This is a genomic window from Pseudaeromonas sharmana, assembly GCF_042649925.1.
In the GTDB taxonomy this organism is placed as follows: Bacteria; Pseudomonadota; Gammaproteobacteria; order Enterobacterales; family Aeromonadaceae; genus Pseudaeromonas; species Pseudaeromonas sharmana.
The window spans coordinates 1-100,920 of sequence record NZ_JBHSAF010000005.1; the positions used below are offsets into that span (position 1 = coordinate 1).

Sequence of the window (100,920 nt, forward strand, 5' to 3'; positions counted from 1 at the left end):
AGGGAGGCTTTTCCGTCACTCAAGTACTTTTTACCTCACAATGGTGCGTTCGCTGCGGAAATGAGCAATGTGATTCCCAAATAGGCATCAGCCATGGTGAGTGCTCACTTATTACCCCAAAAATTGCTTGGCAAAGATGGCAACCTTATTCCAGTCGGTATATTCCACATCCCGGGAGGTATCACGACTGCCACCGGTCATCCACATGATGAATTTGATAATGCTACGCTGCCAAAAATTGTAACGGGAATAACATAGTGCTCCGGCAAATACAGCGCAGTGCTTCGGCCGCCATGGCGATGTGTGCAACCACTTACGAACGTAGGCATTGGTATCCGGAGTATCTTTGCCTGCCTTACGTGCAGTTAGACATACCGCTATAAATGCCGCCTCGCTACTTGCCAAAGCTTTAAAATGATGTCGCACCTGATTGCGCAAGGCCGATGGAAAATGTCCATATCGGATTGAGGCTGCAACCAATATCCGATCATAGCTATCGAGCGCAGCCTCAGGGGTCTCGTCCAGTCGACACCAATCCACTCGATAATCAGGCTCCTGATTACATATGTATTCTGCGATCTTGCGAGTTTGACCCTCATAGCTGGAATACCACACCAGCAGCGAGCGCTGCTTTGAATCCTGCACACGTGCCTCTGTCATGCTAACTCCGACTCCACAGCCCATTCGACCTGCAACCGCCCTTGACTATGCTCCAATAAAAGCCGACTAAATTGCTCACACTGATGCGCCGGACAACGCCCCATCAACCTGACCTCCTGTAGATACTCCACGGCAATTATCTCGGCGCCACATTGCGACATGCCCCATTCCAACAGCAGGGTCTCATCATACTTGTGGCTTAAATTGAATGTCCTCATGGGAACATGGATACGCGTTGGTATGTCACGCAGTAGCTTCGAAACCCCTTGGCCATACGCTCGGACCAACCCACCCGTGCCCAGCTTGATACCGCCATAATACCGTACGACAACCGCCGTCACCTCGCCAAGCCCACTACCCAGCAGTTGTGCCAAGATGGGCTTTCCTGCTGTGCCTGATGGCTCACCATCATCACTGAAACCATAGCCTTGTCCCTGCCATGGTTCCCGACAGACCATTGCCCAGCAATGGTGTCGCGCTTGTGGATGTGCATAACGCACTTCATCCAGCCAGCGCCGCGCGGCATCACGCCCAGGCGTATGCCGTAACAGTGTAATAAAGCGACTCTTTTGAATTTCTTCGCTGTCACTTAATTCGCTAGCAGGAACCGGGTAACTGCCCTCAATGTCGACCACGTCTACTCACTCTCGATAATGATTCTGAACGTCTAAAATGTTAAACAAATGTTTAAAACAGCGTTGAAAAACCTGTTGCTGATTTCCATAGTTGTAAGCAAGCCCACCGTTTCTCCCTGCGTAAGGGGAAGCCTATGTCATATGACGGCACATCACTACACTTGGAACAGGACAACGCCGGGTTTGCGACACTGACGTTTTCTGCAGCCAGCTCAGTCAACAAGCTAGATAGACGAACACTCACCGAATTGGAAGATGTCATCCAGATGCTGGAGCATTCCCCCGATACGCAGGGGTTAATTATCCGCTCTGGCAAATCACATTTCATCGTTGGTGCAGACGTGCATGAGTTTCTCGGTTTGTTTGCACTACCAGAATCAGAACTCGAGCTCTGGCTTACCCAGGTCAATCGGCTTTTTTGTCGTCTCGAGACGCTACCGTTTCCGACTATCAGTGTCTTAAATGGCCATGTCCTCGGTGGCGGATGTGAGCTGGCGCTGAGCACCGATTTTCGTCTCGCCGAGCCATCGGTACGTATCGGTTTACCGGAGACTCGGCTCGGCATCATGCCCGGTTGGGGGGGATCAGTACGCCTGCCTCGACTGATCGGTCTGGAACCAGCACTCGACCTGATCATTGGGGGGGAAGAGGTGAACCCTGACCAGGCGTTAAGCCTTGGGTGGATCGATGCCATTTCACCGCCCGATCACATCTTGACTGAGGCGAAAAAAATGCTGACTGCGGCGGTGAATGGCACCTTGAACTGGCATCAGCATCGGCAGCGGAAACAACAACCCCTCTCTTACCCCGAGCCCGAGCTCAGCCTCATCATGCAACTGGTGACCGCCAGACTCAAGCAGCGAGTCAGCGCCCACTATCCTGCTCCGTTCCACGCCATGCAGTCGATGCTCAGCAGCCACCAGCAGTCTTTTGCGCAGGCACTGGAGACAGAGCGCGCTCATTTTCTCATCCTGACCCGAACTCCCCAGGCCGAGGCCTTGGTCGGCAATTTCCTGAATGAGCAGCACGTCAAAAATAAGGCTCGCTCCCTGTCCGCGCCGACGGCCGTTCACCGCGTCAGCATCATCGGCGCCGGCATCATGGGAGCCGGTATTGCCTACCAATGCCTGCGCCAGCAGTGTGAGGTCTGGATTAAAGACATTCGCCCCGACGCCTTGCAACAATGTTGTCATCAGGTGGGGGAACTGCTGGAGCGCGATTTAGCCAAAGCACGCCTCACCGCAGCTCAGATGGCGCAATGCCTATCCCGGCTCCATGGCACCCTGGATGACAGAACATTGGCTGACAGCGATATCACGATTGAAGCGGTCAGCGAAAATGTCAGCCTCAAGCAGAGGCTGTTACAAGAAACCGAGCGCCAGCTCACTCCAGGTGCTCTGATGACCACGAACACCTCGGCAATTCCCATTACTCAGCTGGCTTCTGGCCTAACGGCAGCGGACAGATTCTGCGGCCTGCACTTTTTCAATCCGGTACCGCGCATGCCGCTGATTGAAATTATCCGCGGGCCACACACCAGCCAGGCCGCGCTTTCCGAGGTGGTGGCCTTCGCGCTAGCCTTGGGAAAAACGCCAATCATCGTCAATGACTGTCCGGGCTTCTTCGTCAACCGCGTTCTATTCGCCTACCTGAGCGCTTTCCGGCACTTACTCAGCCAAGGGATCAGCCCTTATCAGATTGATGCCGTGATGGAACAGTATTTTGGCTGGCCAATGGGACCGGCAAGGCTACTTGATACCATAGGCCTGGATACAGCGCAGCATGCCACGCAGATCCTGGCGGCCGGCTATCCGGAGCGCATGGGACTACCCGCAGCGGATGGGATGGAGGCGCTGATCAAACTGGGATGGCATGGCAAGAAGAATGGCGGCGGCTTCTATCTTTATCCTGATGATGGCAAGGCGCACTACCCCAATCCGGAGTGGCCTCAGATCCAGGACACACCGACGATGGGAGCCATCACCGAACAAGAACTGAGTGAGCGCATGATGATTCCCCTGCTCAATGAGGCGGTGCGCTGCCTGCAAGAAGGCATTATCGCGACCCCGGCCGAGGGAGATATGGCGTTGCTGTTGGGGTTGGGCTTTCCGGCCTTCCGTGGTGGTCCATTCCGGTATCTGCAGCAATGGGGGCTAGCGCACTACATCGCAGCGGCAGAGCACCGTGCCGCGCAGGGAGCGCTGTACATCGTACCTGAAACACTGCATCGCATGGTGCAACAGGGAGCCCACTTCTATTAGGAGGCGTCATGTGTGATGTGGTCATTATCGATGCAGTGCGTACACCCATGGGGCGCTCACGGCATGGTGCATTTCGCCATATTCGTGCCGAAACACTCTCTGCCCATCTGATGCAGGTCCTGCTACAACGTCACCCCGAGCTACCCGCCAAAGAGATTGATGACGTCTATTGGGGATGCGTACAGCAGACTCAAGAACAGGGGTTCAATCTGGCGCGCAACAGCCTGCTGTTAGCCGGGCTACCTACGTCGGTGCCAGGTGTCACCGTCAACCGGCTATGCGGCTCGTCCATGCAGGCAGTGCACGATGCCAGTCGGGCTATCCGGGTTGGCGATGCCCGAGTCTGTCTGGTCGGCGGTGTCGAACACATGGGCCATCTGCCGATGCAACAGGGGATCGACTTCCACCCCGGACTGTATCGTCGCATGGCACAAGGATCCACCCTGATGGGTATCACGGCCGAATTGCTGGGCAGGCAATATCATATTAGTCGCGATGAGCAGGACGCATTTGCCCTGCGCTCACATCAGTTGGCCTCTCAGGCCTGCGAGCGAGGCGATCTGGCGGAAGAAATAGTGCCGCTGGAGGGACACAACATGGAGGGCGGCCTGACATTAATATCTCAGGATGAGGTGATCCGGCGCGATGCCAGACTGGAAAACCTGGCCAGTTTAAAGCCGGTGTTCGATCCACAGCATGGCACTATTACGGCGGGCAATGCCTCCGCCCTATCCGATGGTGCCGCGGCCTTGTTGCTGATGTCCGCAGACGCGGCTCGGGAGTATGGGTTACAGCCGTTAGCCAGAATCACGGCCTTGAGTGTGGTCGGATGCGATCCGGCATGCATGGGGTTGGGTCCCGTCCCGGCGATCAAGAAAATACTGTCGCAGCGCGGAGTGGCACTGACCGATATTCCACTGCTGGAAATCAATGAGGCATTTGCCGTACAAACCCTGGCGTGTCTACGCGCACTCAACATCGGTGAGCACTGGCAAGATCGGCTCAATCTGAATGGGGGTGCCATTGCGTTGGGTCACCCATTAGGGTGCTCCGGGGCTCGGTTACTCACCACGCTCTGCCACCAGATGCGCAAGCGACAACTCCCCCTGGGGTTAGCCAGCATGTGTATCGGGCTCGGGCAGGGCATTGCCACCTTATTGGAACAACCAAGCTAAGCGGCTTGATTTTACTGTCTAGCCGAGCTGAGTCCGTAATGAGAGTGTCGAACCGGACCTTCAGTTGCCAACTGCACGCTGTATGAGGTCGCAAGCGATCGAATAATCACAACTACCCGGCCTGTTCCTTGCATTTTTGTCAACAAATGTGTTCAATCTGCGCACTTATCCGCTGGGATTGAGACGAGATGGCGAAAGGAAAACAAATCCTCATCGTTGATGATGATCAGGAGATCCGTGAACTGTTGCAAGAATACCTGCAACGGGCTGGATTTGAAGTGCTGGCCGCCTCTGAAGGCGGGGAGATGTACCGCCTGCTCGCCGATAACCAGCCTGACCTGATTATCCTGGATATCATGATGCCGGGCGATGATGGTTTCAGTCTGTGCCAACAGATTCGACGCACCTCACAGGTTCCAATCATCATGCTGACTGCAGCATCGGATGAGGCCGACAGAGTGATCGGTCTGGAGCTGGGCGCCGATGATTACATCGCCAAGCCATTCAGCCCCCGCGAATTGATGGCGCGCATCAAGGCCTTGCTGCGCCGTGCCGAGTTCCGGCAGCCCGAGCGTGAGAGCGGACGCCGCATCCGCTTTGCTGACTGGGTTCTCGACACCCTGAGTCAGCATCTGATTAATGACGACGGTGGTGAGATGGATTTGACCGGCAGTGACTTCCTGCTGCTGTCGCTGTTCTTGCAGCACCCGGGACAAGTGCTGGACCGCGATAGCATCAGTGACGCCACCCGCGGACGGGAAACACTGCCGATGGAGCGTGGCATTGATGTACAGATCAGCCGCTTGCGCCAAAAGCTGGGTGACAACGGCAAGAGCCCGCGCATCATCAAGACGATACGTGGCAGCGGCTATATGCTGATTGCCGAAGTCAGTCATGAAGATTAAGCGACTGCTGAATCTCTTCTACCCCCGTTCCTTGCTGTCGCGGATGCTATGGTTGCTACTGCTGGCCATCGTCCTGGCACAAAGTCTGATCTCCGGACTCTGGCGACAGCAGCTGCAAAAACATGAGCTGGATGGCATGCTCACCGCGACGCGCAATCTGGCACAGTCTGCAGCCTCCACAGTGACCTTCTTCCAGTCTCTGCCCTCTCAATACCGCCAGCTTGCCCTCGAGCAACTGCGCAATATGGGCGGCAGTCGCTTTTTTGTCTCGTTGAATCCGGCGCCTATCCATGTCACCAGTATCGCCGACTCGATGCGCAAGCATCTGGTGGTCAACGAGGTACGCAACGTCCTGCATCATAAACTGGGCTACAACCTCGCACTCCAGGCAGACTTCGCCTCTCCGGATACCTTGCGCGTCTTCAACGATCAGACCGCCCTGAAAGATTTGCCGCTGTCTTGGGCGCAACACACCTTGCTGATCGAGCCCTTGAATCCCCCGGTATTGGTCATCCAGACGCAGATCAGCAAGGGAGAATGGCTCTACCTGGCTGCCCTGCTGCCTGCTCCCTATATGACGCTGGAAGATGGCAACCTGCCACCGCATCAATTTCGTTTCATCGTGTTACTGACCGCGATCCTGTTTCTGTTCACCTTCGCACTCATCCGCTGGCAAACCCGCCCGCTACGCCGCTTGGCATCCGCAGCCGTCATGCTCGGTAAGGACATAGACCAACCGCCTCTCCCGGAAGAGGGCGCCAGTGAAATCGTGGCTGTAACCCGTGCCATCAACGTCATGCAACACCGGATCCGTCGTTATATTGATGATCGGGAGCGGCTGTTCAGCTCCATTTCCCACGATCTCAAGACACCGATCACCCGGTTACGACTGCGCGTCGAGCTGCTGGAAGATGAGGAGCAAATTGTCAAATTCAGCAAGGATCTCGATGATTTGGAGATGATGGTCAAAGGGGCCTTGCAGACGGTAAAAGACACCGACATTCATGAGAACATCGAAGTCATCGACTTGAATCAGCTGCTGGAGCAGATTGCCGAAGGGTACAACCTGCGGGGTGAGGCAAAGATGCTGATAGAAGGGCGCTGCAAGAAACCTTACCGCGGCAAACCGCTGGCACTTAAACGCTGCATCGGCAACCTCGCTGAAAATGCGATCAAATATGGTGACCGGGTGCGAGTCATCGTCATGGATGACATAGAAGAGCAGCTCGAGGCGGAAGTGGTCATTCTTTATTTCATTGATGAGGGGCCCGGACTGCCAGCCGATCAGCTGGAAAAGATTTTCGAACCCTACTACCGACTGAATCACGATCTGCCCGGTACAGGCCTCGGCCTTGGGATTGCACGCAGTATTGCCCATGCCCATGGCGGCGACCTGGTGTTGGAAAACCGTCCGCAAGGTGGCCTGCAGGCTGTTCTGTCGCTGCCGAGGCACTGATGAGATATTTATCGGCACTGCTGTTGTGCGCGCTCGCACTCCCCCGGGCTCAGGCCGCCGGTCACTCGATTGAAGTGCTGCACTGGTGGACGGCCGGAGGGGAAGCCAAGGCGGCCAATGTCCTCAAGCAGCGCTGGCAGGCCCAGGGAAACCGCTGGGTTGACGCCGCCATCGACGGTGGTGGCGGCGGTTCGGCCATGCTGGTGCTACGCAGCCGCACGTTGGCCGGTCACCCGCCACAGGCAGCCCACCTCAAGGGGGTAGAACTGCATGAGTGGGCCCGGCTGGGCTTCTTGCGCCCGGTCAGCGATCTGGCACGTCGCGGCCAGTGGGACATGCGGCTGTATCCGTTTGTCAGTTCCACCCTGAATCATCAGGGCCAGATGATCGCGGTACCGGTGGGCATTCACCGCATTAATTGGTTATGGCTGAATCAACCGATTTTCGATCGACACAAGCTGACCCCGCCCCGAACCTGGTCTGAACTGTTGCTCGTCGCCAGCAAACTCAAAGCTGCGGGTATCACGCCGTTGGCGATGGGCGATGATCCCTGGCAACTGGCGATCCTGTTCGAATCGATTGCTCTGGGCGAAGGCGGCAGCGACTTCTATCGCCGGGCCTTCGTCAATCTCGAGCCCAAGGTACTGACTGGCGAACAGATGCAGCAAGTACTGCGCCGCTTTCATAGCCTGAGAACCTTCCTGCCGGCAAACCACGTTGGCCTGAAATGGAATCAGGCCACCCAGATGTTGATAGACGGCCAGGCGGCGATGCAATTGATGGGCGACTGGACCAAGGGAGAGCTGATCGCCGCCGGAGAAATCCCGGGGCAACGTATCCGCTGTCTGCCGGCACCTGGCACGGCCGGCCGCTTCAGTTACAACCTCGATTCGCTGGCGCTGTTCAGGCAACCGCAAAGCCGTCAAGATCAGGCGCAACAGCGTCTTGCCGAGCTCTTGATGACTCCGGAGTTCCAGCGCGATTTCAACCGCCTCAAGGGCTCGATCCCGGTCCTGGCTGACATGGAGCTGAACGGGTTCGATCGCTGTGGCAAAGACGCAGCACAAGCACTGCAACGGGCAGAGCGGGATGGCAGCCTGGTCCCCAGTGTTGCCGAAGGCATGGCGACGCCACCTCGCGTGCAGCAGGCCCTCCAGGAGGTGTTAGCCAACTATTTTGCCGATGCCAACGGCGACGCGGCAGAAACGGCACAACGTCTGGCCCAGGCGATTCGGGCCGTTCAGGCCGAGTGGCAACCGGGCGCGGAGCACTGATATCAGCTCTCCGGATAGTCAGCCAACTCCCACCAGACAGCGATGCCGATTAACAATAACGCCGCCAACCAGCCGCCTGGCGATCCGATCGGGCTTTGCAACATCAAGAGTACAAATACCGACACAGCCAACCAGGCATAGGCCTTTAACCGCCCCCAATATCCCAGCCACATACCTCACCCTCCCTGGTGTATGCCTATTTTCGTCATTCATGACAGTGCCGATTAATTCGCCAACCACGCAGCGACCGTCGGTATTCAGTCACGACATCACCTGTGCAATATATTGATTGACACGCTGGAAGCAGATTTCATATCCATATGAAATACAAAGATAAATATATTATTTCCTGCTCCGGAAACAGGGCCGTGCCCCCATTACCGCATCGAGTAATATCACGCACAGGCGCCCTGATGCGCGACCGAAAAATAACGCACTGTCAGCGATGACAGGTTATTTATCGACCATATCACGCCGGCAGTGACGGTCAAGTCGTGATGCAGCGATGCGAACGCGCGACGCTATCACGCGGCATTCGCCCCTGCGGGACCGGATAGCACTCAGCCGCGCTGCGCGCCGACAATCCAGTGGCGAAGCCCCTTGGCCGGGTGCTCGGTCTGTCCGTCTGCTGCCTTGTCGAGGTAGCATAATCAGGATCGGATCTTTAGACTGGTGGCATACCCGCTAACGGAAAGAGGAATACGCTATGTCAGGACAGGGCTCTGCCGGCAATGTCATCGCCGCACTGTGCAGTTTCTTTATCCCGGGACTTGGACAACTGGTGCAGGGGCGTCTGTTGATGGCGGTGGTTCAGTTTCTACTGGCCGGACTGTTGTGGCTGGTCTGGCTGGGCTGGATCATCCACCTGTGGTCGATCCTGGATGCCGCCCTGTGGAAACCCGCGACCAATCCGGCTTGATCCCATCCGACAGCGGAGTATCATGGCCGCCCCTGCTGTCGGAGGATAAAAAATGGCCTATGACTTCACCTCTGCCACCCATCATCTAGATGCGCTTGGCTTGCGCTGTCCAGAGCCGGTCATGATGGTACGCAAGACGGTCCGCGGCATGCAGCCCGGAGAAACGCTGCTGATTCTGGCTGATGATCCGGCAACCGTCCGCGACATTCCCAGCTTCTGCCGCCATATGGACCACACCTTGCTGGCCAGCCAGACGGATGCCACACCGTATCGTTACCTGATCCGCAAAGGTGCCTGACCCCTCACAACCAGCGATGACGCCAGAGCCAGATGCCAAGCGCTATGATGAGGCCCACCAGGATCAGGACAAAGGTAGCAAATCCCTGGGCAGACTCGCCTCCCGGGATCCCTCCCAGATTCACCCCAAAAAGCCCGGTCAAGAATGTCGCCGGCAAAAACACCATCGCCAGCATCGACATGACATAGGTCCGCCGCGTCATCAACTCGGCAGTGCGAGCATGCAGTTCATCGGCCAATAAGGCACAGCGGGCGCTGCTGGCATCCAGATCATCCAGCCACCGACTGAGGCGGCCAGCAATTTCGCCGAGGTGGCGCTGATCGTCGGCCTCCAGCCAGGCAATCTTCTCATTCGACAGGCGACTGAACAGATCACGCTGCGGCGCCAGGTAACGGCGCAGCACGATCAGCTGCTGCCGAATGGTCGTCAATTCAGCCCGCTCGATGCTTCGCTCCGCCAGTAGACTCTGTTCCAGCTTGGTAATCTGCTCCTGGAAGTCGTCCAGCAGATCGCCAGCCTGCGCCGTGATGTGCTCACACAGGTCAACCAGCCAGTCGGCACAATTCAGCGGGCCGGCATGGCGTGCCAGATCCTGCACTATCTCTTCGGCTGCCTGGATGTGCCGGCGACGCGTCGAAATGATCAGTTGGGGCGTGACGAAGATACGGATGGCCTCCATATGCGCACGCTGGCTGCCATGCTGCCGGTACAAGCAGCGCAGCGTCAGCAACAGGCCGCCGTCAACTTTGACCAGCTTGGGGCGATTGCTCTCCCCCTGCAGCGACTCACGCACCTCCTCCGGCAGCAAGGTGGTGGTTTTCAGCCACTGATACGCCTCCGGAGCCGAATAATCCAGATGCAACCAGGTGGCACTATCCGGGAACGGCCACCCTGACTGCAATGTCTCGGCGCCGCCCTTACCATCCAGCTTGAGGGCCAGGATCCGCGCATGGGGCACCAGGATGCTGGTCATAACCGTCCCTCCACCCGCGCCGCCTCAATGCACGCCTGATGGCAGGGACAACCCAGCTCATGGTCATTCACCATGCCGACAGCTTGCATGAACGCGTAGCAGATGGTGGTCCCGACAAAGCTGAATCCGCGTTTTTTCAGTGCCTTGGACATCGCATCCGATTCCGGAGTCGACGTCGGAGCTTCGCGCATACTGGCCCAGCGATTGACTCGAGTCCTGCCACCGACGAACTGCCATAGAAACTCGGCAAAATCGATACCCTCCTGCTGCATCGCCAGGTAGGCGCGCGCATTCTTGATGATCGCCTCAACTTTCAGCCGGTTGCGAATAATCCCGGTATCCTGCAACAGACGTTCAACGTCCGCCGGGCCAAAGGCCGCGATAATATGTGGATCGAAGTCGGCAAAAGCCCGACGGTAACCGTCGGTACGTTTGAGGATGGAGATCCAGGACAAGCCCGCCTGCTGGCCATCCAGACACAGTTTCTCGAACAGCTCACGGCTGTCATTGACCGGACGCCCCCACTGAGTGTCGTGATAGGCAATGTACTCCGCATCCTGGGTTACCCAGGGACAACGACCTTGCATTCAACCCTCCCATTCCGGCTGTCAGGCCCGATTTTGCCCACAAACTGCGGCACTTTGCCGCCAGATAGCCATTTCAGCCTATATTCCGGCCAATGCAGGCGTTATACTCTGGCGGTTTCATTTCCGCTCAGTATGCACTGAACCCAACGCGCGAACAAAATCATGCAGAAATTCGATATCAAGACCTTTCAGGGACTGATCCTGACCCTTCAAGACTACTGGGCCAGGCAAGGTTGCGTTATCGTGCAGCCCCTCGATATGGAGGTGGGTGCCGGTACTTCCCATCCAATGACATTCCTGCGCGCCATTGGCCCGGAGCCGATGAACTGCGCCTATGTCCAGCCATCACGCCGTCCGACCGATGGTCGTTACGGTGAAAACCCGAACCGCCTGCAACACTACTATCAGTTCCAGGTGATTCTGAAGCCGTCGCCTGCCAACATTCAGGAGCTCTATCTGGGCTCACTGCGCGAGCTGGGCTTCGATCCGCAGATCCACGATATTCGTTTCGTCGAAGACAACTGGGAAAACCCGACGCTCGGCGCCTGGGGCCTGGGCTGGGAAGTCTGGCTCAACGGCATGGAAGTCACCCAGTTTACCTACTTCCAGCAAGTAGGTGGCCTGGAGTGTGCGCCTGTGACCGGCGAGATCACCTATGGCCTCGAACGTCTGGCCATGTATATCCAGGGCGTTAACAGCATTTATGATCTGGTCTGGGCGGATGGCCCGCTGGGCAAGATTACCTATGGCGACGTTTTCCATCAAAATGAAGTGGAACAATCCGCCTACAACTTTGAGCATGCCGATGTCCCCTTCCTGTTCCAGATGTTTGAACAGTGTGAAAAGGAGTGCCAGCACTTGCTGGGCCTGGAGACACCGCTGCCACTCCCTGCTTATGAGCGCATCCTGAAAGCGGCTCATGCTTTCAACCTGTTGGACGCGCGCCATGCCATTTCGGTTACCGAGCGTCAGCGCTACATCCTGCGTATTCGCGCCCTGTCCAAGGCGGTGGCCGAGGCCTATTTTGCCGCCCGTGAAGCGCTGGGTTTCCCGATGTGCAAGGAGAAGGTGTAAGCATGGTTACTGAGAATCTATTGATTGAACTCGGCACCGAGGAGCTGCCGCCAAAAGCATTGCGCAAGCTGGCAGAAGCCTTCGCCGAGAATTTCACTCAGGAATTGACCAAGGCCGAGCTGGCCTTTGAGCGAGTCGAATGGTTTGCCGCTCCGCGCCGTCTGGCGCTGAAAATTCATCAACTGGCAACTACACAAAACGACAAGCAGGTCGAAAAACGTGGTCCGGCTGTCAGTGCCGCCTTTGTTGATGGCAAGCCAACTCAGGCCGCTGCCGGCTGGGCCCGCTCAAATGGCATCGAAGTCGAACAGGCTGAACGCCTGGTTACCGATAAAGGCGAGTGGCTGGTGTATCGTGCCACGGTCGCCGGTCAACCGACCCGCACCCTGATCGCCGAGATGACCGCCACCGCGTTGGCCAATCTGCCGATTCCGAAGCTGATGCGCTGGGGCGCCAGCCGTACCCAGTTCGTTCGTCCGGTACACACGCTTTGTATGCTGTTCGGAAGCGAATTGATCGAGGGTGAGGTTCTGAGTCTGAGCTCGGCACGGACGATCCGCGGCCACCGCTTCATGGGAGAAGCCGCGTTCGAAATCAGTCATGCCGACCAATACCCCGCCCTGCTGGAGGAGCGCGGTAAGGTCATCGCCGACTTTGCCCGCCGCAAGGCCTTCATCCAGAGCGGAGCCGAGGCCGCGGCAGCAAAATTGGGCGGTATTGCAGACATTGATGAGTCTCTGCTTGAGGAAGTCACGTCCCTGGTCGAGTGGCCAGTGATCCTGACAGCCACCTTCGAAGAACGCTTCCTTGATGTTCCGGCAGAAGCGCTGGTTTACACCATGAAGGGTGACCAGAAATACTTCCCGGTCTACGATGCGGCTGGCAAGTTGATGCCGAATTTTATCTTCGTCAGCAACATCGACTCCAAGGATCCGACCCAGATTATCGCCGGTAACGAACGGGTAGTTCGTCCACGCTTGTCTGATGCCGAGTTCTTCTTCAAAACCGACAAGAAGCAACCGCTCTCTGCACGCCTGGAAACGCTGGAAACCGTCTTGTTCCAGCAACAACTCGGAACGCTCAAGGATAAATCCGTGCGCATTGCCGAGCTCAGTGCCTTCATCGCCGCCCAGATTGGTGCCGACGTCGAGCATGCCACCCGTGCCGGTCTGCTCTCCAAGTGTGACTTGATGACCCAGATGGTGATGGAATTCACCGATACACAGGGCGTCATGGGGATGCACTATGCTCGCCACGATGGCGAGGCCGAGGACGTCGCTGTTGCGCTCAACGAGCAATACATGCCGCGCTTTGCTGGTGACGCCCTCCCTCAGGGGCTGGTCGCCTGTGCGGTTGCCATCGCGGACAAGCTGGATACCCTGGTTGGTATCTTTGGTATTGGCCAGGCTCCGAAGGGGGATAAAGATCCGTTTGCCCTCCGTCGCGCCGCCATCGGCACCCTGCGCATCATTGTCGAGAAGCAACTGGATCTGGACTTGAATACTCTGGTCGCCAAGGCTGCCGAGCTGTATGGCAGCAAGCTGACGAACGCCAAGGTGGCCGACGAGGTCATCGACTTCATGCTGGCACGCTTCCGTGCCGCCTATCAAGACGAGGGCATTGAGGTTGATGTGATTCAAGCCGTTCTGGCACGTCGCCCAACCCGTCCAGCCGATTTTGACCGTCGCGTGAAAGCGGTCAGTCATTTCCGCACTCTGGATGCGGCCGAGGCGCTGGCAGCGGCTAACAAGCGTGTCTCCAACATCCTGGCCAAGTTCGATGGCACCCTGAACGATGCCGTCGACAGCCAGTTGTTGCACGACAGTGCCGAACAGGCGTTGGCCGCCAAGGTTGCCGAGATGGAAGCCGAACTGGCCCCGGTGTTTGCCAAGGGTGACTATCAGCAGGCGCTGACCGCATTGGCCGCGTTGCGCGATGTTGTCGATATCTTCTTCGAACAGGTCATGGTCATGGCCGACGATGCCGCTCTGCGTCTGAATCGCCTGACACTGCTGGCGCGTCTGCGCAATCTGTTCCTGGAAGTTGCCGATATCTCGCTACTACAGAAGTAATAGGTTAAAACCCCAAAAAACCCGGATTTACTCCGGGTTTTTTATTTTTTGCAGCTGATAACACCAGGAAATGTAGACCCCTTGGCATCAATAACCAGCAGATCGATTGTGGCGGACGCCCTGTTTCACGTGAAACAACCGCTTTGTTGCAGACGGGGGTTGACACCTCGGCTCAGCAAGCTAAAACAGTGCCTTTTATTGTGTCTTCACCACTGGACCCGCCTGTTATGGATTACTCGCTTTTCGGTCAAAAGTTCACTCGCCACGCCGGTATTACCCAATTAATGGATGACTTGAACCAGGGGCTGCTGAATCCCGATGCCATCATGCTCGGGGGTGGCAATCCTGCCGCCATACCGGAGATGCAGACGGCATTCAGCCAACAGATGGCACAGCAGCTGGCCGATGGCGACCTGCTGCAGGCGCTGGCGAACTATGACGGTCCCAAGGGTAAAGACAGTTTTACAACCGCGTTGGCCGGCTTGTTGCAACGCGAATATGGCTGGCCCATCAGCGCTGACAACATTGCCCTGACCAACGGCAGTCAGACCGCCTTTTTTTATCTGTTCAATCTCCTGGCCGGGGATTTCGCGACGCAGAAGAAAAAAGTGCTGTTTCCTCTGGCCCCCGAATACATAGGTTATGCCGATTCGGCGCTCTGTGAAGAGATGTTTGTTGCTGGCAAACCCAGCATCAGTCTGTTGGACGATGGCCTATTCAAATATCACATCGATTTCGACACCCTCGACGTGACTGACGACATAGGTTTGATCTGTGTATCACGGCCCACCAATCCGACGGGAAATGTGCTGACTGATGAGGAGATCCTGCACCTGGATGAAATTGCGCGGGCCAAAGGCATTCCGCTGCTGATTGACAACGCATACGGTACCCCCTTTCCCAACATCATCTTCAGCGATGTCACACCGTTCTGGAACGACAACACCATCTTGTGCATGAGCCTATCCAAGCTCGGGTTGCCCGGCGCACGCTGTGGCATCGTCATTGCCCCGCCGACCGTGATTCAGGCACTCGGTAACCTGTCGGGAATTATCAACCTGGCACCCGGTGGAATAGGACCCACCTTGATGCGTCCGTGGGTCGACAATGGCGAAATCATTCGCCTCAGCCGCGACATCATCCGTCCTTTCTATGAGCAGCGGGCCTGGCAGACGGTCGACCTGTTACAGCAGGCCATTCCGGCACCGCGCCTGCGCATTCACAAACCGGAAGGTGCCCTGTTTTTGTGGCTCTGGTTTGAAGGTCTGCCAATCCACAGCCAGGAGCTGTATCAACGACTGAAAGAGCGAGGCTTGATTCTGGTACCCGGTCATTACTTCTTCGCTGGAATCCAAGACCCGCAGTGGCGACATCAGCAGGAGTGCATGCGTCTGAATTACGCCCAGCATCCAGATAATGTTGCGGCAGGAATTCAAATCCTCGCGCAAACCATCGACGAACTGGCCGATACGTGGCGTAATTAGATGCGGCACTCACTTCACCGCCTGAAGGATTGTTTTCACTTGCAACCGTGACACAATAGAAACTTGTATCCATTTTGAACAATGCCTATGTTGGACTCCGTTATAGTCTGTGATGATTCGCGTTTTGCGCGGCAACAGCTGATCCGCAGCTTGCCGGCCGGGTTGTCGCGCGAAATTCTCACTGCCAGCCATGGAGAGGAGGCATTGCAACTGTTACGCCAGGGGCATGGCGAACTGTTGTTCCTCGATCTCAATATGCCAGGCATCGATGGTTATCAGGTTCTGGAGGCGATCCGCAACGAACAACTCAACACCCTGGTAATTGTCGTGTCGGGTGATATTCAGGTTCAGGCTCATCAGCGAATTCTCTCCCTCGGCGCCCTCGCCTTTTTACAAAAACCTTTACAGCAGGACCAACTGCTGTCGACGCTGCGTCAATGTGGCGTCTTCAACGCCAGCATGGATCACAGCGCCCACGTTGTCTCTCGCCCCACGGAAGAGAAAATTGGGTATGAAGAGAGCCTGCAAGAGATCGTCAACATCGCCATGGGCCAAGCGGCTCGCCAATTGGCCGATCTGCTGAATCTGTTTATTCATCTGCCAATTCCGCAAGTTAGGCTGATCAGCACAGCGCAGCTGCAGCAGAAGATGGGTCAGTGGCTAGAGGAGGAAGGCAACATGGTCGTCAGCCAAGGCTTTATCGGCTCGTCCATCTCCGGTGAATGCCTGATCCACTTTTTGCAGGATGACATCAGCCGCATTGCGCCATTGATGGGATTTGATGAAGAGGTTGGCGAGGATCGCCAGTCGTTGTTGATCGAGCTCTCAAGCATGCTGTCGGGTACCTTATTGCTTGGCTTGTCCGATTTACTGGGCCTCAGGTTTAGCCGTAGTCACCCGGCGCTGGTTAAACCGTCCGAGAGCAGTCTGCTCAATCAGGAGCAGCCGCAACAAGCTCTCAGCGTCAGCCTGGCCTACACCATACCGTCACAGCAGATTCAGTGTACGCTGCTGTTACTGTTCACCGATGCTTCTCTTTCGCCGTTACAACGACGATTGAGTTTGATTGCCGAGTAACTGCTTATGAATCTGATGGAACTGGACGACTTCCACTGGTTGATGGACATACTACAGACGATTGATGTCGGTCTGGTGGTCATCGACCGTCACTATCATGTGCAACTGTGGAATGGCTTCATGGAAAACCACAGTGGTCATCTAGCCAGTCACATCCGCGGCCAGAGCCTGATCGAGCAGTTCCCGGACCTGCCGGAGGGCTGGCTGCGACGTAAGGTTGAAGAGGTTTTTGCCCTGCGCAGCCCGGTGTTCAGCTCCTGGGAACAGCGCCCCCGGCTGTTCGATTTTGTCAGCACTCGTCCCTTCACCGGCCACAGTGTACTGATGTATCAAAACATCACGCTGATGCCGCTTCTGTCACGCAGTGGCAACTGTGACCATATCTGCATCATTCTCTATGATGTGACGGACGCCGCTATCGGTAAGCTGGGATTACAACAGGCCAACCAACAGCTCAAGGCATTGTCGATTACCGATCGGTTGACCGGGTTGTATAACCGTGGCCACTGGGAAGAGTGTCTACGGCTGGAGTACCAGCGCTATCAGCGCACCAGCTCGCCGGTGACCCTGATGATGTTTGACATCGACTTTTTCAAGAAGATTAATGATACCTATGGTCACCCTGCCGGTGACGCTGTGTTACGACGAGTATCCGCCACGCTGCGCCACGAGTTGCGCAATACCGATATTGCCGGGCGCTATGGTGGCGAGGAGTTCGGTGTCTTGTTGCTTGATACCGACACTACCACGGCCCATGCCGTTGCTGAGCGGCTGCGTATCGCGATATCCAATCTGCTGATTGAACACGAAGGTCAACAGATCACCTTGACCATCAGTCTTGGTCTCGCCTGTTTGGCCAAATCGATGGCCAATGCGGCCGACTGGTTAGTCGAAGCCGACAATGCGCTGTACCACTCCAAGCGCAATGGCCGCAACCAGGTGACGTTGGCCCGTCCGGCCATACCATTGCGGGAGATGAACGCAGGCCATCTTACCCATTGTTGAATCATGGTGCCGGTTGTTCCACGTGAAACGCTGATACAAAAAAAGCCAGCCCGCAGACTGGCTTTTTATTTGTAACCTCAAACCTCATTAATCAGATATCGAGGTTGGCCACCTTCAACGCATTAGTTTCAATGAACTCGCGACGCGGCTCAACGGCATCGCCCATCAAGGTCGCGAACAATTGATCAGCCGCGATAGCATCATCAATGGTCACCCTCAGCATGCGACGTGTACTCGGATCCATGGTGGTTTCCCACAACTGATCCGGGTTCATTTCACCCAGTCCTTTATAGCGCTGGATATAGACACCGCGTTTGCCTTCGTCCACCAACCAGTTCAACGCCTCGACAAAGCTGCCAACCGGCTTCACCTTCTCGCCACGCTTCACGAAACCACCCTCTTCGATCAAGTTGCCGATCTGCTCACCGAGCGTGACTATCTGCCGATACTCGCCAGAAACGAGGAAATCATGGCTCAGAAGATATTGGTGATCGATACCGTGTTGACGCAGGCTGATCTGCGGCAGATAGAGCTGACGTTCGACATTGTGCTGTACTGACAGCGCAAAGTGCGAACCGTTGGTCCCCTGATCCTGCAACGCCTGCTGCAGACTGGCCACCCACGCTTCGACGACGGCCTGATCGCGCGCCATCTCCAACGTCAGGGCCGGTTGATACACCAGCTGCGACAGCACCGCTTCAGGCAGGCGACGCGACAAGCGCGAAATCAGCCCCTCAACCGCACGGTACTGCATGACCAGACGTTCCAGCTGTTCGCCGCCAATGCCCGGTGCGGATTCATTGACGTGCAGGCTGGCACCATCCAGCGCTAGCGTAGTCTGGTACTGATTGAGCACATCTTCATCCTTGATGTACTGTTCCTGCTTACCCTTCTTGACCTTATACAGTGGCGGTTGGGCGATATAGATATAACCGCGCTCAATCAGCTCGGGCATTTGACGATAGAAGAACGTCAACAGCAGCGTACGGATGTGTGCACCGTCGACGTCGGCATCGGTCATGATGATGACGTTATGGTAGCGCATCTTGTCCGGGTCGTACTCGTCACGGCCAATACCACAGCCCAGCGCGGTGATCAGGGTGGCGACTTCCTGTGACGAGAGCATCTTGTCAAAGCGCGCCTTTTCGACGTTCAGAATCTTACCCTTCAGTGGCAAGATCGCCTGGAATTTGCGATTCCGCCCCTGCTTGGCGGAACCACCCGCCGAGTCACCTTCCACTATGTACAATTCAGACAGCGCAGGGTCGCGCTCCTGGCAGTCCGCCAACTTGCCGGGCAAGCCAGCCAGATCCAGAGCCCCCTTGCGACGGGTCATTTCACGCGCCTTGCGTGCAGCTTCACGCGCCCGAGCCGCATCGATGATCTTGGTCACAACGGTCTTGGCATCCGCCGGGTTTTCCAGCAAATACTCGTCCAGTTTCTCGCCCATGCACTGCTCGACAGCGGTTTTCACCTCTGATGACACCAGCTTGTCTTTGGTCTGTGACGAAAACTTCGGATCCGGAACCTTGACCGAAATGACCGCCGTCAGACCTTCCCGCGCATCATCACCAGATGTCGCTGTCTTGGCCTTCTTGCTGTAGCCTTCCTTGTCCATGTAGTTGTTCAAGGTACGGGTCAAGGCCGCGCGGAAACCGGCAAGGTGTGTGCCGCCATCCCGTTGTGGAATGTTATTGGTGAAGCAGTAGACGTTTTCCTGATAGGAATCATTCCACTGCATGGCCACTTCCACCGTGATGCCATCATCACGCTCTTGCGCGAAGTAGAAGGCTTTGGGGTGAATCGGCGTCTTGTTCTGGTTCAAGAACTCGACGAAGGCACGGATCCCGCCTTCATAGTGAAAATGCTGCTCCCGGTTATCCCGCTCATCCTCCAGGTGAATCGCCACACCAGAGTTGAGGAAAGACAGCTCGCGCAGACGCTTAACCAGAATTTCGTAATGGAACAAGGTATCCGAGAAGATGGTCGGGCTCGGCCAGAAACGAATTTCGGTACCCGTCTGATCGGAGTCACCAATCTGCTTCAGCGGCGCCTCAGGCTCACCCAGGAAATAGGTCTGCTCGTAAACATGGCCTTGACGACGGATGGTCAACAACAGTTTGTCAGAGAGCGCATTGACGACCGAGACACCGACGCCGTGCAGACCGCCAGATACCTTGTAGGAGTTGTCATCGAACTTTCCGCCGGCGTGCAACACCGTCATGATGACTTCAGCGGCGGAGACGCCCTCTTCTTCGTGGATGTCGACCGGAATCCCGCGGCCGTTATCACGAACGGAAACGGAACCGTCGGCGTGGATCTTGACCTGGATGGCCGTGCAATAACCCGCCAGAGCCTCGTCGATGGAGTTGTCCACTACTTCGAACACCATGTGGTGCAGGCCTGAACCGTCATCGGTATCACCGATGTACATGCCGGGACGTTTGCGAACCGCGTCCAGCCCCTTCAGAACCTTGATACTCGAAGAGTCGTAAGTGTTTTCACTCATGTCTTACTCTCGCTCTCTCGTGCTTGATATCCGGTGATTGTACCCTGTTCCACGTGAAACAGATGGCACTCTAGTTCCGACATCATGTCGGCTAGCGGCGCCTCGTCGATTGCGGTGATAAACACCTGACTGGCACATTGCTTTAAGCGCTGGGCCAGACGACGCCGCTTCTCCGAGTCGAGCTCGGAGGCAAAATCATCTATCAGGAAGAGGCATTCTCTTCCGCTGCAACGATTCAGATAAAGCCCTTGCGCCAAACGCATGGCGCACACCAGCAACTTTAACTGTCCCCGCGACAACACATCTTGAACCGGGACACCATTCGCCTTGAGTCGCAAGTCGGCTTTATGCGGTCCCACGGCGGTGTGCCCCATCGCCTTGTCACGCTCAAATCCTTCGGCCAGCAGGGTGGTCAACTCACGCTGGCGATCCCAGCCTGGGTAGAACCCAACCCGGAACTCATACTCCGGCAGAAAGTCCTGCGTGATCTCCTGTAACAACGGCAACCAAGCGGCGCAATAAGCCGACCTTAAATCAGCCAACTGGGCGCCAAGACGCGCCAACTCCAGATCCCAGAAGGCCAACGGATCATAGTGCTGGCTCTGCCTGAGCAGTGCATTACGCTGCTTTAGCAGCCGCCGAACCCGGCTCCACAACGGATAAAACCCCATGTCGACGTGGAAAACACCCCAGTCGATGAAGGCTCGCCGTTGTTGTGGCCCGGCGGTCAGCAAACCAAATCCTTCAGGATGAATTAACTGCAGAGGCAACAACTCAGCCAATTGCGCCAGCCGGTCCGCCGCGCGGCCGGCCACTTTCAACTGACTCTCACCATTACGGTTCTTGGAGAGGCCCAGCGGAATGGTGCCTTGCTGGGCAAGCTCGATCTGGGCAAACAGGGTGAATGCTTTCGCCTCATGGGCGATGACCCTGTTCGTCAAATGGGTACGAAACGAACGCCCCAACCCCAGATAGTGAATGGCTTCCAGCAGGCTGGTTTTGCCGCTCCCATTGCGCCCCAGCAGCACGTTGAGCCCTCTGCCAGGGAGCAACTCAGCCTGTTGGATATTGCGAAAATCGTGAAGCTGTAACCTGAGCAATGCCATTGGTCAAAGCCGCATCGGCATCACCACATACATGGCCGCATCACTGCTGGCATCCTCCAGTAGCGCACTGCTATTGGCATCAGTCAGACTGATTTTAATCTGGTCACATTTTAACGTATTCAGCACGTCGAGCACATAGGAGACGTTAAATCCGATCTCCAATTCGGGACCTGCGTACACCACATCCAGCAACTCTTCAGCTTCTTCCTGTTCCGGGTTGTTGGCTGTGATACGCAACAGGTTCGGTTGCAAGAAGAGACGGACACCGCGCAGCTTGTCATTCGACAAAATGGCTGCCCGGGCAAACGCCTGACGCATTGCTTCACGATCGGCCAGAACCGTCTTGTCACTGTTGCGTGGCAGTACCCGTCGATAATCCGGGAACCGGCCGTCGACCAGCTTGGAGGTGAAAATGAAGCCCTCGGAGACGGCACGCAGGTTATTGCGGCCCATTTGCAGGCGAATGGTCTTGTCGTCGTTATCCAGCAGGCGAACCAGCTCGAGCACCCCCTTGCGCGGCAGAATTAACTGCTGTTCCGGCAAGGCCTGCTCTACGACATCACGACGACAGGTAGCCAGGCGGTGACCATCCGTCGACACAGTTCGCAGGCTGCAACCTTGCGCCTCAAACAGCATACCGTTGAGGTAATAACGCACATCCTGGCTCGCCATCGAGAACTGGGTCGACTCGATCAGACGTTTGAGCTCTTGCTGGCTGATATCGAACTCGAGCAGGGACTCCCAATCCTCGATATTGGGAAACTCTTCTGCCGGCAGGGTCGACAGCGAGAAACGGCTGCGCCCCGAACGCAGAATGACCCGATCGCCATCCAGTTGGAAACTGATGTCGGCACTGTCTGGCAGACCACGACAGATATCCAGCAACTTGCGGGCAGGCACTGTGGTACGCCCGCCCAGGCTCTGTTCGACAGGAACCCGGCCGATCATCTCGACTTCAAGATCGGTCCCCGTCATCGACAGTCGACCATCGCTGACATCCAGCAACACATTTGACAGGATTGGCAGCGTCGGACGCCCCCCCAGAGAGCCCGATACCAGCTGCAGCGGGCGGAGCAACGTCTCACGTGAAATGACAAATTGCATCTGAAAGCTCCGTTATCAGGATGAGAGGGTGCGGATCAGGTTGGAGTAGTCTTCCTTGATGTCATGACTCTCCTCGCGCAGCTCGGCAATCTTGCGACAGGCATGCAGCACTGTGGTGTGGTCGCGGCCGCCAAATGCATCGCCGATCTCCGGCAGGCTGTGGTTAGTCAGCTCCTTGGCCAGCGCCATCGCGAGCTGCCTGGGGCGGGCAACCGAACGTGAGCGCCGCTTCGACAGCAGATCCGCCACCTTGATCTTGTAGTACTCGGCAACCGTCTTCTGGATATTGTCGATGGTGACCAGCTTCTCCTGTAACGCCAGCAGGTCACGCAATGCTTCGCGCACAAAATCTATATTGATGGCGCGGCCGGTAAAATTGGCATTGGCAATCACACGATTCAGCGCCCCCTCCAACTCCCGCACGTTGGAACGCAGACGCTTGGCGATAAAGAACGCCACCTCATCAGGCAGGTGAATCTTGCTCTCTTCGGCCTTGCGCATCAGGATGGCGACGCGGGTTTCCAACTCCGGCGGCTCGATGGCCACCGTCAAACCCCAACCAAAACGGGATTTCAGACGATCCTCAACCCCATCGATCTCCTTGGGATAGCGATCTGAGGTCAGGATAATCTGTTGATTGCCCTCCAACAGCGCATTGAAGGTGTGGAAAAACTCCTCCTGCGAGCGCTCCTTGTTGGCAAAAAACTGAATGTCATCGATGAGCAGGGCATCAACGCTGCGGTAGTAGCGTTTGAACTCTTCGATGGCGTTGGTCTGCAGAGCCTTGACCATGTCCTGGACGAAGCGCTCCGAATGCATGTACACCACTTTCGCATCCGGGTTGCGATCCTTGATCGCGTTGCCAACCGCGTGCAGCAGGTGAGTCTTACCCAGGCCTGTGCCACCGTACAGAAACAGGGGGTTGTAGGCGCTGCCAGGATTATCCGCCACCTGGCTGGCCGCCGCGCGCGCCAACTGGTTCGACTTACCCTCGACAAAGTTATCGAAGGTGTAAGTCACGTTGACGTTGCTCTTGTGATTGATTTCCGGCTTCGGTTCACTCTTTTCCGCCCAGCTTGGGGAGGCTGGCGTTGCGGTGATACGGCCCGTAGCCGGTTTATGCACAGGGGATGCCGCCTGACTGCGGCTGCCGATATCAAAACGCAGCTGGGGTGCATCCGTACCACAAAACTCGGCGATCAGACCGTTGATCCGCAGTAGATATTTATCACGGACCCAATCGAGAATGAAGCGATTCGGGGCATAAAGGGTGAGGGATCGTTCACCTGACTCCGCCTGTAGAGGCCTGATCCACATGCTGAATTCGCCGGAAGGCAATTCATCTTGCAGCCGGTTCAGGCATTGCTGCCAAAGCGAAGCTGTCACGATATTCTCCCCAAGAAATGTCTCGACCAAAGATCCGATATTCTACGATTTTGGCCCCGGGATCACCAGATCAAGACGCGGGATCGCCGTCAAATAAGCCGCTTGACATTTACCATCCCTGTGAATAAGAACCGGGGTTAAGCGCAGAATAGCCACAACTTATCCACAAAATAACCACAATTTAGCCCACAAAACGGCAGATCCAGGCATGGGATCCGTTGCCCGGGCCCCACAGATCCTCGTGACACGCCTCCTGGATCCGCGGCGCTTGCCTGCGCCCCTTCCACAGGTATAATGCATGCCCTTGATCCGCGAGGATCCTGGAAAAACACGGCCGGTCCAACGTCGGTTCGGATCCGAACCGACGTTGGACCGGCCTGTCTGTGGATTGACGCCCACAGCTATTCTGTTTAGAATTCGCCCTCTTTATCAGGGGCTGTTCGGCAGTAAGCCGGCGCGTCGGTTCGCAGAACATCCCAAACTGTACAGTTAAAACCAACGGATAATGCTATGAAACGTACTTTTCAACCTTCTGTGCTGAAGCGCAATCGCACTCACGGTTTCCGCAGCCGTATGGCCACCAAGAATGGCCGTCAAGTTCTGGCTCGCCGTCGTGCCAAGGGTCGTGCCCGCCTGACCACTGTGAATGGCTAATCACACCTTTCCCCGGGAGTTACGTCTGTTAACTCCCGAAAATTTCAAGCGTGTCTTCAATGAGCCTGTCCGGGCTGCCTCCCCTCAACTGACGTTACTTGCCAAACCCAACGAACTCGGTCATCCACGGCTGGGCCTGACTGTACCGAAGAAAGTCCTCAAGCGCGCCGTATGGCGTAACCGGGTAAAACGACTGGTTCGGGAGAGTTTTCGTCACAAGCAGCATGAGCTGCCGGCCATCGACATCGTCGTGATCGCCAAGTCCGGGATCGGCGAACTGGATAATGGTGAGCTTTCTCTTTTGGTAACCAAGCTATGGCGCACCCTGTCACGCCGTTGCAATGGCTAGCCGTCAAACTGATACGCCTGTATCAGTTGCTGATTAGTCCGCTGATTGGGCCCCGCTGTCGGTTCCATCCGAGCTGCTCGCACTACATGATTGAAGCAATCTGCCTGCACGGTCTCATAAAAGGCGTTTGGTTAGGTACCAAACGTCTATTAAAATGTCACCCCTTACACTCTGGGGGCTATGACCCGGTCCCGCAACCCAAGCCGAAGAAGCGAAGAAACTAACTATGGATTCTCAACGTAACCTACTTGTCATCGGATTGCTGGTCGTCAGCTTTCTGCTGTGGCAACAGTGGCAAGCCGACAAGGCGCCAAAGCCACAGCCCGTGGCTGTGACCCAAACTGACTCTTCTGTGCCGCAAGCCTCTGCCGCCAGCACAGACGTTCCTGCTGACCAGGCGCCCATGGCCAATCGCCAGTTGATCAAGCTGGTTTCCGACCAGCTGGAACTGCTGGTGGATACGCAAGGGGGTGACATCGTCGATGCCAAGCTGCTGAACCATACGGTCGCTCAAGGCTCCAATGAGCCCTTCGAACTGCTGATGGACAAGCCGGGACGCCTCTACATCGCCCAGAGTGGTCTGATTGGCCGTGATGGCCCGGACAGCCGCACCGAGGGTCGCCCCGTCTACACGAGCGCGCAAAACGAGTATCGCCTGGCTGATGGTCAGGACAAGCTGGTCGTGCCGTTCACCTGGACCAATGCCGATGGCGTGACCTTCAGCAAAGAGTTCACGCTGACCCGAGGCAAATACACGGTCGGGGTCGACTACAAGGTCACCAACACCAGCAGCAAGCCGCTGGAACTGCAATTTTACGGCCAGCTGAAACAGACCATCGAAGCACCGGCGGATCAGCAAAGCCATGCCATGATGGCCAGCGCCTACCGTGGTGCCGCCTACTCCACCACCGAAAACCGCTACCAGAAAGAAAAATTCGACACCATCAAGGAAAACAACCTGAACGTCACAACGGCAGGTGGTTGGGTCGGAATGCTGCAACACTATTTCGTTGCCGCCTGGGCGGGTGAGGAAAACGGCAAGAACACCCTGTACACCCGTTCCGTCAGCAATAATCAGGATGCCATCATCGGTCTGAAAGAGCCGCTGCAAAGTGTGGCCGCCGGTGCCTCCGCCTCGCTGGGCGCCACCCTGTGGGTCGGGCCCAAGCTGCAAGATGAGATGGCGACGGTGGCCAAGCATCTGGATCTGACCGTTGACTACGGCTGGTTGTGGTTCATCGCCCAGCCGCTGTTCAAGCTGCTGAAGTTCCTGCACAGCCTGGTCGGTAACTGGGGCGTGGCCATCATCCTGATCACCCTGATTGTGCGCGGAGCCATGTATCCGCTGACCAAGGCGCAATACACCTCCATGGCCAAGATGCGCATGCTGCAACCCAAGCTGCAGGCACTGCGCGAGCGCTTTGGTGACGATCGCCAGAAGATGTCCCAAGGCATGATGGAGCTGTACAAGCAGGAGAAAGTCAATCCGCTAGGCGGCTGCTTCCCGATCCTGATCCAGATGCCGATTTTTATCGCCCTGTACTGGACGCTGATGGAATCCGTTGAACTGCGTCATGCGCCGTTCGCATTGTGGCTGACGGACCTGTCGGTCAAGGATCCGTTCTTCGTGCTGCCGCTGCTGATGGGTGCCACCATGTGGTGGATCCAGAAGATGAGCCCGACCACGGTGACCGACCCGATGCAGCAGAAGGTGATGCAGTTCATGCCGATCATCTTCACCTTCATGTTCCTGTGGTTCCCGGCCGGTCTGACCCTGTACTGGCTGGTCTCCAACATCGTCACTATCTGCCAGCAGACCCTGATCTACCGTCAGCTGGAGAAGAAGGGGCTGCACAGCCGCGAGAAGAAGAGCTGATAACCCGGCTTCTCTTGCTCTTCTGCCAGAGGCGACCCCAGGGTCGCCTCTGTGTTTTCAGCGCCCACCGTCTCCCGACGACGAACGGATGTCATCCTGGCGCAGCAAACCAGACCCCCACTGACAGGGATCGGCGGCACACACCAGGGGCGGCTCATTGCCCGCAATCCATATGGAATGCAGATAGATACATGCTGCTAAGTATCAAAATTAATGATAGATACCCACATTGACTGCACAACGAAGCCGATCCCTGGCACCAGACGCTGACACGACACAATCAGCATCCCGCCCACGGCCATTTTTTATTAGAATGTCACCATCTCCGCCCAGCTGAGCGACTCACATGTACCATTCAGATACCATCGTGGCACAAGCCACCCCGCCCGGACGCGGTGGCGTCGGCATCCTGCGCGTCTCCGGCCCGCTGGCCTGCGCCGTCGCCGAAGCCGTACTCGGCAAGGTGCCGGCGGTGCGCCACGCCGATTATTTACCCTTCCGCGACAGTCAGGGACAGACCCTGGATCAGGGCATAGCCCTGCTGTTCAAGGCCCCGCACAGCTTTACCGGGGAAGATGTGCTCGAACTGCAAGGGCACGGCGGCCCGGTGGTGATGGACATGCTGTTGCGCCGCATCCTCGAGATCCCCGGCCTGCGCACCGCCCGCCCCGGCGAGTTTTCCGAGCGCGCCTTCCTCAATGACAAGCTGGATCTGGCTCAGGCCGAGGCTATCGCCGATCTGATCGAGGCCACCAGCGAGCAGGCTGCACGTTCCGCACTGCATTCGCTGCAAGGTGACTTTTCGCAACGCATTACCGCGCTGGTGGAACAACTGACCCGCTTGCGCATCTATGTCGAGGCGGCCATCGATTTTCCGGATGAGGAGATCGACTTCCTCTCCGATGGCAAGGTGGCGGGTGACCTGTATGCCATCATCGACAGCCTGCACCGAGTGCAGCAGGAGGCGCGACAGGGCGCCCTGTTGCGTGAAGGGATGAAGGTCGTCATTGCCGGCCGCCCGAATGCCGGCAAGTCGAGCCTGTTGAATGCACTGGCCGGTCGCGAGTCGGCGATTGTCACCGAAATTGCCGGCACCACGCGCGATGTGCTGCGCGAGCACATTCATATCGATGGCATGCCGCTACACATTATCGATACCGCTGGCCTGCGTGACACCGAGGACACCGTCGAACGTATTGGTATCGAGCGCGCCTGGACCGAGATCGCTCAGGCCGATCGGGTGCTGTTCATGGTCGATGGCACCACGACCGCGGCCACCGATCCCGCTGAAATCTGGCCGGATTTCATTGATCGCCTGCCGGTCGGCATGGGGCTGACCGTGGTCCGCAACAAGGCGGATTTGACCGGTGAACCCCTGGCAACCACCGATGAGGCAGGCCATCCGGTGTTCCGCATTTCCGCCAAGACCGGGGTTGGCCTCGACGGTTTACGTCAGCACCTCAAGCAGTGCATGGGCTATCAAGGCAATGTTGAAGGGGGCTTCATGGCACGGCGGCGCCATCTCGAGGCCATCCACCACGCCGATGCGCACCTGCAATCGGCCAAAGAACAGCTGGAAGTCTACGCCGCCGGCGAACTGGTGGCCGAGGAGTTGCGGCTGGCGCAGGAGCAGCTGAGCGAAATCACCGGCGCTTTCAGCTCCGATGATCTGTTGGGTCGCATCTTCAGCTCGTTCTGCATCGGCAAATGAACGTTGATTTCCTGGGCATCGGCTGGGATGTCGGCGGCTGGAGCGGCAGCAAGCAGGCGGTGGCCATCGTTGGCTGGTCGGAAGGGGATAGCGAGCTGAACTGGTTCGGTGTGTCACCGCCCTTCAGCCTCTCCCGGCGGCGACCGCTGTCCCTGGAAAGCCTGCTGGCTCCGGCGCTGCAGGGCCAATCTTGCTTGCCCAACTGTCAGCGTCAGGCCATTGCCATCGACACCTCGCTGGCGTTTCCCCGGGCCTTCTGCCAGCTGTTGCAGGGACAGGGTGGGCAACAGAGCATGGTGCCGGCGGCAGAGATCGACAATCCGCTGGCCTACCGCGACTGCGAGCGCTGGCTGTATCGCGAATATGGCAAGAAGCCCCTCTCTGCCAGCTTCGACAAGCTCGGCAACAACAGCTCCCTGGCGCTAAGCCTGCTGCCGGCCTTGCGGGCACAGGGTTACCGTCTGGTCCCGCAGCAGCAGGGCGACGCCACGCTGGCCATCATTGAGGGCTATCCCGCCTTGTTGAAGCAGGGCTTTCGCGCCAACCAGCCGGTTCGGCCGGCGCTAGCCAGCAGGTTGCCACCCGCAGTACAGCCCGGAGAGGATCGCTATGATGCCGCCCTGTGTGCGCTGATGGCACTCGGGTTTGCCAGCCAGAACCGCTGTCCGTTGCTGCCAGCGCTGATAGCGCCCCCCCCGGCAATGAAACCGGATGAGGGCTGGATCTATCACTTTGCCCCGGAGTCGTGATCGCTGAGCCGTTGCATGATGGCGGCCAACTCGCCGGAGAGGCGATGCAGCTCGGCACTGGTCTGTTCGGTGCGACTCGAGGTCTGTGCCGTGTCGCCGGCAACCGTCTTGATGTCGACCAGATGATGGGTCATGTCCTCCACCGCCGCCGTCTGTTGCTCGGCAGCCGTGGCGATCTGCTGGTTCATGCGATGAATGTCACCCACGGCTGAGGCAATACGCTGCAGCATGCCCCCTGCGGCCGTCACCTGACTGACGCCATCTCCGCCCAGTTGCTGACTGGCACTGATGGCGTCCACCGCCGCACGGGTTCCTGTCAGAACCATATCGATGATCTTGTTGATTTCAGAGGTTGAATCCGCAGTCCGACGCGCCAAAGTGCGCACCTCGTCAGCGACCACGGCAAACCCGCGCCCCTGATCCCCGGCTCGCGCCGCCTCAATCGCCGCGTTCAGGGCCAGCAAATTGGTTTGTTCGGCAATGTTGCGAATGACCTCCAACACGGTACCGATACGGCGGCTGTCCTCATCCAGCTGCTGAATCACCCGCGCGGTATTTTCTATCTCGCCACTCATGCGGGTAATGGTTTGTATCGTCTGCTGCATGACCTGCTCGCCACCGCTGACCTCACGATCGGCGTCATCCGCCGCCGAAGCCGCCTGCGCCGCATTCGCTGCCACATGCTGCGCCGTCACGGCCATCTCATGCATCGCCGTCGCCACCATATCGGTTCGCGACAGCTGATCCTGGGTTCCGGCGGTCAGCAAACTGCTCACCTGACGCAATTCACTGCTCGCTTCGTCGAGTTGATCATGACTGGTTCTGAGCTGGCTGAAGGTATCGGCCAGGAAATCGCGCAACGTATTTGCCGCTGACATCAGTTGTCCCAGCTCATCACGACGGTTGAGCGCCAGTCGCTGATGAAACTCGCCGCGGCTTAGCAGGGTTAGCTGTTGGGTCAGCCGCTGTAACGGCGTCACAATGTGGCGGTTGATCAGCCAGCCACTTAACAGGGTGACCAGCAGGGCCGCCATCAACAACAGGCCAAAACCCAGCCGCGATGCCCAGGCCGCCTGCGCGTTAATCGCCTGCGCGTGTTGCTGTGCCTCAGTGTGCAGCTTGGCAACCAGTGCCGACATCTGCTCACTGGCCTCCCGGTCGATCCCCTTCACCGCTTTGTCACCGGCGAACGGGTCGGCGCCAGCCGCCACGAAGGCCTCCTTGCCACGACGATACGCCTGCCCCAACTCGCCATGCTCCTGCTGCAGACGCCGAATTTGAGTGACCAGCTCCTGAGACTGCATCTCATCGGCCAGCTTGGTCAACGATGTCAGCGTCGCCGCCACCTGGCTTTCCTGCTGCTCAAATTGCTGCCAGTATTTGGCCAGGTTGGCCGGATCCTTGCCACGCAGTAGCACATTCTTCCATTCCTGAACCTGGATCTTGAACTGCAGATTGGCGTCGTCAACCAACTTCAAGGCCTGTACCGGCTGGGCCAGTAGACGTTGATAGTCATCAAGCGAGGCGGTCAGATAGCGAAAACCCACTCCGGCCACGAGGATGACCAACACCATGCCCCCCACCAGCAGACCCAGTAATTGCCTGCGTAAAGAATCCTTGATCGACATACAGCCTCCTTGATGGCCACGCAATGTCATGAAAGTGTCACCTGTTTGTCATCTGCCTTTTACGTCAGTCATGTGACAGATTAATGACAACCACTCTCAGTTCTATACCCTGATGGCATCAGTGTAGTCGCTCTCAACCCGAAGCTATCTCTTCAGATTTGGCCGCCTGGCCGCCAAAACTCGATCCAGCCCGCCTATTTGGTCTTTTTCCCAACACGCCGAGGGGCAGTTGCTACGCTTTATTACGTATAGCAGGGGAGATTGTTATGACCGAATTTACCGCTCCGGATTCACTACTCAAGCGCAGCCGGCTGGATGCCCAGCGCCGGGCGCTGCATATGGCCAGCCTGTCTCAGGATGACTACCGGCGCATATTGCGTCTATTGCAACTGCTGTGTGACGCCAATTGCGCCTGGATCAGCTTGCTCGGCGAGCAGGAAGACACGCTGCTCGAGGGGCTCGATATCCCGGCCGGAGCCCCGCCTTCTCTCGCCGAACGCATCATTGCCAGCGAAGGTTTGTTTGAATGCGCGTCAGCAGATTGTGATGGCCAGCTACGCAGCCACCCCTGGTGTAGCGAACATGAGCTGGGTTGGCTGGCCGCCTACCCGCTATTCAGTCCGGAAGGGCACGCCATCGGCTATGTCGCCGTGGCCGCCAATCAGCCTCGCAGCATGGATATTCGTCATCGCCTGGCATTTGTCGATCTGGTCAGTATGCTGGAAACCGAGATGCAGCTGCGTTTCCTGCTCTCGACACAAGCTCCGGCACTACGTGCGCTGATGCAGCGCCCCCTGCGAGAAACCGGCCACCTGATGGAGCCGGATGGCATGGCCGATCTACTGCATTACAGTTATACCCGTTGCCGGCTGGAGGGGCGCCCCTATGCCTTGGCATTGGTAGAGCTGGATCCGCTGGCTCAGGCCGAACTGGATATCGAGCAGCGTGATGAGCTGCAACAAGCGGCTGCCAGCCGCCTGCTGCGCACACTCAGAGCCGGTGATTTGATTGGCGCCTGGCAAGACCATGGCTTGCTGGTGTTGCTCCCCGGCGTCGATGCCGAAGAGCTATACAGCATTGGTGATAAATTGGTGCAGTCGCTGTACGACAAGGTAGAGATTGGCTCGCGGCAGATTGATCTCTCGGCCTCACTGGGCCTGGTCGGACTCGCCGTGCTGACGCCCCGGCAGTCCACCGATATGCTGCTCACTGCGGCGCGCCATGCGCTGGAACAGGCGATTGAGGCGGGTCGCAATCGCGCTCGCATCCAGCGGTTGCCGTAATCCCCTCGCCCGAAACCATCGCGACCCGGCCACTGGCCGGGTTTTTTTCAGCTCTCTGCCAACAGGGGATTCGCCCTGCTGCGGCGCGGATAAAAAATCAGATTATGAAAGCGCACGATCTGAGTGTCGTCATTACGGTAGCCGTGCGCACGATCCGCCGCAAAGCGCAATGCCTGGGACGGCAAGAGTGAATGCCACGCCTCGTCATACCACAACGACATCTGGCCCGATAACGGCAGTATCTGTTCGATGGCCCCCTCTTCATGGGCCACGGAAAAATAACAGCAGCCGACAGGCAGCTCAACCAGTAACAACTCATACCCCAATGCGGCCTCATACGGCAACAGCGTAGTCACCTGGATGCCATCACCCAGGGTGCTGGCCGGCGATATCGGCCCCCGCCACCAGACGTTCCAATCTGTTGCACCGGGTTCCTGATCGGCAAGCAACTCGGAGAAACTCACACCAAAGCCGGATGCAATACGCCACAGGGTGACAACGGTCGGGCTCGATTCGCCGCGCTCGATCTGCCCCAGCATCGCCTTGCTGACCTGACACTGCTGTGCGGTGCGATCCAGACTCCAGCCACGCTGCTGCCGTAATGCCTTCAGCCGTATACCAAGGAGCCGGTTCAACTCATCCATACTGCCATTTCCATCCTGTCGGTAACCTGTTACGCTGCTTGTGCGTTATAACGCACAAATGGATTTTACACTCGGCCAGGGAGTCTGCCACATGTCATTCCACTTTCCTGTTCGTCTGCACCATCTCAGCAGCGGACTCGTTGCAGTGCTGGTTGGCTATACCAGCTCGGCGGCGATCATCTTCCAGGCCGCCAGTAGCGCCGGGGCCACACCGGCACAACTTGGTTCCTGGATGACGGCTCTGGGTCTCGGTATGGGGGCCACCACGCTGGGACTCTCCTGGTATTACCGCGCCCCCATCCTGACGGCCTGGTCCACCCCTGGAGCGGCCTTGCTGATCACCAGCCTGCACCAGGTCACCATGGCTGAGGCAATCGGGGCCTTTATCCTCTGTGCCATGCTGCTGATGGTGGCGGGTTTCAGCGGTCTGTTTGCCAGGCTGATGCACCGGCTGCCACTGAGCCTGGCGGCGGCCATGCTGGCCGGCATCTTGTTACGTTTTGGTCTGGATCTGTTTCATGCCCTGGAACAGGCCCCCTGGCTGGTGGGCAGCATGCTGCTGTTGTTCCTGTTGCTGAAACGCCGTATGCCCCGTTACACCCTCGCGCTGGTGCTGCTGCTGGGAATCGCATTGGCGGCGGCCAGCCGGCAGCTACAACCCTTGCCGACCATGCAGTGGTTGCAACTGCAATGGACCGCGCCGGTGTTCAGCTGGCAGGCCCTGCTGGGTGTGGCTCTACCGCTGTTCGTCGTGACCATGAGTTCGCAGAATCTGCCCGGTATCGCCGTATTACGCAGTCATGGCTACGGCGATGTCCCGATATCACCCCTGATTGGCTGCAGCGGCCTTGCCAATTTACTGCTGGCGCCGTTCGGTTGTTTCGCACTCAATCTGGCCGCCATCACCGCTGCCCTGTGCATGACCGAGCAGGCAGACATAGAACCACGCCGCCGTTATCTGGCGGCCTGTTGTGCTGGCGGGCTCTATCTGTTGACCGGCGTGCTGGGTGCCTCGGTTGCCGGCATCCTCGCCAGTCTGCCGGCGCCACTCATCATGGCCATTGCCGGCATGGCGCTGCTGACCACCCTGGGCAACAGCCTGCTGCAGTCACTGCAGCAGGAGCCCGAACGCGAAGCGGCACTGTTGACCTTTCTGGTCACCGCCTCCGGCATTCAGTTTGCCGGCATCGGCTCACCATTCTGGGGGCTGCTCGGTGGCAGTGCTGTGCTGATGGCATCCCGTTATCATCGCCGTCACTCGACCACGGGTTGAACGATGGCAGTTTGTAACTGTCCGGCCAGCGAGACGACTTCCTGCTGCCAGCCTTGACGCAGGGCTCGCACCAGCGCCGGATACCCCTCATCCGATAACGCCACCTTATGTTGGAACGCCTCGCTGAACGTCTGATCACCACGCTTGAGCAACCAGCGTCCCGCCACTATGGCTTGTCCATCATAACGGCCCTGAAAACCGCTGACCTCCAGTGACAGGTGCCAGGCCTCGCTGACCATGTCCGGTCCTTCGAGCACCTGAACCTGTTGCAGATGCTGTGACAACCCCTGAATCAGACTGCGTGTCAGCTGCTTGTCCAGAGACTCCGCCCAACGCGCCTGATTGGCGGTCACGATCTGCACATCATCCAATTGGAAAGCGATACCCAGATCATTGAGGTATTCAGGCAGCGTCACCCGATCCACGATCAGGCGCGGCCCCTGAGTCACCTGGCGAGCGGGGGCCTCTGTCTGCGGTAGCAGCAATGCATAGTAGGCCGGAGCCTCACTGGTGGCACAGGCGGTCAGATTAGCCAGCAACAGGGCTACAAGCAGGGTTCTCATCAGTGGGCTCTCCTTGGCACGGGATCCGGCTCTGGTGTCTGGTTGAATATCAATGAGTTGGGCTTATCGTTGACCTTGCGAGCCACGGGACGCAGTTCACGCAACAGCTGATTCAGCGACTCAATGGAGCGATTCAAATCACCGTACATCGGCGATGAGCTGGAGAAGGATTGCAGAGTCCGTTGCAACTCCTGCATCGACTTGGTCAGCTCGGCCGGTAAGTGTTGAGCATCCGGCTGACTGGCCAGCTTGTTCAGATTGCTACTCAATGCACGCATCGCCGCAAAACTCTGCTTGCTCTCGGCGAGCATGGCGTCAAGGTTGCCAAGCGTGGTTTCCAATGGCAACGCATTGAGTTTGGCCAGCAGACGGTTGGCCTGTTGTTCAATGCGGGCCAAGCCGCCAGGAATCGTCGGAATCGTCGGGTACTGTCCAAATTTGCCATAGCCTGCGGCTTTAGGCCCATCCGGCAGAAAATTGAAATCGACAAACAGCGCACCAGTCAGCAGGCTGCCGGTTTTTAATGTTGCTCTGAGCCCTTTCCGGATCTGTTGTTCCAGATCGCGGTATAGCTGGCCCAACGCCCGCTCGCTGTCATCCGAATCGAAACGATCCTGTTCGATCCGAATCAGTACCGGGATCTGCCCGGGGCTGCTTCCGAGCAGCTTGCCATCATCCATTTGATAGGGTACTGCCTGTACGGTACCGATGCGAATACCGCGATACTCCACCGGGGCCCCTTCTGCCAACCCGCGTACCGAATCATCAAACAACAGAACATATTCAAGGAAACGCTCGTAGTCGCGATTGCTGCTGCTTGCCTGATCGGTATACAACTTGAATTGATGCCGCGATGCCGCCGGTTTGCCGAGATCCCAGCCCTTGGGCACATCAAAACTGATTCCACCCTTGATGATGTTCTCCAGCGAACCGGTTTCAAATTTAACCCCTTCCGTGGAGGCTTCAAAACGTAAGCCGCCATTCAGCCAGAAGCGCACATTGGTGGTCACCAGGCTGTCATAAGGTGCGCTAATGAACAGCTGATACTCCATCTTGCGGCTGCCTGTGGAGAAGTGACTCTGCTCCACTCGTCCGACCGTGAACCCCCGGTACATCACAGGATCGCCAATGTTCAAGCCACGGCTTTCATCGCTCAACAACTGGATGCGCAACCCCTTCTCGTCCGGTTGCGCCACCGGCGGCGTATCCATCACCGAAAAGTGATCCGCGTGTTTATTGGCCTTACCAGGCTGCAGTTCAATATAAGCGCCCGACAGCAGGGTCCCCAGACCGGAGATCCCCTGGCGCTCTATCCGCGGCTTGACCACCCACATCTGACTGTCCTGACGCAACAGATCCTCGGTATCCACCGCCATGCGCGCAGTGACAATGACATGGCTCAAATCCTCGCTGAGGCGCACGCTCTGCACGGTGCCGACCTCGACACTGCGTGCCTTGATCATCGTCTTGCCTGCTTCGATGCCTTCAGCATTAATCATCGTCATCGTAATCAATGGCCCCTGATTGGACAGGGTGGCATATACCAGCCAAAGCCCGATAAACGCCGCCACTATCGGTACCAGCCAGATCGGAGAGAGGTGGCGCAGCTGACTCACGCGGGCCGTTATCGGTATGTGTCTAGAGGTCACGTCTTGTATCCTTGTGGGGTTGCGCAGCATCCCAAATCAGTCGGGGATCGAACAGCATGGCGGCGATCATGGTAACCACGACCACGCCGGCGAATGCCACGGCGGCCGTTCCCGGATAGATGGACATCAACTTGCCCATCCGTATCAATGCCGCCAGCACGGCGACGACAAACACATCAACCATCGACCAGCGACCAATAAACTCGGTCAATCGATAAAGTCGGGTCCGTCCGCGTCTATGATGACCATCCTGCCGGTAGACGGTATAACACAACCAGAACAAGGCAAGGATTTTGGTGATCGGCACCAGCACGCTAGCGATGAAAATCACCAGTGCGATGGGATAGGAGCCCATATTCCACAGCAGCACCACACCGCCCAGTATGGTCGAATAGTGCGTCTGGCCAAGAGACTCGGTCACCATAATGGGTAACAGGTTGGCGGGCAGATAGAGAATACAGGCGGTGATCAACAGCGCGAAACAGTACTCGATGCTGTGAGGAGTGCGCGGATGCACCTTGTGCTGACAGCGCGGGCAACGCTCGGACTGGATATCGATAATGCCGTGACAGCCGTGGCAGAGAGTCACCCCCTGCGACAACCCCTCTTTCCCCTGCAACAACAGCCCGACCGATGGCATAGGCCCGGCAATACGTGACCAGATCCAGGCGCGATCCAGATGCACCATGCTCTTGATATACATGACGCTGAACAGGCAGAAACACCAGAATCCGGCACCGATAAATATATCGGCCAAGGAGGCAATTTTAATCAGGCTTACCAGCACCGCCACCATGAACACCTCGGCCATGGTCCAGGGCAGCAGACGAAACAGCCAACGCGTCACCGTGGTCGCCCCCGGGACGACCCGGCCGCGCAAGAAGCCGTAATAGAGGTAACTCACCAGTAACAGGCAACAGGCCGGGAGCAACTGCATGCACAGATAAATGGCGATGGAGAGCAGACGATAATCTTCACTGAAGAGGACTGATGCCGCCTGATACAGATTCATGCTATTCGCCATCCCTTTGGCATTGATTGCCAAAAAGGGCAGCACGTTCGCGCACAACAACATAATCAGACTGGTCAACGCATAGACCAGGGGGCGCTGCAACGGAGCTTTGGGTAACAACATCAAACTGTTGCCACAGCGCGGGCACAAGGCCTGCTCCCCTTCCTCCAGTCGCGGCACCTGCACCAGCAGATCGCACTCGTGGCAGATCACCTCATGGCTGGCGATATGTTCGGTGTAGGCATGTGAAGGGACTGGCAACCGAGAACTCCATCCGCAATGGATTTGGAACACCATGATCGGCGAATTTGCCACTGCTCACAAGAGCATCGACCAGGCTTGTTACTGTTTATTGAATGAATCAGTTCCGGTATATAGGGCAGGCATCAAAACAACAAAGGGTAATAACATGACTGCACATCGCATACTGATAACCGCGTTGGCCGCCGCCATTACGGTCACGGGCTGTACCACCATCAATCCGTATACCGGTGAAGAACAGACCTCCAGCGCGGTCAAGGGTGGAGCCATCGGCGCAGCAACCGGGGCCTTGGTGGGCGTATTGTCATCCTCAAAGAAAGATCGGGGCAAGGGCGCCCTGATTGGCGCTGCATCCGGCGCGGCACTGGGTGGCGGCATCGGTTACTACATGGATGTTCAGGAAGCCAAACTTCGGCAAAAGATGAAAGGTACCGGCGTAACCGTCAGCCGAAATGGCGATCAGATCGTGCTGAACATGCCGAACAACGTCACCTTCGACAGCAACTCCAGTCAGTTGAAGCCCGCAGGGGCCCAAACGCTGAGCGGCGTGGCCATGGTCCTGAAAGAGTACGAAGAGACTCGAGTCAATATCGTCGGACACACCGACAGCAGCGGAACACGGCAACTGAACATGCGTCTGTCACAACAAAGAGCCGACAGTGTGGGCACCAACTTGATCACGCAAGGGGTCGACGCATCACGCCTGAGCATGACGGGGGTTGGCCCGGATCAACCAGTCGCCAGCAATACGACCGAAAGTGGCAAGGCGCAAAACCGTCGCGTCACCATCACACTCAGCCCTATGGGTTAAATAATCAACCGGCCGGGAGATCCCGGCCGACATCCCGCCGTTGCCAGGTTAGATCAGTCGCTGACCATCCGCTCCCACTACAGGCTCACCATCCTCTTTGGCAAATGCCCCCAGCTGTTGCTGCGGCAGTATATCCAGCACCTTTTCGGATGGGCGACACAGCCGTGTTCCTATCGGGGTAACCACGATCGGCCGATTGATCAGTAGCGGATGAGCCAGCATGGCATCGATGAGCTGTTCGTCCTGCCACTGGGGATCATCCAAACCCAATTCGGCATAGGGTGCCACATTGGTACGAAGCAGTTCGCGCACCGAGATTCCCATCGCCGCAATCAAGGCGACTAACTCCTCCCGCGATGGAGGCGTCTGCAGGTAAAGAATAACCTTGGGCTCTTCCCCACTATTGCGAATCATCTCCAATGTGTTGCGCGACGTGCCGCACTCGGGGTTGTGGTAAATGGTCACGTTAGACATGCAAGCTCCTTGTGGTCATGCCAGTGTTCAGGCCAGCATCATATCAGCATGGTTGCCTTAAAAAACAAGGCTGCCAACAGGCAGCCTTGTTTCATCATGTTTCGTCTGGCAGTTTTGCCGGCTCTGGCGGCACACTGGCTAGCTGTTCGCGCGTCGACTGACGCACCCAGTTTCGAACCAGCGTATAAAAAAGTGCCAATAGCGTCGGCCCCAGGAACACACCAAGCATGCCGAAACTGACCGCACCACCGATGACACCAAACAGAATCAATGTGAGTGGTAACGGACTATTGCGGCCGATCACCAGAGATTTGACGACATTGTCAATCGTACCGACGGCGAACAGGAACCAGACCACCAAAAACCCGGCCCACACAGTCGCTCCCTGCTTATACAACCAATAGGCGGCGATGAAGCCGATCAGCGGGGGACCTCCCGGAATCACCGATACCAGACAGACTAGCAAGCCGACACTCAGTGCATTCGGCACGCCCGCAATCGCCAGACCAAACCAGGCCAACGCCCCTTGCGCAACTGCGGCACCGATAAACCCGTATACGACGCCACGGATGGTGCTGTTGCTGATGGTCAGCAGGTTTTCACCTGCTGCACCGGCAATACGGCGACTGAACTGCACCACCCAGGCATGCAGTTTCTCCCCTTCGGCATACAGCACTCCGGCGATCAAAATACTCAACAACAACATCACCAGACCACCACCTATGGCACCCGCCATGCTCAGCATGATTTTAGCCGTCGGCGCAACCAGACCCTTGAGCTGGGAAAGAATCTGGAAATCCTGATTCTGCAATGCCAGCCACTGCTCGCTAGCCCAGGAGCCCACCAACGGCAAGCCGCCGATCCATTGTGGTAGCTCGGGCAAGCCGGCTTGAACGTGCTCGGGAATGGCTCGTGCCAGATGGTTCAACTGTTGGGCAAAATCCACTGAAGCCAATAACAGGGGGACCAGAATGAACAACAACATCGCTGACACGATCAGGGTCGCGGCCAGTGCATCACGCCCGCCGAGACGATCAGACAACCACTGGAACGGTGCCCAGGTCGCGGAGACCAGAATAATGGCCCAGGTAATCGCCGCCAAAAACGGCGCCATGATAGCCCCCACGGAGATCACCAGCGCAATCAGCAATATTAACCCCAGCAACGGCTGAACCAGATCGCTCAACCGCCAGACTGCTTTTGCATCACCCATTACTGCACTCTCCCGTTGTAGCAACCGAAGCGGATTGCCACTTGACCTGCGATAACAACATGCCCGCCAACATCAGACTGCAACCAATCCAGGCGCGCAGACTAAGGCTTTCATCTAGCAGCCAGACACCGCCGATAGCGGCAAAGACAGACTCCAGACTCAGTATAATCGCCGCATGGGCCGGATTGGCACTCTTCTGTCCAACCACCTGCAATGTATAGGCCACGCCCACACTGACCAAGCCAGCATACAGTACCGGTTGCCACCCGGCAGCTACAGCGGCCCATGTTGGCGACTCGATACAGAAAGAGACCGCAACACTCAGCAAGCCACACACCAGAAACTGCACGGCCGACAAGGGCAACGGACTGATACGACCGCTGTAGTGGCCGATCACCAGAATGTGCATGGCCCAGAACAAGGCGCCAATAAATTGCAGCAGGTCACCGAATGACATGCTGAAATCCTCATTGATACTGAGCAGGTACAGACCGACCACGGCCAGCACGGCACCCAGCCAGGTCATCAGGCCACTGCTGTGACGCAGCAATAACCCCAGAATGGGCACCAGAATCAAATACAGTCCGGTAATAAAGCCCGCCTTTGCAGCCGTGGTATACAACAAGCCGACCTGTTGCAGTGTCGCAGCCACAAACAACAAGCCACCGGCGATGCAGCCCGCCTTGATGAGGGATCCCTGGCGATCATCCTGAGCGCCGGATGGCCGTCTTGAAAACCACCAGATTAGCGGCAACAGCGACAGGCTGCCGAGCAAAAAACGTACGCCATTGAAGGCAAAAGGCTCGAGAAAATCCATCCCGAGACGTTGGGCGACAAACCCGAATCCCCAAATCGCGGCGGCAGCTAACAGCATCAGATTGGCTTGCATGACAGATCCATTGACAACAGAACAACATCGAGGGCGTGCATTATAGCTGAGAAAGTAACCATCTAGCGATGGATGCGATACTGGTCACCGGGGCATCCATAAGGTATAAACGCCGCCAATCCACGTTCGCGAGATACGGCATGTCAGCAGTCAGACTCTGGGATATTTTCTGCACCGTTGTAGATAACTATGGTGACATAGGTGTCACTTGGCGGCTGGCACGTCAGTTGGTGGATGAACACGATCAACAGGTCCGCCTTTGGGTCGACGACCTGAACAGTTTTGCCCGAATTTGTCGCGCTCTGGATCCGACGCGCCCACAGCAAGTGTGCCAAGGGGTAGACATCCGGCTCTGGCCGCTCGATTTCCATGCCGATCCCCAGTTGGCAGACATCGTCATCGAGGCGTTCGCCTGTACTTTGCCGAGCCGCCAAATCGAGGCCATGCAGCAACGTCAGCAGCCTCCACTGTGGATCAACCTAGAATACTTGACTGCCGAAGCGTGGATTGATGACTGTCACGGCTTACCTTCTCGTCAGCAGGGACTGAACAAGTTCTTCTTCTTTCCCGGGTTCAGTGAGCGTAGCGGCGGGCTGATATGTGAGCGTTCACTGCGTCTCCAGCGCGAACGATGGCAAGCAGCGACCAGCCTCCGCCAACAGTGGCTGGCGGAGCTCGGTTTGCCCCCCGCCGCCGAGAACAGCCTGTTCTTGAGTCTCTTTACTTATGAAAGTACCGCCTTGCCAGCCTTGATCCAGCACTGGCAGCAAGCAGCACAGCCCATCGTCTGCCTGATACCACAGGGACGATCATTGATTTCATTGGCAGATCTGATCCCCAACGCCGCTCCCGGACTGCATTGGCAACAGGGTGCCCTGACGATCCATATTCTGCCGATGACAGATCAACCCGGTTATGACCAGTTACTCTGGAGCTGCGATCTGAATCTGGTTCGGGGAGAGGATTCATTCCTTCGGGCCCAGTGGGCCGCCAGGCCTTTTATCTGGCACATCTATCCACAACAGGAAGCGGCACACCTGGATAAACTCGATGCCTTCTTGCAGCGTTACTGTGCAACGCTGAGCGCCCCGTGCCGGCAGGCGATCACAGCGCTCAGCCATGCCTACGATGCTGGAGACGGAGAATCCGCCGTTTCTGCCTGGAAAGAAGTGATGTCCTGCTGGCCAGAATGGCAAAAACACGCCGCCGAGTGGCCGCGGCAGGCGCTGGCTGGAGGAGATTTAGCCAGCCGACTGGTGATTTTCTGCGAAAACCGGCTAAAATAGCCCGTTTTTTACGAAATCACTGTTCAATACAGGAAACGATCCAAATGAAAACCGCTCAGGAAATCCGCGCAGGCAACGTTATTATGTTCGGTAACGACCCTATGGTCGTTCTGAAGACCGAATTCAACAAATCCGGTCGTAATGCCGCTGTAGTAAAAATGAAGCTGAAGAACCTGCTGTCCGGCGCTGGTACCGAAACGGTATTCAAGGCCGATGACAAGATGGAAGTCGTTCAACTCGAACGCAAGGAGTGCACCTACTCCTACTTCGCCGATCCGATGTTTGTCTTCATGGACACCGAATACAACCAGTATGACGTCGAGAAGGAAAACCTGGGCGATGTTCTGAACTTCATCGTTGATGGTATGGAAGATGTCTGCGAAGTCACCTTCTATAACGGCAAGGCCATCTCTGTTGAACTGCCAACCACGATCGTCCGTGAAGTCGAATACACTGAACCGGCTGTTCGCGGCGACACTTCTGGCAAGGTCACCAAGCCAGCCAAGCTCAAGGGCACCGATTACACCATCTCTGTCTCTGACTTCGTCAAGATCGGCGACAAGATCGAAATCGACAGCCGTACCGGCGAATTCAAGCGTCGCGTATAGTTCCTGTCGGTGCCACCGATTGGATACCCCAAAAAGGAGCCCACAAGGCTCCTTTTTCTTTTGATGCGATTGCCTTTACCCCCATAAACAGGAGAGACACGTTCATGGCGCAGATTCACCTTATCGTCGGATCAACGCTGGGCGCAGCCGAATATGTTGCCGAGCATATCGCCAGCCAAGTGACCACCGCCGGCCACCGCTGTCAGATCCACAATCCGGCAAACCTTGACGATCTGACATTCCTCCAAGACGACGTCTTGCTGGTGGTCACCTCGACTCACGGAGCAGGCGAGGTGCCTGATAATCTGAAGCCCTTTGCGGATCAGCTGGCAAGCCAGCATCCGGATTTCAGCCATGGCTTTTTCAGCGTCGTCGCCTTAGGTGACAGTAACTACGATACCTTCTGTGAAGGGGGAAAACAGATGGAACGCTTGCTGGCACAGTGTCATGCGCAACCTCTGGGCGCACGCTTTGACATCGATGTGACCCGGCACGACATCCCGGAAGATGCCGCAGATCTCTGGTTACAGGAGTGGTTACCTCTGTTAGCCAGCTAGCCGCGCTGAATCTCTCTCTACACCGGCAGCTTGGTGGGCTGCCGGCTTATCCACATATCGCAAACAGGATCCTGACGCTTCCCCCATGTTACCAACAGGAGATGAACAACAAACACAATAATGTTGATAAGTTATCTTAAAACCTCTGTTTAACCATTAGTTATCCTCTTGATGAGATTTACCGCCGCGAAGCCCTGTGTATAACAAGCCGAGTTATCTTCGGGTTCCCGGCGCTGGATCCCGTGAAGATCACAGGAATCGATCGTCCCTAAGATCCTGATCATTCAGATCAAAAAAGGCTTACTCACAGGATCGACGGATCCTAATAGCAGATCCAATAAAAGATCGATCCAAAGATCTCATGATCTATAAGCGCGGATCATCTCGTTTCCCTTATAAACAAGATCCCGTTTTCCTTCTCGTCGCTAGCCGTTAGAATGATCCGCCTTTTGGCCATTGATCCATGCGTTCGTTTTGAGGTGATCCTATGCAATACCATGAGCAGTTTGATGTGATCGTTGTCGGTGGAGGCCATGCCGGAACCGAAGCGGCGACGGCAGCTGCGCGCATGGGAATGAAGACCATGCTGTTGACCCACAACATAGAGACATTAGGCCAGATGTCCTGTAATCCGGCGATTGGCGGGATCGGGAAAGGTCACCTGGTCAAGGAAGTGGATGCTCTGGGCGGCGTGATGGCGCAGGCTATCGATCTGGCCGGGATCCAATTTCGGACACTGAATTCATCCAAAGGGCCGGCAGTACGTGCCACCCGAGCGCAAGCGGATCGTCTGTTGTACAAGCAGGTGATCCGCAACATGCTGGAAAACTATCCCAATCTGACACTGTTCCAGCAGGCCTGCGATGACTTGATCCTGGATGGATCGCGTGTCTGTGGGGTGATCACCCAAGCTGGCATTCGCATTCAATCCAAGACTGTGGTTTTGACTGCCGGAACCTTCCTGAATGGTCTGATTCACATTGGCATGGAGAATTACCGCGGTGGACGAGCCGGAGATCCGGCTTCAGTGACGCTTGCCGAGCGTCTGCGTGAACTCCCATTACGGATTGGCCGTCTGAAAACCGGGACACCGCCACGCATTGATGGCCGCAGTGTCAACTTCTCTGTACTGCAGCAACAACCCGGAGATACTCCGGTCCCTGTGTTTTCATTTTTGGGCAAGGCAGAACAACATCCCCGCCAGGTTCCCTGTTTTATTACCCATACCAATGAACAGACGCACGATGTGATTCGTCAGAATTTGCATCGCAGCCCCATGTACGCCGGAGTCATCGAAGGGATTGGTCCACGCTATTGCCCCTCCATCGAAGACAAGGTGATGCGATTTGCTGATCGTTCTTCGCATCAGATATTCATCGAACCGGAGAGCCTCAGTTCTCATGAGCTTTATCCAAACGGGGTCTCCACCAGTTTGCCGTTTGACGTCCAGGTGCAGATCATCCGCTCGATGAAGGGATTCGAACAGGCTCACATTGTTCGTCCTGGCTATGCCATTGAATATGACTACTTCGATCCTCGCGATCTGCAGCCAAACATGGAAAACCGCCACTTGCAGAACCTGTTTTTTGCCGGTCAGATCAATGGCACCACGGGATACGAGGAAGCGGCCGCGCAAGGTCTGCTGGCAGGGATCAATGCTGCGTTGCGAGCGCAGGACAAGGATCCTTGGTCGCCGCGTCGTGATCAGGCCTACATCGGCGTCATGATGGACGATCTCTCGACGCTGGGGACCAAAGAGCCCTACCGCATGTTCACCAGCCGTGCCGAATACCGGTTGCTGTTGCGGGAAGACAACGCCGATCTGCGATTGACTGCTTTGGGACGGGAATTGGGTCTGGTTGATGATGTCCGCTGGGCTCACTTCAACACCAAGCTGGAACAGATTGAGCAGGAACAACAGCGCCTGCGTACCACCTGGGTTAATCCCTCGTCCGATTGCATTGCAGCCGTCAATGCCTTGGTGCAGACCCCGTTGACGCGGGAACATTGCCTTGAAGAGCTGTTGCGTCGTCCTGAGGTCACCTACGATGCGCTGATGCAGATCGAGGCGCTCGGCCCGCGGATCCCGATGGATCAAGCGGCAGAACAGGTTGAAATCCAGGTCAAATATGCCGGTTATATCGATCGTCAACAGGATGAGATCGACAAACAGCTGCGCAACGAGAACACCTTGTTGCCAGCGGATCTGGATTACGCCGATGTTCCCGGGCTGTCCAACGAGGTGCGCATCAAGTTGAACGATGCGCGTCCTGCGACCATAGGTCAGGCCAGCCGCATCTCCGGCATAACCCCGGCGGCTATATCCATCCTGTTGGTTTATTTGAAAAAGCGCGGTTTGCTGCGCAAGAGTGCTTAAGATGTCTCTGGAAAACCGTTTTAATACGCTGTTGGCGCAGACCTCGATTGCGTTGTCCGTTCAGCAGAAACAACAACTGCTCGGGCTCGTCGGGTTGCTGCACAAGTGGAACAAGGCTTACAATCTGACGTCGGTCAGAGAGCCGGAGGCCATGCTGGTCAAGCATATCCTCGATAGTCTGGTGGTCTCTCCCTTCCTCCAGGGGCGGCGGTTTATCGATGTGGGTACCGGGCCTGGGTTACCGGGTCTACCGCTCGCCATAGCCAATCCGGACAAACAGTTTGTTCTGCTCGATAGCCTCGGCAAGCGCATCCGTTTTATCCGCCAGGCCATCCTCGAACTCGGCATCTCCAATGTCACTCCCGTTCAATCTCGCGTTGAGGATTATCAGGATGACGCAGGTTTTGACGGCGTACTGAGCCGGGCCTTTGCTTCGTTGAATGACATGTTACAGTGGTGCCATCATCTACCAGCCCCTCAAGGTTGTTTCCTGGCACTCAAGGGGGTTTACCCCGCAGAGGAGCTCACCCGGTTGCCGGATGGTTTTTCCATGCTGAACAGCCACGCCTTGCATGTGCCGGAGCTTGAGGGTGAACGACACCTTATTATCATTAGTAAACAATAAGTTAAGTAATTCAGGGGAGTTTTGTGGGTAAGATTATCGCCATTGCAAACCAGAAAGGCGGGGTAGGAAAAACCACTACTTGTGTCAATCTGGCCGCCTCCATGGCCGCAACGCGGCGCAGGGTTCTGGTGATCGATCTGGATCCGCAGGGCAATGCCACCATGGCCAGCGGTGTCGACAAGTATGATGTCGAACGGACGGCATATGAGCTGCTGGTTGATGAGATACCCGCTCGCGAGGTGATCATCACCGAGACTGCCGGGGGATATCATCTGGTGGCTGCCAACCAGGATGTCACCGCGGCCGAAATTCGACTGCTGGAATTTTTTGCGCGCGAAATCCGTTTGCGCAACGCTCTGGCCGCTATTCGCGAACAGTATGATTACATCTTCATCGATTGTCCGCCGTCACTGAATCTGCTAACGGTCAATGCCATGTCCGCCGCGGACTCCGTCATTGTGCCGATGCAGTGCGAATATTTTGCCCTTGAAGGGCTGACGGCCCTGGTTGATACCATCAGTAAGCTGGTTGCTGTCGTCAATCCGAATCTGAAGATAGAGGGCATATTGCGTACCATGTTCGATCACCGAAATCGGTTATCGAATGATGTGTCCGATCAGCTGAAACAACATTTTGGCGATAAGGTGTATCGCACCGTAATCCCGCGCAATGTGCGTCTGGCCGAGGCCCCGAGTTTCGGTACGCCTGCCATGTATTACGACAAGAGTTCTGTCGGAGCCAAGGCTTATTTGGCTCTGGCGGGTGAAATTCTGCGGCGCGAAGAGCAGAGCGCTCACGCATCGGCTTGAGTTCGGGAAGCATCATGACACCAAAAAAACGCGGACTCGGTAAAGGTTTGGAGGCGTTGCTGGGAACCAGCACTGCTGCCCGTCAGAAACAGTTACTGAACGATATGCGCGATGAGCAAGCCCTGGATCACGACCAGCACGGTGAGTTACGCCAGTTGCCGTTGAACACCTTGCAGCCCGGCAAATACCAGCCACGCAAAGATATGTCCCAGGAGGCGCTTGAGGAACTTGCCAGTTCGATTCGTGCCCAGGGCGTGATTCAGCCTATCGTGGTCCGCAAGGTTGCCGAGCAACGCTACGAGATCATTGCCGGTGAACGTCGTTGGCGTGCCAGTCAGTTGGCCAAGTTGGAAACCGTACCTTGTCTGGTCAAGGACGTTGAAGATAATGCCGCTGTTGCTATCGCGCTGATCGAGAATATCCAGCGCGAGGATTTGAATGCGATTGAGGAAGCGGCCGCGTTGCAGCGGCTGATGATGGAGTTTGAACTCACGCATCAGCAGGTGGCCGAGGCGGTAGGCAAATCCCGTAGTGCAGTGTCCAACCTGTTGCGGTTGAATCAGCTCAATGAGGATGTCAAACGACTGGTCGAGCACGGTGATCTGGAGATGGGCCATGCTCGAGCGCTATTGGCACTGGATGGCGCGGTACAGACAGAACTCGCCCGCCAGGTGGCCCAGAAAGCGATGACGGTGCGTGAGACGGAGCGCTTGGTGCAGAAGTTACTGCATCCCAAGCCGCCCGTTGCAGACAAGCCTCAATCACCTACGTTGCAGCATTGGGAGCAGGCTGTTGCCTCGCGATTGGGGATGGCGACCCGAATTGTCACCTCTGGTCAGGATAAGGGCAAAATCACCGTCTCATTTGAGAACAAAGATCAACTGCAGCAGCTTTTGAAGTGTTTCGGGCTGCAGTAAAAAAGAAGAAGGGGAATCCGTGGATTCCCCGTTTTTTTAGCTACGCTGAGGTGGAAACGGATCTCTGAACCAGATGCCTGGTTTGTTGTTAGGTACTTTTCCCGAAATAGAACGCTGAATAAAGCGTCAACACAGCATGAGCCAGCTCACAATTTGCTGGTTTTTAGCTGGTGGTTGGGCTATGTTGATTCATCATAAAAAACCATTACACAGCAAATAGTTACATCTATTTAACACCTTATAATCGCGGTTATTGAGGGGCTGTGAAATTGTTATTTTTATGTTATTAAAGCGCCTGTTTTGCAAGCGCGTCGAAGAATCGGAGAAAGCTGATGGGCAGCAGTTCATCTATGAGTGTGCAAACGCTGGCATGGACTGTCCTTGTCGTTCAGCTTTTTTTGATAGCCCTCATCTCACTGGCCTGGTGGTTACTGGGTAGTGGTGTGGCGGCTTATTCTGCCCTCGTTGGGGGTGGAATTTACTGGGTGCCCCAACTTCTTTACAGCTGGATAGGCAGTGCGCGTAAAGCGGACGACCTGAATGTTGGATTGGTGTTGTGGGACATCTACTGTGGCGCCGGTGCCAAGCTGGTGGCTACCCTGGTATTGTTTGGGGTGACCTTCAAGTTTCTGGAGGTACAGCATGTTCCCATGTTTGTCACCTACGGATTGGCCCTGTGTTCACAGTGGATTATTTCGTTAACACTCAACAACCGTTACTAGGAAAACTCATGGCTGCAACAGGAGAACTGCTTACTCCGCAGGAGTATATCTCCCACCACTTGCACCATCTGCAAGTAGGCTCGGGCTTCTGGGCGGTAAATATCGACTCCATGGTATTTTCCGTGGTCTTGGGTGCCTTATTTATCTGGTTGTTCCGCCGTGTTGCCGTTAAAGCAACCAGCGGTGTGCCAGGTAAGTTGCAGTGCTTTGTTGAGCTGGTTGTCGAATTCGTGGATGACACCGTAAAAGGGATCTTTCACGGCAAGAGCAAGTTGATTGCCCCATTGGCGTTGACCATCTTTGTTTGGGTCTTCCTGATGAACGTGATGGACTTGTGGCCTATCGACTATCTGCCTCATACAGCACAAATATTGGGCATTCCGTATCTGAGAGTGGTCCCTTCCGCTGACGTTAATATCACCTTGTCCATGGCTCTGGGTGTCTTCTTCCTGATCTTTTTCTACAGCATCAAGATGAAAGGCGTATCCGGTTTCGTTAAGGAACTGACGATGACCCCGTTCAACCATTGGGCGTTTGTGCCAATTAACTTCATTCTGGAAACCGTAACCCTGTTGGCCAAACCGGTCTCGCTGGGTCTGCGGTTGTTCGGCAACATGTATGCTGGTGAGATGATTTTCATCCTTATCGCTGCGATGTTGCCGTGGTGGTCGCAATGGTTCCTCAACGTACCCTGGGCCATCTTCCACATTCTGGTGATCACACTTCAAGCGTTCATTTTCATGGTATTGACGATCGTATATCTGTCGATGGCCTATGAAGAACATTGATTCCTTTTACTGATATTTAGCGTTTTTTTCTGAAATTTGGAGATAAATCATGGAGATGCTGTTTATTGCTGCTGGTCTGATGATGGGTTTGGCTGCTATCGGTGCTGCTATCGGTATCGGTGTGCTGGGTGGTAAGTTCCTTGAGGGTGCGGCTCGCCAGCCGGATCTGCTGCCGCTGCTGCGTACCCAATTCTTTATCGTCATGGGCCTGGTCGATGCGATCCCGATGATCGCGGTCGGTCTGGGCATGTACGTGATGTTCGCTGTCGCCAAGTAAGACCGACTCCTGAACACTGTGTGTCAATTTATTCCACTTAGAGGAGTTGTGTCGTGGATATCAATATGACCATCCTCGGCCAGACCTTGGCATTCATCCTCTTTGTCTGGTTCTGCATGAAATTTGTATGGCCGCCGTTGCTGGCTGTCATCGAGAAACGTCAGAAAGAAATTGCTGACGGTCTCTCATCTGCAGAACGGGCAAAGAAAGATCTGGATTTGGCTCAGAACAAGGCCATGGAACAGATCAAGGAAGCCAAGCAACAGGCTGCAGAGATCATTGAGCAGGCGAACAAGCGCCGTGCCCAGATTATCGATGAGGCCAATCAGGAAGCCATGGGCGAGCGCGAGAAAATCCTCAAGCAAGCTCAGGCCGAGATTGAAGCCGAACGCAATCGTGCCAGAGAAGATCTGCGCAAGCATGTGGCCGCGTTGGCCGTTGCCGGTGCCGAAAAAATCCTGGAGCGTCAGATCGACAAGGCTGCCAACAGCGAGCTGGTCGATAAACTGGTTGCAGAACTGTAAGGGGGCTTGGGGCTATGTCTGAAGTGACTACCATTGCTCGCCCCTACGCCAAAGCGGCGTTCGATTTTGCCGTCGAGCACAAGGCTCTGGACAAGTGGCTGGGCATGTTGCTGTTCGCTGCCGAAGTGGCTAAGAACGACACCATGCAAAGTCTGTTTCAGGGCTCACTGGCGGCGCGTGAACTGGGTGACCTGTTCGTGCGCATCTGTGGTGACGAGCTGGATGAAAAGGGTCAGAACCTGATGAGGGTGATGGCTGAAAACGGACGCTTGAGTGTATTGCCTGCGGTGCTGGCAGAGTTTGTTGCCCTGAAGTCCGAGCTCGACAAGCAGCTCGATGCAGAGGTGACCTCCGCTAGCCCGTTGAGTGATGCGGACATGGCCAAAATTCAGGCTTCTCTGGAGAAGCGTTACGGTCGCACCGTGAAACTGAATTGCACCGTGGATCCGGCCTTGATGGCTGGATTGGTGATCAAGGCCGGTGACGAGATTATCGACGCCAGTGTCCGTAGCAAACTCAACCGCTTGGCGGAAGCGCTGCAATCTTGATTGGGGATTAGAGCATGCAACTGAATTCCACTGAAATTGCCGAGCTGATTAAAAAGCGTATCGAGCAATTTGAAGTTGTAACCGAAGCGCGGAACGAAGGTACCATCGTTTCCGTCAGCGACGGTATCGTCCGCATCCACGGCCTGGCCGATGTCATGCAGGGCGAAATGATTGAACTGCCGGGAAACCGTTATGGCCTGGCGTTAAACCTGGAACGTGACTCCGTCGGCGCCATCGTCATGGGGCCGTACGCCGATCTGGCTGAAGGCCAGAAGGTGACGGGAACCGGACGTATTCTGGAAGTGCCGGTCGGCCGTGGTCTGCTGGGTCGCGTGGTCAACACGCTGGGCCAGCCGATTGATGGTAAGGGTCCGGTCGATAACGACGGCTTTTCACCGATCGAGGTGATTGCACCGGGCGTTATCGCGCGGAAGTCGGTGTCCCAGCCAGTCCAGACCGGTTACAAGGCAGTTGACGCCATGATCCCGATCGGTCGTGGTCAGCGTGAACTGGTGATCGGTGACCGTCAGACCGGTAAGACCGCTCTGGCGATCGATGCGATCATTAACCAGAAAGACTCTGGTATCAAATGTATCTATGTGGCCATCGGTCAGAAGGCTTCCACCATTGCTAACGTGGTGCGCAAGCTGGAAGAACACGGGGCGCTGCAGAACACCATCGTCGTGGTAGCGTCTGCCTCCGAGTCCGCCTCGCTGCAATACCTGGCGCCGTATGCCGGTTGTGCCATGGGCGAATACTTCCGTGACCGCGGTGAAGATGCATTGATCATCTATGATGACCTCTCCAAGCACGCCGTCGCGTATCGCCAGATCTCGTTGCTGCTGCGTCGTCCGCCAGGACGTGAGGCCTTCCCGGGTGACGTCTTCTATCTGCACTCCCGTCTGCTTGAACGTGCCGCTCGTGTCAACGAAGAGTATGTTGAGGCTTTCACCAAGGGGGCAGTCAAAGGCCAGACCGGTTCTCTGACCGCATTGCCGATCATTGAAACTCAGGCCGGTGACGTGTCAGCGTTCGTTCCGACCAACGTTATCTCCATCACCGATGGCCAGATCTTCCTGACGACCCAGCTGTTCAACGCGGGTATCCGCCCGGCAGTTGATCCGGGTATTTCCGTATCGCGGGTTGGTGGTGCGGCGCAGACCAAGATCATCAAGAAGCTGTCCGGCGGTATCCGTACTGCTCTGGCTCAGTATCGTGAACTGGCAGCATTTGCCCAGTTCTCTTCCGATCTGGATGATGCGACCCGTAACCAGCTGAACCATGGTCAGAAAGTTACCGAGCTGATGAAGCAGAAGCAGTATGCGCCGATGAGCGTGGCCAACCAGGCCCTGGTACTGTTCGCTGCCGAGCGCGGTTATCTTGCCGACGTGGAATTGAACAAGATTGGTGATTTCGAAGCCGCTCTGCTCTCCTATGCCAGCACCGAGCATGCCGACCTGATGGCTGAGATCAATGCCCAGGCTGACTACAACGATGATGTTGTAGCCAAGCTGACGGCACTGCTCGACAGCTTCAAGGCAACTCAGACCTGGTAAGTCATAGTGGCTGCAAGGTGCAGCCACCTGGAATGGAGAGTTTGAGATGGCCGGCGCGAAAGAAATACGCAACAAGATCGGGAGTGTGAAGAACACTCAGAAGATCACCAGCGCGATGCAGATGGTCGCCGCGTCCAAGATGCGGAAAGTACAGGAGCGGATGGGTTCCAGCCGCCCTTACGCCGTCAGCATGCGCAAGGTGATCGGTCATATTGCCCTGGGGAACCTGGAATACAAGCATCCCTACCTTGAAGAGCGTGAAGCCAAGCGAGTGGGCTACATCATCATATCGACAGACCGCGGTCTGTGCGGTGGTCTGAACATCAACCTGTTCAAGGCCACACTCGGTTCGATGAAGCAGTGGAAAGATCAGGGGGCCGACGCCAGTCTGGCTCTGCTGGGTTCCAAGGCGAGTGGCTTCTTTGGTCGCTTTGGCTACAAGGTGCTTGCCCAGGCCTCCGGTTTTGGTGACAACCCGACCGTCAACGATCTGATCGGCTCGGTGCGCGTCATGCTGCAGGCCTATGACAACGGGGAAATCGATCGTCTGTATCTGGTGTACAACAAGTTTGTAAACACCATGGTGCAGCAACCTGTTGTTGACCAGCTGCTGCCGCTGCCGAAGGCTAAAGATGACAAGATGGCCAAGCGCCATTGGGACTACCTGTACGAGCCGGATCCAAAAGCACTGCTGGATCAACTGCTCAGCCGTTACATCGAGTCCCAGGTGTACCAGGGGGTTGTCGAGAACCTGGCCAGCGAGCAAGCGGCCCGGATGGTCGCGATGAAGTCAGCTACCGAAAACGCCGACACACTGATCAACGATCTGCAACTGGTGTACAACAAGGCCCGTCAGGCCGGTATCACTCAGGAGCTGACCGAAATCGTGTCCGGTGCGGCAGCGGTCTAGGGCTAAGGTATTCATAGGTTTAGAGGATTTGACATGAGTAACGGTATCATCGTTCAAGTCATCGGTGCTGTTGTGGACGTTCAGTTCCCGCAGGATTCCGTACCTCAGGTGTACGATGCACTGAAGATTGTGAGCGAAGGCCAGACCCAGGGTCTGGTACTGGAAGTGCAACAACAAATCGGCGGCGGTGTAGTCCGTTGTATCGCCATGGGTACCTCAGACGGTCTGCGCCGCGGTGCAGAAGTCGTCAACACCGGTGCGGGCATCAAGGTGCCGGTCGGTAAGGCGACCCTCGGCCGTATCATGAACGTGCTGGGCGAACCGGTAGACGAACAGGGTCCGATCGGTGAGGAAGAGCGTATGGTGATTCACCGTGCTGCGCCGAGCTATGAAGATCAATCCAATACCACTGAACTGCTGGAAACCGGCATCAAGGTTATCGACCTGATTTGCCCGTTCGCCAAGGGCGGCAAGGTCGGTCTGTTCGGTGGTGCCGGTGTCGGCAAGACCGTTAACATGATGGAGTTGATCAACAACATCGCCAAGGCCCACTCCGGTCTGTCAGTATTCGCCGGTGTCGGTGAGCGGACCCGTGAAGGTAACGACTTCTACTATGAAATGAAGGAGTCTAACGTTCTGGACAAGGTTGCCATGGTGTACGGTCAGATGAACGAACCGCCTGGAAACCGTCTGCGCGTGGCGCTGACCGGCCTGACCATGGCCGAGAAGTTCCGTGACGAGGGGCGTGACGTTCTGTTGTTCATCGACAACATCTATCGTTACACGCTGGCGGGCACCGAAGTCTCGGCATTGCTGGGTCGTATGCCATCTGCGGTAGGTTATCAACCGACGCTGGCCGAGGAAATGGGTGCGTTGCAAGAGCGTATCACCTCTACCAAGAGCGGCTCTATCACCTCGATCCAGGCCGTCTACGTGCCTGCGGACGACTTGACTGACCCGTCGCCGGCGACCACCTTTGCTCACTTGGACTCTACCGTCACGCTGAGCCGTCAAATCGCAGCGCTGGGTATCTACCCGGCCGTTGATCCGCTGGACTCCACCTCTCGTCAGCTGGATCCGCTGGTGGTTGGTCAGGAGCACTATGATGTGGCTCGTGGTGTGCAGTCCGTACTGCAGCGCTACAAGGAGCTGAAGGACATCATTGCGATTCTGGGGATGGACGAACTGTCCGAGAACGACAAGCTGGTTGTGGCGCGTGCGCGTAAGATCGAGCGTTTCCTGTCCCAGCCGTTTAGCGTGGCAGAAGTGTTCACCGGTTCTCCGGGCAAGTATGTTCCATTGAAGGACACTATCCGTGGCTTCAAGGGCATTCTGGACGGCGAGTTCGACGATCTGCCGGAGCAGGCGTTCTACATGGTTGGTTCCATCGACGAAGTTGTCGAGAAGGCCAAGAAACTGTAATCCTGGGCAGGAGGATCTATGGCTGAGATTACCTTCCACCTGGATGTGGTCAGCGCCGAGGAGATGCTGTTCTCCGGTCGCGTTGAATCCGTTCAGGTCACAGGTGCGGAAGGGGAGCTGGGCATCCGTCATGGTCACGCGCCGCTCCTGACATCCATCAAGCCTGGTCTGGTGCGTCTGATCAAGCTGCACGGTGTCGAGGAAGTGATGTACATCTCCGGCGGTATGCTGGAAGTACAACCCGAGACGGTGACAGTACTGGCGGACACCGCTATCCGTGCTGCGGATATCGATGAAGCCAAGGCTCAGGAAGCCAAGCGTGCAGCCGAAGACAAGATGAACGGCAAGTCCGGCGATGTCGACTATGCCGAAGCCATCGCCGAATTGGCGAAGGCCATGGCACAGTTGCGCGTGGTGGAGCTCACCCGCAAAAACTATCGCTAACTCTTCTGCTGACATCAAAGCGGCCTGCGGGCCGCTTTTTTTGTCTCTGCGCGCCTCATTTTTTGTAGAATGGCGCGATTGGCCACATCGCCGTTGAATCAGGAAGTTGTCATGTCTCTGCACGTCGTCATTCTCGCCGCGGGTAAGGGTACCCGCATGCGCTCATCACTGCCGAAAGTCCTGCACCCGGTGGCCGGTCGTCCCATGGTCAGCCATGTCATCGCCACTGCCGAGGCGCTGGGTGCGGCCGCGGTCCATCTGGTGTATGGCCACGGCGGAGAACTGCTGCAACAGCGGCTGGCCGCCAGTGCCGTGCACTGGGTGCTGCAGGAACAGCAACTCGGCACCGGTCATGCCGTCGCACAAGCAATGCCGGCGATCCCGGACGAGGCCAAGATACTGGTGCTGTACGGTGATACGCCGCTGATTACTCCGGCAACGCTGCAACGTCTGCTGGCGATACAGCCGGAGGGCGGCATTGGCTTGCTGACGGTGACGCTGGACGACCCGACCGGCTATGGCCGCATCGTGCGCGAGCAGGGGGCCGTGGTCGGCATCGTCGAACAGAAGGATGCCAGCGTCGAGCAACAGGCGATCCGCGAGGTGAATACCGGCGTACTGGTGGCGCCGGCCGGCAAGCTGAAGGCGTGGTTGGCCGGGTTGACCTGCCAGAACGCCCAGGGCGAGTATTACCTGACCGATGTCATTGCCGCCGCTCATCATGCCGGTGCCGCCATCGTCACCGCCCAGGCCAGCGATGCCCGCGAGACCGAAGGGGCGAATAACCGGGTCCAGCTGGCGGCGCTGGAGCGCTTCTATCAGCAGCGTGCGGCCCAGCAGTTGATGCTCGATGGCGTGACACTGCTCGATCCGGCGCGTTTCGACCTGCGCGGTGAGCTGAGCTGTGGTGAAGATGTAATCATCGATGCCAACGTCATCATCGAAGGCGAGGTGACCCTCGGCCATCGCGTGCAGATCGGTGCCGGCTGCGTGCTCAAGAGCTGTTCCATTGCCGATGACAGCATCATCAGCCCCTATACCGTGATTGAGGCGTCGACGCTGGCCCGTGGTACCACCATTGGTCCGTTTGCCCGTCTGCGTCCCGGCTGCGAACTGGCCGACGGTGTGCACGTCGGTAACTTTGTCGAGGTGAAGAATGCCCGTCTCGGCGTCGGTACCAAGGCCGGCCATCTCTCCTATCTGGGCGATAGCGACATTGGCGCCGACGTCAACATTGGCGCCGGCACCATCACCTGCAACTATGACGGTGCCAACAAGCACAAGACGGTGATCGAGGATAACGTCTTCGTCGGCTCCGACACCCAGCTGGTGGCGCCGGTGACAGTGCGTAAAGGGGCGACCATCGGCGCTGGCACCACGGTCACGCGGGAAGTGGGCGAGAATGAGCTGGTCATCACCCGGGTGCCACAACGCCATGTCGCCAACTGGCAGCGACCGGTGAAAATCAAGAAGTAAATCGCACGTACACAAGGGGCACCGCTAGGTGCCCCGGTTGTTTCCGGCCCGGAATCAGACAGCGGGTGGATTATCCTGGTTGTCCGTGGCCGTCTCCTGGCGTCGTCCCAGGCGGTACCAGTCGACATGCCGGGTGATCACCATCACCAGCGCCAGAGCGACAAACAGCAGTGCCGAGCCAAGCAACAGTGCCAAGTCTTCGGCCTGCATCAGGCCATACAGAATGGCGTAGAGCAGACCCAGCAGGCAGGCGAAGCCGAGACCACGCAGCAGGCTGCCAAGCAGGAAGCAGGCGTAGAAGCTCAGCAGGCCGACACAGGCGATGCTGGCCAGCAGATAAGCCAGGCTGAAGCCAATCTGCTCCGACAGCGCCAGCAGCACCAGATAGAAGACGATCTGCGCCAGACTGACCAACGCATACTGAATCGGGTGCAGCCGCAGCCGCTTCACCAGTTCGAACAGGAAGAAACTGAGGAAGGTCAGGCCGATAAACAGCTCGGCATACTTCAGTGCCCGGCTATTTTGCTGATAGTGATCCACCGGCTCTATCAGGCTGACCGTGAAGGCAGGCAAGCTGCCGCTGCCCTGTTCATCCAGTTCCTGAATCCGCTCCTGCAGGTTGTTGGCAAACCAGCTGCTGTCCCAATGGGCGGTAAATCCCTGGTTGTCGATCTGACGTTCGCGGGGCAGAAATTGGCCGATGAAGCTGGGGTGCGGCCAGTTGCTGCGCAGCGACAGGCTGCTGCTGGCACCGACGGGCACCAATTCGAAGCTGCCACTGCCCTGTAAGGTCAGTTCGAAGGCGAAGGGCTGGCTCTGGCCAAGCTGCAGTGCTGCCAGTGATACTGCCGCATGGATCCCCTGTTCGCGGCTGCCGAGGCGTGCTCCCGGCTGGAATGGCAGGCTGGCATCCCCCCACTTCAGGCGTGGCACCTGCAACAGGCCGCGGGCGTCGGCCACCAGCACGCTCAGATAGGGGGCACCGATCTGAACCTGTTCATCCTGCAGCAGGGGAGCCAGACCATCGGCAGAGAATTGGCCACTCAGCTGCAGTGGTCCATTGAAGAGTTGCGCCTGAAAGATACCGAGTTGGCGGCTCTCCACCTGCAGTGTGCTGTTGACGGTCAGTTGCTCGGGTAACAGCAGCAACTGGCGCTGGTGGGTAATGAGGTGATATTTACCCTCTTCTTCGTTGTATTGGTTTTCCTGTTGCTGATAGGGGATCACCAGGATCGGCCCAACCAGGCGCTGTGGTCCGCTGCTGCTGGCACTGATCTGTTCCAGCGCCTGATTGCGGTAGGACTGGCGCTCGTAGGTCAGCGACAGCAGGCTGTGGAGCGGAAGCTGGAGCAGCAGAAACAGCATGAGCAGTATCGTGATTTTGTGGCTGATGAGTGACTTGAACATGATTCCCTCCTTGAGTTCGACCCAGCCAGCTTGCCGTGGTGATGTGCAGGCGTGATGAGGCCATGTGAAGGGAGTGTGAAGTCATCAGGAATATTGACCTGTCAACGATGTCAGGTGGCCGAAAATAAGCATCCCAGGCAGCAACGGAGCGTGAAAACAGGATAAAACCGTGGTGGAAACAGTTAATTCACGGGTTGATTGTTTTTTGTTATCCATATGAAAAATAAAATTAATTTTATTTAATCAAGCCGATGAATCTCTATTGCCCGGCCAGCGAACGGCTGAGGAATATCTCGGGGCTGTTAAGCAAAAAATATAGGCTGTGCTGGCGAACAGCATTACGTCGCCAGCGGTAACCAGAGACGGGCACAGGCTCCGCTATGACCATCTGGCCGGTTATCGAGTTGAATACGGCCCTGGTGACGTTCGACGACCTCACGGACGAAACTCAGCCCCAGGCCGCTGCTTTTGCCACGTTGCGGGCGGGGCAGCGAGTAGAAGCGTTCAAACAGCCGGCACAAGGCGTAATCCGGGATGCCAGGGCCATCATCGGTAATGGTTAACAGGTAGCCGCCATCCTGAAGCTGTCCGGCTATCTGGATCGTTCCCTGCTCGGGGGCGAAGTCGAGGGCATTATCCAGCAGGCTGGCGATGGCCTGTCCCAGCAGCAGACCATCCGCGGCCACAGTGGCCTCCGCCAGTCGGCAGGCGATCTGTTGCTGGCGACGCGTGGCGGCGGCCTGAGCCAGTGCGACCTGGGCCTCGACCAGCGTCGCCACAGGCTGCGGGGTCAACGTCAGCGCCGGCCTGGACTCCAGACTGGCCAGTTGTAACAGCCGATCGATCAGGTGCTGCATGCGCGCTACCTGCTCGCCGATGCTGAGCACAAAGCGTTGCGCCACGGCAGGGGGCGGATTCTCCAGCAGCAGCTCGCCGGCGGCGCGCGCCGCGGCTAGCGGGCTTTTCAGCTCATGGGTCAGACTGTGCACATACTGTTCGACATACGCCTTGCCATCGAGCTGGCGGCGCATCTGCTCCAGCGCGGAGCCCAGGCGCGCCAGCTCCGGGCTGTCCAGTTCAGGTAGGCTGACCGCCTCGCCGCGGCGTACCGCATGGGCATAAGCCTCCAGGCGGTGGATCGAACGGTTCAGCCACCAGACCAGGATGGTGCCGACCAGCAGCGCTGTGGCCAGCAAGCCAAAGGCGGTCCATTGCAGTTTGCGTTCGCTGCGGGTGATCACCGGTGCCAACGCGCGATTCGGTTTGGCCACCGTCAGTACGCCAACGATGGCACCGTGCTGGCGCAGCGGGGCGGCGACATACATCACCGAGCTGCTCTCGTCATCCGGGTCGTCACGGCTGCTACGGGCACCATACTGACCCCGCAGCGTCAGATAGACATCGTTCCAGCGTGAGAAATCGGCGCCGAGATGGCGACCACTGGAGTCGAAGATGACGATGCCCTGGGCGTCGGTGACGTAGACTCGGGTATCCAGCGTCTGTTTGCGTAGATGATCGATCTGGGCCGTCATCGGGGCGGCATGTACCTGGGCAAAGGCCTGCGCCAGCGCGCTGTCTGCCAACGCGGAGCGGCTCGGAGGGCGAACACCGAGATCGGCGCTGACTAACTCGGCCAGCAGCCTGGCCTGATCGACCATGCCCTCTTCGGTGGCACGACGCACACCGGGTTTGACCTCCTGTACGACAATGGCCAGCAGGCACCAGCCGCCGATGGCCACCAGCAGGAAAAAGCCGAGCAGAACCCGCACTCCCAGGCTCACGCGCATAGACTGTACCCCAGCCCTCTATGGGTCTGGATCGGATTGGCGTCGCCATCGATCGCCTTCAGCTTGGCGCGCAGCGTCTTGATGTGAGTGTCGACGGTGCGATCCAGGCTTTCGCCACCATCCTGCCAGACGTGATCCAGCAACTGCTGGCGCGAGAAGACATGGCCGGGGTGTTGCAGCAGCCATTTGAGTAACAGGTATTCGTAACGGGTCAGCGTCAGACGCTGGCTCTGATACTGGATGCAGGCGCGCGCTTCATCCAGCTGGAACAGGCTGCTGGCTGTCGCTGCTGGCACGGCTGCAGCTGGCCGGGCGCGGCGCAATATGGTGCGCACCCGTGCCGAGACTTCGCGCGGCGAGAAGGGTTTGGCGACATAGTCATCGGCGCCGATTTCCAGCCCCAGCAGACGATCGATCTCATCACTGCGCGCGGTGAGAAACAGCAGCGGCACATTGCTGATCTGGCGCAGACGCCGGCATAGCTCGAAGCCACCGATATCCGGCAGACCGACATCGAGAATGACGAAGTCCGGCGTTTCGGTGCTGACGGCGGTCAACAGCGGCACTCCTCGTTCAAACCAGCGTACGGCAAAGCCGTCGGTTTCCAGGCTGTAGATCAGGGTTTCGGCGATGGCGGCATCATCTTCCACCAGCCAGACAGTATGTGACGACATCAGGCGCTGTTCCATAACGATCCTATGCCTCACGTTAACATGCCGACGGATGAAACGGCAGCCATGATCAGTGAGTCAATCAGGGGCATTCTTTCGACTTGATCTTTCGTTTCGAAAGAATATACTCGGCGCATTGTTTCGTTTCGAATGATTGATATGACCATGAGCAAGCGCAATACCCAGCAACGCCGTCACGCCATCATCTCGCTGCTCGGCGAGCGCGGCGAGCTGAGCGTCGATGAGCTGGCGCGGCTGTTCGAGACCTCGGAAGTGACGATTCGCAAGGATTTGGCCGAGCTGGAGAAGAACGGCCTGCTGCTGCGCCGTTATGGGGGGGCGGTACCGGTGCCGAGCGAACTGGTACCGCCAGTCGTAGAGGAAGATGAGGTTTCGAAACGAAAGCAAGCGCTGGGCCGTGCCGCAGCGGCGCTGATCCGCGATCACAACCGCTTGATCATTGACTCCGGCAGCACCACGGCGGCGCTGATCCCCGAGCTGGCGAAACGCCGTGGTCTGGTGGTGATGACCAATTCACTGGCCGTCGCGGCGGCGCTGCGCGAACTGGAGAATGAACCGACGCTGTTGATGACCGGGGGCACCTGGGATCCGCACTCCGAAGCGTTTCAGGGCCTGGTCGCCGAGCAGGTGCTGCGTTCCTATGACTTTGACCAGCTGTTCATCGGTGCCGCTGGCATAGATCCGTTGCGTGGTACCACGACATTCAACGAACTGGTGGGGTTATCGCGGGTGATGGCCGAGGTGGCACGCGAGGTGATCGTGCTGGCCGAGTCGCACAAGGTCGGGCGCAAGATCCCGAACCTCGAGCTGCCGTGGAGCCGGATCCATATTCTGATTACCGATGACGGACTGGCGCCGGCACTGCGCCAGCAAATCGAACAACAGGGGGTGCAGGTGATCTGTGTCCCCGTCCCTGTCTAATAAAGCGAACAACAAGGAATTCGAGCATGTGTGGAATTGTCGGGGCGGTCGCCCAACGCGATGTAGTGGACATTCTGGTCGAGGGGCTGCGTCGCCTGGAGTACCGTGGCTATGATTCGGCAGGCGTTGCCGTGATTCATGATGGTCGGATGCAGCGCACCCGCCGTCTGGGCAAGGTGCAGGAGCTGGCTGCCGCACTGGACGCCGCACCGTTGCAGGGCGGCACCGGTATTGCCCATACCCGCTGGGCGACCCACGGCGAGCCGTCGGAAGGCAACGCCCACCCCCATGTCTCCGGCACGCTGGCAGTGGTGCACAACGGCATCATCGAGAACCATGAAGAGCTGCGCGCCAGGCTCAAGGGGTTGGGCTACGAGTTTGTCTCCCAGACCGATACCGAGGTGATCGTGCATCTGGTGCACCATTACCGCAAGACGGCGCCGAGTCTGCTGGTGGCGCTGCAACAGGCGGTCAAGGAGCTGCGTGGAGCCTATGGTACCGTGCTGGTCGACAGTGCCGACCCCGAGCGTCTGGTGGTGGCCCGTTCCGGTTCGCCGCTGGTGATCGGCCGAGGCATCGGCGAGAACTTCATCGCCTCCGATCAGTTGGCGCTGTTGCCGGTGACCCGCCGCTTCCAGTTCCTGGAAGAGGGGGATGTGGCGGAAGTGACCCGCCGCGATGTGCGAATTTTCGACGTTAATGGCCAACCGGTACAGCGTGCCGAGCTGGAGTCCGAGCTGTCGCACGATGCCGGTGACAAGGGCGAGTACCGCCACTACATGCTCAAGGAGATCTACGAGCAGCCCGCTGCGTTGCTGAACACTCTGGAAGGGCGTCTGAGCGGTGATCGCCTGGTGCCGGAAGCGTTCGGTAACGGTGCGCGCGATATCTTCGCTCAGGTCGAGCATGTGCAGATCGTGGCCTGTGGCACCTCCTACCACTCCGGCATGGTGGCGCGCTATTGGTTCGAGGAGCTGGCTGGTGTCACCTGTAACGTCGAGATTGCCTCCGAGTACCGCTATCGCAAGTCGGTCACGCGTCCCGGCTCGCTGCTGGTGACGCTGTCGCAATCCGGTGAAACCGCAGATACCCTGGCGGCGCTGCGCCTGGCCAAGGAGTCCGGCTACATGTCGAGCCTGGCCATCTGCAACGTACCAGGCTCCTCGCTGGTACGGGAATCCGATCTGGCCTTCATGACCCGCGCCGGGGCGGAAATCGGCGTGGCCTCGACCAAGGCCTTCACCACCCAGTTGGCTGGTCTGCTGATGCTGGTGGGCTCGATCGGGGTTTGCCGTGGCAACCTGAATGCGTCTGGCGAGACGGCGATCGTCTCTGCGCTGCGCAACCTGCCGAATCAGGTGAAGAGTGCGCTGGCGCTGGACAAGCAGATCCAGACGCTGGCCGAAGAGTTTGCCAACAAGCACAACAGCCTGTTCCTCGGCCGTGGCAGCCAATATCCGATCGCGATGGAGGGTGCGCTCAAGCTCAAGGAGATCAGCTACATCCATGCCGAGGCCTATGCCGCCGGCGAGCTGAAGCACGGTCCGCTGGCGCTGATCGATGCCGATATGCCGATCATCGTCGTTGCGCCGAACAACGAGCTGCTGGAGAAGCTGAAGTCCAACGTCGAAGAGGTGCGTGCCCGCGGCGGCATCCTGTATGTCTTCGCTGACAAGGAAGCCGGCTTCAGTTCCGATGCCACCATGCGCGTGATGCCGATGCCGAAGGTGGACGAGGTGATAGCGCCGATCGTTTATACCTTGCCGATGCAGTTGCTCTCCTACCATGTCGCCATCATCAAGGGCACCGATGTCGACCAGCCACGCAACCTGGCCAAATCGGTGACGGTGGAATAAGTCACCCGAGCAGCCGAATCGGGCTGCCTGCGGCAGCCCTGCCAACACCGGCCTTGTGCCGGTGTTGTGTTATCTGCGTTCAGTTGGCCAGCAGATCGGCGGTCAGAGCGTCGCAGCTGGCCTTGAGGCTGCGCAACGCCTCGTCGGAGAGTGACAGCTGGCAGCGCAATTCGGCCGGGATCCGCGCCGCCGCACTGCGCAGTGCTTCGCCCTCGCTGGTCAGGGTCAGCACCCGCACCCGCTCGTCCTCCTCGCTACGTCCACGGCTGACCAGGCCTTTGCCTTCCAGCCGCTTCAGTAACGGTGTCAGGGTGCCGGAGTCCAGGTGCAGCTGTTCGCCCAGCTGTTTGACGCTGACCCCCTGCTGCTGCCACAGCACCAGCATTACCAGGTATTGCGGATAGGTCAGATCCAGGGCCTCGAGCCAGGGGCGGTAGGCGCGGATCAGCGCATTGGTGGCGCTATACAGCGCAAAACAGATCTGTCGCTCCAGCGGCAGCAGTTCATCGGATGGGGTCATCGCGTCCTCAATAAATTGTGTGCAATCTTATTGCGTTCATTGTAATCCGCAGTTATAAAGATCGGGAAGTAAGTTGTGTGCAATTTAATTGTGTGATTTTTAAATCCGTTATGAGGACAATACTATGACGAGCCTGTATCAAACCCGCGCCACCGCCACCTCCGGCCGTCAGGGCCATGTCGCCAGCGACGATGGCTTGCTGGCACTGGATCTGGCCTACCCGAAAGCCCTCGGTGGCAGCGGGACCGCAACCAATCCGGAGCAGCTGTTCGCCGCCGGTTATGCGGCCTGTTTTTCCAATGCCATCCTGTTTGTCGCCAAGCAGCAACAGCTGGCGCTGACGACGGCCCCCGTGACGGCTGACGTCGGGCTACACCAGGCCGCCAGCGGCTTTGCACTCAGCGTGGCGCTGGCGGTGACCCTCGATCTGCCGGCGGAGACGGCGCGTGCGCTGGTCGCCAGTGCCCATCAGGTTTGCCCCTACTCCAATGCGACGCGCGGCAATATCGCGGTGACGCTGAGCGTCAACGGCCAGCCGCTGTAACGCGATACCCCCTGCGCAGCCGTATCGTCCGGCCCCGAGGCAGCTCTGCCCGGGGCCGGTTTTTTTATCGGCGGCGTTATGGTGCCAAATTTGCAACGCCTGGGGGGCACACACCGGAATCGGGGGCGGACGCAGGATGCGGCCCGGCTCCCGGCCAGAGCGTGACACGGGGTCGATATCAGGTGCATGGCGCGTTGTGACGCGCCGCATGCGGCAATCACAGCGCTGTATGCGCGCCGAGATAGCCAGATGTCGGCTGCTGTGCCCGTGCTGGCCGGTCGTGGCGGTTGTCGTTATATCCACAGCGGGATAGCGACAATGACAATAAGCCAACAATAAGGAACCATAAGATGAAACTGACTTCCCGCTCACTGTTTGGTCTGTTACTGCTCACCTCCCTCTCGGGACATGCCGACGAGGTCAAGGTGGCGGTGGCGGCCAACTTCCTCGCTCCGCTGCAGGAGATCGTCGCCGGATTCACCAAGGCGACCGCGCACACCGTGACGATCACCTCCGGAGCCACCGGCCAGCTGTTTACCCAAATTCAAAATGGGGCGCCGTTCGAGGTGATGATCAGCGCCGACAACAAGACGCCGAAGAAACTGGTCAAGGCCGAGCTGGCGCTGGCTGACACCCAGTTCACTTATGCCCGTGGCCAGCTGGTGCTCTGGTCGGCCGATGCGGCACTGATTGATGGCAACGGCAGCGTGTTGCAACACGGCACCTTTGCCCATCTGGCATTGGGTAACCCGAAGATTGCGCCGTACGGTCAGGCGGCGATGGAGACGCTGGACAAGCTCGGACTGACGACCAAACTGCAGCCGCGTTTCGTGCAGGGTGACAACATCTCGCAGACCAAGCAGTTCATTGACAGCGGCAACGCCGAGCTGGGTTTTATCGCGCTGTCGCAGGTCTACAAGGATGGCAAGGTGACCAAGGGCTCCATGTGGCGGGTACCGCATGAGCTCTATGCCCCGCTGTACCAGGATGCCGTGCTGCTGAAGAAGGGTGAGGACAATCCGGCGGCCACCGCGCTGCTGGCCTACCTGCGTACCGATGCCGCCAGGGCGGTGATGTTGCGCTACGGCTACCTGTTGTAATGCGGCGCTGAGCCGCGTGTTGCTTGGATTCTGTCTTCTGAATAAGTAAGGGATTAGCGATGACAAAGTGGATTTTGGCGGTGGTGCTGGGCACCACTGCAGGGCTGGCGCATGCCGTTTCCGTGCTCAACAACCCGTATGGCGCCATCGACCTGACGGGCCGAGCCTATGCCGGTCACTATTTTGGTGACGAGCGTGACAGCGAAATGTATGGCTCCAACACCTTCCTGCGCTTTGGTCTGAAGGGGCGCAGCAAGATCGATGACACCCTCACGGCCATCGGCAGTTACGAAGGACAACTGAACGTTGGTGACAAGTCGAGCCCGAGCACGGTACCGAGCATCGATACTGAAAAGGGCAGCACGGTCGCCACCCGCCTGGCGTTTGGCGGCATCAGCCATGCCGACTGGGGCACGCTGACCTTTGGCCGGCAGAATGGTGCGGCCGTGCTGGTGACCGGCTGGACTGATGTCAGCCTGACCGATGGCTATGGCAACCATGGTCTGGGGGTCGGTGTCGACAAGTTTGGCACCAAGCGCTCGTCGGATGTCTTCAAATATGCTGCCAGTTACAAGCAGTGGGGGGCCGAGGCGAGTTACAAGCTGCGTACCAGCCAGGACACCTGTGCCGATGGCACTTGCACCAGTGTTGACGGCTCGGGAGCGGCGCAGCAGGAGCGCGCGGTCGACAAGGATAACAGCGCATGGGGAGTGGCGACGGTCTACCGCTGGACGCCGGCCTTTAACCTCGGTGGTTCCTGGAATGAGGGCCAGCAAGGTGCACAACCGACGGCTCGGCTGTGGACGCTGAATGCGCGCTATGACGACAAGAGCTGGTATCTGGGGGCAGGTTACGGTCAGGGTCAGGCGTGGTACAAGCCCGGTTATGACCATGATGGCTATGAACTGGCGCTCGGTTACAACTTTCTCAATGGCGTGGGCCTGATGTCGCTGTGGAACCGGCAGGTGGCGAAAGGCTCGGGCGCGCTGGCCGGCAAGAATAACGGCGTCGAGACCGATACCGTCGACTACCTCACGCTGGGGGCCAACTACAAGTTCAACCGCCGGCTGAGTGTCGCGGCCGAGTATCGGCTGAATGGCAAGCAGGTAGACTCGTTCGCGGCCGTCAAGGATCCGGTCACCGGACAGAAGGTGGATGCCGCCGATGATTATCAGATCGCGGCGCGCTACGACTTCTAATCGAGCGGGGGTGATGCCAGGGCCCCGCAGGTGTGGGGCCCTGGTGTCACTGCGCTGCGCTTAGGCCGGGACGCCCAGCACCACGTGGCTGGCCTTGATCAGCGCGGTGGCAGGGCTGCCGACGGTCAGTCCCAATTCCAGCACTGCCTCGTTGGTGATGATGGCGTGCACCACTGTGCCGCCGTCCAGCGTCAGTGCAACCTCGGTGTTGACGGCGCCTTTGGCCAGGGCGCTGACGGTGCCAGTCAGCTGGTTGCGGGCGCTGAAGCGTAGTCCGCTGTCACCGGTCACCAGGATGACCCAGGGGGCTTTGACCAGCGCGCTGGCGGCCACGCCGACGGCCAGACCCAGCGCCTCAATGCTGCCGAGGGTGACGATCGCCACCAGCTTGTCGCCACCGGCCAGAGTCAGTTCGACTTCGGCGTTGACGCTACCGGGAACGATGGCAGAAATGCTGCCGGAGAAAATGTTGCGGGCGCTGACTTTCATGATGTGACTCCTGTCGTTGTTGTCTTCTGTGGTGGCTGGCCTGCTTTTCGCATTCTGGTGGTAACACCGAGGGCGCGATCGAGCAGACTGCGAGAGGAAACCAGGGCCCGGTTGGCGGGCTCATGGGCACAATAAGGGGCTTCGTTGGTGTCTTGCCACCATAGCGGCCGCGTGGTGGCGACGAAAAATGAGTTTTAACTCGAGGTGCGCCAGCGAGCGTTATCACCCCGGATGTATAAGGCGTGGCGACAAATGCGACACGGGTTGTCGGGTTTGTGACGCCCGCAGCAAGGAGAGGACATGCTCAATCCCTATCTGTTATCCGATGCATTGCTCAGCAGCTGGTTGCTGGAGGATGCCCCGACCGGTGATCTGACCGGCTTGTTGCTCGGGCTCCCCGAACGACATGGCGTTCTGCACTTCACGGCTCGTGATGCTATGTGCGTCTGTGGCAGCGAGGAGGCGCTGCGCATGGGACAGCTGCGCGGTTTGACGTGCGCAGGGACCATGGTGGCCAGCGGCCGCACCTTGCAGCCCGGCGCGCCGATCCTCAGCCTCTCCGGGCCAGCCAATGAGCTGATGGTGGTGTGGAAAATGGCGCAGACGCTGATGGAGTACCTCTCCGGCATCGCCAGTGAGACCGCCGAGCTGGTAGCGCAGGCACAACAGCAGCAGCCGGGCGTGGTGGTCAGCTGCACACGCAAGCATTTTCCCGGTATCAAGGCGGCGGCGATCAAGGCTATCCTCTGCGGCGGCGCCATACCGCATCGGCTCGGACTCTCCGACAGCCTGCTACTGTTTGCCGAACATCGCCAGTTTGTGCCGCAGCTTAGCCCGGCCGAGCTGGTGCAGCACTACCGGCGGCACAGTCCGGAGCGCAAGCTGGTGGTGGAGGTAGTGACGTCCGCCGAGGCACTGGCGTGGGCTCAAGCCGGCGTCGATGTGTTGCAGCTGGAGAAGTTTTCACCGGTGCAGATCGCAGCCCTGCGCGCCGAGCTCGAGCCGTTGTCGCGGTCTCCGGTGATCGTGGCGGCTGGTGGCATCCAGCGGTCGAATGTCCGCGCCTACGCGGCCAGCGGAGCGGATGTACTGGTCACCAGTGCACCTTATCAGGCGCCGCCGCGGGATGTGCAGGTGCGCTTTACTCCCATGCCATGAAAACCTGTTCAGCACTCGCTAAGCCCGGATAAATGATCCATACTGGCTACAACTACTTCTCGGTGTCTTTTTGAGCGACAACACCTAGATTTACCTGAGGAGTGTGTCCCCGAGCCCGGCCCAACACGGCCGGGCTTGTCATTTCTGGCCGCCAGGGTCGGCGCTCCGGGATGATTAAATTTCGCTTAATAATCCTCGCAATTTCACCGTGCTTTTTCCGTGTAATCCCGCTGCCGCCGAAAAGCGGTGCGCGGCGACGATTTGCGCAGGTCGGGGTGGCCGCCTGCGTTGCAGGACGGCATAATCCCCAGCAACTCGATTCAAATGACAACATCATTGTTCTGGAGAGACACGATGAATGCGTTTGCTTACCGGCCGCTGGCCGGCGTGGTTCTGCTGGCCTGTTCCGCACCGGCGTTGGCGTGCGCCGATATCGACTGTTCGCCACCGCTGACATTACAGCTGCAAGCTGAGCAATGCGGGCTGACCGGACTGCCGTTCCTGTCTCCGGATAACGACACCCGCATTACACTGGCCTTGCTGGCTGGCGAGCAGGGATTGGCGACCTTGGCCACCGTGAGCGACCAAGCCGGCAAGACAACGCCGCTGGCTGTGCCGTTTGCGGTCAGCGATTTGGCTCCGCCGGAGCCGGTCGTCGACAGCACGGACTGGCTGACCCAGGCGACGGCGCTCGGGGTCAACCCGGCCGTGCTGCAGGCGGCACAACAGCGGGCCGAGGGCTGGCTGGAGGGGCGTTGTGCGTTGAATCGTCCGGCGGCGGCCAGTGCCTTCCTGCAGGCGCTGCCACAGGCGGGGCTGAGCGCGGAGGAGGCGCGCGCGCTGGCCGAGGCGCGTCTGGTGTTGCTCGGGCAGTGCCAGGCGGACGGGCTGCCAGACTATGCCGCGCTGCCGGCCTCGCCCGCGGCGGCGCCGTATCGCGATTATCTGTTGGCCGCCCGCGCTTTCTATCTGGGGGACTTTTCCGAGGCGCAGACCCGTTTTGCCGCGCTGAGTCAGCAGGGCAACGCCTGGCCGCAGCAGACGGCGCTGTATATGCTGGCCCGGGTGGCGATCAATGCCGCCCAGGCCAATGCGCTGGATGAGTACGGCTTCTTCGATCCGGGCAAGGTGGATGCGCTGCAGGCCAGCGAGGCCGCCCAGGCGCTGGATCGCTATCTGGCGGCCTATCCCCAGGGACAATATGCCGCTTCGGCCAGGGGGCTCTATCGCCGCGTGCATTGGCTGGCTGGTGATGGTGAACAGTTGACGGCTGACTACCAGCAGGCGCTCGCCGCCCCGCAGGATATGACGCTGTGGAACGAGATCGATCTCAAGCTGCTGAGTGACGGCAAGGGCAGTGGCGATCCGCGTCTGCTGTTGGTGCAGGATCTGCGCCGGCTGCGTCCGCACGCGGAATACGAGACCCGCTGGCAGCCGTTGACCGCCGAGGAGCTGGCCACCCAGCAGGCGGCGTTGACGCCGGCCGCCTGGTTTGACTATCTGCAATGGGCGCAACGTTACTATGTGGCCAGGGACTATGCCGCCGTGGCCGCCATTGCGCCGCTGTCGGCGGGTCAGTCACTGGATCTGCTGACATTCAGCCGGCAGATGTTGCGAGGAATGGCGTTGATGGCGACTCAGCAATGGACACCGGCCGAGGCGCACTGGCAGCAGTTGGCCGCAGCCAAGCCCGATGCCCTGCAGCAGCAGTTGATCGAGCTGGCGCAGGCGCTGACGCTGGAGCGCGCCGGCAAGGTGGCCCAGCTGTTCGCCGCCGACAGCCCGGTGACGCGGCCGGCGCTGCGCGATCTGTTGCTGCGCTTCTCGGCGCCGGCGCCGTTGTTGCGTCAGGTGGCGCAGAACGGGCAGCTGCCGACCGAGTTGCGCAACACGGCGCTGTTTACCCTGCTGTACAAGGATCTGCTGCATGGCCAGTATCGTGATTTCGTCACCGATCGGGCGCTGTTGCAGCCGGCGCTCGGCTCGACGCCGTTCGACCTGGCACCGTTCAGCCAGGGCGCCCACAGCGAGGAGGGGTATGCCTGCCCGGCATTGGCCGACAGCGTGGCCACGCTGGCCAGGCAGCCGACGGCGCAGGCGCGCAATTGCCTGGGCGAGTTTATCTACCGTCAGGGTTGGGATCTATCTCCGCTTGGCAGCAAACCCGAGGCTAGCCTGCTCGGCGGCGCCGCCGATCCGTTCGCCGGTGCGGCGCAGGGGCGGCTGGCACTCTATCGGCAGGTGATCGCCGATGCCAAGGCCCCGCAGGAGGAGCGCAGCTATGCGTTGTACCGCGCCGTCAACTGCTTTGCCACCAGCGGTTACAACCATTGTGGTAGCGAGGAGATCCCGAAAGAGGAGCGCAAGCGCTGGTTCCTGACGCTGAAGAAGCAGTATGCGCAATCGCCGTGGGCTCAGCAGCAGAAGTACTACTGGTGAGAGGCAGGTATGTGAGTGCTGGTATTGTGGTCGCCGGCCTGGCGCTACTGGCCATGGGCTGGACGGGCAGCTTGCCGCCAGCCGGGCAACCGGTACAGGTTGACGCCAGCACATACCATCATTTCTGGCTGTGGGGGGGCGTGCGGCCACAGCCTGTCCTGGCGCAGGCCAAGCGGATCTACCTGCTGCAGGGTGAGATTAGCCGCAGTGGCAACCGTACCCGGCTCCAGCCACAAGGCGTGCCGCCATCGCCCCTGCGGGTGCCGGAGCTGTGGCTTAGTTACCGGGTGTCGACGCTCGACTGGTCGCCAACTGTGGTGCGTGATCTGCTGCGCCAGCGCGCGGCATGGCAGGCACAGGGCAATCAGGTGAGCGGGATCCAGATTGATTTCGATGCCGCGACGCCAGCACTGGCCGGCTATGCCGATTTCTTGCGCGCCCTGCGCCGGCAACTGCCGGCCGATTGTCAGCTCAGTATCACAGGCCTGCTCGACTGGGGGGCCAATGGCGATATCAGGACACTGAACGGTTTGCACGGGGTCGTCGATGAACTGGTGGTGCAGACGTACCGTGGTCGCCACACCGTTGCCAACTATCAAGCCTATCTGCCGGCCTTGCGGCATTTGACGTTGCCATTTCGCCTTGGATTGGTACAGCATGGTGACTGGGACTTGCGCTGGCAGCGGCAGTTTGCCAGCCAGCCGAACTATCGGGGCGAAGTGGTGTTCTTGCTGAATGCCACCTTGTCCCCGACTCCGGACTCGTCGCGGGAGGGACGTCATGAGTGAGTATCAACCAGTCGGCTGCGCGCTGATCGAGCGCCTGGAGTTGGCGACTCTGCAACGCCGGGAGATAACCGTGACGCTCAACGATCACACCCGACATCGCGGGCGGATTCTGGATGTTGAAACCCGCGCCGACAAGAGCGAGTGGCTGCTGCTGTCATGTGCGGCAGGAACGCCACCGTTGGCAATTCGCCTCGATCAGCTTCAGAAGTTGGAGCTGGATGAGCGCTAACCGCATGTCATCATAGCCCCCAGAGCCGATGCATATCAGGGGTCGTGCCGGCCGCGGTGTTTCGGGGAGGCGGCACGGCGTGTGTGATGCCCTCCCCGTCGCGGATAACCGCAGAGTGGATGCCGGATCAGACTTGCCCTACCCACCAGCCCGGATCCTGGCGGTGGAAGGCTTCGCGCAGGCGGCGATATTCGTCATCCGGCAGCGGGCCGTTCAGCAAGCTCACGTTGTGCTGCAGGTGAGCCGGGTTGGCGGTTCCCACTATGATGCTGCTCACTCCCGGGGTATAGGCGCTGAAACGCAGGGCCAGCTCCTGCCACTCCAGGCCGGGTGGTAGCAGGTCCGGATCCCGCTGGCGCATGGTATCCCAGCGCCACCAGTACTCTTCGGCATACTCCCCAACCGGGCAGGCGGCAAAACGCCAGGGCGCGTTGGCGACCGGACGCTTGGCGATCACCCCGAGCCCGGCGGCGCCGGCCTGGGGCAAGGTCTGCTGGATGACGCGCTGATCGCACAGGCTTAGCGAATGCTCGACACTGCCGAACAAACCGGAATTCACCGCCCAGGCCAGCTCGTCGTTCTCACCGGAATAGGCGATGACCCGGATTTTTCCAGCCTGTTGTGCCTCTTGCAGCGCCCGGATGGCATCGCCCTGCTGCAACACGGCCAGCGAGCAGGAGTGGAGATGGACTATGTCCAGATAGTCGGTCTGCAGGCGCTGCAGGGCCGAGTCGACGCCGGCCCGGATGCAGCCCGGGCTCCAGTCGGCGTGACCGGCCATGTCATATCCCACCTTGGTGGAGATCACCAGCTGCTGACGCTGGTGGCCAAGATGTCGGCCAAGGCGCTCCTCGGAGAGGCCATAGCCGCGGGCGGTGTCGAAGATTGTGATGCCCTGATCGACGGCAAAATGCAGCAGTCGGGCCACTTCCGTCTCATCGAGGCGAGCGTCGCCGATCTGGCCTGCGCCCAATCCCAGCACCGAGACTCGTAATCCGGTGCTGCCAAAATCACGATATTCCACGGTTGAGGTCTCCGTTGCTGATGAGGTGCTGACCCAGGGCATGGGTCAGCTCGGTGGCCAGGCGATGATCTTCCTCTTCGCTCAGACCACTGATGCCGACGGCGGCCACCACGGCTCCCTCATGCCAGAGCGGCACGCCACCGGCAAAGCCGGTGAAACGGGCATCGCTCCAGTAGGGCAGCGTGCGTCCCGAGTTGCGGCTCCAGGCACCCAGATCGCGCGTGGACTGTCGATCGCGGGCTGCGGTATAGGCCTTGTTGCGTGCTAGCTCGCCACTGTGCAGGCTGGCGCCCGCCATGCGCGTGAAGTGCAGCAGTTCGCCGTGGCTGTCAGTGAGTGCCAGAGAGATAGGCGCACCGCTTGTCTGTTGTTGCTGCAGCAGAGCCTGCAGCAATGGCTGCAGGCGTAATGGACAGAGCATCATGGCAGTTCCTGGCCGCGGGCGGAGACATACAGCTGGTACCACTCTTCACGACTCAGCACTACCTTGAGGGCGTCGGCGCAGGCACGAATGCGGCCCGGGTGTGCCGTCCCGATCACTGGCTGGATACCGGCCGGATGACGCAACAGCCAGGCGAGCAGCAGGCTTTCGGCGGCGACCTGATGTTGGGCGGCCAGTTGTTGGACCAGGGCTGCGGTGGCGTGTACGGCGGCCGGTGCATCCTGAGGCGCGGCGCCACTATACCAGCCACGAGCCAGGGCACCCCAGGCTTGCAGCTGCACACCATGTTGCTGGCAATACTGCAGCGTATCGCTCCAAACCCGGCTGCCCTTGCCTTGATCGTCATTGAAGCAGGTGCCGTTTTCGATCCAGTCGTGCTTGAGCAGGCTCATTTCCAGCTGGTTGGCAACCAGCGGATCCGGCAGTGTCTGTTGCAGCAGCGCCATCTGGCCGCTGTGCATGTTCGAGACCCCCAGCTGACGTACCTTGCCGCTGGCTTTCAGTTTGAGCCAGGCTTCGGCAATCTCCTCGGCCTCCATCAGCGGGTCGGGGCGGTGCAGCAGCAGCACATCCAGATACTCGGTGCCGAGGCGTTGCAGGATGCCGTCGACGCTGGCAAGGATATAGTCCTGCGACAGGTCATAGCGTTTCGGCCCGCTGCCATCGGCAAAGCGAATCCCGCATTTCGATTGCAGCAACAACCGCTCGCGCAGGCCCGGATCCTGTTTCAGCAGTTCGCCAAAGACCTGTTCTGCCTTGCCGAGGGTATAGATATCAGCGTGATCGAACAGCGTGATACCAATCTCGAGGGCGGCTTCGACTGCGGCGGCCGCATGCCGCCGTTCCTGGTCACCAATTGGCTGGGCATCCCAACTACCACCCAGACCCATACAGCCGAAGACCAGGCGACTGCTGGTCGGCACTGTGCGTTGCAAGACAAATGATTGGGTCATGCTCTTCTCCTGAAGGGTTCCTTTGCTACACTAGCGTAGCCGATAGCTTCTCGTACTATGGTGCGAGAAATCAACACTAAAGTTCGATATTTGTCGTTTGAACGGAGTTTTTCATGACGTGTGCTGCGCCGGAAACCGAAAACAGCTTTGCCGATCGCCTGCGATTGTTGATTGGCCACGAGAGTGTTGCGGCGTTTTCGCGGCGAGTCGGCCTGTCGGAGGCGATGATCCGCAAGTATCTCAATGGCAGTGAGCCGACGCTGTCGCGGGCTAACCAGATCGCCCGGCAGGCCAATTGTTCGCTGGAATGGCTGGCGACGGGGCAGGGCTTTCAGTACCGCCAGGCCGAGGTGGTGGACATGCCGGCGCTGGAGGAGGCGTTGATGCTGGCACTGGAACAGCTGGACGAGGATACGCCCCTGTCCAACGAGAAAGCGTTAAAACTGCTGGTGGCGCTGTATCAGTACCTGAGAACCACCAAACGTGCCGATGGTAGCCTGGATCTGGAGGCGACCCGCGACTTTGCTCGCTACCTGCATGGCCTGTGTTGTTAACGGGCCATCGAATCGATGCCGGCGGCTTCGCCAGCATGGCTAATCTGCGTGCTGAGCCAGTGTTCTGCCTCGTTGTCACTAGCGCAGAAGTGACAGCGGATCCCCGAGCTCAGGTAAATATTGCTCCAGAATGAGTGCAGCAAGGCGCTGGCACCGGGGTGGATCAAGCGAATTGCGGTAGCACAGCGACCGAGCGCCACATGCTGGCGCGTGGTCTCGATCAGTGCGGCGGTGGCCTCCGGGGTCATCAGAACATCCCCTTCTATGCGCAGATAAACTCCCCAGGGGGCACCAGCCAATTGCGGAATCAGCTGTGCTACTTCGTCCTGATACTGTTCTACCAGTTCACGGTTGATGCCCTCGGCGATGGTGACGATGAGCATGGGTGGGCGCATCTCAACGCGGTAGTAACCATGCTGGGCGGACGTTAAGGGCATAGCTGGCTCCATGGCGGACTCTGAATACCAGTCTAGCCTGCTAGGTTTTCATATGAAATCCGTCCAGCAGGAATCGTGACGGGGCGCCGTCCGCGCCCCGGTGACGACTATTTCTTGCTTAAATCGACCTGCGGCTGTTTGACCTCCCGTACCGGGTCACTGCCTTGCAGCTTGGCGACCTGGGACAGTGCCGTGGTGGTCTCGTCAGCGTTGCGCAGCAGGGTATAGCTGAGATCGAAATGCTTGGTCTCACCCGGCTGAATCTTCGGTACCAGCCCCAACGGCCGTTGGTATTTGGTGTTGTAGGCATAACTGGTGCCCGGTTCGATGCCGGTGACATAGCCCTGTTGCTTGGTATCCGTGTTCTTCCACAGCGTCAGCACTGGCAGTTGCTGGATGTTATAACCGACGGCGACCCCGGCATTGCCGGCCTGGTTGTGCAACACCGCCAGCGTGTTGCCCTCCGCGTCACCCTTCGGCTTGAGGTTGAACACCATCTCATCGAAATCCTTGGTCGGTGCCAGATAGGTTTGCCAGCTGTGCAGCCCCTTCCTGGCGTAGTCGTTGAACGGTGAGATCTCGCTGGCGGCGGTGACAAACTTGGCTCCGGCTTCGAGGATTGGCGTCCCGAAGTTGCTGTGATAGATGATCTGATATTCATCGACATAATCGGCGCGGTTGGTCAGCGCATCGTGTAGCTCGAAGCGGTTGCTGCCTGGTTCGACGCTCAACTCGGTGGCCGTGACCAGTTCCGCTTTCTTGAAGGTACGTTCGCTGACTTCGCCCAGAATGCGAATGCGGTGCGGTGCCTGGTCGTCGATGATCACCTTGACGCTGGAGGCTGGCGTATTCTGCACCCGACCATGCAGGCTCAGCAGCTGACCATTCTCATCGACACCCGGATGACCGGTCCATTCATAGCCGCAGCGCACCATCATCTCGTTGAAACCATCCAGCCAGCCCAGGCCGTTGCGGCTCTCCAGATCGATGAAGGCGGGATTGACGATCTCCTTGACCGGAGAGTCCCAGCCGAGGCGCAGATCACCGCTCTTCACCTGGTAGATGCCCATGCCGCGCGTGGGCACCAGGGTGATCTCCATGACGCCATTGTTGACCACCAGAATATCGACGCCCTCCTGCTTGCCGCCATGCAGACGGCGTTTTTCGATACTGAATGGGGTCGCCGCGTCGATACCCAGACTCTTGCTGCTGACTTGCCAGTTGCCCACGTCGCGGCCAGTGGCTGCATCGGTGAGGACGAACTCGGCGGCCTGCGTGGAGAAGCTGGCCAGCGCCAGCAGGATGGCAGAGGTAAGAGGTTTGATCATGTTTGTCTCCCGTTATCGTGTTTTTCACAAGATGAATCGTTTCAGCGAGAGCAAAACTAGTGATATTACCGATGGATCGACAAGCCTCGAATGATGCTTATGTGAGTCAGCTGACACAAAAAAGCCACCCGGGGTGGCTGAAATTCGCGCTGAATCCCAAGCTGGGAAACGGCAGGTGCACAGAGGAATCGACCATGAAAATGTGTCGTTCGGAGCTCTTTAGTCGGCGGCTGCGACAGTTCTGTGTTTGCGATCGATCGCCTTGACCTTGTCGACCCGGCGCTGGTATTTGGCATCGGTCAGCATCGATGTGGTCATCCAGACGCGGACGATCTCGGCAGCGATTGCCGAGCCAATCAACTTGCCGCCAAGGCAGAGCACGTTGCTGTCGGTGTGCGAACGCGCCAGACCGGCACAGAACGGATCCTGGCAGACGGCGGCAAAGACCCCCGGCAGCTTGTTGGCAATCAGTGCACTGCCGTAACCGACGCCATCGATAAAGATACCGCGCTCCACCAGCCCCTGACTGACGGCCTGGGCCGCCGGGTAGACGCTGTCCGGCAGGTCACAGGCCTGCTCATCGTAGGCACCGAAATCCAGTACCTCATGACCCATTGCGCTCAGCTGGTCGCTGATCTCGCGTTTTAATGCAAAGCCAGCGTGATCGCTGGCGAGAGCAATTTTCATGTCTGTCTCCTTGGTGACGGTCAAGCGTCACCCGGGTTATCACCGGCCACGATCGGCAGCCGGCATGGGATTAACTACGCACTTTCAACAAGCGGGGCACCACCTGGATGCCCGGGCGATAGTCGTGTTGCGTGGCGGCCAGCGTCAACGCCAGGGCCTGCTCGGCGATCAGCGGGAATTGCTGGGGCAGGGCATTGACCCGTACCGGCAGGAAATCGAGCAGCCGGTTGTCCCCAAAGGTGGCCAGCCGCATCGACGCCAATGTCTGCGGATGGGCGGCCAGGACATCCAGCACCCCTTCCAGCAGCACGTAGGAGGTGGTCACCAGCGCTTCCGGCAGCGTGCCTTCATCCAGCCATTGCTGACAGATAGCGGCACCGACATCGCGGCTGAAATGAGCGCCGTAGCGACAATCGGGTTGCAACTCGGGGGCCATGGCCGCCAGTGCGGCGCGAAAGCCCTGCTCACGCTGGCGTGATACGGCCATCTCGGGGACGGCACCGAGCAGACCAATCGTCGCGGGTACCGGCGTTAGCAGCGATGCCGTCAGCTGTTGTGCGCCTTGCAGATCCTCGCTGATGACGGAGGCAAAATGGCCCGGATCCAGCGCCCGGTCGAGGGCGATGACCGGGGTGCCCCGCGCTTGCAAGGCGACATAAAACGGGTGTTGCGCCTCCAGCACGCTGGAGACCAGCAGTGCATCGATGCGTCGCGCCACCAGAATATCCGCCAAGGCCATCTCGGTGGCAGGGTCATCATCAGAACAGGTGATGATCAACTGGAACCCCTGTTCCCGCGCGCGCGCTTCGAGCAGCTTGGCCAGTCGTGCGTAACTCTGGTTTTCCAGATCCGGCAGTATGAAGCCGATCAGGCGGGTGCTACCGAGGCGTAGCGCGGCGGCGGCTTGATCCGGTCGATAGTTGTGCTCCCGTACCACCGCCATGACCCGCTCGCAGGTCTGGGGACTGATACGGTGCTGCTCCGCCTTGCCATTGATGACATAACTGGCCGTAGTGCGGGATACCCCGGCCAGACGGGCCACATCTTCTAGTTTCATCTTGCTTCTCCGCAGGCGATTAACGTCGCGCCCTGTTCACAATGTGCGCTGCGTCATAATAAGGAAATCTCCTTGCCGTGACGAGCTTGAATATATCACTGAAACGATCCAGCATTGGTGCTGAAACGATTAATTTGTGATTTGGGGCGCTAAAAACCGAGGCTTCCCGGTTGGCTCCAGCTCTTTCCCGGTTCTATAACTGAACTGGAAGGGAGCAACCCGAAGTGATTTGAGCGAGGTGATACACCATGTTGACGCTGCAACAACAAGATGTGCGTTTGGGGGCCAAGGCCACCGACAAGCAGGATGCCATTCGCCAGGTGGCAGCCTCTCTGACCGAGGCGGGGTTGGTCGCGGCCGGCTATGTTGACGGCATGCTGCGCCGTGAAGCCCAAACCGCCACCTATCTGGGAAGCGGTATCGCCATTCCCCATGGCACCACCGATACCCGGGATCAGGTTCGGCAGACCGGCGTCAAGGTGCTGCACTTCGCCGACGGGGTCGAATGGGCCGAAGGGCAAAAGGCTTACGTGGTGATCGGCATTGCCGCTAAATCCGATGAGCACCTCGGCATCTTGCGTCAATTGACCCGAGTGCTGTCCGATGACAGCGTCGCCGAGCAGTTGCGTGCGGCGTCATCCGTCGAGACCCTGACCGCGTTGTTGAATGGTGAGCAACAATCCCAACCGCTGTTGCTGGATGCCAGTACCCTGCTGGATGCCTTCCCGGCACGCGACCTGCTGACCCTGCAGGCCGCCGCGGCCGGTCTGTTGGCCAATGCCGGCGCGATCGGTGCCGCGGCCGTGCACTCCGTAGTCACAACAGACCCGCTGTATGCCGGGCAGGGATTGTGGCTGGCCCGTGTCGCCGAGGATGTCAGTCGCACAGCCGTGGCGCTGGTGCGCTGTGCCGCACCGTTTGATATTGCAGGGCAAGCAGTGCAGGGCATGGTGCTGATCGCGGCGTGTGATAGCCAGCATCAACCCGTACTGAGTGCGCTGATCGAAGCCCTGGCCGGCCAACGCATCGAGGCCTTGTGGCGTGCTGAGCTGGCGGCCATCCCCGCCTTGCTGGGGGCCGCACCGCAAATTGTTGCCCCGGCGGGGCACGAGGCGACCTTCACCATCATCAACCCGCATGGCCTGCATGCGCGCCCGAGCGCCATGCTGGTCAAGACGGTCAAAGAATTCGAAAGCCAGATCTGGGTGGCCAACCTGGATGGCGATGCCAAGCCGGTCAACGCCAAGAGCCTGATGAAACTGGTCAGCCTCGGGGTGCGTCAGGGGCATCGCCTGCACTTTACCGCCGATGGCAGCGATGCTCCGCTGGCACTGGAGAAGATTGGTCAAGCTATCGCCGACGGGCTCGGTGAAGGAGCCGGAGAATGAGTCATTACTCCCCTGCCCCATTGCTGACGCTGACACCGAATCCGGCGTTGGATTTGACCGGGCATCTGGATCTGCTGCAGCCCGGTGTCGTCAATCTGATGAATGCCGGTCATCTGCACCCGGCGGGTAAGGGCATCAATGTGGCTCGCGTCCTCAAAGATCTGGGGGCTCATGTCCGGGTTGGCGGTTTCCTCGGCGCCGAGAACCAGGCTCCATTCCATGCCCTGTGTCAGGAGCAGGCGTTGGAGGATGCGTTTCTGGTCGTGCCCGGTGCGACCCGTATCAACGTCAAGCTGGTTGAGCAGGATGGTCGGGTGACGGATCTGAACTTCCCCGGTGTGGAGGTCGGCGAGCCTGAGCTGCAACGTTTCGAGCAGCAGCTTTTGACGCTGTGTCACGGCGTTGACTATGTGGTGCTGGCCGGCAGTCTGCCGCGTGGTGTCAGCCCGCAGCGGATGCAGACCTGGTTGGGCGCCCTGCGCGAGGCAGGCAAACGCGTACTGTTTGATAGCAGTGGCGCGGCGCTTGCGGCCGGTCTCGAGGCGCGTCCCTGGCTGATCAAGCCCAACGAGCATGAACTGGCCGACTGGGCTGGCGAGCCGTTGGCGGATGGCGAGGCGTTGATGGCCGCGGCCGAAGCGCTGCAGGCCCGTTATCAGATTGAACATGTCGTGGTCTCGCGAGGCGCGGACGGCGTCTTGTGGCTGGCCGGGGATACCTGGTGGCGGGCCTGTCCGCCGCGCATGCAGGTAGTCAGTACCGTGGGGGCCGGTGATTCGATGGTGGCCGGCTTTGCCTGGGGGTTGAACCAGCACTGGGATCCGGAGCAGACACTGCGTCTGGCATCGGCGGTCTCGGCGCTGGCGGTGACACAAATCGGGGTCGGGATTGCCGATCACAAACAACTTGCCGACATGATGGCGAGTATCCAAGTTGCACGTATCCGTTGAGGGAACGCAGATGAGAGTTGCGATTGTTACCACATGCCCAAGTGGCATTGCCAACAGCGTCATCGCTGCTGGTCTGTTGGAAAAGGCGGCCAAGGATCTGGGCTGGCAAGCCCGCATCGAGTGCCATAGCAAGGTCAGTCCGGTACAGGCATTGACGGCTGAAGAGATCGCACTGGCCGAGATGATCGTCGTGGTCGGTGATGGCGTCGACCTGGCCCGCTTCAACGGCAAACCCCTGTATCAGGCTGCGGTTGCCGCTGTCTTGCCGGATGCCGCCGGGTTCCTACAGCGTGCACGTGTCGAAGCCGCCCCGTACCAGCATGTGGCCAAGGCACCACAGGCCGCTGCCAGCCAGAAACGCATTGTGGCCATCACCGCCTGCCCAACGGGCGTGGCGCATACCTTCATGGCAGCCGAAGCCATCGAAGAGGAAGCCAAGAAACGCGGCCACTGGGTCAAGGTTGAAACCCGCGGTTCCGTGGGTGCCAAGAATGCGCTGACCGCCGAAGAGATTGCCGCGGCCGATCTGGTGATCATCGCTGCCGACATCGAAGTCGATCTGGCGCGCTTTGCCGGCAAGCCGTTATACAAGACCAGTACCGGCGCCGCACTGAAGAAGACGGCGCAAGAGCTGGACAAGGCGTTTGCCGAAGCCAAGCCATGGAGCGCAGCGGCAGCGGGCTCCGCTCCGGCGGCCAGCGGTAAAGCAGAGCTGCCCGGTGTCTACAAGCACTTGATGACCGGGGTGTCGCACATGCTGCCGCTGGTGGTGGCCGGTGGTCTGTGCATCGCGCTGTCGTTCATCTTCGGTATCGAGGCGTTCAAGCAGGAAGGCACGCTGGCCGCAGCGTTGATGAAGATTGGTGGCGCCTCGGCGTTTGCCTTGATGGTGCCTATCCTGGCCGGTTACATCTCGTTCTCGATTGCCGACCGTCCGGGCCTGGCACCGGGTCTGATCGGCGGTATGCTGGCCAGTTCGCTGGGTGCGGGCTTCCTCGGTGGTATCGTCGCCGGTTTCCTGGCGGGTTATAGCGCCAAATGGGTGGCACAAAACGTCAAGCTGCCGCAGACCATGGAGGCGTTGAAACCGATCCTGATTATTCCATTGGCGGCTTCGCTGGTGACGGGTCTGGTCATGATCTATATCGTCGGGGGTCCGGTTGCCGCTGTGATGAATGGTCTCACCGAGTTCTTGAAGGACATGGGATCAGCCAACGCCATTCTGCTGGGCATCCTGATCGGCGCCATGATGTGTTTCGATCTGGGCGGACCGGTCAACAAGGCGGCATATACCTTCGGTGTCGGCCTGCTGGCGTCCCAGACCTATGCTCCGATGGCCGCTGTCATGGCTGCCGGCATGGTACCGGCGCTGGGGATGGGGCTGGCCACTTTCGCCGCGCGCAACAAGTTCACCGAAGCCGAGCGTGAAGCCGGCAAGGCCTCGTTCGTTCTGGGTCTGTGCTTCATCTCCGAAGGGGCGATTCCGTTCGCTGCCCGTGATCCGATGCGCGTGATTCCGTCCACCATGCTGGGTGGGGCCGTAACCGGTGCGCTCTCCATGTGGCTGGGCTGTACCCTGATGGCGCCCCACGGTGGCCTGTTCGTCATGCTGATCCCGAACGCCATCAACCATGTGTTCCTGTACCTGCTGGCGATTGCCGTCGGCACGGCCGTGACCGGTCTGTTGTATGCCGCGCTCAAGCCGGCCGACAAGAGCGTGGCCGCGGTAGCTAGCAAAGCCTGAGTGATTTGAGTCGATGTCCTTTATTGCCCGACCCCTGGTCGGGCTTTTTTTATTCTCTCGGTATGGTTCTGGTTATTTATGCCTCTCTTTTAATGCGGAATAAATAAGTAACACGATGAATAAAAACCGTTTTTTGGTTCTGGTTATACTGCTGAAAAATAATGCTATTGAGGCTCAATTTATCGGTTTTTGCCGCACAGTGATCGATTAACGGGTTATTTTAATGCCCCTGTCATCACTGACAGGTGTGATTAAAAATGCATATTTATAGCGTTAAATTTGCATTTTTCAGCGTCTTGCGTATGTTGGAGATCAGGGCATTGATGCGTATCACAGGGGGCACCATGACACTGGATGAAATCACGCTACTGAGCCGGGAGGGGGGGTGGCAGGCCGCCCACGTCGAGTTCGACCCCTTGAGTCTGGAGTGGGTGGTCGATCTGGCGGATCAGCAGGGCCAGCGCGTCGCCCTGACCGACGCCAAGGGCGCACGAGTCGGCTTCGCCGACGAGCGGTTGGCCGAAGCGGCGCTGGCTGACTATCTCGACTGTCCGATTCTGCTCAGTCACCAACAGCGTCGCTACGACTGAATCTGCTGGCTCCCTTCAGCGCGGCAGCAGCAGCGAGGTGGGGGCCAGCATCAGGCTGAGGCCCAGGACACACAGCAACAGGCCGCCCAGCAGGGCAACCGTGTGTGTCGCGAGTTGCAGCGTACCCGCCGCGGGATGCCGCCGCGCAAGCAGTTGTTCCGACAGATGGCGAGCGCGCTGGCTCAGCACCGCCAGCAGCGTTACCGTCAGCGCCGTCCCGGCGGCCATACCCAGAGTGGCGATGACACCTAGCCAGAATTGATTCAGCACCCTGGCCAACACCAGCACCAGCAGGGCGCCGCTGCAGGGACGCAATCCCATCGACAGCAGCAGGCCGAGCCGCTCATGCCAGTGCTGACTGGTATTCAGTCGCTGGCTGTCGGGCACATGAGCATGGCCACAGCCGCAGGCCGGGGCGGGTGTCTCGACAGGCGCCGCGATCCCTGCGCCGGGCTGCCATCGCTGACGCTGTGGCTGTATCTGGCGCACTGTACCCAAACGCTTGGGTTGCGGGCGTTGTAACTGCTGTCGCAGCCGTTGACCGGCACGCCAGACCAGCCAGAGGCCGAGCAGCGACACCAGCAGAAAACTTCCGCGCTCCAACCATACCGCTGCGCCCTGCGCCTGACGGGCCGTCAGGCCGAATAGCCAGCCGGCCACGCCGATCAGCGCGATAGCGACCATGGCCTGCAACAAGGCGGCGGAGACGGACAGCTGTACCGCCTGTCTTAACCGGGTTGGCTGGGTCGTCAGGTAGGTGGCGAGCACCACCTTGCCATGGCCGGGGCCGGCGGCGTGAAAGATGCCGTAGGCGACGCTGGCGCCGATCAGGCTCAGTGCCGTGCCTGCGGGGTCCTGGCTGGCGGCGCGCAGCAGCTGGCCGAGCTCGCGGTGAAACTGCATCTGCCAGCGCAGCAGGCGCCAGGTCAGTTCCGGCCAAATGCCATACAGCCAGATCCCGGCGGCCAGCAATGCCAACAACAGCGATGCGCAGAGACAGGCAAGACGCAAGGTACGCATATCAGTTTCCACTCTGCGGGCAAGTAACGATGATCTGCTCGGCAAACGCGGAGCCCAGGCCGTCATCCCCTTGTTGGGTTTTGTCCAGAGACAGGGCAAAGCTCATCTGCTCTGCACTGGGGTTCGGCGGCTGCAGCCGGCGCTGACACTGGCTGGCGCCAGCACCTTCAAGCTGGATGGCGCGCTCGGTGTGGTGCAGCATTTCGACGTAATAGGTGGAGTCGTAAATCGCGAATTGCAGACGGTGGCCCGCTAACGGCAAGGGCTGTGCCAACGGCAGCGTGTAGTCGATGCGGATCTGACCGTCGCTGACGCTGACCTTGCCCTCTTTGGCCGGGCCGAAATGGACTTTTTTGCCATCCAGTGTCATGCGATTGAGGTAGTTCTCGGTGGCCAGGTTCGCCAGCGTATCCTGCAGGAACAACGCCAGCTCCTGTTGCTGGCTGTGGCCCTTCTCCTGTGCCTCATCGAACACGGTGGCACTGTAGAATTCGTCGAACAACCAGCTCAGGTGCAGCTCGGTCAGTCGTTGCTGCTCATCAATCTGCAGCCGGCTGACCATGTCAATCCAGCTATGGGGGTGTGCCACCACCGGCAACGCCACCCCCGACAGGCTGAGTCCGACCAGCAGGCCGACACACGCAAGGCGCCTCATCGATCAAGGTTTCTCCAGCGCCGCCAACAGGGTGTTCAAATTGTGTTCCAGCATGGCCAGATAGGTGGCGGCTTCACCTCCGGCTGGAGAGAGGGCGTCGGAGTAGAGTTCGCCCCCTACCCGGGCATCCGTTTCGCGCTCGATCTGCTGGATCAGATTCGGGTTGCTGATGTTCTCGACAAACAGCGCCGGGATCTTCTCACTGCGGATCTGCCGAATCAAGCCGGCAATGGCGGCGGCCGACGGTTCTGATTCGGTGCTGAGCCCCTGGGCGCCGATCAACGTCAGCTGATAGGCCTGGGCCAGATAACCGAATGCATCGTGGGAGGTGATGGCTCGGCGTCGGTCTGCCGGCAGCTTGGCGAAGCGGGCACGGAAGTCGGCATCCAGCTGCTGCAGCTTGGCCTTGTAACGCGCTGCGTTGCCGGCATACAGACTCGCGTGTTCCGGGTCGACCTGACTCAGGCCGCGAGCGATGTTATCGACATAGATCAGCACATTGGCCGGATTGTTCCAGGCGTGGGGGTCAATCCCGCCATGATGGTGATGATCGTCGTCATGATCATGCCCGGCCTGTTGATGAGTGTCATGATCCTCATCCTCATCCTCATCCTGCATCTGGTGGGGCTGCACCCCCTGGCTGGCGACCACTTTGACGCCCTGGAAGCCGGAGGCAGAATCCAGCCGCTCCAGCCAGCCTTCGAAGCCAAGACCATTGCTGACCAGTAGCTTGGACTGCGCCAGGGTACGGATATCCTGCGGCGTCGGTTGATAGACATGGGCGTCGCCGTCCGGGCCGACCAGTGTCGAGACGGCAACCTGGTCGCCGCCAACCTGCTGGACCAGATCGCCAAGAATGCTAAATGTCGCGGTGACAGGTACCTTGGCCAACGCCAGGGGGCTCATCAACAGCCCCAGCGTCAGTAAAGAAGATCGAATCAGTGGCATGGTAACTCCTTGTTGGCAATCAGGGTCAGGCTTCCAGGTGACGCAGGCGGATATAACGCCACATCAGGCCGCCTTGCGGCCCCGCCAGCAGCGACAGGAAGTAGATGACACCCAGGGTCAAAATGATGGTCGGGCTGGTGGGCCAACCGAGATGATATGAAAACAGCAGCCCACTCAATGCGGAGACGAAGGCGGCCAGGCTCGAGCCCAACAACATGGGTCCAAGGCGGCGTGTCCAGTAACGCAACGCTGCTCCGGGCAGGATCATGATGCCGACTGACATCAAGGTGCCGAGGGCGTGGAACCCGGCGATCAGGTTCAGTACGGCCAGCAGCAGGAATGCCATGTGTACCCAGCTGCCGGCGCGACTGACGGTGGCCAGGTAATCAGGATCCAGGCATTCGAGAACCAGAGGGCGCAGCAGAATGGCCAGGGCGATCAGGGTCACGGTGCTGATGCTGCCCAGCAGCCACAGGGCACTGTCGTTGAGTGCCAAGGCCGAGCCAAACAGCACATGCAGCAGATCGACACTGCTACCGCGCAGCGAGATCAGCAGTACACCCAGCGCCACCGAGATCAGGTAAAAGGCGGCCAGCGAGCTGTCTTCGCCGCTCTTGGTGCTGCGTGCCACGGCGCCGGAGAGCAGCACCACCAGCCCGCCGGCAACCAGGCCACCCAACGTCATGGCTTCGACCGACAAGCCCGCCACCAGATAACCGATAGCGGCCCCTGGCAGAATCGCGTGGGACATGGCGTCGCCAGTCAGGCTCATACGGCGCAACATCAGGAAGACCCCGATGGCGGGGGCCGACAGACTGAGTGCCAGGCAGCCGGCCAGGGCACGTTGCATGAACTGGAAGTCGCTGAACGGTGCCAGCAGCAGGTCGTATATCATGAGGTGTGCTCCGGGGTGGTGCGGTGGCATTCACGGGCGTCGGGATTTGGCGCCGTTGGCAGGCCGCGCGCCCGGTTCAGGTTGGCCTCGGTAACGACCGCGTCGGTGGCGCCCCACGCGATCACATCCCGCGCCAGCAACATCGCCTGCGGGAAATGCCGGCTGACCTGATGCATGTCATGTAGGACGGCGATCAGCGTCTTGCCTGCGGCTTGCCATTCGCGCAGCAGAGCCAGCAGATCTTCGCTGGTCTGGGTATCGATGGCACTGAAGGGTTCGTCGAGCAGCATCAGCGGGGCATCTTGTAAACTGAGACGGGCGAACAGCGCGCGTTGCAGCTGGCCACCGGAGAGGGCATCCAGGCTGGCATCGGCCATGCCGGCCAGACCGACTCGCTCCAGAGCCCCTTCGATTTTGTGGCGTTGGGCATGGGCCAGGCGACCAAACAGACCGCAGTGCTGCCATAAGCCCATGGCAACCACCTCGCGTACCGTCACCGGGAATTGCCGATCGATACGGCTCTGCTGTGGCAGGTAGCCAATGCGATTGCGGGGAATGTGTAACTCGATGCGACCTTCCAGCGGCGGCAACTGACCGAGGATCCCCTTGAGCAGCGTCGATTTTCCACCGCCATTCGGTCCGATCACGGCCAGCAAACTGCCGGCTGGAACCTGGCCGTGCAGGTGATGCACCACCGGGTGACGGGCGTAGCCAAGCGTCAGGTTATGAAAATGCAGCATGATTTAGCCCATGGCCCAATAGAGAACACCCCAAATCAGGGCAATTGGCAGTGTCACCCAGAGCAGACGAACCCAGGTACCAGTCAACAGGAGTGAGTGCATATCAAGAATTTTTCTCATCTAACGTAGTCGGCTGTTATAACATAACATTGGCAGAGTGCAATGCCCGGAGCAAAAGAAATAGGGTATGCTGGCAGGTGCCCCCCCCCCTGAACCGACCGACAATGAGGATGAGTATGGCCAGTTGCCACGATGGCGGCCGGGACGAGATCACGGCCAATCTGACCCCCAATCGACGCCGCGTGCTACAGCAGCTGCAGCATAGCGAGCGGCCGTTGAGCGCCTATGAGTTGCTGGAGTGTTTGCGGCAGGAGGGGACTAACTGGCAGCCACCCACTGCCTATCGGGCGCTGGACTACCTGGTAGAGCAGGGGCTGGCTCACTATCTGCAATCGATTCAGAAATATGTCGTCTGCCCGCACAGCGGATGTAGCCACTTCAGTCAGTTGCTGATTTGTGTCGAGTGTGGACAGGTGCAGGAGGTCGCGATGACGTCATCCCTGCTGGCCGCACTGCAGCAGCAGGCGGATGAGCAGAATTTTCGTTTGTCTGCTCAATTTTTGGAACTGAAAGGCGTCTGCGGCCGCTGCCGCGACGCGGCGGTTGGCACAGAATAAAAAAGGCCCGCCAGGGCCTTTTTTGTGGTCCGCTGGCGCGATCAGCCGCGGGCGCCCAGCGACTGGTTGCCGCCAATCAGACTGGAGATCAGACGGTGGTTGCGGCTGCTGGCGCTTTCCTGTTCCGCCGGGGCTGCCGCGGGTGCGGCCGGCGCGGCTTTCGGTTGCGGATCCAGCGTCAGGGTCGCTTCGGGTTCCGCACTCAGATCGGCCGGCTCCATGGAGAGCTCCTGGTTGCCCTGTACCGCACTCAGACGTTGCAACGCTTCGACGCGGTTGATGCGAACCCCCTGTTCTTTACAGGTGATGATCAGCGGATCCAGGCTGTTATCCGGAGACAGTATGGTGAACTGGCCATCCGGATTGCGCTCGATCAGGCGACCGAGGTGCATCGCGAAGTGCAGATCGAACGCCGGCTTGTTGGTGTTCTTCAATGCCAGCAGTTCGATTTGGACCTTCAGCTGGGCCTGCGCCATCAGCAGTTGGCTGACGATCTCAACTGGCAGGTTGTTTTGCCCCTTGCTGACCACCAGCAGGACTTGCTGGAAGCGATCCATCACATTCATCGGCAATTCTTGGGCATTTTCGTTATTGATGATCAGAATGCGGTTGGCCATATGTGTTCTCCGTGCGACAGGCTGTTTCTTCGGGCAGCCTTAAGCTCAATTTCCTGTTGATTGATTGTGAGTGCTGTTGTCGAAATAGACTGTGAGCACTGTCACGACCATATCGTCCTTATTGCTCTGTTTCCGGTAACCGGGCCGCTTCCGGCAGCGTCAATTCCAGAGGGAAAGCCTGCCGCAGTGCAACCTGGGTCAAAAAAATGCGAATTGCATCCGCCGTACTCATGCCCAGACGTTCGAGAACCGCTTCAGCGCGCTCCTTGAGTTCCGGCTCGATGCGGGCGCGAACCATGTCACTCTTGATTGTGGTCATGTGTACGTCCTGACAAAGTCGAAATGGGCTCGCAGCGTGCTACAACAGTGCCGCAACAACAAGCAGGTTGTGCGAAAAATCGACACTGCGTCACCCTTTTTTACTCCGTCAAATATAAGCAATGACCATGCCATTCACGTGGTTGGCGGCCAGGCTGTCTGCTTGCATAATGGTCGACATCTCAAAACTGTCGGAGTCGTCATGAAATTTATCGGAGCCCATGTCAGTGCCGCGGGGGGCGTCGAACTCGCCATTGAGCGGGCGGCGGCGTTGGGTGCCAATGCGTTGGCGCTGTTTACCAAAAACCAGCGTCAATGGCAGGCCCCAGCGCTGACCAGTCAAACCATACGCGCCTTTCATGACGCTTGTGTGCGGTTTGGGTTTCAAGCGGAGCAGATTTTGCCTCATGACAGCTACCTGATCAATCTGGGACACCCGGAGCCGGAGGGCTTGGCCAAATCCAGGGAGGCGTTCCTCGATGAGTTGCAGCGTTGTGAGCAACTCGGGCTCTGCTATCTGAATTTTCACCCGGGCAGTCATTTGGGCAAGATCCCGGAAGCCGTGAGCCTGAAATTGGTCAGTGAGTCGATTAATTGGGCGCTGGAACAGACCCAAGGTGTGACGGCGGTGATTGAAAACACCGCCGGTCAGGGCACCAACCTGGGGTGGTCGTTCGAGCACTTGGCCACCATTATCGACGGCGTCGAGGATAAGGCGCGCATCGGCGTCTGTCTGGATACCTGCCATGCGTTTGCCGCCGGCTACGATCTGCGTACCCACGACGGATGTGAACAGGTGTTTGCCGAGTTTGAGCGCCGGGTGGGTTTCCAATATTTAAAGGGAATGCACCTCAATGGCGCCAAGAGTAGCTTTGGCAGCCGGGTCGACCGCCATCACAGCCTGCAACAGGGCAATCTGGGGGAGGCGGTATTTCACTACATCATGGCGGACTCACGATTTGATCGTATCCCATTGATTCTGGAGACGGTTGAACCCGAAATCTGGGCTGACGAGATCGCCTGGCTGCGTTCTCTGGCTGCTGACTAACACGCGATCCGGTAAACGCCAGATTGTGTCTTGCCGCCATAGGGGCATTGCTCTACTATCGGGGTGTCGCCTGCGGGCGGCGTATTGCGGCTCCTCCGGATCGGTTGGGACAACACCATAATGTCACGCTGGACACTGTTATTGGCCTTGGTATTGGTAGGCGGGTTGCTTTGGCAACCGGCCACCGCCGTGCTGTCTGTGCAACAGCCTGCGGTCACCGATACTCACCACTCCGCTGTCAGCCGCGCCCTTTCTCAACATCATGATATGGGGGCCATGGCGGCCGCCGATTGTCATGATGTCCAGCCAACGGCTTCGACGCCCGATCACTGTAATGGCCTGTCGATGTGGTTGGGTATGGAGCTGGCTGGCCAGCATTGCCATGCCTGTGTGCCCATGGTGGCCGAAGCGCCCGATACCACGCCGTTGCTGGTGTTGGCCCCGCGTGAGCCGGAACGGGTCATGCCGTTGCCTGCCCTCGGTTACGCCGATTTCATCCCCGGGATCCCCTCCCCGCCCCCCTGTTTACCTCTGGTCTGAACCCGACATGGCGCGGGCCGTCCGTTATTGGCCCGTTTGAACCTTGCGTTACGCTGCCAGATGTCTGTGTGCATCGCCGTAACCAGACCGAGGAATCTAACATGACTGCTATTTCTAGTTTGCTGCGCACGACACTGTGCTGTGCGCTGTTGTTGAGTCTGACACCGGTATTCGCCGCCGAGGCGACCCACGACCACCATGCCATGACGGCGTCTGTGGCCGCGTATCCATTACAGGCGACCGTCATCAGCTGGCAGGGCGACCGGGTGGTGCTGGCGCATCAGCCGGTCAGCGCGCTGGGCTGGCCGGCGATGACCATGCCCTTCTCCCTGGCCAACGCCCAGCTGCGAGAGGGGCTCAAGCCGGGCATGGTGATCACCGCCCGCTTTGAGCTGGTCCCACAGGACTCGCCGCGTCTCGTGGCGTGGCAACCCCAGCCCTGAGGTACTGATCATGTCTGATACCTTATTGCAGCGCCGGGCTCTTGCCGGCGGCGGCTGGCTGTTGCTGGCGTTTGTGGCGGGCGGCATCCTGGTGTGGGGGGCGAACCGCACTGGCCTGATGCCAGGGGTGGAGACCGATACCGGCCCCATTGCAACCACGGCACCGGCGCGCAAGGTGCTGTATTACCGCAATCCGATGGGCCAAGCGGATACCTCGCCGGTGCCGAAGAAGGACGAGATGGGGATGGATTACATCCCGGTCTATGCCGATGAGGCGGCGGCACCTGCCGCCATGCCGGGTCAGCGCAAGGTGCTGTATTACCGCAACCCGATGGGGCAGCCGGATATCTCGCCGGTGCCGAAGCAGGACGAGATGGGGATGGATTACATCCCGGTCTATGCCGATGACGCCGATCCGGCGCGGGTGACCCTCTCCCCGCAACGCATCCAGCTGCTCGGGGTCACCACGGCACCGGCGACGGCCGAGCCGCTGTGGCTCAAGGTGCGGGCCAATGGCCGTTTTGCGGTCGATGAGCGGCGCCAGGTGACGGTGACGGCCAAGTATGCCGGCTGGGTCGAGAAGTTACCGGTCAATACCACCGGCCAGACCGTGACTGCAGGTCAGACTTTGTTGGAAACCTATAGCCCGGAGCTGATTGCTGCGCAGCAGGAGTACCTGATCGCCCGCGATAATCAGGGGCGGCTGCCATTGCAGACGGCGCCGGCCGGTGGTCGGCGCATGACGCTGACGGAGGGGGCGCTGCAACGCCTGCGTTTCCTGGATGTGCCCGAGCGCGTGGTCCAGCAGCTGGCGCAACGCGGTACCGTGCTGCGCACTCTGCCGCTGGCGGCGCCGCTCTCCGGGATCGTGCTGCAAAAATCGGTGATGCAGGGCATGCGCTTCAATGCCGGCGATCCCCTGTATACGCTGGCCGATCTGTCGCGCATCTGGCTGCTGGCCGAGGTGTATGAGCAGGATCTGGCGGCGGTGCGCGTCGGCCAGTCGGTGGCGGTGCAAGTCAATGCCTATCCGGGGGAAGCGTTTACTGGCCAGGTGGCCTTTGTCTACCCGACGCTGAATGCCAATACCCGCACCGTACCCGTTCGCATCGAACTGGATAATCCGGCCCTGCGGCTGAAACCCGAGATGTTCGCCACTGTCACGCTGCAGGTGGCGCTGGAGACGCCGGCGCTGCCCAGCGTGCCGGAGTCGGCGTTGATCGACAGCGGGCGCCGGCAACTGGTGCTGGTGGCCCAGGGCGCGGGACGCTTTGCCCCCCGCGAGGTGGTCGTTGCCGGCCGCGGCGAAACAGCACGCGGCGAGCGCCGGGTGCAGATCCGCGCAGGGCTGCTGCCCGATGAACAGGTGGTGACCCGTGCCAACTTCCTGCTCGACAGCGAAAGTAACCTGCGGGCGGCGCTCGGGGCGCTGCAACCGGCCGCCTCGGCGGCTCAGCATGGAGGGCAGTGACCATGTTGCGTTTTATCATTCGCTGGTCGTTTGCCAATCCGGTACTGGTGTTGCTGGTCAGTGCCCTGCTGGTGGTGGCCGGCACCCTGGCGCTGCTGCGCACCCCGGTCGATGCACTGCCCGATCTCTCCGATGTCCAGGTGATTGTCTACACCGAGTATCCTGGGCAGGCGCCGCAGGTGGTGGAGGATCAGGTGACCTATCCGCTGACCTCGGCACTGTTGTCGGTGCCGAAGGCGCGGGTGGTGCGCGGTTTCTCGTTCTTCGGCGCCTCGTTTGTCTATGTGATCTTCGAGGATGGGACCGATCTCTACTGGGCGCGCAGCCGGGTACTGGAGTACCTGAATGGCCTCGGCAGCCGGTTGCCGGCCGGTGTCAGCCCGACACTGGGGCCGGATGCCACCGGCATCGGTTGGGTCTATCAGTATGCGCTGCGCGCCAAGGATCAGACGCTCGACAGCCTGCGTTCGTTGCAGGACTGGGTGTTGCGCTATCCGCTGGCGGCGACACCCGGTGTCGCCGAGGTGGCCAGTGTCGGTGGCTTCGTGCGCCAGTATCAGGTGGTGCTGGATCCGCGCAAGTTGCAGGCCTATGCCCTGTCGCCATTGACGGTAATGGAGGCCATCCGCGCCAGCAATCAGGAGGTCGGCGGCCGGGTCATCGAGCTGGCAGAGTCCGAATTCATGGTGCGGGGCCGCGGCTATCTGCAGGGCATACAGGATCTGAATGATCTGGTGCTCAAGGAGGTCAATGGTACGCCGGTCCGGGTGGCCGATGTGGCGCGGGTCGAGTTGACCGGCGATGAGCGCCGCGGCCTGGCCGAGCTCAATGGTGAGGGCGAGGTGGCCTCGGGCATCATAGTGGCGCGCAGCGGCGAGAATGCGCTGGCGGTGATCGACCGCGTCAAGACCAGGCTGCAGCAGCTGCAGGCCAGCTTGCCGGCCGGGGTCGAGATCGTCACCGGTTACGACCGCTCGGCACTGATCGAACGGGCCATCGCCACCTTGCGCCATACCCTGGTTGAGGAGAGCCTGATCGTCGCGCTGGTCTGTGTGCTGTTTCTGCTGCACGTCCGCAGTGCGCTGGTGGCGATCCTGGTGCTGCCGGTCGGGGTGCTGACGGCGTTTTTGGCGATGCGCGGTCTCGGCCTGAATGCCAACATCATGAGCCTCGGCGGCATTGCCATCGCCATCGGCGCCATGATCGATGCCGGCATCGTCATGGTCGAGAATGCACACAAGCACCTGGAGCGCGCCGCGCCAGGACAATCGCGACGTGCGGCGTTACTGGCGGCCTGTCTCGAGGTGGGGCCGGCCCTGTTTTTCTCGCTGTTGATCATCACGCTGTCGTTTCTGCCGGTGTTTGCCCTCGAGGAGCAGGAGGGGCGGTTATTCCACCCGTTGGCGTATACCAAGACACTGGCGATGGCGGCGGCGGCGCTGCTGTCGGTGACACTGGTACCGGTGTTGATGCTCGGTCTGGTGCGCGGCAAGATCATCGCCGAGCAGCGTAACCCATTGAACCGGTTGTTGATTCGCCTCTATCAGCCGCTGATTCATGGCGTGTTGCGCTGGCGCTGGCTGACATTGGGGGCGGCGCTGGCGGTACTGGTGGCCAGCCTGTGGCCGCTGCGACATATCGGCAGCGAGTTCATGCCACAGCTGGATGAGGGGGCGCTGCTGTTCATGCCCGCGGCGTTACCCGGGTTGAGTGTCACCAAGGCGGCCGAGCTGCTGCAACTGCAGAACCGCATCATCCGCGCCTTCCCCGAAGTGGAGTCGGTGCTCGGTAAGGCCGGGCGCGCCAACAGTGCCACCGATCCGGCGCCGCTGGAGATGTTCGAGACGGTGATCAACCTCAAGCCCCATGCACAGTGGCGGCCAGGGATGACGCTGGAGAAACTGGTCAACGAGATGGATGAGGCGGTACGCCTGCCGGGCATTGCCAATGCCTGGACCATGCCGATCCGTGCCCGCATCGACATGCTCTCCACCGGTATTCGTACCCCGGTCGGTATCAAGGTGTTCGGCCCGGATTTGGCCGGAATCGACCAGCTGGCGCGGCAGATCGAGCAGGTGGTCAAACCGCTGCCCGGGGTGCGTAGCGCCTATGCCGAGCGCCTGACGGGCGGCAACTTCCTGACCCTGCAACCGGATCGTCAGGCGATGGCACGCTATGGCCTGAGCATGGAGACGGTACAGCAGGTGATTGCGAGCGCACTGGGTGGCGAGCGCGTCACCACCACGGTCGAAGGGCGGCAGCGTTACGGCGTCACGCTGCGCTATCCGCGCGAGCTGCGCGACAGCCCGCAGACGATTGCGCGCGAGGTGCTGGTGCCGACCGCCAATGGCGGGCTGATCCCGCTCGGTAGCCTGGTGTCGTTGCGCCTGGAATCGGGGCCACCGAGTATCCGTACCGAGAATGCCGAGCTGGCGGGTTATCTGTATGTCGATGTCGACACCCAGGATCTCGGCGGCTGGGTCGCGCAGGCCCAGCAGGCGGTTGCGGCGGCGATGGCCAGCGGCCAGATCCAGCTGCAACCCGGTTACCATCTGGCGTGGAGCGGGCAATTCGAGTACATGGAGCGCGCCAAGGCGCGGCTGCAGGTGGTGGTGCCGGTGACGCTGGCGCTGATTTTCCTGCTGTTGTACCTGAATTTCCGCAATCTGACCGACAGCCTGATCGTGCTGTTGTCGGTGCCATTTGCCCTGATCGGTGGCATCTGGCTGCTGTGGTGGCTGGAGTATGCCTGGTCGGTGGCGGTGGCCGTCGGCTTCATCGCGCTGGCCGGCGTCGCCGCCGAGACCGGCATTGTCATGCTGGTCTACCTGGAGCAGGCCTGGCTGGCGGTACGGCAACAGGTCGCGGCCGAAGGGCGTGAACTGACCCGTGCCGATCTGTGGCAGGCGATCCAGCATGGTGCCGTCGAGCGGGTGCGGCCAAAGATGATGACGGTGGTGACCATCATGGCCGGCTTGCTGCCGATCATGTGGGGCAGCGGCACCGGGGCCGAGGTGATGCGCCGCATCGCGGCACCCATGGTCGGCGGCATGATCTCGTCCACCGTGCTGACGCTGCTGGTGATCCCGGCGCTGTATGCGCTGCTGCGCCAGTGGCAGTACCGGCTCCGGTCCTGAGGTGAACCCCTGTCGGAAGGCAGGGGTTTTCTTGATATTTATCGCCGATAAAATGGGTGGTAGCCGCGGTGGGATAATAGTGCGGTCGGCAGGTTAGAAAATAATATCCAGGTAAAAATTAAATATTATTTAAATATTAATCAATTAGTTATGTATTTCTGATGCAGACATTGAAAATAAGCTTAGCCATCAGGGTGCAGCATGAATAATAACGTGCTGATTAGCTGGATAATTATTTTCTGCCGCCTGTCATCGTTGACAGGATAAATAAACAGGGCCCGTGTGGGCCCTGTTTATTATGGGTGGCATTACACCCGCGGCGTGCGGGCTTTGAACATGTAATAGATGCCGAGCAGCACAAACGGCACGCTGAGCCACTGGCCGACACTGATGGCAAAGCCGGCTTCATAATCGGCCTGCGCGGTCTTGATAAACTCCAGCAGGAAGCGCGAGCCAAACACCAGCACCATGAACAGGCCAAATGCAAAGCCTTCACGCTGCACTTTTTTCCAGCGGTACATCGCCAGCAGCAGGATAAAGGTCACGAGATAGCAGGCGGCTTCGTACAGTTGGACGGGGTGGCGCGGCAGCTGATCGACGCGCTCGAAGATGACACCCCAGTCGCTGCCCGTCGGCAGGCCGATGATTTCGGAGTTCATGAAGTTGCCGAGGCGGATACAGCAGGCGGTCAATGCGGTCGGGATGGCCAGCCGATCCAGCAGCCAGAGAATGCGGTTTTCCGGGTGCTGGCGAACGAAGAGCACAATCGCCAACAGTACCCCGACAGTGCCACCGTGACTGGCCAGGCCCCCCTTCCAGATTTTGAGAATTTCCATCGGATGACTGAAATAGAAATCCGGTTCATAGAAGATGACGTGCGCCAGGCGGGCACCGATCACGGTACCGATGAAGATGTAGGTCAGCAGCTTGTCGAGCTGTTCGGTCGGGTAGCCCTCGCGGCGGTAAATCCATTGCATCAGCTGGTAGCCAACGAGGAAACCACCGGCAAACAGGACGCCATACCAATGAATAGCCACAGAACCCAGCTGGAAAAGAATCGGGTCCGCATTCCAGTGCAACATGCTGCCTCCGCAGTCAGAGTGACAAATCAGCGGGCAAGGTTAACACAGCGCGACGGCAAATAAGCAACCCTGCGGTCAGCATTCGCTTTCCACTATGCTTGAAGTGCAAGCAGGAGGTGGATATGGCGGACTGCAATGTGAAGGAGCGTCGCCGGCGTCAGCGTCGACAACTGGCGGATCGTCGTCTTGATATCCGCTGGGAACCGGACAAAGAGGACAGGCGCCAGGGGGATGGGCGTCGGCAGGAAGACACCGGCGTGTTGAATCCGGGCGATCGGGACCGTTTTAACAAACCATCACTCTAAATCGCTGTGCCGAATAGCAGATCACTCACGACATTGACTTGGGTGGCGCTAAGCTGACCCTCTGTGCCAGGGATGGCAAGGTGGAGCGGATGGGTTTACGGCGTGTCAGCGTGTGCTTCCTTGTCGATGGTGCGCTATTAGGAGCGGCTATTTAGTGCCGATGCTTAAAAGCTGGGCGATGGCAATGGAAACTCGATATACTGACCGGCAATGATAGAAGGGCCGCATGGCCCTTCTGACTGATCCACGATCTTTGACTGGAATGAATACATGACGCGCGTCATCAAGGGTTGCATCGCCTTGTCGTTGCTCTGGCCGGGACTGGCCAGTGCCATGCCATTACGGGACTTTATCGATACTGGTTTCATCGGTGGCGGCTGCATGCTGTTTGCCGCGGGTCTGGTGATGGTGGTCTGGCCGCGGATGTTTCGCTGGGGGGTCATCATGTTCCTGCTGGCGGATGCCCTGTTCCTGACCCGGATCTTTCTGCGCCGGGACATCGTCGAATTTATCGAGCAGCAAAGTCACTATGCGGCGATGATTGATGGCATGGGTCGGGATGCGGCCCGCTTCTTCACCATACTGGCTGCGGTCACGATCATCGCCTTGGTATTGGTCCTGCGTGCCGGGCTGTTGGCGTTTTTCGGCTCCCCATCAACAGGAAATGCGCGACATCCGTCCCGTCGTCATGCAGGTTATCCATCGGATGATGAGGAACTCGAACCCGAGGTGGATGCGGTTCCTGTGCGAGATAAAAAAGGGCGTAACAAGCGGTTTCGGGTCCACGACTACCTGGAACAACTTGAATCCCAGCAGCCGATGGATCGGCGGTAATTTTCCCTTCAGCTTGTTGCAGGTCTGAACCGGACCTGGCGTGTGATATTGACGATGGATGCTCATAAGAAACAACCTTTACCGGCGATCACGCTGGCGGCTATCGGTGTCGTGTATGGCGACATAGGCACTAGCCCGCTGTATACCTTCAAAGAGTGTTTTTCCCCGCATATCGGTTTGCAGCCGACGCAGGCGGTGGTATTTGGCTTTCTGTCGCTGATTTTCTGGTCACTGATCCTGATCGTTTCAATCAAATACCTGTGTTTTGTCTTGCGCGCCGACAATCGTGGTGAAGGTGGGATATTGACGCTGATGTCATTAGCCGGCCGCAATACCCCGCCAAATATGACCACGCTTTTATTGATCCTCGGGCTGATCGGTGGCGGCTTCTTTTATGGCGAGGTGGTTATTACACCCGCCATGTCGGTACTGTCGGCGCTGGAGGGGCTACAGGTTGTGACTCCGGCATTGACGCCCTATATCCTGCCGGTAGCTATCGCCGTGCTAACGCTGCTGTTCTTCATTCAAAAGCACGGTACGGCCAAGGTCGGTCGCCTGTTTGGCCCCGTCATGTTGATCTGGTTTGTCTCGCTTGGATTACTGGGCGCCGTTTCCATCCTCAAGCATCCGCAGATTCTGGCGGCGTTGAACCCGATGTGGGGGCTGCATTTTTTCGCCGAGCATAAATGGATCGCGTTTGTGGCGCTTGGCTCGGTCGTGCTGGCCATCACCGGCGTCGAGGCCCTGTATGCCGATATGGGGCATTTCGGTCGTCTACCAATTCGTATCGCGTGGTTCGCGGTCGTGCTCCCTGCCTTGTTGTTGAACTATTTCGGCCAAGGTGCCTTGTTGTTGCACAATCCGGCCGCGGTGAATAATCCGTTCTTCAATCTGGCGCCGGGCTGGGCGCTGGTTCCACTGGTTATTCTGGCTACGCTGGCGACTGTGATTGCGTCGCAGGCGGTGATCTCCGGTGTCTTCTCCTTAACACGACAAGCGGTACGGCTGGGCTACCTGCCAGGCATGACGATCAAGCACACATCGGAAAGCGAGGCAGGGCAAATTTATCTGCCGTTCATTAACTGGATGCTGTTTGCCGCAGTATTGGTGGTGGTCGTGATTTTCCGCGAGTCGAGCAATCTGGCGGCGGCATACGGTATTGCAGTCACGGGGACCATGGTGATCACCACTCTGCTGGTTTGTTCGGTAGCCAGATATAACTGGGACTGGAATCCGCTACTGGTACGCGTGATGCTGGTTTGCCTGTTGATTCTTGATGTGCCGTTCTTTGCGGCAAATGTCCTGAAGTTGTTGGCGGGGGGTTGGTTACCGTTGGCATTGGGTTGTGTGATGTTCACCGTGATGGCGACCTGGAAGTGGGAGCGATTCCTGTTGTTCCGCCAGTTGTCTCGGATGAGTATGCCGCTGGATGCATTCATTCTGTCGTTAAACAAGGACAAACCGGTTCGAGTTCCGGGCACGGCAGTCTATATGGCACGAACTCAACACGGCGTTCCATTGGCGCTGCTACACAATTTGAAACATAACAAGGTGTTGCATGAGCGAGTGGTGATCATCTCGTTCCGCACACAAGATGTACCCTATGTGGAACCCGATCAGCATATCGAGATAGAGCAGTTATCGGATAATTTCTGGCGTATCTATGCCACCTATGGTTTCCACGAGACACCTGATGTCGAGGAGGTGTTCCGCCGATGCGCCCAGAAGGGGATGAACTTCAGTTTGATGGGGACCTCTTTCTTCTTGTCGCGGGAGACGCTGATTCCACAACGCCGCTCCTTCTTGGCGATGTTGAGAGTGAAGTTGTTCATTTTGCTAAGCAAGAATTCATTACGGGCGAATGATTTCTTTCATATCCCAGCCAACCGTGTAGTGGAACTGGGTGTGCAGGTAGAATGTTAACGCCATATATGATGTCGCAAATAGACGAAAGGGTGGCTTAGCCACCCTTTGTCTTTCACGCCTTCACGATTCGGGTGATATTCAACCGTTGCATATCCGGGCGTAACTGACCCGCCGCAACATTGCGAGCGATAGCCTGGTAGCGGTTTTTACAGCCGGTTTTGCGGATCGCGCTATTCAAGTGGAAGTTGACTGTGCGCTCAGTGATCCCAAGGATGCGGGCGGCCTCCCATGAGGTCTTGCCTTCGCTGACCCAGAATAGGCACTCTCTTTCTCGATCGGATAATCGAGGATGTGGCGGAGTGAGCAGATCGCATGCCTTATTAAAGAGATAAGGTAACAAGGGGCTGATCAGCTCGAGAGTCGTTAAAAGTTCACCGTTGGCCTCTCGTCGGCTCAGGTGCATCATGCCATGATGGCCTTGACCGCTATGTATCGGCAGCGTCATTCCTTCGGCCATGCCGTATTCACTTCGTAAAGCCATCACGGCAGAAGCATTCGCGGAAAGGTTCTTTTCATACTCACCAATTTCGTCCCATAAGATGGGCTGACTTAAGCGGAATGAAAGCTTCACCAGTGGGTCATCCACCACGAGTTGGTTGGACCAGTAATAATCCAACCAGTCAGATGGCTCATGGCTAAAAATGGACAGATTGGACTGTAGCAAACCCGATGGCAGGAAAAGATTGAGTTGATAATGGTCAAATGCTGCGTCAGCCGCTAACTCGGCTAGCAAATGATTAAGTGCCTCAGCAGATGAACACTCACGGATTTGGGTGATCCGGGACCTCAGTGCATCGTCCTTAGCGCGGGGGGTATTGAAATTGAACATTCATGTGTCTCCATACTATACCGGCCCATGGAGATGCACATCACTCCCGGTTGGTAAGCGCTAAATTGAGTACAAATGTCGAGCCTGGGGCTCGGCACCTGTGTTCTAAGTTGAAACCCTTAGGTTCCGTTATCTTTGGTATCAAATAATAAATCCAGATTCAATTGAAGATAGTAGACAACTGTTCGATATGTCACAGCACATCGCAACTATTAAAAAATGTACTACGCAGGTCCAAGTTGCTCATTTCCGCAGCGAACGCACCATTGTGAGGTAAAAAGTACTTGAGTGACGGAAAAGCCTCCCT

At 58.5% G+C, this 100,920-nt stretch carries 99 protein-coding genes; 61 read left to right on the plus strand and 38 right to left on the minus strand.

The annotated features are described in order from the left end of the window. Positions 1 to 111: 111 nt before the first annotated feature. A complete protein-coding gene (hemG, locus tag ACFOSS_RS05935) occupies positions 112 to 660 on the minus strand; it encodes a menaquinone-dependent protoporphyrinogen IX dehydrogenase (protein ID WP_377151230.1) in 549 nt (182 codons plus the stop codon). Then, the gene (locus ACFOSS_RS05940; protein ID WP_377151231.1) at positions 657 to 1,295 is read right to left on the minus strand and encodes a YigZ family protein; all 639 of its coding nucleotides are present in this window, start codon (positions 1,293 to 1,295) and stop codon (positions 657 to 659) included. Before ACFOSS_RS05940 ends, hemG begins: the two co-directional genes overlap by 4 nt. A 134-nt stretch (positions 1,296 to 1,429) precedes the next feature. Here ACFOSS_RS05940 and ACFOSS_RS05945 point away from each other — a divergent pair, with 134 nt between their 5' ends. The 5 genes from ACFOSS_RS05945 to ACFOSS_RS05965 all read left to right on the plus strand — a co-directional run bounded on the left by ACFOSS_RS05945 (position 1,430) and on the right by ACFOSS_RS05965 (position 8,366). Next, positions 1,430 to 3,556, plus strand: a complete 2,127-nt coding sequence (locus ACFOSS_RS05945; protein WP_377151232.1) for a 3-hydroxyacyl-CoA dehydrogenase NAD-binding domain-containing protein — start codon at positions 1,430 to 1,432, stop codon at positions 3,554 to 3,556. Between the two features lie 8 nt (positions 3,557 to 3,564). Continuing rightward, positions 3,565 to 4,731, plus strand: coding sequence for an acetyl-CoA C-acyltransferase FadA (gene fadA / locus ACFOSS_RS05950; RefSeq protein WP_377151233.1), 1,167 nt, complete (start codon positions 3,565 to 3,567; stop codon positions 4,729 to 4,731). Positions 4,732 to 4,919: 188 nt separating this feature from the next. Continuing rightward, complete coding sequence (locus ACFOSS_RS05955; RefSeq protein WP_377151234.1) at positions 4,920 to 5,636, plus strand: response regulator; 717 nt, start codon at positions 4,920 to 4,922, stop codon at positions 5,634 to 5,636. After that, positions 5,626 to 7,092, plus strand: coding sequence for an ATP-binding protein (locus ACFOSS_RS05960; protein WP_377151235.1), 1,467 nt, complete (start codon positions 5,626 to 5,628; stop codon positions 7,090 to 7,092). The genes ACFOSS_RS05955 and ACFOSS_RS05960 overlap by 11 nt, the downstream gene beginning before the upstream one ends. Next, positions 7,092 to 8,366, plus strand: a complete 1,275-nt coding sequence (locus ACFOSS_RS05965) for an ABC transporter substrate-binding protein (RefSeq protein WP_377151236.1) — start codon at positions 7,092 to 7,094, stop codon at positions 8,364 to 8,366. Before ACFOSS_RS05960 ends, ACFOSS_RS05965 begins: the two co-directional genes overlap by 1 nt. A 2-nt stretch (positions 8,367 to 8,368) precedes the next feature. Here the strand turns inward: ACFOSS_RS05965 and ACFOSS_RS05970 are convergent, their stop codons facing one another. Continuing rightward, positions 8,369 to 8,539: a hypothetical protein gene (locus ACFOSS_RS05970; protein WP_377151237.1), complete on the minus strand. Its 171-nt coding sequence runs from the start codon at positions 8,537 to 8,539 to the stop codon at positions 8,369 to 8,371. A gap of 533 nt (positions 8,540 to 9,072) precedes the next feature. Here ACFOSS_RS05970 and ACFOSS_RS05975 point away from each other — a divergent pair. Continuing rightward, positions 9,073 to 9,285, plus strand: coding sequence for a hypothetical protein (locus tag ACFOSS_RS05975; protein WP_377151238.1), 213 nt, complete (start codon positions 9,073 to 9,075; stop codon positions 9,283 to 9,285). Positions 9,286 to 9,337: 52 nt separating this feature from the next. Then, positions 9,338 to 9,583 carry a sulfurtransferase TusA gene (gene tusA / locus ACFOSS_RS05980; RefSeq protein WP_377151239.1) on the plus strand — a complete coding sequence of 82 codons (246 nt, stop codon included), beginning with the start codon at positions 9,338 to 9,340 and terminating at the stop codon, positions 9,581 to 9,583. 4 nt (positions 9,584 to 9,587) lie between these two features. Here the strand turns inward: tusA and zntB are convergent, their stop codons facing one another. Together zntB and ACFOSS_RS05990 are read right to left on the minus strand one after the other, a co-directional pair. Beyond that, entirely contained in the window at positions 9,588 to 10,556 is a 969-nt protein-coding gene (zntB, locus tag ACFOSS_RS05985) for a zinc transporter ZntB (protein ID WP_377151240.1), read from the minus strand. Next, positions 10,553 to 11,143: a DNA-3-methyladenine glycosylase I gene (locus ACFOSS_RS05990; RefSeq protein ID WP_377151241.1), complete on the minus strand. Its 591-nt coding sequence runs from the start codon at positions 11,141 to 11,143 to the stop codon at positions 10,553 to 10,555. The genes zntB and ACFOSS_RS05990 overlap by 4 nt, the downstream gene beginning before the upstream one ends. Positions 11,144 to 11,305: 162 nt before the next feature. On the opposite strand from ACFOSS_RS05990, the gene glyQ reads away from it, so the two are divergent. The 5 genes from glyQ to ACFOSS_RS06015 all read left to right on the plus strand — a co-directional run bounded on the left by glyQ (position 11,306) and on the right by ACFOSS_RS06015 (position 17,855). Then, positions 11,306 to 12,217 carry a glycine--tRNA ligase subunit alpha gene (gene glyQ / locus ACFOSS_RS05995; RefSeq protein ID WP_377151242.1) on the plus strand — a complete coding sequence of 304 codons (912 nt, stop codon included), beginning with the start codon at positions 11,306 to 11,308 and terminating at the stop codon, positions 12,215 to 12,217. Between the two features lie 2 nt (positions 12,218 to 12,219). Continuing rightward, entirely contained in the window at positions 12,220 to 14,289 is a 2,070-nt protein-coding gene (gene glyS / locus ACFOSS_RS06000; RefSeq protein WP_377151243.1) for a glycine--tRNA ligase subunit beta, read from the plus strand. A 227-nt stretch (positions 14,290 to 14,516) separates the two neighbouring features. Continuing rightward, positions 14,517 to 15,773, plus strand: coding sequence for a valine--pyruvate transaminase (locus ACFOSS_RS06005; RefSeq protein ID WP_377151244.1), 1,257 nt, complete (start codon positions 14,517 to 14,519; stop codon positions 15,771 to 15,773). 87 nt (positions 15,774 to 15,860) lie between these two features. Continuing rightward, positions 15,861 to 16,850, plus strand: coding sequence for a response regulator (locus ACFOSS_RS06010; RefSeq protein ID WP_377151246.1), 990 nt, complete (start codon positions 15,861 to 15,863; stop codon positions 16,848 to 16,850). A 6-nt stretch (positions 16,851 to 16,856) separates the two neighbouring features. Further along, positions 16,857 to 17,855: a GGDEF domain-containing protein gene (locus tag ACFOSS_RS06015; protein WP_377151247.1), complete on the plus strand. Its 999-nt coding sequence runs from the start codon at positions 16,857 to 16,859 to the stop codon at positions 17,853 to 17,855. 91 nt (positions 17,856 to 17,946) lie between these two features. On the opposite strand, the gene gyrB is transcribed toward ACFOSS_RS06015, so the two are convergent. Genes gyrB through dnaA form a run of 4 tightly spaced genes read right to left on the minus strand, consistent with a single transcriptional unit; the run spans position 17,947 to position 23,960 of the window. After that, positions 17,947 to 20,364, minus strand: coding sequence for a DNA topoisomerase (ATP-hydrolyzing) subunit B (gene gyrB, locus ACFOSS_RS06020; protein ID WP_377151248.1), 2,418 nt, complete (start codon positions 20,362 to 20,364; stop codon positions 17,947 to 17,949). Continuing rightward, positions 20,361 to 21,470, minus strand: a complete 1,110-nt coding sequence (recF, locus tag ACFOSS_RS06025; RefSeq protein ID WP_377151249.1) for a DNA replication/repair protein RecF — start codon at positions 21,468 to 21,470, stop codon at positions 20,361 to 20,363. Before recF ends, gyrB begins: the two co-directional genes overlap by 4 nt. 3 nt (positions 21,471 to 21,473) lie before the next feature. After that, positions 21,474 to 22,574 carry a DNA polymerase III subunit beta gene (dnaN, locus tag ACFOSS_RS06030; RefSeq protein WP_377151250.1) on the minus strand — a complete coding sequence of 367 codons (1,101 nt, stop codon included), beginning with the start codon at positions 22,572 to 22,574 and terminating at the stop codon, positions 21,474 to 21,476. Between the two features lie 15 nt (positions 22,575 to 22,589). Further along, positions 22,590 to 23,960 (minus strand): chromosomal replication initiator protein DnaA, encoded by a 1,371-nt coding sequence (dnaA, locus tag ACFOSS_RS06035; protein ID WP_377151251.1) that lies wholly within the window; start codon positions 23,958 to 23,960, stop codon positions 22,590 to 22,592. 510 nt (positions 23,961 to 24,470) lie between these two features. Here dnaA and rpmH point away from each other — a divergent pair. From rpmH to ACFOSS_RS06065, 6 genes are all read left to right on the plus strand, one after another. Next, a complete protein-coding gene (gene rpmH / locus ACFOSS_RS06040; protein ID WP_377151252.1) occupies positions 24,471 to 24,614 on the plus strand; it encodes a 50S ribosomal protein L34 in 144 nt (47 codons plus the stop codon). After that, a complete protein-coding gene (rnpA, locus tag ACFOSS_RS06045) occupies positions 24,607 to 24,963 on the plus strand; it encodes a ribonuclease P protein component (protein WP_377151253.1) in 357 nt (118 codons plus the stop codon). The genes rpmH and rnpA overlap by 8 nt, the downstream gene beginning before the upstream one ends. Continuing rightward, positions 24,930 to 25,187: a membrane protein insertion efficiency factor YidD gene (gene yidD, locus ACFOSS_RS06050; RefSeq protein WP_377151255.1), complete on the plus strand. Its 258-nt coding sequence runs from the start codon at positions 24,930 to 24,932 to the stop codon at positions 25,185 to 25,187. Before rnpA ends, yidD begins: the two co-directional genes overlap by 34 nt. 2 nt (positions 25,188 to 25,189) lie before the next feature. Next, on the plus strand, positions 25,190 to 26,839 hold the full coding sequence (gene yidC / locus ACFOSS_RS06055; RefSeq protein ID WP_377151256.1) for a membrane protein insertase YidC: 1,650 nt from the start codon (positions 25,190 to 25,192) through the stop codon (positions 26,837 to 26,839). Positions 26,840 to 27,185: 346 nt separating this feature from the next. Beyond that, positions 27,186 to 28,550, plus strand: coding sequence for a tRNA uridine-5-carboxymethylaminomethyl(34) synthesis GTPase MnmE (mnmE, locus tag ACFOSS_RS06060; RefSeq protein WP_377151257.1), 1,365 nt, complete (start codon positions 27,186 to 27,188; stop codon positions 28,548 to 28,550). Beyond that, the gene (locus ACFOSS_RS06065; RefSeq protein WP_377151259.1) at positions 28,547 to 29,299 is read left to right on the plus strand and encodes a DUF429 domain-containing protein; all 753 of its coding nucleotides are present in this window, start codon (positions 28,547 to 28,549) and stop codon (positions 29,297 to 29,299) included. The genes mnmE and ACFOSS_RS06065 overlap by 4 nt, the downstream gene beginning before the upstream one ends. On the opposite strand, the gene ACFOSS_RS06070 is transcribed toward ACFOSS_RS06065, so the two are convergent. After that, complete coding sequence (locus ACFOSS_RS06070) at positions 29,278 to 30,927, minus strand: methyl-accepting chemotaxis protein (protein ID WP_377151260.1); 1,650 nt, start codon at positions 30,925 to 30,927, stop codon at positions 29,278 to 29,280. The genes ACFOSS_RS06065 and ACFOSS_RS06070 overlap by 22 nt on opposite strands. A 266-nt stretch (positions 30,928 to 31,193) precedes the next feature. Here ACFOSS_RS06070 and ACFOSS_RS06075 point away from each other — a divergent pair, with 266 nt between their 5' ends. After that, positions 31,194 to 32,210: a diguanylate cyclase domain-containing protein gene (locus tag ACFOSS_RS06075; RefSeq protein ID WP_377151261.1), complete on the plus strand. Its 1,017-nt coding sequence runs from the start codon at positions 31,194 to 31,196 to the stop codon at positions 32,208 to 32,210. Between the two features lie 47 nt (positions 32,211 to 32,257). Here ACFOSS_RS06075 and ACFOSS_RS06080 read toward each other — a convergent pair whose 3' ends face one another. After that, positions 32,258 to 32,854 carry a helix-turn-helix domain-containing protein gene (locus ACFOSS_RS06080; RefSeq protein WP_377151262.1) on the minus strand — a complete coding sequence of 199 codons (597 nt, stop codon included), beginning with the start codon at positions 32,852 to 32,854 and terminating at the stop codon, positions 32,258 to 32,260. 91 nt (positions 32,855 to 32,945) lie between these two features. Here ACFOSS_RS06080 and ACFOSS_RS06085 point away from each other — a divergent pair, with 91 nt between their 5' ends. Then, positions 32,946 to 34,127, plus strand: a complete 1,182-nt coding sequence (locus ACFOSS_RS06085; RefSeq protein ID WP_377151263.1) for a benzoate/H(+) symporter BenE family transporter — start codon at positions 32,946 to 32,948, stop codon at positions 34,125 to 34,127. On the opposite strand, the gene ACFOSS_RS06090 is transcribed toward ACFOSS_RS06085, so the two are convergent. The 3 genes from ACFOSS_RS06090 to ACFOSS_RS06100 are packed head-to-tail and all read right to left on the minus strand — an operon-like array spanning position 34,109 to position 37,612. Next, the gene (locus tag ACFOSS_RS06090) at positions 34,109 to 34,690 is read right to left on the minus strand and encodes a PqiC family protein (protein WP_377151264.1); all 582 of its coding nucleotides are present in this window, start codon (positions 34,688 to 34,690) and stop codon (positions 34,109 to 34,111) included. The genes ACFOSS_RS06085 and ACFOSS_RS06090 overlap by 19 nt on opposite strands. Continuing rightward, entirely contained in the window at positions 34,690 to 36,339 is a 1,650-nt protein-coding gene (gene pqiB, locus ACFOSS_RS06095; RefSeq protein ID WP_377151266.1) for an intermembrane transport protein PqiB, read from the minus strand. The genes ACFOSS_RS06090 and pqiB overlap by 1 nt, the downstream gene beginning before the upstream one ends. Beyond that, positions 36,329 to 37,612, minus strand: coding sequence for a PqiA/YebS family transporter subunit (locus ACFOSS_RS06100; RefSeq protein ID WP_377151268.1), 1,284 nt, complete (start codon positions 37,610 to 37,612; stop codon positions 36,329 to 36,331). The genes pqiB and ACFOSS_RS06100 overlap by 11 nt, the downstream gene beginning before the upstream one ends. A gap of 148 nt (positions 37,613 to 37,760) precedes the next feature. Between ACFOSS_RS06100 and ACFOSS_RS06105 the strand changes: the two genes are divergently transcribed. Then, complete coding sequence (locus ACFOSS_RS06105; RefSeq protein ID WP_377151270.1) at positions 37,761 to 38,423, plus strand: OmpA family lipoprotein; 663 nt, start codon at positions 37,761 to 37,763, stop codon at positions 38,421 to 38,423. A 48-nt stretch (positions 38,424 to 38,471) separates the two neighbouring features. Here the strand turns inward: ACFOSS_RS06105 and arsC are convergent, their stop codons facing one another. From arsC to ACFOSS_RS06120, 3 genes are all read right to left on the minus strand, one after another. Continuing rightward, positions 38,472 to 38,897: an arsenate reductase (glutaredoxin) gene (gene arsC, locus ACFOSS_RS06110; protein WP_377151271.1), complete on the minus strand. Its 426-nt coding sequence runs from the start codon at positions 38,895 to 38,897 to the stop codon at positions 38,472 to 38,474. Positions 38,898 to 38,991: 94 nt separating this feature from the next. Next, entirely contained in the window at positions 38,992 to 40,110 is a 1,119-nt protein-coding gene (locus tag ACFOSS_RS06115) for an AI-2E family transporter (RefSeq protein ID WP_377151273.1), read from the minus strand. Further along, entirely contained in the window at positions 40,103 to 40,999 is an 897-nt protein-coding gene (locus ACFOSS_RS06120; protein ID WP_377151274.1) for a DMT family transporter, read from the minus strand. The genes ACFOSS_RS06115 and ACFOSS_RS06120 overlap by 8 nt, the downstream gene beginning before the upstream one ends. A gap of 140 nt (positions 41,000 to 41,139) precedes the next feature. Between ACFOSS_RS06120 and earP the strand changes: the two genes are divergently transcribed. From earP to glmU, 17 genes are all read left to right on the plus strand, one after another. Continuing rightward, positions 41,140 to 42,285, plus strand: coding sequence for an elongation factor P maturation arginine rhamnosyltransferase EarP (gene earP / locus ACFOSS_RS06125; protein ID WP_377151275.1), 1,146 nt, complete (start codon positions 41,140 to 41,142; stop codon positions 42,283 to 42,285). 44 nt (positions 42,286 to 42,329) lie between these two features. Further along, on the plus strand, positions 42,330 to 42,893 hold the full coding sequence (gene efp, locus ACFOSS_RS06130; protein WP_377151276.1) for an elongation factor P: 564 nt from the start codon (positions 42,330 to 42,332) through the stop codon (positions 42,891 to 42,893). A 104-nt stretch (positions 42,894 to 42,997) separates the two neighbouring features. Next, positions 42,998 to 43,450, plus strand: coding sequence for an FMN-binding protein MioC (gene mioC / locus ACFOSS_RS06135; protein ID WP_377151277.1), 453 nt, complete (start codon positions 42,998 to 43,000; stop codon positions 43,448 to 43,450). A 487-nt stretch (positions 43,451 to 43,937) separates the two neighbouring features. After that, the gene (gene mnmG / locus ACFOSS_RS06140; protein WP_377151278.1) at positions 43,938 to 45,827 is read left to right on the plus strand and encodes a tRNA uridine-5-carboxymethylaminomethyl(34) synthesis enzyme MnmG; all 1,890 of its coding nucleotides are present in this window, start codon (positions 43,938 to 43,940) and stop codon (positions 45,825 to 45,827) included. 1 nt (position 45,828) lies between these two features. Beyond that, positions 45,829 to 46,452 carry a 16S rRNA (guanine(527)-N(7))-methyltransferase RsmG gene (gene rsmG / locus ACFOSS_RS06145; RefSeq protein ID WP_377151279.1) on the plus strand — a complete coding sequence of 208 codons (624 nt, stop codon included), beginning with the start codon at positions 45,829 to 45,831 and terminating at the stop codon, positions 46,450 to 46,452. A 23-nt stretch (positions 46,453 to 46,475) separates the two neighbouring features. Then, positions 46,476 to 47,261 carry a ParA family protein gene (locus ACFOSS_RS06150; RefSeq protein ID WP_377151281.1) on the plus strand — a complete coding sequence of 262 codons (786 nt, stop codon included), beginning with the start codon at positions 46,476 to 46,478 and terminating at the stop codon, positions 47,259 to 47,261. Positions 47,262 to 47,275: 14 nt separating this feature from the next. After that, positions 47,276 to 48,178, plus strand: a complete 903-nt coding sequence (locus tag ACFOSS_RS06155) for a ParB/RepB/Spo0J family partition protein (protein ID WP_377151283.1) — start codon at positions 47,276 to 47,278, stop codon at positions 48,176 to 48,178. A 350-nt stretch (positions 48,179 to 48,528) separates the two neighbouring features. Then, on the plus strand, positions 48,529 to 48,900 hold the full coding sequence (locus ACFOSS_RS06160; protein WP_377151284.1) for an ATP synthase subunit I: 372 nt from the start codon (positions 48,529 to 48,531) through the stop codon (positions 48,898 to 48,900). 8 nt (positions 48,901 to 48,908) lie between these two features. Then, positions 48,909 to 49,688 (plus strand): F0F1 ATP synthase subunit A, encoded by a 780-nt coding sequence (atpB, locus tag ACFOSS_RS06165; RefSeq protein WP_377151285.1) that lies wholly within the window; start codon positions 48,909 to 48,911, stop codon positions 49,686 to 49,688. A gap of 49 nt (positions 49,689 to 49,737) precedes the next feature. Further along, positions 49,738 to 49,965 (plus strand): F0F1 ATP synthase subunit C, encoded by a 228-nt coding sequence (gene atpE / locus ACFOSS_RS06170; protein ID WP_015880175.1) that lies wholly within the window; start codon positions 49,738 to 49,740, stop codon positions 49,963 to 49,965. Between the two features lie 53 nt (positions 49,966 to 50,018). Beyond that, on the plus strand, positions 50,019 to 50,489 hold the full coding sequence (atpF, locus tag ACFOSS_RS06175; RefSeq protein WP_377151286.1) for a F0F1 ATP synthase subunit B: 471 nt from the start codon (positions 50,019 to 50,021) through the stop codon (positions 50,487 to 50,489). A gap of 14 nt (positions 50,490 to 50,503) precedes the next feature. Then, complete coding sequence (gene atpH / locus ACFOSS_RS06180) at positions 50,504 to 51,037, plus strand: F0F1 ATP synthase subunit delta (protein ID WP_377151287.1); 534 nt, start codon at positions 50,504 to 50,506, stop codon at positions 51,035 to 51,037. Between the two features lie 14 nt (positions 51,038 to 51,051). Continuing rightward, positions 51,052 to 52,593: a F0F1 ATP synthase subunit alpha gene (gene atpA, locus ACFOSS_RS06185; RefSeq protein WP_377151289.1), complete on the plus strand. Its 1,542-nt coding sequence runs from the start codon at positions 51,052 to 51,054 to the stop codon at positions 52,591 to 52,593. A gap of 46 nt (positions 52,594 to 52,639) precedes the next feature. Then, a complete protein-coding gene (gene atpG / locus ACFOSS_RS06190; protein ID WP_377151290.1) occupies positions 52,640 to 53,503 on the plus strand; it encodes a F0F1 ATP synthase subunit gamma in 864 nt (287 codons plus the stop codon). A gap of 33 nt (positions 53,504 to 53,536) precedes the next feature. After that, positions 53,537 to 54,925: a F0F1 ATP synthase subunit beta gene (gene atpD / locus ACFOSS_RS06195; RefSeq protein ID WP_377151291.1), complete on the plus strand. Its 1,389-nt coding sequence runs from the start codon at positions 53,537 to 53,539 to the stop codon at positions 54,923 to 54,925. A gap of 18 nt (positions 54,926 to 54,943) precedes the next feature. Beyond that, positions 54,944 to 55,369 (plus strand): F0F1 ATP synthase subunit epsilon, encoded by a 426-nt coding sequence (locus ACFOSS_RS06200; protein ID WP_377151292.1) that lies wholly within the window; start codon positions 54,944 to 54,946, stop codon positions 55,367 to 55,369. Between the two features lie 111 nt (positions 55,370 to 55,480). After that, entirely contained in the window at positions 55,481 to 56,845 is a 1,365-nt protein-coding gene (gene glmU, locus ACFOSS_RS06205; RefSeq protein ID WP_377151293.1) for a bifunctional UDP-N-acetylglucosamine diphosphorylase/glucosamine-1-phosphate N-acetyltransferase GlmU, read from the plus strand. A 54-nt stretch (positions 56,846 to 56,899) separates the two neighbouring features. Here the strand turns inward: glmU and creD are convergent, their stop codons facing one another. The 3 genes from creD to creB all read right to left on the minus strand — a co-directional run bounded on the left by creD (position 56,900) and on the right by creB (position 60,713). After that, on the minus strand, positions 56,900 to 58,252 hold the full coding sequence (creD, locus tag ACFOSS_RS06210; protein WP_377151294.1) for a cell envelope integrity protein CreD: 1,353 nt from the start codon (positions 58,250 to 58,252) through the stop codon (positions 56,900 to 56,902). Between the two features lie 338 nt (positions 58,253 to 58,590). After that, complete coding sequence (gene creC / locus ACFOSS_RS06215) at positions 58,591 to 60,033, minus strand: two-component system sensor histidine kinase CreC (RefSeq protein WP_377151338.1); 1,443 nt, start codon at positions 60,031 to 60,033, stop codon at positions 58,591 to 58,593. After that, positions 60,030 to 60,713, minus strand: coding sequence for a two-component system response regulator CreB (creB, locus tag ACFOSS_RS06220; protein ID WP_377151295.1), 684 nt, complete (start codon positions 60,711 to 60,713; stop codon positions 60,030 to 60,032). The genes creC and creB overlap by 4 nt, the downstream gene beginning before the upstream one ends. Before the next feature lie 162 nt (positions 60,714 to 60,875). Here creB and ACFOSS_RS06225 point away from each other — a divergent pair, with 162 nt between their 5' ends. Beyond that, on the plus strand, positions 60,876 to 61,652 hold the full coding sequence (locus ACFOSS_RS06225) for a DeoR/GlpR family DNA-binding transcription regulator (RefSeq protein ID WP_377151296.1): 777 nt from the start codon (positions 60,876 to 60,878) through the stop codon (positions 61,650 to 61,652). A gap of 26 nt (positions 61,653 to 61,678) precedes the next feature. Further along, a complete protein-coding gene (gene glmS, locus ACFOSS_RS06230) occupies positions 61,679 to 63,508 on the plus strand; it encodes a glutamine--fructose-6-phosphate transaminase (isomerizing) (protein WP_377151297.1) in 1,830 nt (609 codons plus the stop codon). A 79-nt stretch (positions 63,509 to 63,587) separates the two neighbouring features. On the opposite strand, the gene ACFOSS_RS06235 is transcribed toward glmS, so the two are convergent. Beyond that, a complete protein-coding gene (locus ACFOSS_RS06235; protein WP_377151298.1) occupies positions 63,588 to 64,028 on the minus strand; it encodes a MarR family winged helix-turn-helix transcriptional regulator in 441 nt (146 codons plus the stop codon). A gap of 124 nt (positions 64,029 to 64,152) precedes the next feature. Here ACFOSS_RS06235 and ACFOSS_RS06240 point away from each other — a divergent pair, with 124 nt between their 5' ends. The 3 genes from ACFOSS_RS06240 (at position 64,153) to ACFOSS_RS06250 (ending at position 66,871) form a co-directional block, all read left to right on the plus strand. Further along, complete coding sequence (locus ACFOSS_RS06240; protein ID WP_377151299.1) at positions 64,153 to 64,572, plus strand: organic hydroperoxide resistance protein; 420 nt, start codon at positions 64,153 to 64,155, stop codon at positions 64,570 to 64,572. A 350-nt stretch (positions 64,573 to 64,922) separates the two neighbouring features. Further along, complete coding sequence (modA, locus tag ACFOSS_RS06245; RefSeq protein ID WP_377151300.1) at positions 64,923 to 65,672, plus strand: molybdate ABC transporter substrate-binding protein; 750 nt, start codon at positions 64,923 to 64,925, stop codon at positions 65,670 to 65,672. A 59-nt stretch (positions 65,673 to 65,731) separates the two neighbouring features. Then, on the plus strand, positions 65,732 to 66,871 hold the full coding sequence (locus ACFOSS_RS06250) for a porin (RefSeq protein ID WP_377151301.1): 1,140 nt from the start codon (positions 65,732 to 65,734) through the stop codon (positions 66,869 to 66,871). A 60-nt stretch (positions 66,872 to 66,931) separates the two neighbouring features. Here the strand turns inward: ACFOSS_RS06250 and ACFOSS_RS06255 are convergent, their stop codons facing one another. Next, positions 66,932 to 67,360, minus strand: a complete 429-nt coding sequence (locus ACFOSS_RS06255) for a TOBE domain-containing protein (RefSeq protein ID WP_377151302.1) — start codon at positions 67,358 to 67,360, stop codon at positions 66,932 to 66,934. Positions 67,361 to 67,660: 300 nt separating this feature from the next. Here ACFOSS_RS06255 and modD point away from each other — a divergent pair, with 300 nt between their 5' ends. The 4 genes from modD to ACFOSS_RS06275 all read left to right on the plus strand — a co-directional run bounded on the left by modD (position 67,661) and on the right by ACFOSS_RS06275 (position 71,974). Next, a complete protein-coding gene (modD, locus tag ACFOSS_RS06260) occupies positions 67,661 to 68,518 on the plus strand; it encodes a ModD protein (protein WP_377151303.1) in 858 nt (285 codons plus the stop codon). Between the two features lie 354 nt (positions 68,519 to 68,872). Further along, positions 68,873 to 70,957: a hypothetical protein gene (locus tag ACFOSS_RS06265; RefSeq protein WP_377151304.1), complete on the plus strand. Its 2,085-nt coding sequence runs from the start codon at positions 68,873 to 68,875 to the stop codon at positions 70,955 to 70,957. Beyond that, the gene (locus tag ACFOSS_RS06270; RefSeq protein WP_377151305.1) at positions 70,927 to 71,745 is read left to right on the plus strand and encodes a DUF3142 domain-containing protein; all 819 of its coding nucleotides are present in this window, start codon (positions 70,927 to 70,929) and stop codon (positions 71,743 to 71,745) included. The genes ACFOSS_RS06265 and ACFOSS_RS06270 overlap by 31 nt, the downstream gene beginning before the upstream one ends. Beyond that, entirely contained in the window at positions 71,738 to 71,974 is a 237-nt protein-coding gene (locus ACFOSS_RS06275) for a Rho-binding antiterminator (RefSeq protein WP_377151306.1), read from the plus strand. Before ACFOSS_RS06270 ends, ACFOSS_RS06275 begins: the two co-directional genes overlap by 8 nt. A gap of 127 nt (positions 71,975 to 72,101) precedes the next feature. Here ACFOSS_RS06275 and ACFOSS_RS06280 read toward each other — a convergent pair whose 3' ends face one another. Genes ACFOSS_RS06280 through ACFOSS_RS06290 form a run of 3 tightly spaced genes read right to left on the minus strand, consistent with a single transcriptional unit; the run spans position 72,102 to position 74,393 of the window. After that, positions 72,102 to 72,998 carry an aldo/keto reductase gene (locus ACFOSS_RS06280; RefSeq protein WP_377151307.1) on the minus strand — a complete coding sequence of 299 codons (897 nt, stop codon included), beginning with the start codon at positions 72,996 to 72,998 and terminating at the stop codon, positions 72,102 to 72,104. Continuing rightward, the gene (locus ACFOSS_RS06285; protein WP_377151308.1) at positions 72,985 to 73,422 is read right to left on the minus strand and encodes a GlcG/HbpS family heme-binding protein; all 438 of its coding nucleotides are present in this window, start codon (positions 73,420 to 73,422) and stop codon (positions 72,985 to 72,987) included. The genes ACFOSS_RS06280 and ACFOSS_RS06285 overlap by 14 nt, the downstream gene beginning before the upstream one ends. After that, positions 73,419 to 74,393 carry an aldo/keto reductase gene (locus tag ACFOSS_RS06290; RefSeq protein ID WP_377151309.1) on the minus strand — a complete coding sequence of 325 codons (975 nt, stop codon included), beginning with the start codon at positions 74,391 to 74,393 and terminating at the stop codon, positions 73,419 to 73,421. The genes ACFOSS_RS06285 and ACFOSS_RS06290 overlap by 4 nt, the downstream gene beginning before the upstream one ends. 113 nt (positions 74,394 to 74,506) lie before the next feature. Between ACFOSS_RS06290 and ACFOSS_RS06295 the strand changes: the two genes are divergently transcribed. Then, positions 74,507 to 74,947, plus strand: coding sequence for a helix-turn-helix domain-containing protein (locus tag ACFOSS_RS06295; protein ID WP_377151310.1), 441 nt, complete (start codon positions 74,507 to 74,509; stop codon positions 74,945 to 74,947). On the opposite strand, the gene ACFOSS_RS06300 is transcribed toward ACFOSS_RS06295, so the two are convergent. The 4 genes from ACFOSS_RS06300 to cra form a co-directional block, all read right to left on the minus strand. Continuing rightward, on the minus strand, positions 74,944 to 75,384 hold the full coding sequence (locus ACFOSS_RS06300) for a hypothetical protein (RefSeq protein WP_377151311.1): 441 nt from the start codon (positions 75,382 to 75,384) through the stop codon (positions 74,944 to 74,946). The genes ACFOSS_RS06295 and ACFOSS_RS06300 overlap by 4 nt on opposite strands. 107 nt (positions 75,385 to 75,491) lie before the next feature. Next, on the minus strand, positions 75,492 to 76,712 hold the full coding sequence (locus ACFOSS_RS06305; RefSeq protein ID WP_377151312.1) for an aldose 1-epimerase family protein: 1,221 nt from the start codon (positions 76,710 to 76,712) through the stop codon (positions 75,492 to 75,494). Between the two features lie 219 nt (positions 76,713 to 76,931). Next, a complete protein-coding gene (locus ACFOSS_RS06310) occupies positions 76,932 to 77,399 on the minus strand; it encodes an RpiB/LacA/LacB family sugar-phosphate isomerase (RefSeq protein WP_377151313.1) in 468 nt (155 codons plus the stop codon). A gap of 70 nt (positions 77,400 to 77,469) precedes the next feature. Next, positions 77,470 to 78,456 (minus strand): catabolite repressor/activator, encoded by a 987-nt coding sequence (gene cra, locus ACFOSS_RS06315; protein WP_377151314.1) that lies wholly within the window; start codon positions 78,454 to 78,456, stop codon positions 77,470 to 77,472. Between the two features lie 248 nt (positions 78,457 to 78,704). Between cra and fruB the strand changes: the two genes are divergently transcribed. The 4 genes from fruB to ACFOSS_RS06335 all read left to right on the plus strand — a co-directional run bounded on the left by fruB (position 78,705) and on the right by ACFOSS_RS06335 (position 83,128). Next, the gene (gene fruB / locus ACFOSS_RS06320; RefSeq protein WP_377151315.1) at positions 78,705 to 79,844 is read left to right on the plus strand and encodes a fused PTS fructose transporter subunit IIA/HPr protein; all 1,140 of its coding nucleotides are present in this window, start codon (positions 78,705 to 78,707) and stop codon (positions 79,842 to 79,844) included. Further along, positions 79,841 to 80,794, plus strand: a complete 954-nt coding sequence (gene pfkB / locus ACFOSS_RS06325) for a 1-phosphofructokinase (protein WP_377151316.1) — start codon at positions 79,841 to 79,843, stop codon at positions 80,792 to 80,794. The genes fruB and pfkB overlap by 4 nt, the downstream gene beginning before the upstream one ends. A gap of 10 nt (positions 80,795 to 80,804) precedes the next feature. After that, positions 80,805 to 82,538, plus strand: a complete 1,734-nt coding sequence (fruA, locus tag ACFOSS_RS06330) for a PTS fructose transporter subunit IIBC (RefSeq protein ID WP_377151317.1) — start codon at positions 80,805 to 80,807, stop codon at positions 82,536 to 82,538. Between the two features lie 344 nt (positions 82,539 to 82,882). Next, positions 82,883 to 83,128 carry a hypothetical protein gene (locus tag ACFOSS_RS06335; RefSeq protein WP_377151318.1) on the plus strand — a complete coding sequence of 82 codons (246 nt, stop codon included), beginning with the start codon at positions 82,883 to 82,885 and terminating at the stop codon, positions 83,126 to 83,128. A 15-nt stretch (positions 83,129 to 83,143) separates the two neighbouring features. Here the strand turns inward: ACFOSS_RS06335 and ACFOSS_RS06340 are convergent, their stop codons facing one another. Genes ACFOSS_RS06340 through aztA form a run of 5 tightly spaced genes read right to left on the minus strand, consistent with a single transcriptional unit; the run spans position 83,144 to position 87,386 of the window. Then, positions 83,144 to 84,148, minus strand: a complete 1,005-nt coding sequence (locus ACFOSS_RS06340; protein ID WP_377151319.1) for a nickel/cobalt transporter — start codon at positions 84,146 to 84,148, stop codon at positions 83,144 to 83,146. A 1-nt stretch (position 84,149) separates the two neighbouring features. After that, positions 84,150 to 84,803: a DUF1007 family protein gene (locus tag ACFOSS_RS06345; protein WP_377151320.1), complete on the minus strand. Its 654-nt coding sequence runs from the start codon at positions 84,801 to 84,803 to the stop codon at positions 84,150 to 84,152. 3 nt (positions 84,804 to 84,806) lie between these two features. Continuing rightward, entirely contained in the window at positions 84,807 to 85,751 is a 945-nt protein-coding gene (locus tag ACFOSS_RS06350; RefSeq protein ID WP_377151321.1) for a metal ABC transporter substrate-binding protein, read from the minus strand. Positions 85,752 to 85,776: 25 nt separating this feature from the next. Then, positions 85,777 to 86,646, minus strand: coding sequence for a metal ABC transporter permease (locus ACFOSS_RS06355; protein WP_377151322.1), 870 nt, complete (start codon positions 86,644 to 86,646; stop codon positions 85,777 to 85,779). After that, positions 86,643 to 87,386: a zinc ABC transporter ATP-binding protein AztA gene (aztA, locus tag ACFOSS_RS06360; RefSeq protein ID WP_377151323.1), complete on the minus strand. Its 744-nt coding sequence runs from the start codon at positions 87,384 to 87,386 to the stop codon at positions 86,643 to 86,645. Before aztA ends, ACFOSS_RS06355 begins: the two co-directional genes overlap by 4 nt. 236 nt (positions 87,387 to 87,622) lie before the next feature. Here aztA and ACFOSS_RS06365 point away from each other — a divergent pair, with 236 nt between their 5' ends. Continuing rightward, complete coding sequence (locus tag ACFOSS_RS06365) at positions 87,623 to 88,063, plus strand: Fur family transcriptional regulator (RefSeq protein WP_377151324.1); 441 nt, start codon at positions 87,623 to 87,625, stop codon at positions 88,061 to 88,063. A 41-nt stretch (positions 88,064 to 88,104) separates the two neighbouring features. Here the strand turns inward: ACFOSS_RS06365 and ACFOSS_RS06370 are convergent, their stop codons facing one another. Continuing rightward, complete coding sequence (locus tag ACFOSS_RS06370; RefSeq protein WP_377151325.1) at positions 88,105 to 88,680, minus strand: PIN domain-containing protein; 576 nt, start codon at positions 88,678 to 88,680, stop codon at positions 88,105 to 88,107. A 118-nt stretch (positions 88,681 to 88,798) separates the two neighbouring features. Next, positions 88,799 to 88,999, minus strand: a complete 201-nt coding sequence (locus tag ACFOSS_RS06375; protein WP_377151326.1) for a type II toxin-antitoxin system RelB/DinJ family antitoxin — start codon at positions 88,997 to 88,999, stop codon at positions 88,799 to 88,801. 201 nt (positions 89,000 to 89,200) lie between these two features. Between ACFOSS_RS06375 and nfo the strand changes: the two genes are divergently transcribed. The 5 genes from nfo to ACFOSS_RS06400 all read left to right on the plus strand — a co-directional run bounded on the left by nfo (position 89,201) and on the right by ACFOSS_RS06400 (position 95,637). Further along, positions 89,201 to 90,046: a deoxyribonuclease IV gene (gene nfo / locus ACFOSS_RS06380; protein WP_377151327.1), complete on the plus strand. Its 846-nt coding sequence runs from the start codon at positions 89,201 to 89,203 to the stop codon at positions 90,044 to 90,046. 120 nt (positions 90,047 to 90,166) lie between these two features. Next, positions 90,167 to 90,586, plus strand: coding sequence for a hypothetical protein (locus tag ACFOSS_RS06385; RefSeq protein ID WP_377151328.1), 420 nt, complete (start codon positions 90,167 to 90,169; stop codon positions 90,584 to 90,586). 101 nt (positions 90,587 to 90,687) lie between these two features. Next, entirely contained in the window at positions 90,688 to 91,029 is a 342-nt protein-coding gene (locus ACFOSS_RS06390) for a copper-binding protein (protein WP_377151329.1), read from the plus strand. 10 nt (positions 91,030 to 91,039) lie between these two features. Then, the gene (locus ACFOSS_RS06395) at positions 91,040 to 92,500 is read left to right on the plus strand and encodes an efflux RND transporter periplasmic adaptor subunit (RefSeq protein WP_377151330.1); all 1,461 of its coding nucleotides are present in this window, start codon (positions 91,040 to 91,042) and stop codon (positions 92,498 to 92,500) included. A gap of 2 nt (positions 92,501 to 92,502) precedes the next feature. Then, positions 92,503 to 95,637 (plus strand): efflux RND transporter permease subunit, encoded by a 3,135-nt coding sequence (locus ACFOSS_RS06400; protein WP_377151331.1) that lies wholly within the window; start codon positions 92,503 to 92,505, stop codon positions 95,635 to 95,637. Positions 95,638 to 95,945: 308 nt separating this feature from the next. On the opposite strand, the gene lgt is transcribed toward ACFOSS_RS06400, so the two are convergent. Further along, positions 95,946 to 96,719, minus strand: a complete 774-nt coding sequence (gene lgt, locus ACFOSS_RS06405) for a prolipoprotein diacylglyceryl transferase (RefSeq protein ID WP_377151332.1) — start codon at positions 96,717 to 96,719, stop codon at positions 95,946 to 95,948. Between the two features lie 122 nt (positions 96,720 to 96,841). Between lgt and ACFOSS_RS06410 the strand changes: the two genes are divergently transcribed. The 3 genes from ACFOSS_RS06410 to kup all read left to right on the plus strand — a co-directional run bounded on the left by ACFOSS_RS06410 (position 96,842) and on the right by kup (position 99,781). Further along, positions 96,842 to 97,024, plus strand: a complete 183-nt coding sequence (locus ACFOSS_RS06410) for a hypothetical protein (RefSeq protein WP_377151334.1) — start codon at positions 96,842 to 96,844, stop codon at positions 97,022 to 97,024. A 270-nt stretch (positions 97,025 to 97,294) separates the two neighbouring features. After that, positions 97,295 to 97,858 (plus strand): hypothetical protein, encoded by a 564-nt coding sequence (locus ACFOSS_RS06415; protein WP_377151335.1) that lies wholly within the window; start codon positions 97,295 to 97,297, stop codon positions 97,856 to 97,858. Positions 97,859 to 97,912: 54 nt separating this feature from the next. Next, positions 97,913 to 99,781, plus strand: coding sequence for a low affinity potassium transporter Kup (gene kup / locus ACFOSS_RS06420; protein ID WP_377151336.1), 1,869 nt, complete (start codon positions 97,913 to 97,915; stop codon positions 99,779 to 99,781). A 55-nt stretch (positions 99,782 to 99,836) separates the two neighbouring features. Here the strand turns inward: kup and ACFOSS_RS06425 are convergent, their stop codons facing one another. Beyond that, positions 99,837 to 100,613, minus strand: coding sequence for an autoinducer binding domain-containing protein (locus tag ACFOSS_RS06425; RefSeq protein ID WP_377151337.1), 777 nt, complete (start codon positions 100,611 to 100,613; stop codon positions 99,837 to 99,839). Positions 100,614 to 100,920: the final 307 nt, after the last annotated feature.

Excerpts from the sequence above, each read along its gene's own strand:
- ACFOSS_RS06085 (WP_377151263.1), top strand. The coding sequence starts at position 32,946 with ATGTCATTCCACTTTCCTGTTCGTCTGCACCATCTCAGCAGCGGACTC.
- ACFOSS_RS06265 (WP_377151304.1), top strand. The coding sequence starts at position 68,873 with ATGAATGCGTTTGCTTACCGGCCGCTGGCCGGCGTGGTTCTGCTGGCC.
- aztA (WP_377151323.1), bottom strand. The coding sequence starts at position 87,386 with ATGCTGCATTTTCATAACCTGACGCTTGGCTACGCCCGTCACCCGGTG.
- gyrB (WP_377151248.1), bottom strand. The coding sequence starts at position 20,364 with ATGAGTGAAAACACTTACGACTCTTCGAGTATCAAGGTTCTGAAGGGG.
- ACFOSS_RS05965 (WP_377151236.1), top strand. The coding sequence starts at position 7,092 with ATGAGATATTTATCGGCACTGCTGTTGTGCGCGCTCGCACTCCCCCGG.
- ACFOSS_RS05945 (WP_377151232.1), top strand. The coding sequence starts at position 1,430 with ATGTCATATGACGGCACATCACTACACTTGGAACAGGACAACGCCGGG.
- cra (WP_377151314.1), bottom strand. The coding sequence starts at position 78,456 with ATGAAACTAGAAGATGTGGCCCGTCTGGCCGGGGTATCCCGCACTACG.
- ACFOSS_RS06005 (WP_377151244.1), top strand. The coding sequence starts at position 14,517 with ATGGATTACTCGCTTTTCGGTCAAAAGTTCACTCGCCACGCCGGTATT.
- ACFOSS_RS06070 (WP_377151260.1), bottom strand. The coding sequence starts at position 30,927 with ATGTCGATCAAGGATTCTTTACGCAGGCAATTACTGGGTCTGCTGGTG.
- hemG (WP_377151230.1), bottom strand. The coding sequence starts at position 660 with ATGACAGAGGCACGTGTGCAGGATTCAAAGCAGCGCTCGCTGCTGGTG.
- ACFOSS_RS05955 (WP_377151234.1), top strand. The coding sequence starts at position 4,920 with ATGGCGAAAGGAAAACAAATCCTCATCGTTGATGATGATCAGGAGATC.
- ACFOSS_RS06225 (WP_377151296.1), top strand. The coding sequence starts at position 60,876 with ATGAGCAAGCGCAATACCCAGCAACGCCGTCACGCCATCATCTCGCTG.
- ACFOSS_RS06090 (WP_377151264.1), bottom strand. The coding sequence starts at position 34,690 with ATGAGAACCCTGCTTGTAGCCCTGTTGCTGGCTAATCTGACCGCCTGT.
- atpE (WP_015880175.1), top strand. The coding sequence starts at position 49,738 with ATGGAGATGCTGTTTATTGCTGCTGGTCTGATGATGGGTTTGGCTGCT.
- atpD (WP_377151291.1), top strand. The coding sequence starts at position 53,537 with ATGAGTAACGGTATCATCGTTCAAGTCATCGGTGCTGTTGTGGACGTT.
- ACFOSS_RS06075 (WP_377151261.1), top strand. The coding sequence starts at position 31,194 with ATGACCGAATTTACCGCTCCGGATTCACTACTCAAGCGCAGCCGGCTG.
- recF (WP_377151249.1), bottom strand. The coding sequence starts at position 21,470 with ATGGCATTGCTCAGGTTACAGCTTCACGATTTTCGCAATATCCAACAG.
- creD (WP_377151294.1), bottom strand. The coding sequence starts at position 58,252 with ATGTTCAAGTCACTCATCAGCCACAAAATCACGATACTGCTCATGCTG.
- ACFOSS_RS06390 (WP_377151329.1), top strand. The coding sequence starts at position 90,688 with ATGACTGCTATTTCTAGTTTGCTGCGCACGACACTGTGCTGTGCGCTG.
- ACFOSS_RS06295 (WP_377151310.1), top strand. The coding sequence starts at position 74,507 with ATGACGTGTGCTGCGCCGGAAACCGAAAACAGCTTTGCCGATCGCCTG.
- glmU (WP_377151293.1), top strand. The coding sequence starts at position 55,481 with ATGTCTCTGCACGTCGTCATTCTCGCCGCGGGTAAGGGTACCCGCATG.
- glmS (WP_377151297.1), top strand. The coding sequence starts at position 61,679 with ATGTGTGGAATTGTCGGGGCGGTCGCCCAACGCGATGTAGTGGACATT.
- ACFOSS_RS06355 (WP_377151322.1), bottom strand. The coding sequence starts at position 86,646 with ATGATATACGACCTGCTGCTGGCACCGTTCAGCGACTTCCAGTTCATG.
- ACFOSS_RS06250 (WP_377151301.1), top strand. The coding sequence starts at position 65,732 with ATGACAAAGTGGATTTTGGCGGTGGTGCTGGGCACCACTGCAGGGCTG.
- nfo (WP_377151327.1), top strand. The coding sequence starts at position 89,201 with ATGAAATTTATCGGAGCCCATGTCAGTGCCGCGGGGGGCGTCGAACTC.
- ACFOSS_RS06080 (WP_377151262.1), bottom strand. The coding sequence starts at position 32,854 with ATGGATGAGTTGAACCGGCTCCTTGGTATACGGCTGAAGGCATTACGG.
- ACFOSS_RS06235 (WP_377151298.1), bottom strand. The coding sequence starts at position 64,028 with ATGACCCCATCCGATGAACTGCTGCCGCTGGAGCGACAGATCTGTTTT.
- yidC (WP_377151256.1), top strand. The coding sequence starts at position 25,190 with ATGGATTCTCAACGTAACCTACTTGTCATCGGATTGCTGGTCGTCAGC.
- creB (WP_377151295.1), bottom strand. The coding sequence starts at position 60,713 with ATGTCGTCACATACTGTCTGGCTGGTGGAAGATGATGCCGCCATCGCC.
- atpH (WP_377151287.1), top strand. The coding sequence starts at position 50,504 with ATGTCTGAAGTGACTACCATTGCTCGCCCCTACGCCAAAGCGGCGTTC.
- ACFOSS_RS06425 (WP_377151337.1), bottom strand. The coding sequence starts at position 100,613 with ATGTTCAATTTCAATACCCCCCGCGCTAAGGACGATGCACTGAGGTCC.
- ACFOSS_RS06350 (WP_377151321.1), bottom strand. The coding sequence starts at position 85,751 with ATGCCACTGATTCGATCTTCTTTACTGACGCTGGGGCTGTTGATGAGC.
- ACFOSS_RS06300 (WP_377151311.1), bottom strand. The coding sequence starts at position 75,384 with ATGCCCTTAACGTCCGCCCAGCATGGTTACTACCGCGTTGAGATGCGC.
- ACFOSS_RS06015 (WP_377151247.1), top strand. The coding sequence starts at position 16,857 with ATGAATCTGATGGAACTGGACGACTTCCACTGGTTGATGGACATACTA.
- ACFOSS_RS06200 (WP_377151292.1), top strand. The coding sequence starts at position 54,944 with ATGGCTGAGATTACCTTCCACCTGGATGTGGTCAGCGCCGAGGAGATG.
- ACFOSS_RS06335 (WP_377151318.1), top strand. The coding sequence starts at position 82,883 with ATGACACTGGATGAAATCACGCTACTGAGCCGGGAGGGGGGGTGGCAG.
- tusA (WP_377151239.1), top strand. The coding sequence starts at position 9,338 with ATGGCCTATGACTTCACCTCTGCCACCCATCATCTAGATGCGCTTGGC.
- mnmG (WP_377151278.1), top strand. The coding sequence starts at position 43,938 with ATGCAATACCATGAGCAGTTTGATGTGATCGTTGTCGGTGGAGGCCAT.
- yidD (WP_377151255.1), top strand. The coding sequence starts at position 24,930 with ATGGCGCACCCTGTCACGCCGTTGCAATGGCTAGCCGTCAAACTGATA.
- fruA (WP_377151317.1), top strand. The coding sequence starts at position 80,805 with ATGAGAGTTGCGATTGTTACCACATGCCCAAGTGGCATTGCCAACAGC.
- dnaN (WP_377151250.1), bottom strand. The coding sequence starts at position 22,574 with ATGCAATTTGTCATTTCACGTGAGACGTTGCTCCGCCCGCTGCAGCTG.
- ACFOSS_RS06345 (WP_377151320.1), bottom strand. The coding sequence starts at position 84,803 with ATGAGGCGCCTTGCGTGTGTCGGCCTGCTGGTCGGACTCAGCCTGTCG.
- ACFOSS_RS06285 (WP_377151308.1), bottom strand. The coding sequence starts at position 73,422 with ATGATGCTCTGTCCATTACGCCTGCAGCCATTGCTGCAGGCTCTGCTG.
- atpG (WP_377151290.1), top strand. The coding sequence starts at position 52,640 with ATGGCCGGCGCGAAAGAAATACGCAACAAGATCGGGAGTGTGAAGAAC.
- ACFOSS_RS06385 (WP_377151328.1), top strand. The coding sequence starts at position 90,167 with ATGTCACGCTGGACACTGTTATTGGCCTTGGTATTGGTAGGCGGGTTG.
- mioC (WP_377151277.1), top strand. The coding sequence starts at position 42,998 with ATGGCGCAGATTCACCTTATCGTCGGATCAACGCTGGGCGCAGCCGAA.
- ACFOSS_RS05990 (WP_377151241.1), bottom strand. The coding sequence starts at position 11,143 with ATGCAAGGTCGTTGTCCCTGGGTAACCCAGGATGCGGAGTACATTGCC.
- ACFOSS_RS06400 (WP_377151331.1), top strand. The coding sequence starts at position 92,503 with ATGTTGCGTTTTATCATTCGCTGGTCGTTTGCCAATCCGGTACTGGTG.
- ACFOSS_RS06305 (WP_377151312.1), bottom strand. The coding sequence starts at position 76,712 with ATGATCAAACCTCTTACCTCTGCCATCCTGCTGGCGCTGGCCAGCTTC.
- ACFOSS_RS05970 (WP_377151237.1), bottom strand. The coding sequence starts at position 8,539 with ATGTGGCTGGGATATTGGGGGCGGTTAAAGGCCTATGCCTGGTTGGCT.
- arsC (WP_377151271.1), bottom strand. The coding sequence starts at position 38,897 with ATGTCTAACGTGACCATTTACCACAACCCCGAGTGCGGCACGTCGCGC.
- ACFOSS_RS06275 (WP_377151306.1), top strand. The coding sequence starts at position 71,738 with ATGAGTGAGTATCAACCAGTCGGCTGCGCGCTGATCGAGCGCCTGGAG.
- ACFOSS_RS06115 (WP_377151273.1), bottom strand. The coding sequence starts at position 40,110 with ATGGGTGATGCAAAAGCAGTCTGGCGGTTGAGCGATCTGGTTCAGCCG.
- ACFOSS_RS06290 (WP_377151309.1), bottom strand. The coding sequence starts at position 74,393 with ATGACCCAATCATTTGTCTTGCAACGCACAGTGCCGACCAGCAGTCGC.
- ACFOSS_RS05960 (WP_377151235.1), top strand. The coding sequence starts at position 5,626 with ATGAAGATTAAGCGACTGCTGAATCTCTTCTACCCCCGTTCCTTGCTG.
- rsmG (WP_377151279.1), top strand. The coding sequence starts at position 45,829 with ATGTCTCTGGAAAACCGTTTTAATACGCTGTTGGCGCAGACCTCGATT.
- ACFOSS_RS06415 (WP_377151335.1), top strand. The coding sequence starts at position 97,295 with ATGACGCGCGTCATCAAGGGTTGCATCGCCTTGTCGTTGCTCTGGCCG.
- ACFOSS_RS06065 (WP_377151259.1), top strand. The coding sequence starts at position 28,547 with ATGAACGTTGATTTCCTGGGCATCGGCTGGGATGTCGGCGGCTGGAGC.
- lgt (WP_377151332.1), bottom strand. The coding sequence starts at position 96,719 with ATGTTGCACTGGAATGCGGACCCGATTCTTTTCCAGCTGGGTTCTGTG.
- fadA (WP_377151233.1), top strand. The coding sequence starts at position 3,565 with ATGTGTGATGTGGTCATTATCGATGCAGTGCGTACACCCATGGGGCGC.
- ACFOSS_RS06240 (WP_377151299.1), top strand. The coding sequence starts at position 64,153 with ATGACGAGCCTGTATCAAACCCGCGCCACCGCCACCTCCGGCCGTCAG.
- ACFOSS_RS06105 (WP_377151270.1), top strand. The coding sequence starts at position 37,761 with ATGACTGCACATCGCATACTGATAACCGCGTTGGCCGCCGCCATTACG.
- ACFOSS_RS06395 (WP_377151330.1), top strand. The coding sequence starts at position 91,040 with ATGTCTGATACCTTATTGCAGCGCCGGGCTCTTGCCGGCGGCGGCTGG.
- glyQ (WP_377151242.1), top strand. The coding sequence starts at position 11,306 with ATGCAGAAATTCGATATCAAGACCTTTCAGGGACTGATCCTGACCCTT.
- earP (WP_377151275.1), top strand. The coding sequence starts at position 41,140 with ATGTCAGCAGTCAGACTCTGGGATATTTTCTGCACCGTTGTAGATAAC.
- ACFOSS_RS05975 (WP_377151238.1), top strand. The coding sequence starts at position 9,073 with ATGTCAGGACAGGGCTCTGCCGGCAATGTCATCGCCGCACTGTGCAGT.
- rnpA (WP_377151253.1), top strand. The coding sequence starts at position 24,607 with ATGGCTAATCACACCTTTCCCCGGGAGTTACGTCTGTTAACTCCCGAA.
- ACFOSS_RS06410 (WP_377151334.1), top strand. The coding sequence starts at position 96,842 with ATGGCGGACTGCAATGTGAAGGAGCGTCGCCGGCGTCAGCGTCGACAA.
- modD (WP_377151303.1), top strand. The coding sequence starts at position 67,661 with ATGCTCAATCCCTATCTGTTATCCGATGCATTGCTCAGCAGCTGGTTG.
- mnmE (WP_377151257.1), top strand. The coding sequence starts at position 27,186 with ATGTACCATTCAGATACCATCGTGGCACAAGCCACCCCGCCCGGACGC.
- ACFOSS_RS06365 (WP_377151324.1), top strand. The coding sequence starts at position 87,623 with ATGGCCAGTTGCCACGATGGCGGCCGGGACGAGATCACGGCCAATCTG.
- kup (WP_377151336.1), top strand. The coding sequence starts at position 97,913 with ATGGATGCTCATAAGAAACAACCTTTACCGGCGATCACGCTGGCGGCT.
- pfkB (WP_377151316.1), top strand. The coding sequence starts at position 79,841 with ATGAGTCATTACTCCCCTGCCCCATTGCTGACGCTGACACCGAATCCG.
- modA (WP_377151300.1), top strand. The coding sequence starts at position 64,923 with ATGAAACTGACTTCCCGCTCACTGTTTGGTCTGTTACTGCTCACCTCC.
- ACFOSS_RS06155 (WP_377151283.1), top strand. The coding sequence starts at position 47,276 with ATGACACCAAAAAAACGCGGACTCGGTAAAGGTTTGGAGGCGTTGCTG.
- glyS (WP_377151243.1), top strand. The coding sequence starts at position 12,220 with ATGGTTACTGAGAATCTATTGATTGAACTCGGCACCGAGGAGCTGCCG.
- fruB (WP_377151315.1), top strand. The coding sequence starts at position 78,705 with ATGTTGACGCTGCAACAACAAGATGTGCGTTTGGGGGCCAAGGCCACC.
- ACFOSS_RS06120 (WP_377151274.1), bottom strand. The coding sequence starts at position 40,999 with ATGCAAGCCAATCTGATGCTGTTAGCTGCCGCCGCGATTTGGGGATTC.
- ACFOSS_RS06255 (WP_377151302.1), bottom strand. The coding sequence starts at position 67,360 with ATGAAAGTCAGCGCCCGCAACATTTTCTCCGGCAGCATTTCTGCCATC.
- rpmH (WP_377151252.1), top strand. The coding sequence starts at position 24,471 with ATGAAACGTACTTTTCAACCTTCTGTGCTGAAGCGCAATCGCACTCAC.
- atpA (WP_377151289.1), top strand. The coding sequence starts at position 51,052 with ATGCAACTGAATTCCACTGAAATTGCCGAGCTGATTAAAAAGCGTATC.
- zntB (WP_377151240.1), bottom strand. The coding sequence starts at position 10,556 with ATGACCAGCATCCTGGTGCCCCATGCGCGGATCCTGGCCCTCAAGCTG.
- ACFOSS_RS06010 (WP_377151246.1), top strand. The coding sequence starts at position 15,861 with ATGTTGGACTCCGTTATAGTCTGTGATGATTCGCGTTTTGCGCGGCAA.
- ACFOSS_RS06160 (WP_377151284.1), top strand. The coding sequence starts at position 48,529 with ATGAGTGTGCAAACGCTGGCATGGACTGTCCTTGTCGTTCAGCTTTTT.
- ACFOSS_RS06340 (WP_377151319.1), bottom strand. The coding sequence starts at position 84,148 with ATGCGTACCTTGCGTCTTGCCTGTCTCTGCGCATCGCTGTTGTTGGCA.
- ACFOSS_RS06310 (WP_377151313.1), bottom strand. The coding sequence starts at position 77,399 with ATGAAAATTGCTCTCGCCAGCGATCACGCTGGCTTTGCATTAAAACGC.
- atpB (WP_377151285.1), top strand. The coding sequence starts at position 48,909 with ATGGCTGCAACAGGAGAACTGCTTACTCCGCAGGAGTATATCTCCCAC.
- ACFOSS_RS06370 (WP_377151325.1), bottom strand. The coding sequence starts at position 88,680 with ATGGCCAACCGCATTCTGATCATCAATAACGAAAATGCCCAAGAATTG.
- ACFOSS_RS06375 (WP_377151326.1), bottom strand. The coding sequence starts at position 88,999 with ATGACCACAATCAAGAGTGACATGGTTCGCGCCCGCATCGAGCCGGAA.
- efp (WP_377151276.1), top strand. The coding sequence starts at position 42,330 with ATGAAAACCGCTCAGGAAATCCGCGCAGGCAACGTTATTATGTTCGGT.